This window comes from Candidatus Arsenophonus triatominarum (assembly GCF_001640365.1).
GTDB lineage: Bacteria > Pseudomonadota > Gammaproteobacteria > Enterobacterales > Enterobacteriaceae > Arsenophonus > Arsenophonus triatominarum.
The window spans coordinates 1-115,343 of sequence record NZ_LWMI01000010.1; the positions used below are offsets into that span (position 1 = coordinate 1).

Consider the following 115,343-nt stretch of genomic DNA (forward strand, 5'->3'; position numbering starts at 1 on the left):
ATTGGATTTTTTGCCCGAAAACCGGTGGGCTGGGCAATGTCATTTGCACCAGACTCAATTAACCGCCAAAGCACTACAATGGCTTGGAACTACGTGGGCATCCCAAACAGGTGATGTTCCATAGTGATCAGGGGAAGTCATTATACCAGTCGTCAGTATAGGCAGGCATTGTGGCGTTATCAGATGACCCAAAGTATCAGTCGCAGAGGGAATTGTTGGGATAATAGTCCGATGGAACGATTCTTCCGTAAAAATAGTTGCTGAATAGAGAGTTGCATTTTTTGTCACGCTATAGACAATAAAAAGAGGTTTAACTTAGAAAATAACGGTTTGAAATGATCAACAAAGAGCGGTTGTTACGAGATAATCGTTTATGTAAAGCAATCATTGGATTATCAGTCGAAGAATTGAAAAATTTAGCCGCTGAATTTTCAGCTTGTTATTTGATTTATCGGAAAAAGAATCGAAAAGATCACGAGCGGCAGATGGGTGCAGGGCAGAAAGGATTTATCCCAACCCCATTAGATAAACTGCTTTTTATTTTATTGTATTTAAAATGTTATCCGACCTATGATTTGCAAGGACTTCTTTTTGGTTTAGATAGAACACGGGTATGTCGCTGGCGTAAAAAATATTATTAGCCGGTTTTAGAGATGACCTTGGGGCGGAGAACTGTGTTTTTGCCCGCTCGTTCAAATTCGCTCTGCTGAGGAATTTTTTCGCGCCTTTCCTGGAGTTAAAGACGTCTTTATTGATGGGACAGAGCGCACCTGTCCAAAAGCCTAAGAATCTGCGTCGGCGAAAAAAAATGTATTCGGGAAAGAAAAGACAGACCACTCGAAAAGGGCTTATTATGACTGACGAAACGAGGAAAATTGATTTATCCCCATGATCAAAAAATGGGCGCCGTCACGATAAACGCTTACTCGATAAAGTCGATATAATTCGCCATATTCCCCCTGAGGTAACCATCTGGGCGATACCGGTTTTCAAGGTATAGATAAACAGCATCCTAATACACAAATCCCAAAAAAAGGAACTCGAAAAGACCTTTATCGCCTGAACAAAAACAAGAAATAAAATAATCTCGGGCATCCGTATTACGGTTGAACACGCCATCGCGGGTATCAAGCGCCTCGGTTGTATGACCCAAATTTTACGGAATCGTAGACCCTTTATTGATGATACCTTTTTACTCCTTAGTGCCGGTCTTTGGAATTTCCATCTCAGAACAGCCTAAAATTTACTTCAATCACCGAAATACCCTTATTTCACTATTAAGCAACACGCTTATTGAAATTAAATTCTGTTCCGACTCATTGGTCATCACTTGCGAACAGTGCATCGCCCAAGACAAAAGCTACGAGAGTTTTTACTGTCTTTCACGAGTTTCGCACCAATAAAAAAACGCTCTATTTTTAAGTTTAATTCAGCATAATATATAAATAGACAAAATCTTATAAATTAAGAGCAACTTATTGTAATTTAAATAAATTTATACGTTTTAGTAACTTGCAAATTAACCATTGCTTTTAAGCCATTTCTGGAATTTTATATGCCTGTGCGAAACTCGTGTCTTTATTAAAAGGTGAACAACAACAACGAGATGAACGAACTCGCAATCTCTTTAGTTGGATGGCGGGATTCCCAACGCACAAAGAACTTAGTACGTTCGATTTTAAGTTTGTAACGGGCGTTCCTAAGCAATAAATACAGGAATTAAGCATTAACGTTTATTGAGCGTAATGAAAATGTAGTGTTGCTTGGCCCAAGCGGTGTAGGCAAAACGCATTTAGCTATTGAATTAGGATTAAAAGCAGTACAGGCCAAGAGGAAAACCCGCTTTACGACAGCGGCTGAACTGATGTTGCAACTCTCAACGGCTAAACGACAAAATAAGCTCAAACAATATCTATCACGTTCGGTGATGGCACCGAAGTTGTTGATCATAGATAAGATTGGATACTTACCGTTTGGGCTAGAGGAAGCAAACCTATTTTTCAATAAGCGTGTTGCTTAATAGTGAAATAAGGGTATTTCGGTGATTGAAGTAAATTTTAGGCTGTTCTGAGATGGAAATTCCAAAGACCGGCACTAAGGAGTAAAAAGGTATCATCAATAAAGGGTCTACGATTCCGTAAAATTTGGGTCATACAACCGAGGCGCTTGATACCCGCGATGGCGTGTTCAACCGTAATACGGATGCCCGAGATTATTTTATTTTCTTGTTTTTGTTCAGGCGATAAAGGTCTTTTCGAGTTCCTTTTTTTGGGATTTGTGTATTAGGATGCTGTTTATCTATACCTTGAAAACCGGTATCGGCCCAGATGGTTACCTCAGGGGGAATATGGCGAATTATATCGACTTTATCGAGTAAGCGTTTATCGTGACGGCGCCCATTTTTGATCATGGGGATAAATCCAATTTTCCTCGTTTCGTCAGTCATAATAAGCCCTTTTCGAGTGGTCTGTCTTTTCTTTCCCGAATACATTTTTTTTTCGCCGACGCAGATTCTTAGGCTTTTGGACAGGTCGCTCTGTCCCATCAATAAAGACGTCTTTAACTCCAGGAAAGGCGCGAAAAAATTCCTCAGCAGAGCGAATTTGACGAGCGGGCAAAACACATTCTCGCCCCAAGGTCATCTCTAAAACCGGCAATAATATTTTTACCCAGCGACATACCCGTGTTCTATCTAAACCAAAAAGAAGTCCTTGCAAATCATAGGTCGGATAACATTTTAAATACAATAAAATAAAAAGCAGTTTATCTAATGGGGTTGGGATAAATCCTTTCTGCCCTGCACCCATCTGCCGCTCGTGATCTTTTCGATTCTTTTTCCGATAAATCAAATAACAAGCTGAAAATTCAGCGGCTAAATTTTTCAATTCTTCGACTGATAATCCAATGATTGCTTTACATAAACGATTATCTCGTAACAACCGCTCTTTGTTGATCATTTCAAACCGTTATTTTCTAAGTTAAACCTCTTTTTATTGTCTATAGCGTGACAAAAAATGCAAGTCTCTATTCAGCAACTATTTTAATGTGATTGCCAAGCGTTATGAGCATGGCAGTGTTATATTGACGAGTAACTTATCATTTGGGCAATGGCCCAGTGCCTTTGCTGATGACGTAACATTAACCGCCACTATGCTTGATCGTTTACTTCATCATTCGCATGTACTGCAATTGAGCGCGAAAGCTATCGATTGAAAGATAAGCGGGCGCTCAGGAGCAATAACCGAGTAAAGCAGTGGATCAATTTTGATTGATCGTATTTAGCTAAAAAGTGGATCAGTTTTCGGTGATCGTTGACACCCTTGCACACTTATGGCAGACAGCTCAATCAACATCCGCATATCCATGTCTCCGTCACCCGGGGTGGTTTGGATAGTAAACATGGTGTATGGCGTGAGCTGTTCTTCAAAAAAAGAGTAGTCGAAGAAATTTGGCGAGGCGCTGTCATCAGGCTGCTGCGTCACAGTTATGACCTGATAAATCCTAGCAGGCTTCCCTGTCTTGGGCATATCCGTGACCGGAAGCGGTGGTGGCGTTACTTAAAGGCGCAGTACGGACGTTACTGGAAAGTGCACTTTGCCTAGAAAACGAAAGGGGAGTGGCATAGCGTAAAATAACCTAGGTCGTTACCTTAAACGCCCACCGATATCTGCGTCAAAACTGCGGCATTACCGAGGAGGAGCGGTTGTCCATCATTACTATGACTACAGGACTGGGCAGCACCGGCAGCATACCCTACCTCAGGAAGAGATGATTAGGCGTTATATTAGCCATATTCCGGCGAGGCATTTTAAGATAGTGCGTTACTACGGTTTTTTGTCGAATCGCAAAAGACGCGTGTTATTGTCGAAGGTGTATAAGGCGTTGGAGATGACGGCGCGTAAAAAACCGGAGAAACCTGGTTTTGCAGTGCTGATGAAAGGGTTTCTGCGCACCGATCCGTACAAATGTATTCTGTGTGGTGACAGGCTATTTTTTACCAGCGCCCAGGCTGGCAAACAGGCAATGAAATTGTTGTCAGAAAGACTGGATAACCTGGAGAAAAAACGAGGGTTACTTAGCTAAAACTAGGGTTAATGTCTCTAAAATTAGGGTGTTAGATGAAAAAACACACTATCTGATGAAAATTCGACCTGCAACAGTTTCAATAAACCGATTCTCTCTCCTTTTAGCAATAATGGATGGCTTTTACTCCTCACCTTAAGTGCGATTCAATTTCCTAACCATCAAGTTAATTATTTATTATTTTAACAGTTAGTTTGATCAATTTTATGGCTTTAGTACGGTATTTTATATTAAATGATAAAGGAAACTAAGATTTAGTGCTTATCGTTTGAAGGAGTAAATATGTATAAAATAATTCTCGTTCCAATTGATATCCCAGAAAAAGAACTAATAAAAAAAGCACTCAAACATGCGCTTTATATTGCTAGATTATCTGATGCTAAATTGCATTTCTTGCATGTTGCCCCTGATATGTCTCGTTATTCAATGAGTTATAGTTATCATTATAATTTATTAGCTAATTTTGCCAAGAAAACGATCGAAAGTTCAGAAAAACAATTAAAACAAATAGTTAAGCATATTGATTATCCTAAAGAAAAAATTTCTTACTCGGTGGAGATGGGGTTACCTAGAGATAAAGTTTTATCAGAAGCAGAAAAAATAGGTGCTGATTTGATAGTAGTTGGCTTCCCGCCGACCAAATATTGCCACGCATTTGCTAGGTTCGAATGCTTCGGCTATTGTTTCTAATGCCTCGATTTCGATATTGATAGTTCGGTAGCTAATATTATTATAATGCAAAAAATTAGTTAATTTACCTGCTTTTTTAGTTAAGTTAATTATATTAAATGAAAAAAATCGTAGTAAATTATTTCGTTGTTGTAAATCAGATTATTTGTGAAAAGTATTGCTAATTTTGTTCTAAAAAGAGCGCTATTAATTATGTTCACGAGTTTCGCACAGGCATATAAAATTCCAGAAATGGCTTAAAAGCAATGGTTAATTTGCAAGTTACTAAAACGTATAAATTTGTTTAAATTACAATAAATTGCTTTTAATTTATAAGATTTTGTCTATTTATATATTATGCTGAATTAAACTTAAAAATAGAGCGTTTTTTATTGGTGCGAAACTCGTGATGTTGTCTGCTACTGAGCAATAACTTAATTGCTATCATTACTATTAATAAAATTCTGCAGGTGTATAGGCTACAAAATGGAATATATTGAATCTAATTATCATACTGAAACAGAAAAGCAGAGAAAAATTACTCGCCTTTGTATTCAATGCGCTCAGCTCCTTTTTCAACACGGCGCTGAAAGTATGTTAGTGGAACAATTATCAACCCGATTAGGTATTGCCTTAGGCGTGGATCAAGTTGATAGCGCAATATCTTCTAATGCGATTGTTTTAACAACTGTAATTAACGGTCGCTGTATGACGTCAACCCGTAAAAATATTGATCATGGCATAAATATGCATGTGGTAACTAAGGTTCAGCACACGGTGATATTGGCTGAATATAAATTGTTAGATTGCGATAAGGTTCAGCAGCGTCTGGCTGAAATAAAACCACTATGTTATCCTCGTTGGTTACTGGTGCTTATGATCGGATTATCTTGTGGCTGTTTTTGTAAGCTGAATGGGGGTGGCTGGGATGGTTGCTTTGTCACTTTTATTGCCAGCGGTTGTGCAATGTACATTCGACAAATTCTTACAGCTCAATATATGAATCCATTGATTATTTTTTGTATTACCGCCTTTGTGGCTACTACAGTATCTGGTTTTGTATTAAATATTCCTTATTTTTCCAATACATCGACGATTTCTATGGCAGCCAGTGTTTTATTGTTAGTTCCTGGATTTCCATTAATTAATTCTGTGGCAGATATGTTTAAAGGTCATATTAATACTGGATTAGCGCGTTGGGCAATGGCGAGTTTGCTGACATTAGTGACTTGTATCGGTATAACCATGGCTATGGCGGTTTGGGGATTAAGAAATTGGGCATAATATTTTTACTCACTTTGATTGAAAAAATGTTATTAGCTGCCATACCTGCAGCCGGTTTTGCCATGGTCTTTAATGTGCCAGTACGGGCGTTAAAATATTGTGCTTTGTTGGGGGCTATAGGTTATGGTTTTCGTATGATACTGATGGAAATGAGCTTTCGTATTGAATGGGCAAGTTTTTGCGCGGCAATTTTAATTGGCATTATTGGTATTCAATGGTCACGTTGGTGGTTGGCGCATCCGAAAGTGTTTACCGTTGCGGCGATTATTCCTATGTTTCCAGGTATAAGTGCTTATATCGCGATGATATCGTTAGTAAAAATTGCTCATTTGGGCTATAACGCTGAATTACTTGAGACATTAGTAACACATTTTATTAAAACCTTATTTATTGTCGGTGCTTTATCGGTTGGTTTATCTATTCCCGGGTTATGGTTATATCGTAAGCGTCCACGAGTTTAGTTTTGTATTGAATTTAGGGTAATATCAAATTGTTGCTCACCGGATATTATAATTTGAATATTAAGTTCTTCTTCTGAATATTTAGCAATAATGACCTTAACATCATTTTCTTGAGCATGTTTTTTAGTTACATCAATTAGTTATTCTTTTAAGTGTTTTATTAATGTATTCATTTTATTTCCTAAATGAAAATTAAATTTTATTTTTATATAACCTATTTTAAATAATTAATTATATTTTTATACAAAAAAAAGATAAAGTTTTTATAGATATTCATCATATAAAATAAGAAAATAAAATTAAGTTTTTTCATATAGTTGTCGATAATAATGAAAAAATTATATGACTAAAATAGTCGATTTATTTATTAATTTTAACCAGGACGTTAATTTTGAAATTAATACATTTTTTAACGGTAATAATTACCGTGATGATAGTTTTTTGTACGCCATTTAATTTATTAGCAACACCGATTACTTTTGATGAAGCAAAAAAATTGCCCGTAATGAAATTTACTTTGATCAAGCTGGCGGAAATCAAGGAACGCTCTATTGTGGATGCCAATGGTAATGGATGGGTAAAAGTGGTGGTAGGGTAGATTTATAGCTAGGCGACTTAATTTTGATTACAGCATATGTATTAAAAACAGGTCATCGATAGTGCATCCTGTTTCCATCTTTTTACGTTTAGCTTGAGACCATTTATGTTCTATAGGATTTAAATCTGGTGAATACACAGGCAAATATTCTATCTGGTGTCCTGCGTTTATAATTGCCTGTTCAATATTCTTACCTTTGTGAAAGCTAGCGTTGTCCATAAAAATAACAGAATTTTCAGGAAGTTCTGGGAGCAATATTTTTGTGATCCAAACATAAAAAACATCACGATTAATATTGCAATCAAATAATCCGATAGCAAAAAGGGTTGTTCCCAATAAAGCGCCAATAACATTTGTTCTTCCCTTAGCACCCAGTTTTTCAGGCCAAAACAACGGTGACCTTTTGGGGAATAGCCGTGAGTTCGTGGAGTGTCATGTGAAAAACCACTTTCATCAATAAAAACAACAGATTTATCTTTTTTTTCATACTGTTGTCTTTTTTGCTGATGTGCCAGCCTGTCGCTTTCGTTGGTTTTTGGATGGAATAGAGTTTTTTTTATAGGTTAATCCCAGCTTTTTAAGGGATTGCCAAATAGTCTTTTTACAAACACCGAATCGCTCTGCCCGTTCCTTTTGGTAAGCATCTGGATACTGTTCCACATCTTTTGCTAAAGCATTTTTATCGAGCTTCCTCTTACGTGGCGTTGAATTTTTTGGCTCTGGTCGTTTAAGCCAACGTACTAAAGACGCTTTTCCAATACGGAATTGTTTCGCAGTTTCTCGAATTGTTAAACCTTCGGCTTTCCTTACAGATATTACTTTACGTCGAAAATCAATTATATAACTCATAACACACCTTGTAATCAAAATTAAGTCGCCTAGCTATAACTAGCTATGGTTACCAAGTAAGAAAACAAATAAATAGAGCACAGCGAATAGAGTGGGAACATATTGTGCCGGCATGGGTATTTGGTTATCAGCGCCAATGTTGGCAAAAAGGGGGACGAAAGAATTGTGTAATGACAGATCCTGTTTTTCGCGCCATCGAAGCCGATCTGTATAACATTGCGCCTTCTATTGGTGAAGTAAATGGTGATAGAAGCAATTTTAATTATGGTCAATTAGCCTCGTCAGTTTTATCGCTTTATGGCCAATGCCAAAGCCGGGTGGATTTTAAAAATCGTATTTTTGAGCCCAGAAATGAAGTAAAAGGCCAGGTTGCTCGTGTTATGTTTTATATGTATGACCGATATAATCTTACTATGTCAAAACAACAACAGCTATTAATTGCCTGGGATCGACAATTTCCGGTTAATCGTTGGGAAAAGTTGCAAAATGAGCGAATTGGCAAAATTACAGGGCACTATAACCTATAACCAGTTTGTGACCGGTGAATTAACCTGGCAATTAGGCCATAGAAATCAGGCGGCCGGTTTGTCAGTTGCAACTGCTGAAATAGAAAAAAAGCAATTAAAACAAAAAGTAATGTTTCTGATATGGCGCGCAATTATCTTACTGCCGCGATTAAAGGTAATCAAATTAGCCAAATATACCACTTTTCTCATTGTCAGGGATATAAGGTTTTATCAGCCAAAAATAGTATTGTTTTTGAAAATGAGTAGGCCGCTATTGCTGCGGGTTATCGATTAGCCAAAAATTGCCCGCGACAATAAAAAAATACTTATTATCAAACAAATAGCTTATTATCAAGTTGATCTTATTAACTGTGGTTATTAATAAATTATCAGATGACTTAAGGTGATTGTTTGTGTAATAAAGTTGACAGGCAAGCAATAATCTACAATATTTTTTGTATCAGAGATGTTAAAATATTTTTATAGTCAATTAATGGATATAAAATAATATTAGGCTCTTGAGGATGTTTTATAGTCGTAGTTCTGTGTTTGATGATGTTCAGCATAGGGGATATGGATGATAAAATGTTTAAAATATACTCTTCAGTCATTAACCGGTTGTAAGTTATCCATAGCATGCAAGATGGAGAAATTTGTAACCGGTTTTTTCGTGCAAATCATAAAATTGGAGACAATCCTTTGTTTTAAATAGCTTTTTTGTGTAGATATTCAAATATTATTACCATCGACATATAGACTATCGAAAGGTAAAACTGTGAGTAGACAGAAAGCTGCAACAAGAGCACGCCGAGAATTAAGAAGATCTTATAAGAAAAGAGAGTCGCTCGTCTCGTTTAAAAGAGATCAACAATGTGGCATCTTTTGCTGATTTTACAGGTATTGAAACAATTGGTATGGCATGTGAAACTCGTGATCGTTCTCCCATTATTCCTCGCAGTGAAGCACAAAGAAAATATATTGAAGCTATTAAGTGGCAAAAATTGATTTTGGCAAATGGTGAAGCAGGATGTGGTAAAACATTTATTAGTTCTGCAATGGCGGCTGATGCTCTTATCAATAAAGAAATCAATAAAATTACCGTAACTCGCCCAGTGCTGCAAGCAGAGGAGGATTTAGCACGAGTTTCGCAATCTCCAAAAAAGAAGTATAAATTTAAAAACAAGAAAAAATCAGGGTGTTTATATTTTGTCAGTTTATCCATGCATTAAAAATATCTATAACACGAGTTTCGCACCAATAAAAAAACGCTCTATTTTTAAGTTTAATTCAGCATAATCTTATAAATTAAAAGCAACTTATTGTAATTTAAACAAATTTATACGTTCTAGTAACTTGCAAATTAACCATTGCTTTTAAGCCATTTCTGGAATTTTATATGCCTGTGCGAAATTCGTGTAATTATCAATCATTTGGGGGAAATACTCAGTTTTTGACTTACACCAGGAAACACAGATGATCGGAAACCATTACCTGAGCTGATAAAAGATCTTTCTGGTTATTTGTATGCGAATAAAGGGTATTTATCGGCTTCACTGAAACAGCAACTGAAAACAATGGGAATTAATCTTATAACGAATATCAAGAAGAAAATGAAGCCTGTTGAACAGACTTGTTTCGACAAAGCCATCTTGCGTCATCGTTCTGTCATTGAAACGGTATTTGATGAGTTAAAAAATCTTTGTCAGATAGCGCATACGCGGCACCGCTCTCCTGCTAACTTTGTAGTGAATTTATTAACAGGGCGGGTTGCATATTGTTTAATTCCATCTAAACCAAAGATACCTGTGGCAGGAACATATCTTCAAGCATAATTGATAATGCTTATCCCGAACTCAGGTTAATTACGATATTATTATGAGTCATAACAGTAAAGTGTCTACTTCAGATAAAGCTCATCCGACAGATCGTGTTTATCGCGTGGTATGGCAAAAAATTTGTGAGGCCCTTTGGGAAAGAGGTTACACTTTTGGCACGCTTCCGGTAGCCAAGGGTTGTAATCATAGTGATACTCAATTTTGTACTCGGCTTTGATGGAGCTAGCATCAAAAATTGAGCCATAATCAATAGAAAACCCCACGCAAATTGCGTGGGGTTTTAGTGTTTTTGCGGTCTTTATAGATTATGTTGAGATGCCATAAAGCCGGCCAGAATGGATCAAACATTAAACAAAAAGTTCATCACATCGCCATCTTGTACAATATAATCTTTCCCTTCGGCGCGCATTTTGCCGGCTTCTTTGGCGCCTTGCTCACCGTTATAGTGAATAAAATCGGTAAATGAGATTGTCTGGGCGCGGATAAAACCTTTTTCAAAGTCGGTGTGGATTTTACCGGCCGCATGCGGTGCGGTGGCACCAACGGGGATGGTCCAGGCGCGAACTTCTTTGACCCCGGCAGTGAAGTAAGTTTGTAAATTAAGTAACTTATAACCGGCGCGGATCACACGATTTAGTCCCAGTTCTTCAATACCCAGCTCAGCCATAAATTCGTCGCGTTCATCTTCATCCAGTTCGGCGATATCGATTTCAACGGCAGCACATACTGGCACCACAACCGAGTCCTCTCTTTCAGCAATGGCCCGCACTGCATCTAGGTGGGGATTATTGTTAAAACCATCTTCACTCACATTGGCAATATACATAGTTGGTTTGAGGGTTAAAAAGCTGAGATAGCGGATGGCGGCTTTTTCTTCTTTACTCAACGCTAGAGTTCGTAGCATCTCTGCGTTTTCAAGATGCGGTAAACATTTTGTCAAAATGTCTAATTCAATTTTTGCTTCTTTGTCGCCACCTTTAGCTTTTTTCTGAATGCGATGAATAGCACGTTCACAGGTATCTAAGTCAGCTAATGCCAATTCAGTATTAATGGTATCAATATCCGCTAGTGGATCGACCTGGCCGGCAACATGGACAATGCTATCATTGTCGAAACAGCGAACAACATGGCCGATCGCTTCAGTTTCACGAATATTAGTTAAAAATTGATTGCCTAAACCTTCGCCTTTAGATGCGCCTTTTACCAGTCCGGCAATGTCGACAAATTCCATTGTGGTGGGTAGTACTCGCTGTGGTTTGACAATTTGCGCCAATTGATCAAGACGAGGATCGGGCATCGGTACCACACCGGTATTAGGCTCGATAGTACAAAAAGGGAAGTTTGCTGCCTCGATGTCGGCTTTGGTCAGTGCATTAAAAAGCGTTGATTTTCCTACATTGGGCAGACCAACGATACCGCATTTAAATCCCATAAATATGTTACCTTAGTTTTTATCTGTTCAATCGCGTATCGCTAATTGATAAATATGAGTGAATTTATCGATGATTATACACGTAAAAGTTACCCTGCCGATATGATGTAATAGTATTAACTCGATGCCTTAAAAGCGTGTAATTGGTTTACTGCTTTATTAATGCCTTCATTAAGCAGGATCGGTGTGCAACGTATTGCTTCATCAATGGTATCATCGATTAATTTTTGTTCCTGGAGGGTGGGTTTATTCAACACAAAGCCTACAACTTTATTTTTATCACCGGGATGACCAATGCCGATGCGTAAACGGTAAAAATTAGGGTTGTTGCCCAGTTTATTTTGAATATCTTTAAGACCATTATGTCCGCCATTGCTGCCGCCTAATTTTATTTTGGCGGCGCCTGGCATTAAATCTAATTCGTCATGGGCGACAAGAATTTCAGCTGGCTTTATACGATAAAAACTGGCTAATGCTAACACTGATTTTCCACTAAGATTCATATATGTTGTCGGTATCAGTAAGCGAACATCATTATTTGCCAAGTTGATTCTGGCGGTATGACCAAAAAATTTACTTTCTTCTTTTAGTAATTGATTATGTTGTTTGGCTAATAATTCGACATACCAGGCGCCTGCATTATGCCGAGTTAGCGCATATTCAGAACCTGGGTTAGCCAGACCGACGATCAGTTTTATGTTATTCACCATATTCTTCCACTATTGAGCGGTTTTAAATAAAGAACATAGCTTACCTTTTCTGATAACCGACTACAAAAAGTTAAATTTGATGACAGCACGAGTTTCGCAAGCTCCAAAAAAGAAGTATAAATTTAAAAACAAGAAAAAATTAGGGTGTTTATATTTTGTCCGGTTATCCATGCATTAAAAATATCTGTAAAACATTCTTACAAGTAAGCAGTGTAAGATACTCTGGTTTGGCGTTATCAGAAGTAAGCCCATCGCCTTTATCTCATGACACTATTAGTCGATGGCTAAAAAGTAGATGCTTTCGACCTAAAGACCTATGGCGATTAGTTCAACCTTCTATGAACAAAAAAAGCCCTTGGGTACTAATTGCCGATGATACATTGATTGCCAAAACACGTAGTAAAAAAATAGAGATGGTCCATTATCAATATTCAGGTAATGGACATGATGTTATTGCTGGCATAGGTTTAGTTAATTTACTTTGGCATAATCTAACAACTGTTGAATCAATTCCTATTGATTATCGTATTTATGATAAAGATTCTGATGGAAAAACAAAAAACATGCACTTTTCCGAAATGCTCGCTCTTGCTAAAAAAAGAGGGATCAAGCCTGAAGCGGTAGCGATGGATGCCTGGTATTCTAGCCGGGATAATCTGAAATCAATTCGCTCTCGTGGTTGGGTTTGGGTAACTACGCTGAGAAAAAATCGGATTGTTAACCGTAATATACAATTGAACAAGTTAGACATCTCAGAAGAAGGAACCTTAATACACTTACGAGGTTATGGTTGGGTGACAGTTTTCAAATTTACAGCCAAAAACGGCCGTATTGATTACAGAGTAACAAACAAAGACAATCCCACCCGTCAATACGTCAAATCTATCATGGATGCCCGTTGGTTTGTTGAAGTTTATCATCGAGAAGTTAAACCAAATTGTGGTATTGAACGCTGTCAGGCTCGCACGAGTCGGGCGCAAAGAAATCATATTTTTCTCGCAATTTCTGCGTGGTTTGAACAACATAAACGCCGTATATCTGAAAAATAACTCTTTATCAACAAAACACGAGTTTCGCACCAATAAAAAAACGCTCTATTTTTAAGTTTAATTCAGCATAATATATAAATAGACAAAATCTTATAAATTAAAAGCAACTTATTGTAATTTAAACAAATTTATACGTTCTAGTAACTTGCAAATTAACCATTGCTTTTAAGCCATTTCTGGAATTTTATATGCCTGTGCGAAACTCGTGGTTATCAGAAGTAAGCCCATCGCCTTTATCTCATGACACTATTAGTCGATGGCTAAAAAGTAGATGTTTTCGACCTAAAGACCTATGGCGATTAGTTCAACCTTCTATAGACAAAAAAAGCCCTTGCATACTAATTGCCGATGATACATTGATTGCCAAAACACGCACGAGTTTCGCACAAACCTAATTTGGGTATACTAATAAACCCCTGATCTGCTCAGCAATAGCATTTTTGATTACATACCAATTTTGCACGAGTTTCGCACAGGCATATAAAATTCCAGAAATGGCTTAAAAGCAATGGTTAATTTGCAAGTTACTAGAACGTATAAATTTGTTTAAATTACAATAAGTTGCTTTTAATTTATAAGATTTTGTCTATTTATATATTATGCTGAATTAAACTTAAAAATAGAGCGTTTTTTTATTGGTGCGAAACTCGTGTTTAGATCTATCCGAATCTTTAGCAGAAATATCACTGATTAGTCTTTTTATTGGTGTTTTGATTTGGTTAGCTGGTGCCAGGGTGAGTGGTCATGAGGGCATTGCTGATCGTTATTGGTGGCTGCGAAATTTTGACGAACGCCATCGTCGGTAATCTATCTTACAGTAAATAAAAACCCCGTGATAAATATCAAAGGGTTTTCGGTAGTATTAAGTTAATAAATGCGGCAGCTAAAAATTTAACTGTGCGTGATTTATTATTTAGTGTTCAAACATCGCTGAGATTGACTCTTCGTTGCTGATCCTGCGAATGGCTTCAGCCAACGTGCCTGATAGCGTTAATGAGCGAACCTTGTTGAGCTGTTTGATTTCAGCTGATAAGGGAATAGTGTCACAAACAACCACCTCATCAATGACTGAATCTTTAATATTAGCGACGGCATTACCGGAAAATATGGGATGGGTAGCATATGCAAAGACCCGTTTAGCGCCTCGTTCCTTAAGTGCTTCAGCGGCTTTACACAAGGTACCACCGGTATCTATCATATCATCGACCAGTACACAGTCTCGATTAGCAACATCACCAATGATATGCATAACTTGGGAAACGTTTGCTCGTGGCCGACGTTTATCAATAATGGCCATATCGGTATCATTTAATAATTTGGCAATGGCACGGGCGCGTACTACTCCGCCTATATCGGGTGAAACGACGATCGGATTGTCTAGATTTTGTTGTAGCATATCTTCTAACAAAATCGGACTACCAAAAACGTTATCTACCGGAACATCAAAAAAACCCTGGATTTGCTCGGCATGCAGATCGGCAGTTAAGACTCGGTCAACACCGACACTGGAAAGAAAATCGGCCACTACTTTAGCGGTAATAGGCACACGCGCTGAACGTACACGGCGATCTTGACGTGCATAACCAAAATAGGGAATGACAGCAGTGATCCGACCAGCAGATGCACGGCGTAGTGCATCAACCATAACAACAAGCTCCATTAAATTGTCGTTTGTTGGGGCACACGTTGATTGTATGATGAAAATATCACCACCACGGACATTTTCATTAATTTGTACACTAACCTCACCATCACTAAAACGACCAACCGCAGCGTCGCCAAGACTCGTATACAGACGATTGGCAACACGTTGAGCAAGTTCCGGTGTAGCATTACCAGCAAAAAGCTTCATATCAGGCACGTAAAAAACCTCAGGCTTGCGTCTATAAAGATATTATCGACCAAAAAATATTATTATTGATGGTCTCGATATTTGGAAATCCCAGCGCGGAATGTATGCAAAGGAGACTGGTTAACGCCTTGCGCAACGAAACCCTGCACCCACTCTGGGGCTTTATTTAACACCTTACGGGCAGCAGCTTCAGTTTCGAATTCAGCAAAAACGCAAGCACCTGTGCCGGTAAGACGTGATGATGTATATTCTAGCAGCCATGAAATAAGCTCTTCAACCTCAGGGAAACGTTTTCTTGCGATTGGTTCACAATCATTTGCGTATGGCCCTTGTAACAATGCGCTTAACGAGCGTTTTGCGAAATTACGTTTTAATTCCGGATCAGCAAAAATTTGTTGGGTAGCAATATTTATTCCAGGGTGAGCCACTAAATACCATTTTTCTGCAGGACTGGCTGGCAAAAGTTGATCACCGATGCCTTGCGCGAAAGCGGCATGACCTATTACGAATACCGGAACATCGGCGCCGAGCTGACGGCCAAGCTCGGCTAGAGTATTATCATCAATATGAGTTTGCCAATGGTGATTTAAGGCAATCAATGTGGTTGCTGCGTTAGAGGAGCCACCACCTAAACCACCACCCGTGGGTAATCTTTTCTTAACATAAATATCTGCACCTTGATGACTATCAGCGCGATCTACTTCAATGCAATAGAGCTGTAATAAACGCGCTGCTTTGACAATAAGGTTATTTTCTGCTGGCAGATTAGTAAAGGGTGTAAGCAGCCGAATTTGATTATCTTCACGTGGTTTGATTGTGATTTCATCACCATAATTAAGAAATTGGAACAGGGTCTGAAGTTGATGGTAACCATCAGCTCGACGGCCGGCAATATAGAGAAATAAATTAAGCTTTGCTGGTGAGGGCCAGGTTAATGTCATTCGTTTAGCGTCCAACTGTCCATTTTTAACTTAATACGTTGTTTACCTTGTGTTAATTCAATCCTGCTAGGTAGTTTATGCTGGCTATCCTGATGATAAGCAAGGTAGTTCAAATGCCAGGTTTCGCCATTTTGCCTATATTCGATGGTTTTTAACAGCCCATTTTCGTCTAGTGTGAATGATGTGGCATTTGTGGGTAAACCGATTAACCAATAGGGCAGGTTTTCAATTGGAATTTCCATACCTGTTAATTGATAAATCATCTGTGCTGGATGATGGTTGACATATTTTTTACCTTCTCTATCCATTAGCTGAGTAACGCCAGGTGTTACATTGAGCTCTAATTCTGTTGTCCCTAATGGATTGGTTAGTAACAGGCGGTAATTAGACAGCGTATATTGTTGCCAAAAGAATTTGGCATAGGTTTTATTCTTTGGGTCAATATAGGCAAAAGCACCACGGGTTTGAAATTTTGTCAACTTGACCAGTTGCTGCTGGTGGCTTATCCATAATGGATTGGTTATTGAGCCGTTTTTTTCAGTTTTTAATTGTTGATTGAATGTACAAGCGGTCAAAAAAACAGCAATTAGTGGGATAAATTTGCAACAATAGTGACGTAAACTAGCAAACTGCTTGGCAATGAGTATCATTAAATATTTCCTATTCACATAAGTGATATTAATTTGTTGATATAGATCAGAAAATTATTAAGGTAAATGTAACTACAACACGAGTTTCGCACCAATAAAAAAACGCTCTATTTTTAAGTTTAATTCAGCATAATATATGAATAGACAAAGTCTTATAAATTAAAAGCAACTTATTATAATTTAAACAAATTTATACGTTTTAGTAACTTGCAAATTAACCATTGCTTTTAAGCCATTTCTGGAATTTTATATGCCTGTGCGAAACTCGTGTACAATTGGGAAAAAATGCCCGATTTATTCATTTGCTTAGTTTAACATCTTTAATTGCCTAGTTGCATAAAGTAGAATACTACCTCAAAATTTCCTTATCAAAGTTATTGGTTTTATTTTTGTGTGCTTAACAGATGTTTAGAAACCATTTAGTTACTTGATTTAGTGAATATGACATTACTTGCACTCGGTATAAACCATAAAACCGCGCCTATAACGTTACGTGAACGGTTAATTTTTGGGCCGGAAAAAATTGAACACGCACTGGATAATTTACTTCAGCAGCCACTTGTTCATAGTGGCGTTGTGCTCTCTACATGTAACCGTACTGAGCTTTATCTATGCGTTGATTCACAAGAATCCCTACAAGATCAATTAATTGATTGGTTATGTAATTATCATCGTTTAAATTTAAATGATGTTAGAACAAGTATTTATTGGCACCAAGATAATGCTGCTGTTAGCCACTTAATGCGTGTTGCCAGTGGATTAGATTCATTAGTCTTAGGTGAGCCGCAAATTTTAGGTCAAGTTAAACAAGCATTTTCTAAATCTCAGCACTATACAAAGTTATCTAGTGAGCTGGAGCGTTTATTTCAACGCTCATTTTCAGTTGCTAAACGTATTCGTACGGAAACAGAAATTGGCGCTAATGCGGTTTCGGTTGCTTTTGTCGCTTGTACGTTAGCTCGTCAGATTTTTGAATCACTGTCTGAATTGCATATTTTACTGGTAGGTGCCGGCGAGACTATCGAACTGGCTGCGCGCCATCTGCGTGAACATCATGCTAAGCATTTGATTATAGCTAACCGAACTCGGGAACGCACTTCACGTTTTGCTAATCAAGTTGGTGCGGAAGTTATCACTTTAGCTGAAATTGATACCCGCTTAGCCGACGCGGATATTGTTATTAGTTCTACTGCCAGCCCTTTACCGATCATTGGTAAAGGGATGGTTGAAAGGGCAATGAAAGCCCGCCGTAATAAGCCGATGTTGCTGATTGATATTGCTGTTCCGCGAGATATTGAACCTGATGTTGACAAATTAAATAATATTTATCTCTATAGCGTTGATGATTTGCATGCGATTGTGCAACGCAATGTCAAACAACGGAAAATGGCGGCAGTTCAAGCTGAGCTTATTGTTGAGCAAGAAAGTGCTTATTTTATGGATTGGTTGCGTTCTCAGTCATCAGTCAATACAATTCGTGATTATCGTGGTCAGGCAGAGCAAATTAGGGCTGAAATGGCAGAAAAAGCGCTTGCTTCGCTGCGAAATGGTGCAGATAGCGAGCAAGTGATCAATCAATTAACCTATCAGTTAATGAATCGCTTGATCCACACACCAACCAAATCACTCCAGCAAGCAGCGACAGATGGTGATATTCACCGTCTTAATATTTTAAAAGATAGCTTAGGACTGGAGCAAAATTAAACTACCTTTAGTAAGGTCTAACATAACGAATGAAGCCTTCAATAATTGCTAAGTTAGAAGCATTGCAGGAACGCTACGAAGAAATTCAAGCACACCTGGTTGATGCTGAAGTAATCGCAGATCAAGAGCGTTTCCGTGCGTTGTCTAAGGAGTATGCGCAGTTAACGGATGCAACCAAATGTTTTCAGTTATGGCGCACTGTTCAGCAAGATATTGAGACGGCTGAAATATTATTGCATGATCCTGAAATGCGCGAGATGGCTCAGGACGAATTAAAAGAAGCGAAAAAGCGTAATGAGGAATTTGAACAACAATTACAGATTTTATTGTTACCAAAAGATCCCGATGATGAAAAAAATTGCTTTTTAGAAATTCGGGCCGGTACCGGTGGTGGTGAGGCGGCAATATTTGCCGGTGATCTTTTTAGAATGTATAGCCGCTATGCTGAATCCCGTCGCTGGCGGATTGAAGTTATGAATGCCAGTGAAGGAGAATACGGTGGTTACAAAGAAATTATCGCCAAAGTTTCTGGTGATAGTGTATATGGCCGCCTAAAGTTTGAGTCAGGGGGACATCGTGTCCAGCGCGTACCGGAGACTGAATCTCAAGGGCGTATTCATACTTCTGCTTGTACAGTAGCCATTTTGGCTGAAATTCCAGCAACAGAGCTACCGGATATCAATCCTAGTGACTTAAGAATTGATACTTTTCGTTCATCAGGCGCTGGCGGACAGCACGTTAATACCACTGACTCCGCGATCCGTATTACCCATATTCCAACCGGAATTGTGGTCGAGTGTCAGGATGAACGTTCTCAGCATAAAAATAAAGCCAAAGCGCTGTCGGTTTTAGCTGCCCGTATTCGTGCATCGGAAGTGCAGAAACGCCGTGAGGCAGAAGCATCTGAGCGCCGTAATTTACTCGGCTCAGGTGATCGTTCCGATAGGATCAGAACTTATAATTTTCCCCAAGGCCGCATTACTGATCATCGTATTAATTTAACTCTCTATCGTTTAGATGAGGTGATAGAGGGAAAATTAGATATGTTAATCCAACCGATTATTAACGAATATCAAGCAGATCAACTCTCTGCTTTATCAGAGCAGGATTAATGAATTATCAGCATTGGTTAGCTTATGCGGCTAATAAACTTTGCTATAGTGATAGTGCTAAACGTGATGCTGAAATTTTGTTGCAATATATAACCGGAAAAACATGGACTTTCCTTATTGCATTTGGCGAAACAGAATTAACCTTTAAGCAACAACAACAGCTTGAACATCTATTGGCTCGTCGGGCTAAGGGTGAGCCTATCGCCTATTTAGTAGAAGAAAAAGAGTTCTGGTCGTTACCAATGAAAGTTTCACCTGTTACGTTAATACCTCGTGCGGATACAGAGTGCTTAGTTGAGCGAGCATTACAATTATTACCAGAAAAGCGAGCAGTAAAAATATTAGATTTGGGGACGGGTACCGGTGCTGTGGCGTTAGCTTTAGCATCAGAGTGTCCACAAGCGCAGATAGTTGGTATCGATATTAGTGATGCTGCAATTACGCTAGCCCAACTTAATGCAGATAATTTGGTAATTAATAATGTCCAATTTTGCAAAAGTAATTGGTTTACTTCACTACCTATTCAGCAATTTGATATGATTGTCAGTAATCCACCTTATATTGATGAATGTGATCCACATTTACAACAAGGTGATGTGCGTTTTGAACCTAAAACAGCATTAATATCAGCTAATCATGGGTTGGCTGATATTCAATTGATAATTGAACAATCGCGTAACTATTTAGCTAATAAGGGATGGCTTTTACTCGAACACGGGTGGTTGCAGGGAAGGCAAGTAAGGAAGTTATTTTCCTGTCATCATTATCAACAGGTAGTAACTTTTCAGGATTATGGTGGTAATGATCGTATTACAGTAGGTCAATGGAAATGTGATGAAAACCATAGCTGATTTTGAATTTAATAAAGCACCACTGAGCGAAGGTATTATACTTGTTTCACGGATTATTCGGCCAGATTTTCCTGTTGAACAAGTCAATGCACAACTTAGGCTTCTGGTTGCCGAAGCAAGACAAACAATACAAGCTGATGATATAGAAATGCAAGTATCTATATTACTAAAGTTATTTTATCGAGACTGGCTTTTTAGCGGTGTAACGGGGGTTTATTCGCTTTCTGAGGCACTATGGCTGGATAAAGTGTTAATAGCAAGACAGGGGGCACCTGTTTCATTGGGGACGATTTTTTTGCATGTTGCCACTCAATTGCAGTTGCCGGTGATGCCGATTATTTTTCTGACTCAGCTTATTCTATGTGTTCGCCGAGAAGATGGTACTTATTGGTATATTAACCCGATAAATGGTGAAACGCTCACCGAGCAGATGCTTGATTTATGGGTCAAGGGAACAATTAGCCCTTTTGCTCATCTGACGCGAAAAGATATAGAAGAAACTGCGCATAGAATTATCATACGAAAAATGTTTGATACAATAAAAGCAGCGTTGATGGAAGAAAAAAAAATGGAACAAGCGCTAAGAGTTTGTGAAACATTATTAATTTTTGATCCGAAAGATCCTTATGAAATACGTGATAGAGGACTTATTTTTGCTCATCTTGAATGTAATCATGTTGCCATTTCTGATTTAAATTATTTTGTTGAGCAATGTCCAGAAGATCCTGTTTCTGAAATGATAAAAATGCAAATCTATTCAATAGAAGGGCAGCAGATTATATTGCATTGATCATTAAAAATTGTCACTAATTTGCTGTCATAGAAAGGGTAAAAGCATGCAATATAAAGTAGTCGCCATTGATGATATTAAAGTGGCAAATAATCTACCATTTGTATTATTTGGTGGTATGAATGTGCTTGAATCGCGCGATCTGGCAATGAAGATTTGCGAACATTATGTCACCGTAACAGACAAGCTTAACATTCCTTATGTTTTTAAGGCTTCCTTCGACAAAGCGAACCGTTCTTCGATTCATTCCTATCGCGGCCCTGGGCTTGAAGAAGGAATGAAAATTTTTCAAGAAATCAAACAAACATTTGGCGTTAAGGTAATTACAGATGTTCATGAGCCAGCGCAAGCGGCACTGGTTGCTGAGGTGGTTGACGTTATTCAACTACCGGCTTTTTTAGCCCGGCAAACTGACCTGGTTGAAGCGATGGCTAAAACCGGTGCAGTCATTAATGTTAAAAAACCCCAATTTATAAGCCCTGGACAAATGGGAAATATTGTTGAGAAATTTAAAGAAGCAGGTAATGAGAAAGTTATTCTCTGTGATCGTGGGGTAAACTTTGGTTATGATAATCTGGTTGTCGATATGTTAGGCTTCAATGTCATGATGAATGTATCAAAGGGTTCTCCGGTTATTTTTGACGTTACTCATGCATTGCAATGTCGTGATCCTTTTGGTTCTGCTTCCGGTGGTCGCCGTGCACAGGTTGCTGAGTTGGCGAGAGCGGGTATGGCAGTCGGTTTAGCGGGATTATTTCTGGAAGCACATCTTGATCCGGCTAACGCAAAATGTGATGGGCCATCGGCACTGCCATTAGCAAAATTAGTGCCTTTTCTTGAACAGGTTAAAGTTATCGATGATTTGGTGAAAAGTTTTGCCCAATTAGATACAGCTAATTAATTGTTATTTTATGCAGTTAAATGATGTTGTTACTATGTTTGGTGCTGATCTTCAGCGCCGCTATGGTGAAAAAATTCATAAGATCAGTTTGCATGGTGGTTTTAATTGCCCTAATCGTGATGGCTCCTTAGGACGTGGCGGCTGTACATTTTGCAATGTTGCCTCTTTTTCCGATGAGCAGCAACAGCAATTTTCCATCCAGCAACAGATTGCGCAAAAAGTAAAAAAAATCCATCGTGCTCAACGTTATCTGGCTTATTTTCAAGCTTATACCAATACTTATGCTGAAGTTTCAATTTTAAAGGCGTTATATCAACAGGCATTAAATCAGGCTAATATTGTTGGACTTTGTGTCGGTACGCGACCAGATTGTGTTTCGCAACCAGTATTGGATTTATTAGTAGAATATCAGCAGCAAGGATATGAAATCTGGTTGGAACTAGGTTTGCAAACATCCCATGATAAAACCCTAAAAAAGATCAATCGAGGCCATGATTTTGCCAGCTATCAAAAAATTGCTCAAATTGCCGGCAAAAAGGGATTAAATGTTTGTGTTCACCTAATTGTTGGCCTGCCAGGTGAAACAGCTAGGGAAAATCTGCAAACAATATTTCGTGTTATCGATACCGGTGTTGATGGTATTAAATTGCATCCATTACATATTGTTGATGGTAGTATAATGGCGAAAGCTTGGCGTGCGGGGCGTTTGTTATCACTTGAATTAACTGAGTACGTTGAAATGGCCGGAGAAATGATCCGTCATACACCAAAAAATATTATTTATCATCGTATTTGTGCCAATGCGCATCGGCCGACTTTACTCGCGCCAGATTGGTGTGCAAATCGTTGGTTAGGTATGAATGCATTATATCAATATCTCTGTCAGTATGGCGGCCAGGGTTCTACAATTTAAGTTTGTGGAGGGAACTAAAATAAGTTGTTGGCAGATATTTTATATGGCGGTGAGGGAGGGATTCGAACCCTCGATACGTTTTCACGTATACACACTTTCCAGGCGTGCTCCTTCAGCCACTCGGACACCTCACCGGTTATCATTCTAATATAGTAGGATACTAGAATGATGAGGCGCTACTATAGGAAAAAGCAGACTAACCGTCAATAATATATTGCAACTTTTGTCTCTTTTTGCAGTTATAGCTAGGCGACTTAATTTTGATTACAGCATATGTATTAAAAACAGGTCATCGATAGTGCATCCTGTTTCCATCTTTTTACGTTTAGCTTGAGACCATTTATGTTCTATAGGATTTAAATCTGGTGAATACACAGGCAAATATTCTATCTGGTGTCCTGCGTTTATAATTGCCTGTTCAATATTCTTACCTTTGTGAAAGCTAGCGTTGTCCATAAAAATAACAGAATTTTCAGGAAGTTCTGGGAGCAATATTTTTGTGATCCAAACATAAAAAACATCACGGTTAATATTGCAATCAAATAATCCGATAGCAAAAAGGGTTGTTCCCAATAAAGCGCCAATAACATTTGTTCTTCCCTTAGCACCCCAGTTTTTCAGGCCAAAACAACGGTGACCTTTTGGGGAATAGCCGTGAGTTCGTGGAGTGTCATGTGAAAAACCACTTTCATCAATAAAAACAACAGATTTATCTTTTTTTTCATACTGTTGTCTTTTTTGCTGATGTGCCAGCCTGTCGCTTTCGTTGGTTTTTGGATGGAATAGAGTTTTTTTTATAGGTTAATCCCAGCTTTTTAAGGGATTGCCAAATAGTCTTTTTACAAACACCGAATCGCTCTGCCCGTTCCTTTTGGTAAGCATCTGGATACTGTTCCACATCTTTTGCTAAAGCATTTTTATCTAGCTTCCTCTTACGTGGCGTTGAATTTTTTGGCTCTGGTCGTTTAAGCCAACGTACTAAAGACGCTTTTCCAATACGGAATTGTTTCGCAGTTTCTCGAATTGTTAAACCTTCGGCTTTCCTTACAGATATTACTTTACGTCGAAAATCAATTGTATAACTCATAACACACCTTGTAATCAAAATTAAGTCGCCTAGCTATAACAAGATAAATAAAGAACAATCTATTGAAAATATATTCGATATTACCATCAAGGTTTTATTGTCCTTACTAATAAGTAAAATTATTAAATGCATAGCATAAGTTGGAAAAAATAATGAATGAATTTTCCGTGATTTGCCGAATACTATGAACACTATTTTATCGTTCCCCAGATGATCCCGTTACTAAACCTTTATTTGAATTGATTAGTCAAAATCAATTGGAATTGTCTTGGCCTTTAAAACAAGATGAATTATTAACTCAATTAGCCGCTAGTAGCCAGGATTTAGCGTTAGTAATTAAAGATTTTGAGCAATTGTTTCTTGATCCTACCTCAGCTATTGCTAACGGCATTAGTCAATAAGCGTGTTGCTTAATAGTGAAATAAGGGTATTTCGGTGATTGAAGTAAATTTTAGGCTGTTCTGAGATGGAAATTCCAAAGACCGGCACTAAGGAGTAAAAAGGTATCATCAATAAAGGGTCTACGATTCCGTAAAATTTGGGTCATACAACCGAGGCGCTTGATACCCGCGATGGCGTGTTCAACCGTAATACGGATGCCCGAGATTATTTTATTTTCTTGTTTTTGTTCAGGCGATAAAGGTCTTTTTCGAGTTCCTTTTTTTGGGATTTGTGTATTAGGATGCTGTTTATCTATACCTTGAAAACCGGTATCGGCCCAGATGGTTACCTCAGGGGGAATATGGCGAATTATATCGACTTTATCGAGTAAGCGTTTATCGTGACGGCGCCCATTTTTGATCATGGGGATAAATCCAATTTTCCTCGTTTCGTCAGTCATAATAAGCCCTTTTCGAGTGGTCTGTCTTTTCTTTCCCGAATACATTTTTTTTCGCCGACGCAGATTCTTAGGCTTTTGGACAGGTCGCTCTGTCCCATCAATAAAGACGTCTTTAACTCCAGGAAAGGCGCGAAAAAATTCCTCAGCAGAGCGAATTTGACGAGCGGGCAAAACACATTCTCGCCCCAAGGTCATCTCTAAAACCGGCAATAATATTTTTACCCAGCGACATACCCGTGTTCTATCTAAACCAAAAAGAAGTCCTTGCAAATCATAAGTCGGATAACATTTTAAATACAATAAAATAAAAAGCAGTTTATCTAATGGGGTTGGGATAAATCCTTTCTGCCCTGCACCCATTTGCCGCTCGTGATCTTTTCGATTCTTTTTCCGATAAATCAAATAACAAGCTGAAAATTCAGCGGCTAAATTTTTCAATTCTTCGACTGATAATCCAATGATTGCTTTACATAAACGATTATCTCGTAACAACCGCTCTTTGTTGATCATTTCAAACCGTTATTTTCTAAGTTAAACCTCTTTTTATTGTCTATAGCGTGACAAAAAATGCAAGTCTCTATTCAGCAACTATTTTAATATAGTGAAATATCAGCAACGGCAATTAATTAATTTTTAGTGGCAAATGGAATACCATTATCAGCGGAAAAGGCTGATCGTTTTGCTGCTTTATTATTGGCAGCATCTTGGTTGGAAGATATAGCTAGGCGACTTAATTTTGATTACAAGGTGTGTTATGAGTTATACAATTGATTTTCGACGTAAAGTAATATCTGTAAGGAAAGCCGAAGGTTTAACAATTCGAGAAACTGCGAAACAATTCCGTATTGGAAAAGCGTCTTTAGTACGTTGGCTTAAACGACCAGAGCCAAAAAATTCAACGCCACGTAAGAGGAAGCTCGATAAAAATGCTTTAGCAAAAGATGTGGAACAGTATCCAGATGCTTACCAAAAGGAACGGGCAGAGCGATTCGGTGTTTGTAAAAAGACTATTTGGCAATCCCTTAAAAAGCTGGGATTAACCTATAAAAAAAACTCTATTCCATCCAAAAACCAACGAAAGCGACAGGCTGGCACATCAGCAAAAAAGACAACAGTATGAAAAAAAAGATAAATCTGTTGTTTTTATTGATGAAAGTGGTTTTTCACATGACACTCCACGAACTCACGGCTATTCCCCAAAAGGTCACCGTTGTTTTGGCCTGAAAAACTGGGGTGCTAAGGGAAGAACAAATGTTATTGGCGCTTTATTGGGAACAACCCTTTTTGCTATCGGATTATTTGATTGCAATATTAATCGTGATGTTTTTTATGTTTGGATCACAAAAATATTGCTCCCAGAACTTCCTGAAAATTCTGTTATTTTTATGGACAACGCTAGCTTTCACAAAGGTAAGAATATTGAACAGGCAATTATAAACGCAGGACACCAGATAGAATATTTGCCTGTGTATTCACCAGATTTAAATCCTATAGAACATAAATGGTCTCAAGCTAAACGTAAAAAGATGGAAACAGGATGCACTATCGATGACCTGTTTTTAATACATATGCTGTAATCAAAATTAAGTCGCCTAGCTATAATGCGGCGCAGGATCCGCTATTAACACAAATTCAGTTATTTGATCAGTTTATTTTACCTGCGAGTGAATCATTTTTTAGCCAAGTGGAAACCCATGCAGTGAGTGATTTTTATCCTACACGAGTTTCGCACAGGAATATAAAATTCCAGAAATGGCTTAAAAGCAATGGCTAATTTGCAAGTTACTAAAACGTATAAATTTGTTTAAATTACAATAAGTTGCTTTTAATTTATAAGATTTTGTCTATTTATATATTATGCTGAATTAAACTTAAAAATAGAGCGTTTTTTTATTGGTGCGAAACTCGTGTGATAAAGATTCTGATGGAAAAACAAAAAACACGCACTTTTCCGAAATGCTCGCTCTTGCTAAAAAAAGAGGGATCATATCAGAAGCGGTAGTGATGGATGCCTGGTATTCTAGCCTGGATAATCTGAAATCAATTCGCTCTCATGGTTGGGTCTGGGTAACCACGCTGAGGAAAAACAGGATTGTTAACCATAACAAACAACTGAACAAGTTAGACATCTCAGAAAAAGGAACTCCAATACATTTACGAGGCTACGGTTGGGTGACTGTTTTCAAATTTACAGCCAAAAACCATAGTAACAAACAAAGATAATCCCACCCTTGAATACGTCAAATCTATCATGGATGCCCGTTGGTCTGTTGAAGTTTATCATCGAGAAGTTAAACAAAATTGTGGTATTGAACGCTGTCAGGCTCGCACGAGTCGGGCGCAAAGAAATCATATTTTTCTCGCTATTTCTGCGTGGTTTGAACAACATAAACGTCGTATCTCTGAAAAAATAACCCTTTATCAACAAAATTGGGACGTAATCAAAAATGCTATTACTGAGCACATCCGTGTTTTATTAACGTACCCAAATTAGTTTTGTGCGAAACTCGTGATGATGTTAATTAAAACCGGTAACGCTCTTTTTTAAATCAGAATTGTCAGGTTAAGTTAAGACTAAAACAAATAATGACCGATTTTTATCTGCTAGTTTAGCAAAAATAGTTATTCTAATTCATGGTCATGCTTACGGCTCGCTGATACACTTTATCAATCTATTATGGCCATCATTAATAAAGATATTGCATGAATTTACTAAAATCGTTAGCAGCGATAAGCTCTATGACTATGTTTTCCCGTATCTTAGGATTTATTCGTGATGCGATTCTCGCGCGTTTTTTTGGTGCTGGAGCGGCGACAGACGCTTTTTTTGTTGCTTTTCGATTACCGAATCTTTTGCGCCGAATTTTTGCCGAAGGCGCATTTTCCCAAGCATTTGTCCCCATTTTAGCAGAATATAAAAATCAGCAAGGTGACGAGGCTACTCGCACTTTTATTGCGTATGTTTCCGGTTTATTAACATTGATTTTGGCCATCGTTACATTGGCAGGAATATTAGCGGCACCATGGATTATTTATATTACGGCACACGGTTTTACTGATACACCGGATAAATTTGATTTAACAGTTCGTTTATTGAGAATCACTTTTCCTTATATTTTATTGATCTCTTTAGTATCGTTGGCTGGTGCTATTTTAAATACTTGGAACCGTTTTTCTGTTCCTGCTTTTGCGCCTACTTTACTTAATATCAGTATGATTATGTCAGTACTGTTGTTGGCATCATATTGTGAACCACCTATTATAGCGTTAGCGTGGGGAGTTTTTGCCGGTGGTATTTTACAGTTGCTGTATCAATTACCTTATTTACAAAAAATTGGCATGTTAGTTTTACCGCGTATCTCTTTTCGTAATAGCGGTGTGTGGCGAGTATTGAAGTTAATGGGGCCGGCGATTATTGGTGTTTCTGTAAGCCAGATTTCATTAATTATTAATACTATTTTTGCCTCATTTTTACAATCAGGCTCTGTCTCGTGGATGTATTATGCTGACCGATTGATGGAGCTCCCTACCGGTATTTTAGGGGTGGCACTTGGTACTATCTTATTACCTTCTCTGGCGAAGAGTTTTTCAACCGGTGATCATAAAGAATATCAGCGCCTAATGGACTGGGGGTTACGGCTTTGCTTTTTATTAGCGCTACCATGTGCGATTGCACTGGCTATTTTAGCCGAACCGTTGACAGTGGCGCTTTTTCAGTATGGCAATTTTACCGCCTACGATGCGGTAATGACTCAACGGGCATTAATTGCTTACTGTGTCGGCTTAATGGGGTTAATTGTAGTTAAGGTATTAGCTCCAGGTTTCTATTCGAGACAAGATATTAAAACACCGGTTAAAATCGCGATTATTACCTTAATTTTGACACAATTAATGAACCTTGCCTTTATTGGTTCGCTAAAACATGCTGGATTGGCCTTATCAATTGGCTTAGCGGCATGCTTTAATGCTTTGATGCTGTATTGGCAGTTACGTCACCAGGCAATTTTTTCCCCCTTAGCTGGTTGGGGAAAATTTTTGCTCAAGTTAATCGCCGCTTTAATTGTTATGGTAGCGGTATTGTTGTTGGTATTAAATTTTATGCCGCCATGGGAGCAGGGAAACATGCTGATGCGGATCACGCGGTTGTTATTGGTGGTTTTTGCCGGTGCAATGAGTTACTTTGCTGCGTTATTTATTTTTGGTTTTCGTTTGCGAGATTTTTCACTGCGGGCTATTTAGACAAATAAATTTGGTTAAGTGATCACTTGTTGGATGAAAAGCGTAAACGCGCTTTTTCATTACCAATCGAAGCAAGCTGACTGACTTTACAATTTGAAAACGGTATTGGGGATAAACAGAATTGGTGCGTCCGAGTGGACTCGAACCACCGACCCCCACCATGTCAAGGTGGTGCTCTAACCAACTGAGCTACGGACGCAATAAAAATTACTATGGCAATAATGTGGAAACGAATATTAACGGGCAGTTGCCATTCTGGCAAGGGAAAAAATACAATTTTACGTCTAACTGCTCGTATTTAATGCTATTTAACCTGAGTTCGGGATAAGCATTATCAATTATGCTTGAAGATATGTTCCTGCCACAGGTATCTTTGGTTTAGATGGAATTAAACAATATGCAACCAGCCCGGCTAATAAATTCACTACAAAGTTAGCAGGAGAGCGGTGCCGCGTATGCGCTATCTGACAAAGATTTTTTAACTCATCAAATACCGTTTCGATGACAGAACGATGACGCAAGATGGCTTTGTCGAAACAAGTCTGTTTATAGTAGCTCAGACTTAATCTGACAGTTACCGGTTATTTATACAGTACCTGTCAGGTTAAATTTGATTTAAATCTTTCTCTCTCCAAAGTTGTTTTCCATCGTGTAAAGTTGCCATAGGAGTTCGACCGCAACACATTTTTCCTTGATGAGTGCGTTGGTTATTATATTCCGCTAACCATTTATCTAAATCAGCTTGTAATTCATTTAAAGCCCTATAGATTTTCTTACGAAAAGCCACCTGATAGAACTCTTGTAATACAGTTTTATGAAAGCGTTCACAAATCCCATTAGTTTGAGGTGAACGAGCTTTAGTTTTTGTATGATCAATATCATTGATAGCGAGATAAAGTTGATAATCGTGATGTTCAACTTTACCACAATACTCACTGCCTCTGTCCGTCAGTATACGTAACACTGGTAACCCATGCTAGGAATAAAAAGGGAGAACCTTGTCATTTAATAAATCTGCCGCCGTTATCGCGCTTTTTGTTGTGTAAAGCTTACAATGAACGACTTTACTGTAAGTATCAATGTAAGTTTGTTGATAAACACGACCAACTCCTTTTAAATGACCGACATAAAAAGTATCTTGTGAACCCAGATAACCTGCGCTGTTTCAATCTCACCACAGGCTTCATCATCTTGCGCTTTCTTTTCTAGAACACTGATTTGTGATTCTGACAGGATAATTCCTTCTGTTGCGATTTTATCTTCAAGCGCTTTTAGGCGTTTTGTAAAATTTTCGAGATTATGGCGCAGCCAAATAGAGCGAACGCCACTCCCCGAAACAAAAATGCCTTTTTTTCTTAGTTCATTACTACTGCGGTGTTGATCGTGTGCAGGGTATTCAATCGCATACTCGACTACAGCGCTTTCAATCTGTTCATCTACTCTATTTTTTACGTTAGGCACCCGTCGATTTTGATTAATTAAAGCGTCTATCCCACCATCGTTAACAAGTTCCTGGTAGCGATAAAACGTATCTCGGGATACCCCCATAATCTTACAGGCTTTTGAGACGTTATTAAGCTCTTCAGCGAGGTTAAGTAACCCGACTTTATGTTTGTGATAGGATTATTTGTTTGATACATAGAATTACCTTTTATTTAATTATCTAATGATGTTAATTAAAACCGGTAACGCTCTTTTTTAAATCAGAATTGTCGGATTAAGTTAAGACTAATACAACATTTTCAGCTCTACATTGGCTCTGACGAAATCCCATGCGTAAACGACGCTCTGCATGCTGGTATAGCTAGGCGACTTAATTTTGATTACAGCATATGTATTAAAAACAGGTCATCGATAGTGCATCCTGTTTCCATCTTTTTACGTTTAGCTTGAGACCATTTATGTTCTATAGGATTTAAATCTGGTGAATACACAGGCAAATATTCTATCTGGTGTCCTGCGTTTATAATTGCCTGTTCAATATTCTTACCTTTGTGAAAGCTAGCGTTGTCCATAAAAATAACAGAATTTTCAGGAAGTTCTGGGAGCAATATTTTTGTGATCCAAACATAAAAAACATCACGATTAATATTGCAATCAAATAATCCGATAGCAAAAAGGGTTGTTCCCAATAAAGCGCCAATAACATTTGTTCTTCCCTTAGCACCCCAGTTTTTCAGGCCAAAACAACGGTGACCTTTTGGGGAATAGCCGTGAGTTCGTGGAGTGTCATGTGAAAAACCACTTTCATCAATAAAAACAACAGATTTATCTTTTTTTTCATACTGTTGTCTTTTTTGCTGATGTGCCAGCCTGTCGCTTTCGTTGGTTTTTGGATGGAATAGAGTTTTTTTTATAGGTTAATCCCAGCTTTTTAAGGGATTGCCAAATAGTCTTTTTACAAACACCGAATCGCTCTGCCCGTTCCTTTTGGTAAGCATCTGGATACTGTTCCACATCTTTTGCTAAAGCATTTTTATCGAGCTTCCTCTTACGTGGCGTTGAATTTTTTGGCTCTGGTCGTTTAAGCCAACGTACTAAAGACGCTTTTCCAATACGGAATTGTTTCGCAGTTTCTCGAATTGTTAAACCTTCGGCTTTCCTTACAGATATTACTTTACGTCGAAAATCAATTGTATAACTCATAACACACCTTGTAATCAAAATTAAGTCGCCTAGCTATATTATATTCCGCTAACCATTTATCTAAATCAGCTTGTAATTCATTTAAAGCCCTATAGATTTTCTTACGAAAAGCCACCTGATAGAACTCTTGTAATACAGTTTTATGAAAGCGTTCACAAATCCCATTGGTTTGAGGTGAACGAGCTTTAGTTTTTGTATGATCAATATCGTTGATAGCGAGATAAAGTTGATAATCGTGATGTTCAACTTTACCACAATACTCACTGCCTCTGTCCGTCAGTATACGTAAAATAGGTAATCCATGCTGGGTGTAAAAAGGCAGAACCTTGTCATTTAATAAATCTGCCGCCGTTATCCCGCTTTTTGTTGTGTAAAGCTTACAATGAACGACTTTACTGTAAGTATCAATGTAAGTCTGTTGATAAACACGACCAACGCCTTTTAAATGACCGCCATAAAAAGTGTCCTGTGACCCCAAATAACCCGGATATGCTGTTTCGATCTCACCATTGGCCTCATCGTCCTGTGCTTTTTTTTCAAGTGCGCTGATTTATGATTCTGACAGGATAATCCCTTCTGTCGCGATTTTATCTTCTAGCGCCTTTAGACGTTTTTTAAAATTTTCAAGATGATGACGTAGCCAAATAGAACGAACACCACTTCCCGAAACAAAAATTCCTTTTTTTCTTAGTTCATTATTACTGCGGTGTTGTCCGTGTGCAGGGTATTCAATCGCATACTCAACTACAGCGCTTTCAATCTGTTCATCTACTCTATTTTTTACGTTAGGTACCCGTCGATTTTGATTAATTAAGGCATCGATCCCACCATCGTTAACAAGTTCTTGATAGCGATAGAAAGTATCTCAGGATCACCCATAATCTTACAGGCTTTTGATACGTTATGAAGCTCTTCAGCAAGGTTAAGTAACCCGACTTTATGTTTGATGATAGGATTATTTGTTTGATACATAGAATTACCTTTTATTTTATTATCTAATGATGTTAATTAAAACCGGTAACTCTCTTTTTTAAATCAGAATTATCAGATTAAGTTAAGACTAATACACAACCGTTATTCAGCAAGACTTCATGCATTTTTTTTGGCTCGAAGTCTTTACAAAAATCATCCATCAGGCAATAAAGTTCAGTAAGATTTTCCATCATTGTTACTCTTTAACCAGATTGTTAGAGTATTTTAACGAAATATGCGCATTCAACTATTTGAATAGCAAGACTTTCACTTTATTTCTTATCCCGAACTCAGGTTATTTAGCATAAAAGCGCAATTTTTCATTTTTTATATCTTATACCCGTTTGACAACATAGCTTCGAGTGGAATGTCGTAATACAAATTCATTTGGCTGACGTTGAAGCCATAATATGTGAGAAAATATCATGATAGCTGATGCCGTTAAGCCAATAATAAAACCGATCCAAAAACCTTTTGGTCCCAGATGCGGCACGATAAAGTCAGTTAAACCAAGTAGATAACCTGTTGGTAGGCCGAGCAGCCAGTAAGCAATGAAAGTGATAAAGAAAATTGAATGGGTATCTTTATAACCGCGTAATATACCGGCGCCAATGACTTGAATAGCATCGGAAATCTGATAGATAGCAGCGAATAACATCAATTGTGATGCCAATAGGACGACTTCCGGATTGCGATTATACATTAATGCGATCTGCTCTCTAAGTGACGCTGTCACAATTTCGGTGCAGCAAGCTACCGTTAAATCTACTATAATGCTGGCATAGGCGGATATTTTTGCCTTTTCTGTTGAAGTACTGCCTAAATTATAACCGACCCGGATCGTTGCTGCAATACCAAGAGAAATAGGAAACATAAACATTAACGAACTAAAATTTAACGCTACCTGGTGTCCTGCGACAGCGATAATGCCTAATGGCGCGATCAGTAAGGCGACAATAGCAAACAGAGTCACTTCGAAGAAATAGGCTAGACCAATAGGTAAACCTAACGCGAACAAGCGTCTTAATAAAGAGAAGTCAGGTAATACAAACTGTTTATTAGCACGGATGTCACGTTGTGAAGGAGTATGGCGTATATACCAGCGCATCAAAAGAAACATACACGAGTTTCGCACAGGCATATAAAATGTATTAGTCTTAACTTAATCTGATAATTCTGATTTAAAAAAGAGAGTTACCGGTTTTAATTAACATCATTAGATAATAAAATAAAAGGTAATTCTATGTATCAAACAAATAATCCTATCATCAAAGGTTACTTAACCTCGCTGAAGAACTTCATAACGTCTCAAAAGCCTGTAAGATTATGGGGGTATCCCGAGATACGTTTTATCGCTACCAGGAACTTGTTAACGATGGTGGGATAGACGCTTTAATTAATCAAAATCGACGGGTGCCTAACGTAAAAAATAGAGTAGATGAACAGATTGAAAGCGCTGTAGTTGAGTATGCGATTGAATACCCTGCACACGGTCAACACCGCAGTAGTAATGAACTAAGAAAAAAAGGCATTTTTGTTTCGGGGAGTGGCGTTCGCTCTATTTGGCTGCGCCATAATCTCGAAAATTTTACAAAACGCCTAAAAGCGCTTGAAGATAAAATCGCAACAGAAGGAATTATCCTGTCAGAATCACAAATCAGTGCTCTAGAAAAAAAAGCACAGGATGATGAGGCCAATGGTGAGATTGAAACAGCGCATCCAGGTTATCTGGGTTCACAAGATACTTTTTATGTCGGTCATTTAAAAGGCGTTGGTCGTGTTTATCAACAAACTTATATTGATACTTACAGTAAAGTCGTTCATTGTAAGCTTTACACAACAAAAAGCGCGATAACGGCGGCAGATTTATTAAATGACAGGGTTCTCCCTTTTTATTCCCGGCATGGGTTACCGGTGTTACGTATACTGACGGACAGAGGCAGTGAGTATTGTGGTAAAGTTGAACATCACGATTATCAACTTTATCTCGCTATCAATGATATTGATCATACAAAAACTAAAGCTCGTTCACCTCAAACTAATGGGATTTGTGAACGCTTTCATAAAACTGTATTACAAGAGTTCTATCAGGTGGCTTTTCGTAAGAAAATCTATAGGGCTTTAGATGAATTACAAGCTGATTTAGATAAATGGTTAGCGGAATATAATAACCAACGCACTCATCAAGGAAAAATGTGTTGCGGTCGAACTCCTATGGCAACTTTACACGATGGAAAACAACTTTGGAGAGAGAAAGATTTAAATCAAATTTAACCTGACAGGTACTGTATAAATAACCGGTAACTGTCAGATCAAGTCTGAGCTACTACATGGCGATTAGTTCAACCTTCTATAGACAAAAAAAGCCCTTGGGTACTAATTGCCGATGATAGATTGATTGCCAAAACACGTAGTAAAAAAATAGAGATGGTCCATTATCAATATTCAGGTAATGAACATGATGTTATTGCTGGCATAGGTTTAGTTAATTTACTTTGGCATAATCTAACAACTGTTGACTCAATTCCTATTGATTATCGTATTTATGATAAAGATTCTGATGGAAAAACAAAAAACACGCACTTTTCCGAAATGCTCGCTCTTGCTAAAAAAAGAGGGATCATACCAGAAGCGGTAGTGATGGATGCCTGGTATTCTAGCCTGGATAATCTGAAATCAATTCGCTCTCATGGTTGGGTCTGGGTAACCACGCGGAGGAAAAACAGGATTGTTAACCATAACAAACAACTGAACAAGTTAGACATCTCAGAAGAAGGAACTCCAATACACTTACGAGGCTACGGTTGGGTGACTGTTTTCAAATTTACAGCCAAAAACGGCCGTATTGATTACATAGTAACAAATAAAGACAATCCCACCCGTCAATACGTCAAATCTATCATGGATGCCCGTTGGTCTGTTGAAGTTTATCATCGAGAAGTTAAACAAAATTGTGGTATTGAACGCTGTCAGGCTCGCACGAGCCGAGCGCAAAGAAATCATATTTTTCTCGTTATTTCTGCGTGGTTTGAACAACATAAACGTCGTATATCTGAAAAAATAACCCTTTATCAACAAAATTGGGACGTAATCAAAAATGCTATTACTGAGCACATCCGTGTTTTATTAGCGTACACAAATTAGTTTTGTGCGAAACTCGTGAAAAAGAAAGCTAGCCATAAGCCTTGTTGTATATGATTGCCGATAACTTGACGTCGGCCTGAACCATTTAATTGCTGCGCTACCACTGGTGTAAAGCCATTAATAAGCCGTGGCCAAACAAAATAGCAGGTAACCAGATAGACGTTCTTACCGCAACTGTTGACATATCTATTTCACTGACTTTGCCTGCCATTACTGTATCGACAAAACCCATTGAGGTTTGTGAGAATTGAGCAAGAATAATCGGAATACCTAATACTAATAGGCTGTGTGCCTCTTTAAAATATTTATTCACCCACCATATACCTTATTGAAAATGAATAGAAAACGGAAAAGGAATTGAACCCTTTAAAATTTGCTTATTGTATCGATTTGGTGAAGTTAGCTATAAATAGATACGAGTTTCGCACCAATAAAAAAACGCTCTATTTTTAAGTTTAATTCAGCATAATATATAAATAGACAAAATCTTATAAATTAAAAGCAACTTATTGTAATTTAAACAAATTTATACGTTTTAGTAACTTGCAAATTAACCATTGCTTTTAAGCCATTTCTGGAATTTTATATGCCTGTGCGAAATTCGTGATAGAATAGAAAGCTGCCATATTTATTGTTTCTAGAGTGCTTATCTAGCATAACTAGCGTAGAATGAGTTTTTATCTTTTATTAAAATTGGAAACTCAATATATGTATACAGGCATTGTGAAAGGTAAAGGAACACTAGTTGCTGTGGAAGATAGCGTTAATTTTCGTACTTATACTGTCCAATTCCCCACTGGATTACTCGCAGGTTTAGAAACAGGTGCTTCTGTTGCTAATAATGGATGCTGTTTAACTGTTACCCATATTGATGGCGATAAGGTGAGTTTTGATTTAATGAAGGAGACTTTGCGACTGACAAACTTAGGCAGTTTAAAATTAGGCGATATGATTAATTTAGAAAGATCAGCAAAATATGGTGATGAAATTGGTGGTCATGTTATGTCGGGTCACATTATTACTACTGCCGAAGTAGCCAAAATTTTTAAAGCTGAAAATAATCTCCAAATTTGGTTTTATGTGCATGATAAACAATTAATGAAATATATTTTGCATAAGGGCTTTATTGGCGTTGATGGAATTAGCTTAACAGTAGGAGATGTGGTCAATAATCGTTTTTGCGTCCATCTGATCCCAGAAACCATTGCGCGCACCACAATTGTAGAAAAGCGTCTTGGAGAAAAGGTTAATATTGAAATTGATGCCCATACCCAAGCAGTAGTTGATACTGTTGAACGAGTGATGGCACAAAAAATATAATCATAGAGCGTGTTTTAAATAGTCGTCACGCTATTTTAATTAGGTTAAGTAATAGCTAAAAGAAGAAACAGGATTTGATAAACAATCGACCAAGGTTTCTTCTTACTTTGTAGTAGCTCAGACTTGATCTGATAGTTACCGGTTATTTATACAGTATCTGTCAGGTTAAATTTGATTTAAATCTTTTTTTCTCCAAAGTTGTTTTCCCTCGTATAAAGTTGCCATAGGAGTTCGACCGCAACACATTTTTCCTTGAATAAGTGCGTTGGTTATTGTATTCGTCTAACCATTTGTCTAAATCAGCTTGTAATTCGGCTAATTTACCGAAGATTTTCTTACGAAAAGCCACCTGATAGAACTCTTGTAATACAGTTTTATGAAAGCGTTCACAAATCCCATTGGTTTGAGGTGAACGAGCTTTAGTTTTTGTATGATCAATATCGCTGATAGCGAGATAAAGTTGATAATCGTGATGCTCAACTTTACCACAATACTCACTGCCTCTGTCCGTTAGTATACGTAAAATAGGTAATCCATGCTGGGTGTAAAAAGGCAGAACCTTGTCATTTAATAAATTTGCCGCCGTTATCCCGCTTTTTGTTGTGTAAAGCTTACAATGAACGACTTTACTGTAAGTATCAATGTAAGTCTGTTGATAAACACGACCAACGCCTTTTAAATGACCGCCATAAAAAGTGTCCTGTGACCCCAAATAACCCTGATATGCTGTTTCGATCTCACCATTGGCCTCATCATCCTGTGCTTTTTTTTCGAGTGCGCTGATTTGTGATTCTGACAGGATAATCCCTTCTGTCGCTATTTTATCTTCTAGCGCCTTTAGACGTTTTTTAAAATTTTCAAGATGATGACGTAGCCAAATAGAACGAACACCACTTCCCGAAACAAAAATTCCTTTTTTTCTTAGTTCATTACTACTGCGGTGTTGTCCGTGTGCAGGGTATTCAATCGCATACTCAACTACAGCGCTTTCAATCTGTTCATCTACTCTATTTTTTACGTTAGGTACTCGTCGATTTTGATTAATTAAGGCATCGATCCCACCATCGTTAACAAGTTCTTGATAGCGATAGAAGTATCTCGGGATACACCCATAATCTTACAGGCTTTTGATACGTTATGAAGCTCTTCAGCAAGGTTAAGTAACCCGACTTTATGTTTGATGATAGGATTATTTGTTTGATACATAGAATTACCTTTTATTTTATTATCTAATGATGTTAATTAAAACCGGTAACTCTCTTTTTTAAATCAGAATTGTTAGATTAAGTTAAGACTAATGCAAATGATGACACTGGTTGTTTTGTTTCATCAACTCCGATTCAGCCAATTCAAGGTATTTTATCTCTATCATGTCCGTTTATATCTCAGGAAGGAATTTCCTAACTTGCCATCATATTCACGCTGCGTAGAGTTACTTCCGCGCAGTGCCTTAGCTTTAACGGCACTGTTTGAGTCAATTAAGGGAAAGTGCACGGTTCTGTCGGTTGCCGATTCTACTCCGATAGTTGTGTGTGATAACTTACGGATTCGTCGGCATAAAGTCTTCGATGGGATAGCTGAACGAGGAAAAACCTCAACAGGTTGGTTCTTTGGTTTCAAACTTTAAGCATGTTGCTCAATAGTGAAATAAAGTTGCTTAAAATAAAAACAAGTTAGATACATCTAAAAAATACAAAAATAGTTTATTTTTTAATCTTACATAGGTTATTTTTAATGCAAAAATTGATGATTTTATCATCATCGGCTGGTTTTTTTGTAAGTCATCATTAATTTTGCTATTGAGCAACAGGCTTTTTATATAAGTATCAATCATTTGGGGGAAATACTCAGTTTTCGACTTACACCAGGAAACACAGATGATCGGAAACCATTACCTGAGCTGATAAAAGATCTTTCTGGTTGTTTGTATGCGGATAAAGGGTATTTATCGGCTTCACTGAAACAGCAACTGAAAACAATGGGAATTAACCTTATAACGAATATCAAGCACGAGTTTCGCACAAACCTAATTTGGGTATACTAATAATCCCCTGATCTGCTCAGCAATAGCATTTTTGATTACATGCCAATTTTGTTGATAAAGAGTTATTTTTTCAGATATACGGCGTTTATGTTGTTCAAACCACGCAGAAATTGCGAGAAAAATATGATTTCTTTGCACCCGACTCGTGCGAGCCTGACAGCGTTCAATACCACAATTTTTTTAACTTCTAGATGATAAACTTCAACAGACCAACGGGCATCCATGATAGATTTGACGTATTGACGGGTGGGATTGTCTTTGTTTGTTACTAAGTAATCAATACGGCCGTTTTTGGCTGTAAATTTGAAAACAGTCACTCAACCGTAGCGTAAGTGTATTGGAGTTCCTTCTTCTGAGATGTCTAACTTGTTCAGTTGTTTGTTATGGTTAACAATCCTGTTTTTCCTCCGCGTGGTTACCTAGACCCAACCATGAGAGCGAATTGATTTCAGATTATCCAGGCTAGAATACCAGGCATCCATCACTACCGATCCCTCTTTTTTTAGCAAGAGCAAGCATTTCGGAAAAGTGCGTGTTTTTTGTTTTTCCATCAGAATCTTTATCATAAATACGATAATCAATAGGAATTGATTCAACAGTTGTTAGATTATGCCAACGTAAATTAACTAAACCTATGCCAGCAATAACATCATGTTCATTACCTGAATATTGATAATGAACCATCTCTATTTTTTTACTACGTGTTTTGGTAATCAATGTATCATCGGCAATTAGTACGCAAGGGCTTTTTTTGTCTATAGAAGGTTGAACTAATCGCCATAGGTCTTTAGGTCGAAAACATCTACTTTTTAGCCATCGACTAATACACGAGTTTCGCACTGACAAATAAACAAGTTATTTTTAAGTTCAATTCAACATAATATATAATTCGCAAAAATTGTTAATTCAAATATAACTTATTGAAATAAATATATATTTTATATTATTTAGTATCTTGCGGATAAAACATTATTTTAGCTATTTTTAGAACTTTATATGTCTGTGCGAAACTCGTGTAATAGTGTCATGAGATAAAGGCGATGGGCTTACTTCTGATAACGCCAAACCAGAGTATCAATGCATGGATAACCGGACAAAATATGAACACCCTAATTTTTTCTTGTTTTGAACTTTATACTTTTTTTTTGGAGATTGCGAAACTCGTGGTGAATTTATTAGCCGGGCGGGTTGCATATTGTTTAATTCCATCTAAACCAAAGATACCTGTGGCAGGAACATCTCTTCAAGTATAATTGATAATGCTTATCCCGAACTCAGGTTAATATTACACGAGTTTCGCACAGGCATATAAAATTCCAGAAATGGCTTAAAAGCAATGGTTAATTTGCAAGTCACTAAAACGTATAAATTTGTTTAAATTACAATAAGTTGCTTTTAATTTATAAGATTTTATCTATTTATATATTATGCTGAATTAAACTTAAAAATAGAGCGTTTTTTATTGGTGCGAAACTCGTGTATTAGATTTTTATCGCCATTTTTCTGATATCGAACTTTTTATTCAGCAGGAAGTTTATAATGGTGTATGGGAGGCATTAGTCGATGGCCGAGTGGATATAGCAATTGGTGCAACCCGTGCGTCACCGATTGGCGATAGATATAGTTTTCGTGATATGGGATTTATGCCTTGGTCATGTGTTGTCAGTATCAATCATCCTTTAGCACAAATGAGCGGGCTAATTAGCGATCAACAATTACGTCTCTACCCCAGTTTATGTTTAGAAGATACCTCTCGCTACTTACCCACGAGTTTCGCACCAATAAAAAACGCTCTATTTTTAAGTTTAATTCAGCATAATATATAAATAGACAAAATCTTATAAATTAAAAGCAACTTATTGTAATTTAAACAAATTTATACGTTTTAGTGACTTGCAAATTAACCATTGCTTTTAAGCCATTTCTGGAATTTTATATGCCTGTGCGAAACTCGTGTTACCAAAACGAGAAACTTGGGCATTAGATAACCAAAAAAGGCTTATAGCTAGGCGACTTAATTTTGATTACAAGGTGTGTTATGAGTTATACAATTGATTTTCGACGTAAAGTAATATCTGTAAGGAAAGCCGAAGGTTTAACAATTCGAGAAACTGCGAAACAATTCCGTATTGGAAAAGCGTCTTTAGTACGTTGGCTTAAACGACCAGAGCCAAAAAATTCAACGCCACGTAAGAGGAAGCTCGATAAAAATGCTTTAGCAAAAGATGTGGAACAGTATCCAGATGCTTACCAAAAGGAACGGGCAGAGCGATTCGGTGTTTGTAAAAAGACTATTTGGCAATCCCTTAAAAAGCTGGGATTAACCTATAAAAAAAACTCTATTCCATCCAAAAACCAACGAAAGCGACAGGCTGGCACATCAGCAAAAAAGACAACAGTATGAAAAAAAAGATAAATCTGTTGTTTTTATTGATGAAAGTGGTTTTTCACATGACACTCCACGAACTCACGGCTATTCCCCAAAAGGTCACCGTTGTTTTGGCCTGAAAAACTGGGGTGCTAAGGGAAGAACAAATGTTATTGGCGCTTTATTGGGAACAACCCTTTTTGCTATCGGATTATTTGATTGCAATATTAACCGTGATGTTTTTTATGTTTGGATCACAAAAATATTGCTCCCAGAACTTCCTGAAAATTCTGTTATTTTTATGGACAACGCTAGCTTTCACAAAGGTAAGAATATTGAACAGGCAATTATAAACGCAGGACACCAGATAGAATATTTGCCTGTGTATTCACCAGATTTAAATCCTATAGAACATAAATGGTCTCAAGCTAAACGTAAAAAGATGGAAACAGGATGCACTATCGATGACCTGTTTTTAATACATATGCTGTAATCAAAATTAAGTCGCCTAGCTATATTGTGCCAGATTGGGAAAGTGGTTTAGCATGCTTAAAAATGGATTATGTTTAGGATTTGCGCCTAAACATCGGGTAGAGCAACTTTGCCGCAAAAATGAATTAAAGACATTGCAGATTAAGCAACCCTTACCTGATAGTCCGTGTTGTATCATATGGAATGAAGAAAAACGTTCCCCGACATTGTGTTGGCTACTGGATTATTTAGGTAATAACGAAGCATTCAATGCCGAGTGGTTAACTAATTGATAGCGTTTAAATCCAGGGATCATCTTCGGTAGTCAATAAATGGACCATCGACAACTGAACGACGTTTAATAAGTTCTGGGTGTATTTCAATAGTTTGCGCATCTTGGCGTTTATTAATAATGCGATCAAGCAGCATGGTAAAGGCCATTTGACCTAAACGTTCTTTGGGCTGATGAATGGTGGTCAATGCTGGGGTGAAAAAACGCGCATTACGCACATTGTCGTAGCCAATAATAGATATATCTTGTGGCACTCGAATTCCTAATTCATTCGCAGCGCTGATAGCCCCCATCGCCATAATATCACCACCACAGAAAATGGCAGTTGGTTTTTGTTGGTGACTTAATATTTGTTTCATCGCCTCGTAGCCGGAAGCTGGTTCGAAATCACCCTCGACAATCCATTCGTTATGTGGCTGGATGTTAGCTTCCTTCATGGCATTGAGAAAACCTTGCCGCCGGCCATTGCCGGTATTGCGTTTTGATGGTCCAGAGATAATACCTAAATCACGATGACCTCGTTCGATAAGATAACGCCCGGCAAGATAGCCACCATAAACTGCATTATCAATGATGACATCGGTAAAATAACCATGGGCTTGCCCCCAATCCATCACCACCATTGGAATATTGCGGTATTCCTCTAACATCTGGAGTAGTTGGTTGGGGTATTCTGAGCACATGACAAGTAAACCATCAACCCGTTTTTGCGCTAACATTTGTAAATAGGCTTGTTGTTTATTTAGGTTGTTGTGCGAATTACACAGGATCAATGTATATCCTTGACTAAAACAGTTGTTTTCGACTGATTCAATGACTTCTGCAAAGTAAGGGGCTTCATTAGATGTGGCTAATAAGCCAATGGATTTAGTATGATTAACTTTCAAACTACGAGCAACGGCACTGGGAGAGTAATTAAGTGTTTTAATGGCTGCCTTGACGATCGTTTTTGTCTCTTCGGCGACAAAACGGGTATTATTAATTACATGTGATACGGTGGTAGTTGAGACACCCGCAAGCTTTGCCACATCCTTAATTGTTGCCATGATTATAAAGACTCCTGACCCATTCCCAATTCCTTTACTATTGTTTAAAAATTACTGTTATTGATCTATAAAAATAGATAATTAAGTTATCAGTAAACTGATCATTTTGTCTGATTTGCAGTAAAAACAAAAGTATTAATCAATCTTTGCTAGATGATATAATAGAAAATAGCTTTTGTTGTTGTATGATATTATGACATTTAATGATTTTTCAACGTCTAGGAATCTCAAAGATCCTGAAGCCGCATGAAATAGAGATTACAGACGGTAAAATTTGCTGTTTTTTTCATCAGAAAAGGGAATTAAGTCATTATTTTTGTGCTAATCGACTGATTTTTGAACAACTCTGCTGAATTCAGGGAGATCTTCCCTGCATTACATCACGTAGCGCATTCGCGCTATTTCCACTGTGTTAGCAACCAGCTCCATTGTTGCCACTCCAGCCAAGGACCGCCGATAGACCATTTTCCCACCACACAGGATACATTTAACCTGAGTTCGAGATAAGAAATAAACACGAGTTTCGCACAGGCATATAAAATTCCAGAAATGGCTTAAAAGCAATGGTTAATTTGCAAGTTACTAAAACGTATAAATTTGTTTAAGTTATAGCTAGGCGACTTAATTTTGATTACAGCATATGTATTAAAAACAGGTCATCGATAGTGCATCCTGTTTCCATCTTTTTACGTTTAGCTTGAGACCATTTATGTTCTATAGGATTTAAATCTGGTGAATACACAGGCAAATATTCTATCTGGTGTCCTGCGTTTATAATTGCCTGTTCAATATTCTTACCTTTGTGAAAGCTAGCGTTGTCCATAAAAATAACAGAATTTTCAGGAAGTTCTGGGAGCAATATTTTTGTGATCCAAACATAAAAAACATCACGGTTAATATTGCAATCAAATAATCCGATAGCAAAAAGGGTTGTTCCCAATAAAGCGCCAATAACATTTGTTCTTCCCTTAGCACCCCAGTTTTTCAGGCCAAAACAACGGTGACCTTTTGGGGAATAGCCGTGAGTTCGTGGAGTGTCATGTGAAAAACCACTTTCATCAATAAAAACAACAGATTTATCTTTTTTTTCATACTGTTGTCTTTTTTGCTGATGTGCCAGCCTGTCGCTTTCGTTGGTTTTTGGATGGAATAGAGTTTTTTTTATAGGTTAATCCCAGCTTTTTAAGGGATTGCCAAATAGTCTTTTTACAAACACCGAATCGCTCTGCCCGTTCCTTTTGGTAAGCATCTGGATACTGTTCCACATCTTTTGCTAAAGCATTTTTATCGAGCTTCCTCTTACGTGGCGTTGAATTTTTTGGCTCTGGTCGTTTAAGCCAACGTACTAAAGACGCTTTTCCAATACGGAATTGTTTCGCAGTTTCTCGAATTGTTAAACCTTCGGCTTTCCTTACAGATATTACTTTACGTCGAAAATCAATTGTATAACTCATAACACACCTTGTAATCAAAATTAAGTCGCCTAGCTATACAATAATCTGAGTTCGGGATAAGCGATAGTTGTGAGAAAATAAAAATAGCCGATTTATCAAAAGATATTTTAAAATCAAGAAGATAAAAAAGCAGGAAAATTCTTAGTGATAGGAGGTTAAAAAAGAAGCTATTTTTCTCTACTAAAATCATGAAAAAAACCAAAATTAATACTGTTTTATGTAATTATTTTAAATTAACTATTTGAATATGTGATAAAAAATTAGGATCCTTATCCCGAACTCAGGTTACAATAAGTTGCTTTTAATTTATAAGATTTTGTCTATTTATATATTATGCTGAATTAAACTTAAAAATAGAGCGTTTTTTTATTGGTGCGAAACTCGTGGTATGATTTATGTACTGCGATAGTTTCATTATTAGTGATCGTATCTTTTGTTTCTTTTATTTTATGAGCATCATATTGGCTTAACTGTCTGCTTTTTATCGCTACAACATTTTGGCTTAACCCGCATCATGGACAGCAGGCTGCACTACTGGCAGCCTATAGTCTAATAAGGGATTACATTTTTTCTACCGTTTCAATCCCTAATGTGTCTAAACCAATTTTTAAGGTTTTTTGCGTCAGTAATGCCAGTTTTAATCGACTTTCTTTTGATGCATTATTTTCTGCACCTAAAATTGGGCAATGTTCATAAAAACTAGAAAATAAACCAGCCAGATCATATAAATAAGCACACATAATATGGGGTAAACCGTCGCGAGCAACGGTTAGTATTGTTTCTTCAAATTGTAATAAACGAGTCGCTAAGGCTTGTTCATACTGATTTGCTAAAATCACCGGCTCGCTTAGTGCTGTTGGATTAATATTAGCCCGTTTAAAAATGGAGGCCACACGGGTATAAGCATATTGCATATAAGGCGCGGTATTACCTTCAAACGCTAACATATTGTCCCAGTCAAAAATATAATCAGTGGTACGATTTTTCGATAGATCGGCATATTTTACTGCACCAATACCCACCGCCTGACTAATCGATTGTAACTCTTTTTCTAGCATAGCTGGATTTTTTTGCCGAATAAGATCACCGGCCCGCTCAATTGCTTCATCAAGTAAATCGGCGAGCTGGATCGCTCCGCCGGCTCGAGTTTTAAACGGTTTACCATCTTTACCTAGCATCATACCGAACATATGATGCTCTAATGACATTGTATCGGGAATATAGCCGGCTTTACGCACAATAGCCCAAGCTTGCATTAGATGTTGATGTTGTCGTGAATCTATATAATATAACACCCGATCAGCGTGTAACATTTCATGACGATATTTAGCGCAGGCAATATCTGTTGTCGTATAAAGATAACCACCATCTTTTTTCTGGATGATAACCCCCATGGCATCACCCTCTTTATTCTTAAATTCATCTAGATAGACAACAATAGCGCCATCACTTTTAACGGCTAACTTTTTAGCTGTTAAATCAGCGACAATATCATGCAGCATATTATTATATAAGCTTTCACCCATCACATCGTCTTCCGTCAATGTGACATTTAAACGATGATAGGTGTGTTGATTTTGCGCCATGGTAATATCAACCAATTTGCGCCACATTTTCCGACAATATTCATCACCAGATTGTAGTTTAACCACATAATTACGTGCAAGTTCAGCAAAGTTTTCATCTTCATCATAATGTTTTTTAGCTTCACGATAGAAAGTCTCGAGATCAGCTAAAGCCATATCGGTAGCATTTTCTTGTTGAACTTTTTCCAAGTACGCAATTAGCATACCGAACTGGGTGCCCCAATCGCCGATATGGTTAGCACGTATTACTTTATGACCTAAAAACTCTAATGTACGAGCAACAGCATCGCCAATGATAGTAGAACGTAAATGACCAACATGCATCTGCTTTGCTACATTGGGAGCGGAATAGTCAATAATGACGGTTTGTGGCGTAACGGTGCTAATTGCCAATTTTTCATGTTGCAAAGTAAGTTCAATTTGTTCGGCTATCCATTGCTTATCAAGAAAAATATTAATAAAACCGGGTCCCGCTATTTCAACTTTATTGGCAATATTTTCCAGATTTAGTAGCGGCAGCATTTTTTCAGCTAATTGACGTGGAGGAATGCCGATTTTTTTAGCTGCAGACATGACACCATTAGCTTGGTAATCACCGAATTGGGCTTTTGTTGAAGGGCGGATATGTGCCTCACTACCTTTAGGAGCCCCTGCGGCAATTAATGCATTACTAATTTTTTCTGAAAGAAGAGCCTGAATATTCACCTGTTTACCTTAATGATGAAGATAGCTGTCGTATTCAACTTAGTCAGATACAGCTATGAGGATCGTGATAAAAATAGCTGGCTTTATACCATAATTAGCTATTCACATGCTACTATCAACTATTTGATCGATAACTCTATTGTAAAAAACAATATCAGATAGGATCGCTTTTTATCATCTTGTTAAATGACAATAGAGGATTTTTGATTTATCTAACTTTAAAAAATTACACGGCTGCAAAAATTGCAATTTTGATTAGAAATATTAATTTAAAAAAAGGGCTATGTTAAGTCTCTTTATTTTCCAGATTAAAATTTATCTTCATGAAAAGTTAAAAATATATTGAAAATTTGTTATCAATAGTTAATGATCTTTTATAATAAAATATTATCCTTTTCCATTAAAATTAATTACTTGTCTCAATTATTGTTTGAAATACGGGTATTTTATTTGCAGAATAGTATGCTTATTAATTGATAATTAAAAATAGAAATAACAATAATTAATCAGAGGTGGCAGTATTATGATAACCCTAGAAATTTGCTGCTATGGAGCTGAATGTGCGCTAATTGCGGAAAAATGTGGCGCAGATCGTATTGAACTTTGTTCCAGTCCAGCTGAAGGTGGATTAACGCCTAGCTATGGTTGTTTAAAACAGACTAAAGATACAATAAAGATCCCCGTTCATCCAATTGTACGTCCTAGAGGAGGGGATTTTTGTTACAGCGATAGTGAGTTCGAAACTATTAAACATGATGTTAAATTTATCAGGCAGTTAGGTTTTCCTGGTGTGGTATATGGCATATTGAATAGAGAAGGGCATATCGATATACCGCGTATGCGTATTTTAAAAGCATTATCTGGGGATATGGCCATTACTTTTCATCGTGCATTTGATATGTGCATTAGCCCAAAACAGGCCTATGTACAGCTGACAGAACTTGGTGTTGCCCGTATATTAACCTCAGGCCAGCAGCCGAATGCGGAATGGGGTTTACCGTTATTGAAAGAATTAAATGCATTATCTGGTAAAACCCCAAATGGCCCGATAATCATGGCGGGTGCTGAGGTAAAATTGTCAAATTTGCAGAAATTTATTGATGCAGGTTTACCGGAAGTACATACATCTGCTGGAAGAATGATGCCATCGACCATGAACTACCGCAAAGCAGGGGTAACGATGAGTTCCAATATGGAGATGGATGAATTTACTCATTATAGTGTAGATAGTGATGTGGTGGAAGCAATGAAAAATTTATTAGCTATTGCTAATAATAACTGATTATAGGTTTAGCGCAATGACGGTATTCAATACCGTCAAGTTTACCTTTTTTTGGCAACTAAAGTTGCGCGTAAAGGAGCCGGATAACCTTCAACTGTCAAATGCATGTTATTTGGGTCAAGAAAATTTGCTAATGATTCGGTTTCCATCCAGGCTGTTTTTCGCTGTTCTTGTACGGTTGTTACTGTTTGATCAACAATATGCACATCGCAAAAGCCACACTTTTTTAGCCAAATTTTAAGCATTTTGGCTGAGGGAATAAAATAAACATTACGCATTTGAGCATAACGTTCTTCAGGTATTAAGCATTGGTTTTCATCACCTTCAATAACTAAACTTTCCAGTACTAGCTCACCACCGGAAACTAATTGATTTTTTAGTTGATAGAGATGATCTAACGGTGAACGCCGATGATAAAGTACACCCATTGAAAATACAGTATCAAAGGCAGCTAGCGTCGGTAATTGCTCGATACCTAGAGGCAATAGGTGTGTTTGTTGATTATTGCCAATTAATTTACGTATGGCTTCAAACTGACATAAAAATAGTTGGGTAGGATCAATACCGATGACAGTTTTTGCGCCTTCACCAATCATTCTCCACATGTGATAGCCATTACCGCAGCCGACATCAAGTACCTGTTTATCTGTTAATGGTGAAAGATGAGGCAGTATACGTTGCCATTTCCAGTCCGAACGCCATTCGCAATCAATATTAATATCGTAAAGGGAAAATGGGCCTTTGCGCCAGGGCATTAGGCTTTTTAGCAGTAAAGTGATCCGTTGCTTATCTTTTAAACAAAGTGGTAACTCATTTTTGGCTGTCACTGCGGTTTTTAGATCTAAGCGAGTGGGTGTCATAGCGGGCAGATTTTGCACTATTTTTTGCCAACAATTAAATTGCCCATGTTGAGTGGTTTTTTTCCATTGTTCAATTTGGCATGGCAGCGTTTCTAACCAATGGCTAAGTGATCCTACGGCGATTTGTTGATAAAAATGTCCAAAATCTATCATCAAACTTGTTCCTTGATAGCGAGTAGTGAACCGAAATTGAAACATTGAAACCATAAGTCACAATGATTAAACCCTGCTGCGAGCAGACGTGATTTATGTTTGTTAATCGAGTCCGTTAACATGCTATTTTCTAGCATATTGCGTTTTTGACTTATCTCTAATTCACTATAGCCATTGGCACGCTTGAAATCATAATGCATATTAAACAGTAAATTGCCAATTTTTTCGTCGCTAAAATTAAATTTTTCTGATAACACTAAGACACCGCCAGGATTTAGTCCTTGGTAGATCCGGTTAATTAATTGTTGTCGAACGCTTGGCGCAATAAATTGTAGGGTAAAATTTAATACCACCATTGAGGCATTTTGTATGTTGATATCGAGAATATCGCTTTTAATGATTTCAACCGGCGTATTCGCTTTGTAAGCATGAACATATCGTTGGCAACGCTCAATCATGGCCGCTGAATTATCAATAGCAATTATTTTACAATTTTTAGCCTCAATATTACGACGAATTGATAATGTCGCTGCGCCTAAAGAACAGCCGAGATCATAAATAGTGCTATTGGATGTGACGAAACGTGTCGCGAGCATACCAATCATAGTAATAATATTTGAATAGCCAGGAACAGAACGTTTAATCATATCAGGAAAGACTTCGGCAACTTTTTCATCAAATTTCCAATCACCTAAATTGGCAATAGGAGTGGCAAATAAGGTGTCTTTCTGTTTATCTAAAATTTGGCTGGACATAACCTGTGAATTAATTAAATAGCAAATGGTGATTAATTCTAACAGATTTTATGTTAGGACATAAATTAAAACTCATTAACGTGGCAAAGAGTATAATGATGACCATGTTAATGAAATAAATTGTATTAGTCTTAACTTAATCCGACAATTCTGATTTAAAAAAGAGCGTTACCGGTTTTAATTAACATCATTAGATAATTAAATAAAAGGTAATTCTATGTATCAAACAAATAATCCTATCATCAAACATAAAGTCGGGTTACTTAACCTCGCTGAAGAGCTTAATAACGTCTCAAAAGCCTGTAAGATTATGGGGGTATCCCGAGATACGTTTTATCGCTACCAGGAACTTGTTAACGATGGTGGGATAGACGCTTTAATTAATCAAAATCGACGGGTGCCTAACGTAAAAAATAGAGTAGATGAACAGATTGAAAGCGCTGTAGTCGAGTATGCGATTGAATACCCTGCACACGGTCAACACCGCAGTAGTAATGAACTAAGAAAAAAAGGCATTTTTGTTTCGGGGAGTGGCGTTCGCTCTATTTGGCTGCGCCATAATCTCGAAAATTTTACAAAACGCCTAAAAGCGCTTGAAGATAAAATCGCAACAGAAGGAATTATCCTGTCAGAATCACAAATCAGTGCTCTAGAAAAGAAAGCGCAAGATGATGAAGCCTGTGGTGAGATTGAAACAGCGCATCCAGGTTATCTGGGTTCACAAGATACTTTTTATGTCGGTCATTTAAAAGGCGTTGGTCGTGTTTATCAACAAACTTACATTGATACTTACAGTAAAGTCGTTCATTGTAAGCTTTACACAACAAAAAGCGCGATAACGGCGGCAGATTTATTAAATGACAAGGTTCTCCCTTTTTATTCCCAGCATGGGTTACCGGTGTTACGTATACTGACGGACAGAGGCAGTGAGTATTGTGGTAAAGTTGAACATCACGATTATCAACTTTATCTCGCTATCAATGATATTGATCATACAAAAACTAAAGCTCGTTCACCTCAAACTAATGGGATTTGTGAACGCTTTCATAAAACTGTATTACAAGAGTTCTATCAGGTGGCTTTTCGTAAGAAAATCTATAGGGCTTTAAATGAATTACAAGCTGATTTAGATAAATGGTTAGCGGAATATAATAACCAACGCACTCATCAAGGAAAAATGTGTTGCGGTCGAACTCCTATGGCAACTTTACACGATGGAAAACAACTTTGGAGAGAGAAAGATTTAAATCAAATTTAACCTGACAGGTACTGTATAAATAACCGGTAACTGTCAGATCAAGTCTGAGCTACTACAAATAATAAATGTTAACCAGGATCATTAAAATCATAGAACTATAAGTCGTTATTTGGCCAAAATGACGCCAAGTTCGTTCTCTATGTTTTAGGCCAAAGTAATGAAAAATTCTGGCGATGATAAAAATTAACCCACAAAGATGAATAGCCCAAACGGGTGCACCATTCATCGCCATCATCAATAATAACAGCATAGAGATAGGAATATACTCAATCGCATTACTCTGAACGCGTAATGCTGTTTGTAATTCACAAAAACCATCATCACCGTAAGTAACTTGATACTGAGTTCTGAGTTTAATGACTTCCAAAGATAACTTAAACAATATTAAAGCACTAAATACAATGTACCACGAGTTTCGCACCAATAAAAAAACGCTCTATTTTTAAGTTTAATTCAGCATAATATATAAATAGACAAAATCTTATAAATAATTAAACAAATTTATACGTTTTAGTAACTTGCAAATTAACCATTGCTTTTAAGCCATTTCTGGAATTTTATATGCCTGTGCGAAACTCGTGTGTACAGAGAACTAACCATTTTTTCCCAAATTTTATTAGGCAAAACAGTGAAATAATGATACATCTCAAAACTTCAACAGTTACCATAAATATAGTATTTAAATCAATAAAAAGCTTTCAGATTGCGAATACGTTAAAAGTTATCTAGCCAATATGATAAGGCGTACTTATTTTCCCAGTAGAAATTTCTGTATAATAGCCACGAGTTTCGCACAGGCATATAAAATTCCAGAAATGGCTTAAAAGCAATGGTTAATTTGCAAGTTACTAAAACGTATAAATTTGTTTAATTATTTATAAGATTTTGTCTATTTATATATTATGCTGAATTAAACTTAAAAATAGAGCGTTTTTTTATTGGTGCGAAACTCGTGATAGCGATATTTTTTGATTATGTTTAAATTAATAGCACTAAAACGGCTAATGCAAGCGACTCTGCAAGTTGAGTATTTATGAGTAAAAGGATATTGTATGCGGACAAATTATTGCGGGCAATTAGGTGTTGCTCACGTCGGACAAAAAGTGACTCTCTGTGGCTGGGTTAACCGCCAGCGTAATTTAGGTAAATTAATTTTTGTCGATATGAGAGATCGCGAAGGTTTAGTTCAAGTTGTTTTTGTGCAGGAAAATCATGCCGAACTTTTTACCCAAGCGTCACAGTTACGCAACGAATTTTGTATCCAGATCACAGGTATGGTACGAGAACGTGAACAAATCAATAAAGAGATACCGACCGGTGAGATTGAAATTGTTGCACAAGCATTGACGATTATTAATCGTTCTGAACCATTACCGATAGATAGCAATCAACAAAATTCCGAGGAAATAAGATTAAAATATCGTTATCTTGATTTAAGGCGGCCGGAAATGGCAACGCGCTTAAGAGAGCGAGCCAAAATTATTAGTTTTGTGCGTCGTTTTATGGATGCAGAAGGTTTTGTTGATATTGAAACGCCCGTTTTGACCAAAGCAACACCAGAAGGTGCGCGTGATTATCTTGTTCCAAGCCGCGTTCATAAAGGTGAGTTTTATGCTCTGCCGCAATCACCACAACTTTTTAAACAATTATTGATGATGTCTGGCTTTGAGCGCTATTATCAGATAGTAAAATGTTTTCGTGATGAAGATTTACGTGCTGATCGCCAGCCTGAATTTACTCAGATCGACGTAGAAACCTCTTTTATGACTGCAGAGCAAGTTCGTGAAGTGATGGAGCGTTTGATCTGTCAATTGTGGCAGGAAAATAAAGGTATTGAGTTAGGCACTTTTCCGGTAATGACTTTTGCTGAGGCCATGCAACGTTATGGTTCAGATAAACCAGACTTACGGAATCCTTTAGAATTGGTTGATATTGCTGATTTGGTCAATGCCGTTGAATTTAAAGTTTTTGCTGAAGCTGCCAATGATCCAAAAGGCCGTGTGGCTACACTTTGTGTTCCAGGCGGGGCCACATTAACGCGTAAACAACTTGATGGTTATACTGAATTTGTTGCTATTTACGGCGCCAAAGGATTAGCTTGGATGAAGGTTAATTCACTGACTGAAGGTCAGGCAGATATTCAAAGCCCGATAGCTAAGTTTTTACCACCATCGGTGATTGATAATTTGTTAGCACGTACCCAAGCTAAAGCGGGTGATATTTTGTTATTTGGCGCTGGTAAACAAAATGTTATCAATGATGCAATGGGAGCGTTACGGTTGAAAGTAGGACGTGATTTAGCAATCACACAAAATAATAGCTGGAAACCGTTGTGGATTATTGATTTTCCAATGTTTGAAGAAGATGAAAATGGTGAGCTTAATGCTATGCATCATCCTTTTACTGCACCGAAAGATTTTACCCCGGAGCAACTACAAACCAATCCTTTGGCGGCCGTGGCTAATGCCTATGATATGGTCATTAATGGTTATGAAGTTGGTGGCGGCTCAGTGCGTATCCACCATAATAAGATGCAACAAGCTGTTTTTGAAATTCTTAATATTAGCCAATCAGATCAGCAAGATAAATTTGGCTTCTTGCTTGAGGCATTACAATATGGAACACCGCCACATGCCGGTATAGCATTTGGTTTAGATAGGCTTGTTATGTTATTAACGGGAACAGAAAATATTCGCGATGTGATTGCGTTTCCAAAAACAACCGCAGCCGCTTGTTTGATGACCGATGCACCCAGTGTGGCTAATCCGGCTGCATTAGCGGAATTGGCGATAACTGTTGCTCCAAAAACTAAATAGATACTATGCAATATAAACGGCCGGAATCAGTATTAGTTGTAGTTTATGTGCAATCGAGTCGTCAAGTACTGATGCTACAGCGGTGTGATGATCCTGATTTTTGGCAATCAGTTACCGGTAGTCTTGAGGATAACGAAACACCAAGAGAAACGGCATTGCGTGAAGTTAAAGAAGAGATAGGCATTGATATTATCAAACAGCATTTGACGTTAGTTGATCTGCAACACAGTCTCTATTTTGATATTTTTTTTAAATTTCGCCACCGTTATGCTCCGGGTACAACCCAATGCAAAGAGCATTGGTTTTCTTTGGCCTTACCGCAAGAGCAGGATTTTTTATTGAAAGAACATTTGGCTTTTCGTTGGTTACCTGCTGCTCAGGCAGCAGCATTGACCAAGTCATGGAGTAACCGTCAGGCGATTGAACAATTTGTTTTAAAATGATTTTTATTGACGTATTTTGGGAGATATTTCATGGCAGGTCATAGTAAATGGGCCAATACCAAACACCGAAAAGCGGCGCAAGATGCTAAACGGGGTAAAATTTTTACTAAAATTATTCGTGAACTGGTAACAGCGGCTCGTTTAGGTGACGCTGCATCAAACCCACGATTGCGTGCGGCGATTGATAAGGCATTATCTAATAATATGACGCGAGATACGTTAAATCGAGCAATCGCACGTGGTGTAGGTAGTGATGACAATGATAATCTGGAAACTATCATTTATGAAGGCTATGGCCCAGGTGGTACGGCTGTTATGGTTGAATGCTTAAGTGATAATCGTAATCGTACAGTTTCTGATGTCCGCCATGCCTTTACTAAATGCGGTGGTAATTTAGGTACCGATGGTTCGGTTGCTTATTTATTTACTAAACGTGGCGTGATCTCATATGCACCAGGCATTGATGAAGATAACTTAATAGAAGCGGCATTAGAAGCGGGTGCCGATGATGTCAAATCTTATGATGATGGCGCCATCAATGTTTATACTACGCTAGAATGCTTTGGTGATGTAAAAGATGCTTTAGATGCGGCCGGTTTTAAGGCTGAAGCCGCCGAGGTGACAATGATCCCGTCAACCAAAGCAAATTTAGATGCTGACACTGCACCTAAACTTTTACGTTTAATCGACATGCTGGAAGATTCTGATGATGTACAAGAAGTGTATCATAATGGGGAAATTTCAGATGAAGTTGCGGCTCAGCTATAATTAAATCAACTTTTTATATTAAGAGATAGCATGCTGATTATCAGTATGCTTTTTCTTTGCATGTTTAACCTACTCAGTGAGTCAAGAATATGGCAATTATTCTTGGGATTGATCCTGGTTCGCGTATTACCGGTTATGGTGTTATTCGTCAACAAAGTCGACAGTTGATCTATTTAGGTAGTGGCTGTATACGTACTCAGGCAGACGATCTGCCAACACGCTTACAACGTATTTATGCAGGTGTCACTGAAATCATTACCCAATATCGACCGGACAGTTTTGCTATCGAACAGGTGTTTATGGCAAAAAATGCCGATTCTGCTCTAAAATTAGGTCAAGCAAGAGGCGTGGCGATTTTAGCTGCAGTCAATAATCAATTACCAGTTTTTGAATATGCGGCGCGACAAGTAAAACAATCCGTTGTTGGCACGGGAGCGGCGGAAAAAAAACAAGTTCAGCATATGGTCTGCTCAATATTGAAATTGTTATCGCATTCTCAAGCTGATGCTGCTGATGCTTTAGCTATTGCGATCACGCATTGTCATTTTAATCAAAATTTGGCTCGAATAGGTGAGCCAGAACTATCATTGGCTAAAAGACGCTTGCGTTAATGACTGGATATAAATCCAGTATTTTTTTATAATATAAGCATTAGCAGAATAACCTAAAAGAGGAAATCGATGTGATTGGTCGCTTGCGAGGCACTATTTTGGAAAAACAGCCGCCTATTGTATTACTCGAACTAAATGGTGTAGGTTATGAAGTTCATATGCCAATGACCTGCTTTTATGAATTACCAGAAATTGGTCAGGAAGTGATCTTGTGGACTCAATTTATCGTGCGTGAAGATGCACAGCTACTATATGGCTTCAATGATAAGCAAGAAAGGGCATTATTTCGTGAGTTAATTAAGGTTAATGGGGTAGGTCCTAAATTAGCGCTGGCCATTTTATCCGGTATGTCAGCTTATCAATTTGTTTCTGCGATAGAACAAGAAGCGATTTCTAGGTTGGTAAAATTACCGGGTGTTGGCAAAAAAACCGCAGAACGGCTGGTGGTTGAAATGAAAGACCGCTTTAAAGGACTTAATGTCGATCTATTTAATAATAGTGCGATAGATTTACCTGGCTCATCAGCAGCAAAACAAAATAGTCATATTGAAGCAGAGGCAGTTTCTGCATTGATTTCTTTAGGCTATAAACCACAAGATGCGAGCCGTATGATTGGCAAAGTTGCACATGGAGCTACTAACTGTGAAGCATTGATCCGCGAAGCATTGCGAGCTGCATTATAAATAATAAGTAAGGAACAAATCTATGATTGAGGCTGATCGTTTAGTTTCTGCTGAGAATTTACCTGATGAAGACGTGATTGATCGCGCTATTCGACCAAAACTCCTTACTGAATATGTCGGGCAACCTCAGGTTTGCCAACAGATGGAAATCTTTATCCAGGCAGCTAAATTACGAGCTGAAGCCCTTGATCACTTGCTGATTTTTGGTCCACCTGGGCTCGGTAAAACGACATTAGCGGGTATTGTGGCGAATGAATTGGGCGCAAATTTACGTACCACCTCCGGCCCAGTATTAGAAAAGGCAGGGGATTTAGCGGCAATGCTAACTAATTTAGAACCGCATGATGTACTCTTTATTGATGAAATACATCGTTTGTCGCCGGTTGTAGAAGAGATCCTTTATCCGGCAATGGAAGATTACCAACTGGATATCATGATAGGAGAAGGGCCTGCTGCGCGTTCAATTAAAATTGATCTACCTCCTTTTACTCTAGTTGGTGCAACAACCAGAGCCGGCTCACTGACATCCCCGCTTAGAGATCGTTTTGGTATTGTTCAGCGTCTTGAATTTTATAATGTCGATGATTTACAGACGATTGTATTACGTAGTGCTCACTTTATGAGGTTAGAAATTTCTGATGCCGGTGCGAGACAAATTGCGATGCGCTCACGGGGAACGCCGCGGATAACTAATCGTTTGTTACGGCGAGTAAGAGATTTTGCCCAAATAAAAGGTGATGGTATTATTGATGGCGACATCGCTTCACAGGCATTAGATATGCTTAATGTTGATTCAGCCGGTTTTGACTATCTTGATCGTAAATTATTGATAGCTATTATTGATAAATTTATGGGAGGACCGGTAGGATTAGACAATGTGGCCGCTGCAATTGGTGAAGAAAGGGAAACCATAGAGGATGTTCTTGAACCTTTCCTGATTCAACAAGGATTTATTCAGCGTACTCCCCGTGGTCGAATTGCGACTGATCATGCCTACCGCCATTTTGGACTTAATAAAGATCATGATGATGCTAATTAAGCTTATTAATGGGGTTAAATTTATTGCTTGTAATTTGCTAATATAATCATGCTAATTATTTTCAATGCAGCTTAACACCAGGTTAGGCTGCTATTTATAATATATGAATAAATAATAATTTATTTATAATTATTATCTGTTATTTTTATTAACCATTTTTATTATCAATGAACTTCTTATTTAATTAATGCATTATTAATATAAATTGATGATATTTAACTCTCAAAAATAAGGAATAGTTTAATATTAATATAATTAATTATATTATTTTTATTGATGTTTTTGCCGTTGTTAAATAATAAATTTACGGTAGTTTTCATTTTTTCATTATGTCTACTAACTATTTTTTAATAAATAAAATTAGCTAATTATGGAATAAACTGAATGAAAATAAAATTATTATTATCAATGTTAGTATTATAAGTTTTGCCAGAGCAATATGTAGTAGCTCAGACTTGAGCTGACAGTTGCCGGTTATTTATACAGTATCTGTCAGGTTAAATTTGATTTAAATCTTTTTCTCGCCAAAGTTGTTTTCCCTCGTATAAAGTTACCATAGGAGTTCGACCGCAACACATTTTTCCTTGATGAGTGCGTTGGTTATTGTATTCGTCTAATCATTTGTCTAAATCAGTTTGTAATTCGGCTAAATTACCGAAGATTTTCTTACGAAAAGCCACCTGATAGAACTCTTGTAATACAGTTTTATGAAAGCGTTCACAAATCCCATTGGTTTGAGGTGAACGAGCTTTAGTTTTTGTATGATCAATATCGTTGATAGCGAGATAAAGTTGATAATCGTGATGCTCAACTTTACCACAATACTCACTGCCTCTGTCCGTCAGTATACGTAAAATCGGTAATCCATGCTGGGTGTAAAAAGGCAGAACCTTGTCATTTAATAAATCTGCCGCCGTTATCCCGCTTTTCGTTGTGTAAAGCTTACAATGAACGACTTTACTATAAGTATCAATGTAAGTCTGTTGATAAACACGACCAACGCCTTTTAAATGATTGACATAAAAAGTGTCCTGTGACCCCAAATAACCCTGATGTGCTGTTTCAATCTCACCATTGGCCTCATCATCCTGTGCTTTTTTTTCGAGTGCGCTGATTTGTGATTCTGACAGGATAATCCCTTCTGTCGCTATTTTATCTTCTAGTGCCTTTAGACGTTTTTTAAAATTTTCAAGATGATGACGTAGCCAAATAGAACGAACACCACTTCCCGAAACAAAAATTCCTTTTTTTTAGTTCATTACTACTGCGGTGTTGTCCGTGTGCAGGGTATTCAATCGCATACTCAACTACAGCGCTTTCAATCTGTTCATCTACTCTATTTTTTATGTTAGGTACCCGTCGATTTTGATTAATTAAGGCATCGCTCCCACCATTGTTAACAAATTCTTGATAGCGATAGAAAGTATCTCGGGATACACCCATAATCTTACAGGCTTTTGATACGTTATGAGGCTCTTCAGCAAGGTTAAGTAACCCGACTTTATGTTTGATGATAGGATTATTTGTTTGATACATAGAATTACCTTTTATTCTATCATCTAATGATTTTAATTAAAACAGGTAACGCTCTTTTTTAAATCAGAATTGTCAGATTAAGTTAAGACTAATACACTTATTGCCTGATGGATGATTTTTGTAAAGACTTCGAGCCAAAAATGCATGAAATTTTGCTGAATAACGGTAGTAAGCGTCGTAGACGGTCTGCTCAGCTTTCGTTGGCTGAAATGATGACACTGGTTGTTTTGTTTCATCAACTCCGATTCAGACAATTCAAGGTATTTTATCTCTATCATATCCATTTATATCTCAGGAAGGAATTTCCTAACTTGCCATCATATTCACGCTGCGTAGAGTTACTTCCGCGCAGTGCCTTAGCTTTAACGGCACTGTTTGAGTCAATTAAGGGAAAGTGCACGGGTCTGTCGGTTGCCGATTCTACTCCGATAGCTGTGTGTGATAACTTACGGATCCGCCGGCATAAAGTCTTCGATGGGATAGCTGAACGAGGAAAAACCTCAACAGGTTGGTTCTTTGGTTTCAAACTTCATGTAATTATCAATCATTTGGGGGAAATACTCAGTTTTCGACTTACACCAGGAAACACAGATGATCGGAAACCATTACCTGAGCTGATAAAAGATCTTTCTGGTTGTTTGTATGCGGATAAAGGGTATTTATCGGCTTCACTGAAACAGCAACTGAAAACAATGGGAATTAACCTTATAACGAATATCAAGAAGAAAATGAAGCCTGTTGAACAGACTTGTTTCGACAAAGTCATCTTGCGTCATCGTTCTGTCATTGAAACGGTATTTGATGAGTTAAAAAATCTTTCACGAGTTTCGCACAAGCATATAAAATTCCAGAAATGGCTTAAAAGCAATGGTTAATTTGCAAGTTACTAAAACGTATAAATTTGTTTAAATTACAATAAGTTGCTTTTAATTTATAAGATTTTGTCTATTTATATATTATGCTGAATTAAACTTAAAAATAGAGCGTTTTTTTATTGGTGCGAAACTCGTGCTTTCATTAAGTTTTGGTCCTAGTTATCGTTTTATAGCTAGGCGACTTAATTTTGATTACAAGGTGTGTTATGAGTTATACAATTGATTTTCGACGTAAAGTAATATCTGTAAGGAAAGCCGAAGGTTTAACAATTCGAGAAACTGAGAAACAATTCCGTATTGGAAAAGCGTCTTTAGTACGTTGGCTTAAACGACCAGAGCCAAAAAATTCAACGCCACGTAAGAGGAAGCTCGATAAAAATGCTTTAGCAAAAGATGTGGAACAGTATCCAGATGCTTACCAAAAGGAACGGGCAGAGCGATTCGGTGTTTGTAAAAAGACTATTTGGCAATCCCTTAAAAAGCTGGGATTAACCTATAAAAAAAACTCTATTCCATCCAAAAACCAACGAAAGCGACAGGCTGGCACATCAGCAAAAAAGACAACAGTATGAAAAAAAAAGATAAATCTGTTGTTTTTATTGATGAAAGTGGTTTTTCACATGACACTCCACGAACTCACGGCTATTCCCCAAAAGGTCACCGTTGTTTTGGCCTGAAAAACTGGGGCGCTAAGGGAAGAACAAATGTTATTGGCGCTTTATTGGGAACAACCCTTTTTGCTATCGGATTATTTGATTGCAATATTAACCGTGATGTTTTTTATGTTTGGATCACAAAAATATTGCTCCCAGAACTTCCTGAAAATTCTGTTATAGCTAGGCGACTTAATTTTGATTACAAGGTGTGTTATGAGTTATACAATTGATTTTCGACGTAAAGTAATATCTGTAAGGAAAGCCGAAGGTTTAACAATTCGAGAAACTGCGAAACAATTCCGTATTGGAAAAGCGTCTTTAGTACGTTGGCTTAAACGACCAGAGCCAAAAAATTCAACGCCACGTAAGAGGAAGCTCGATAAAAATGCTTTAGCAAAAGATGTGGAACAGTATCCAGATGCTTACCAAAAGGAACGGGCAGAGCGATTCGGTGTTTGTAAAAAGACTATTTGGCAATCCCTTAAAAAGCTGGGATTAACCTATAAAAAAAACTCTATTCCATCCAAAAACCAACGAAAGCGACAGGCTGGCACATCAGCAAAAAAGACAACAGTATGAAAAAAAAGATAAATCTGTTGTTTTTATTGATGAAAGTGGTTTTTCACATGACACTCCACGAACTCACGGCTATTCCCCAAAAGGTCACCGTTGTTTTGGCCTGAAAAACTGGGGTGCTAAGGGAAGAACAAATGTTATTGGCGCTTTATTGGGAACAACCCTTTTTGCTATCGGATTATTTGATTGCAATATTAATCGTGATGTTTTTTATGTTTGGATCACAAAAATATTGCTCCCAGAACTTCCTGAAAATTCTGTTATTTTTATGGACAACGCTAGCTTTCACAAAGGTAAGAATATTGAACAGGCAATTATAAACGCAGGACACCAGATAGAATATTTGCCTGTGTATTCACCAGATTTAAATCCTATAGAACATAAATGGTCTCAAGCTAAACGTAAAAAGATGGAAACAGGATGCACTATCGATGACCTGTTTTTAATACATATGCTGTAATCAAAATTAAGTCGCCTAGCTATAATAGCTATATTAGTCTCTATGGGTTAATTGGAGCTGCTCGTGGTAGAGTTGAGGCAAAATCACCATTCACAAATGCTTTTAAAGACACTCAAATTGAATTAGTTTATGTGCGGGTTTACAAATTAATCCGGTGGAGAATTTAGCTATTGATGTTACTTATGAACATACCAAATTATCTTTTGAACATACTAATTTAAAAAATATAAAAGTCGGCACATGGATGCTTGGTGTCGGTTACCGGTTCTAATTTGATTAGCAAAATAAAAACTCACTACAACACGAGTTTCGCACCAATAAAAAAACGCTCTATTTTTAAGTTTAATTCAGCATAATATATAAATAGACAAAATCTTATAAATTAAAAGCAACTTATTGTAATTTAAACAAATTTATACGTTTTAGTAACTTGCAAATTAACCATTGCTTTTAAGCCATTTCTGGAATTTTATATGCCTGTGCGAAACTCGTGTACAAGTCATAATTGATTGATTTGTAGTGAGGGAATAGGGTGTTTAAGCAATTTTAAAAATAATTTATTTTACCTCATGAATAGATTAGTTTTTTATTTTAATAAATAAACTTAATACAAATAAAGCACTGGCACAGATCACAACTGAGGGCCCTGCTGGTGTATCGTAATAGGCAGACAGAGCAAGTCCAGCCGTCACTGCAAACATACCGATAATAATAGCAACTACTGCCATTTGCTCTGGTGTTTTGGCAAATCGTCTACCAGTAGCGGCAGGAATAATTAATAATGATGCAATAATTAAAGCCCCAACAAATTTCATGGCAATACCTATGGTAAGGGCAGTAACCAGCATTAATAATTCTTTAAGCTGCTGTATTTTTACTCCATCAACAAAAGCTAAATCCTGATTAACTGTTATTGACAGTAAATTACGCCATTGCCAGACAATAATTGAGCAAACAATAGCAACACCTATCGCGATTGAAAAAACATCCTCGGTGGTTACCGATAATAGATCACCAAATAAATAAGCCATCAAATCCATACGAACATTGTCCATTAAACTAACGACTACTAATCCAAGTGATAGGGCACTATGCGCCATTATGCCTAATAGGGTATCGATGGCTAGATGTGGGCGCTTTTCTAGCCAGGCTAATAAAATTGCAAGAAGAAGGGTGATAGCAATAACGGCATAAAACAGATTAACATTGAGTAATAAACCAAAAGCGATACCAAGTAATGATGCATGAGCGAGAGTATCACCAAAATATGACATACGCCGCCAGACAACGAAAGAGCCTAGCGGTCCTGCGGCAATGACTAACAGCATACCGGCTAACCACCCAGGTAGTAATAGTTCAATCATGATGACAGTTCCCTGTAGGTTTATCATCAATCTCATTATTTAAATCGCATTGATGATTATGATGATGGTGGCGATAGATACCGATCTGTTCTATCCCACGATGGCCGAACATAGCAATAAATTCGGGATCTAAAGCCACATCCTCTGGCCGACCAGAGCAGCATATTTGTTTATTAATACAGAGTACTTTATCAGTTTTTGCCATCACAAGGTGGAGATCATGTGAAATCATAAAAACAGCACAATTTGATTCGGTACGAATATTATCAATTAGATTATATAAAGCGACTTGACCATTGATATCTACGCCTTGTGTAGGTTCATCTAAAACAAGTAATTGTGGTTGATTCAGTAAAGCACGGGCAAGTAGAACACGTTGAGTTTCCCCGCCTGATAGTTTTTGCATTTGTTGCTCGATAAGATGATCGGTGCCGACACGTATTAAAGCAGGAATAATATTAGTAGTTTTTACCCCAGGTTTTAATGTCATAAAACGTTTAACTGTCAAAGGCATTATCATATCCAGCGACAATTTTTGTGGCACATAACCGATGCGCAATTTGGCTTGGTAAATTATTTCCCCTTGACTTGGGGTAATTAGGCCGAGGACTATTTTAGCTAGCGTAGATTTACCAGCACCATTTGGCCCCAATAGTGTTAATATTTCTCCAGCATATAGATCAAAGGAGATGTTTTCGACAATTTGGTGTGAACCAAAACTAACAGCAATATTTTTTAAGCTTAATAGCGTTTGCATGGTAAATAATTCTTGCAGGATGGTTAAAGTGTTATAATATAACATTATCAAAATTAGTCTATGGGAACTATTCTATGTTACACAAAATAAAAAAAATTGTTCAAAAAATTATGGAAAAAAAATGCATTCTTGCTGGACTGTTACTCGGTTTCTTATCTACTACTCAAGCTGATGTAGTTACGTCAATTCGTCCGTTAGGTTTTATTGCCGCAGCCATTACTAATGGTGTTACTGATGTACAAATATTATTACCTGATGGTGCTTCACCCCATGATTATGCTTTAAAACCTTCCGATCTGGAAAAGATCAAAACTGCTGATCTTTTCATTTGGGTTGGATCAAATTTAGAAACTTTTTTAGAGAAACCATTAGCACAATTACCCACTGAAAAACGGATCACATTAGCCGAAGATCCGGCTGTAAAAGCACGCTTATTGAAAAGCAGCGAAGATAGCACAGCGGTAAATAATAAAAATTCTCATGGCCATCATCATGATGAGCATCATTCACATGGTGAGTATAATATGCACATCTGGTTGTCACCAGACATTGCACGTATTGCTGCTAACATTATCCACCACCGATTAGTCGCTTTATATCCTAAATATAAAAAACAGTTGGACGTAAACCTTCGTAAATTCGATGAGAAATTGACGCAAACTGATCAAAATATTGCTAAGATGTTACAGTCGGTTGGAGATAAGCGATATTTTGTTTTTCATGATGCTTATGGTTACTTTGAAAAACGCTATCATTTGGCCTCATTAGGTTATTTTACTATTAATCCTATCATTCAGCCTGGCGCCCAAAGACTATATCAAATAAGAACAATGTTGGCTCAGAAAAAAGCAGTTTGTGTTTTTGCTGAACCACAATTCAGGCCAGCGGTGATTAAAGCTGTTATAAAAGATACCGATGTATATATGGGGACATTAGATCCATTAGGGAGCGGCATCGGATTAAGTAAGGATAGCTATGTGGAATTTTTAACAGCGTTATCTAATCAATTTAAAAGCTGCTTGGATAAGAACTAGAAGGAATTTAATACGTGCAGCAGATGGCGAAGACTATCGTTCAGGTATATGGCAATTTGCCTAAACCGCATAAAATTATGCTAGGCATATTAACCGTAGCAACATTGGCTGTCGCAATTTGGCGGCCTGTTGTTATTCAACCCGATGATAAAGATGAAGATATTTCTCAAGAATCATCGCCAATGAAACTAGGTATTATTCTTGGTAGTAAAGATAAAAGTGAAACTAATACCAACCAAGTAGATAACTCGGATACTGATGATATTATCACCGATAGCAGCGAACAGTTACCTGATGAAGGGGTAACTGATGAAAAAGGAGCTGATACACCCGATGAACATGTTATTTCAAACGGTGATAATCTGACTAGTATTTTAACTCAGTATGGTTTAGATGCTGGTGATGTGGCGGCTCTTTCTAATCAACACCGAGCGTTACGGAATTTGCAAATAGGGCAAACGTTAAGCTGGGAATTGAATAAAGATGGAGAATTACAGATACTGACATGGATTATTTCACAGCGTGAAACACGTGTTTATACTCGCCAAGGTGCCTCTAGTACTTTTAATGAAAAGAAGCAAATTCGTCAAGGTGTTTGGGCTGATAAGGTTATCCAAGGTAAAATAAACGGTAATTTTACCTCTAGTGCAGTTAATTCAGGCTTAACATATAACGAAGCACGTGAAGTGTCTAAAGCACTACAATGGCAGATTGATTCGCGTAAGCTAAAGTCAGGTGATAAATTTTCGGTCTTGTTAAGTCGTGAAATGCTTGATGGTCACAGTGAACAAAGTCGTTTGTTGGGGGTTCATTTATTAACTAATGGTAAGAATTACTATGCCTTTCGAGCCGAAAATGGCCGCTATTATGATAGTGAAGCTAATGGCTTAGAGCGCGGTTTCTTACGTTATCCTACAGCCAAAACCTTTAGAGTCTCTTCTCCTTTTAGTTTGCGTCGTATAAATCCGGTAACAGGGCGTCCAGCTCCTCATCAGGGAGTCGATTTTTCTATGCCCGTTGGGACACCGATATTAGCGGTTGGTGATGGTGAAGTTATTGTGGCGAAATTTAGTGGAGCGGCCGGTAATTTTATTGCTATTCGTCATGGGCGTCAGTATACCACTCGTTATATGCATCTACGTAAATTATTGGTTAAACCAGGTCAGAAAGTAAAAAGAGGTGAACGCATAGCATTATCAGGTAATACTGGGCGTACTACCGGTCCTCATCTTCATTATGAGTTATGGTTTAATCAGCGCGCAGTTAACCCATTAACAGCTAATTTACCTCATTCAGGTGGATTAACAGGTAAAGATCGTCAACTCTTTCTGGCATTCGTTAAAGAGAATAAATCGAAGCTGGCAAGCAATTAATATGATTTTTGTTAGCTAATTAGGTTGTGAAATAGCATTTTATTTACTGCCATAATTATTTTTTGTAAATCATAAGGTTAATATTATAATGTATCTCAGATTTTAGATTTTTATACGTTGTATTTGAGTGTACTAATGAATAAAGAACAGGATACAGATAGTAAACTTGGTTATATTCCTACCTTTCATCGTATTTACCTACATCCCAAATATTGGGGGATGTGGGTTGGTGCATTGTTATTAGCGGGGACAGGTTATTTGCCTATTAAGTTACGCGATCTGTTACTGGCAAACATGGGTAAGTTAATTGGTAAGTTAGCAAAAGGCTCGCGTAGGCGGGCAAAAATTAATTTGCTTTATTGTTTTCCAGAATTGACGGAGCAGCAAAGAGAGAAATATGTTGATGAAATGTTTGCTGTAGCACCTCAATCTTTTGCAATATTAGCCGAATTAGTTTTACGTGGCGTAGATAAAACTTTAGCACGAACTCATTGGCATAATGAACAAATTATTGAACAATTAAAAGAGCAACAGCGTAATATTATTTTTATGGTACCTCATGGTTGGGCGGTTGATATTCCAGCCATGTTATTAGCGGCTCGAGGCCAAAAAATGGCAGCCATGTTTCATCATCAAAAGGATCCTGTGGCTGATTATTTATGGAACAAAGTGCGTCATCATTTTGGTGGTCGTTTACATTCTCGTGAAGAAGGCATTAAACCTTTTATTGCCAGTGTCAGACAAGGTTATTGGGGATTTTATTTACCAGATCAAGATCACGGTGAAGAACATAGTGAGTTTGTTGATTTTTTTGCAACCTATAAAGCAACCTTACCGGCAGTAGGGCGGTTGATGAAGGTATGTAAAGCGGAGATTGTGCCATTATTTCCGGTTTATGATTATAAAACTCACCAATTACATATCTATATTCGTGAGCCAATGGCAGACATTGCTGGGCAGAGTAATCACTATATTGCCAGGCGTATGAACGAAGAGTTGGAATATTTAGTTAAACCTTATCTGGCACAATATACCTGGATATTAAAATTATTAAAAACGCGCAAAGCCGGGGAGATAGAGCCTTATTGCCGCGATGATCTTTATTAATAAAAATACCGCTTGATAGCTAATCAAGTGGTACAAGATAGCAATAAAATTAGATATAATATATTTTTATTTTTTTATCCCTGAGTAAATGTAATAAAAAAATAATATTTTTGATTAAATAAGGCGTATTAATAATAATTATTAGATGTTTTATCAGTCAGTTAAATTATGGCTAAGCAATTAATTAAGTTTATAAAATTTTTGTTTTATATTTTTATCAAAATAACCTTTTCCTTTATAAGTCTCAAGTGTGACGCTCCCTTCGGATGCTTTAATGCCTGCATCCTGGTGGTTAATTAAATGTTTGGTGGTAATATTTATTGAAGATGGGATAATATATTCATTATCCTTAGTAGCGCCTAAAGCAAAAATTATATGTTTATTAGAAATATAGTCTGCTTTAATCGACATAACACCTATCTCCTCCTTATTAGCTACAACGTCAATCGTACCTTTATTATTTAAATATGAGTTTTTACTGGTAAAGATCTTTAATTGATTCGCGAAAATATAGCTATTTTCTGCAAGTACAAATGTTGTTTTATCTCCGGTCAATCCGGAAATTTTTCCATTATTATAATTATAACCATCGATTTCCGTTTTAACATTACCAATAACATAATACTGCTTAGCGACATTAATTTTGGCAGCATTATTAAAACGAACATTTCCTGCGTATATAGTGAGGTTGGATAAAAATTTGTTTTTTTCATTTATTGATGAACTTTCATTCCCCCATATTCCTAAACCAATAAAAATTATTTTTCTCTTATCAGTCTGGTAGTTTATTGTGTTATTTGCATAATTCATTTTACCAGCAACCAAATCAACTCCGGTTGTATTGCTAAACTGACAGTCATCGCAGGTAATACCATTAGGATTGGCAATAACAACTTTTGCTGGAGATCCTTTTATATTTAGCAAACATATTTTTATTTTGTTTTGCATCGTTATTAAGTTGTACTATCACGCCTTTATTAGTATTAAATCGCCGATATTTATTATATGATACACCATTATTGTCAGGTGCTTTAATGTCGATATTAACTTCACCTTGATTAGATATTGTAAGCTTATTTGATTTGTTTTTTTCTTTTGTAGAATCAATTATGATTCCGTTATATTTTATTCCTTGATTGATTGCTAATGTTGGTGTTGATAATAAACTAAGAGCCAATAAATAGTAGCTGAAATTATTTTTTTATGCATATCAAACCCCTTTTAATAAATAAATGCTAAAAAATGTATTTTTCTTTAGTAGGAAGAAAAGTAAAAAAAGTCAGTTATTTTGTCAATTAAAATCTAAATTTTATTAGTTTAATTAATTTAATATTCAATTAATTTATATTATTTTTTCTAATTCATTTATTAGGAAGAATAATGACTGGATCATAAAAAAAAGCGGTAAAAAAATGATAGTAATATTTTTGGTAATTAAAAACCCCGTGTGTATAACGGGGTTAAATGTATTTATGATGTGAAATTATTCGACTTTTAATATTCGGCAGGTATTGGTGCTACCAATCTGACCCATTTGATCGCCCTGGGTGACTAAGACTAAATCAGCTGGCTCAATATAATTTTTTTCCAGCAGGCATTGAATGGCATTTTTAACAGCATTAATCGTATTAGTCTCCTTATTACAATGAATCGGGGTTACGCCACGGTATAGAGCACACTGATTTAAGGTCTTTTCATGATAGGAGATAGAAAATATTGGTAAACCTGAGCTGATCCGAGACATCATACAAGCGGTACGGCCCGATTCTGTCATGGCGATAATCGCTTTTACTCCTTTTAAGTGATTGGCGGCATACATAGCTGACATCGCAATCGCTTCTTCAACGCTGTCAAATATATCATCGAGGTGATGTTTGGCAATATTTATGCCAGCCATCTTTTCTGCTCCAAGGCAAACCTGAGCCATAGCTTCAACGGTTTCAGCGGGATATTGGCCTGCAGCTGTCTCGGCTGATAACATAACAGCGTCAGTGCCATCCAGCACAGCATTAGCAACGTCCATCACTTCAGCTCGGGTTGGCATCGGATTAGTGATCATCGATTCCATCATTTGCGTGGCAGTGATGGCAATACGGTTTAGTTGGCGTGCCCTGCGTATTAGTTTTTTTTGTACGCCGACCAGCTCAGGGTCGCCAATCTCAACACCTAGATCACCTCGAGCAACCATGACCACATCTGAGGCTAAAATAATTTCGTCAATAATTTTGTCATTGGCAACCGCTTCAGCTCGCTCTACCTTAGCGACAATTTGACAATCACAACCCGCTTCACGAGCCAGGCGTCGGGCATAATTTAGATCTTCTGCTGAGCGGGGGAAAGAAACCGCTAAATAATCGACACCGATCTGAGCTGCGAGCAAGATATCGGCTTTGTCTTTATCTGTTAGCGCTTCTGCGGATAAACCCCCACCAAGTTTATTGATCCCTTTATTGTTTGATAATTGTCCGCCAACAGTTACTTCAGTAAGAATTTGCTGATCTTTTACCGTAAGTACTTTTAATTGAACGCGTCCATCATCGAGTAACAGAATATCACCTGATGTCACATCATTGGGTAAACCTTGATAGTCAATGCCGACTTTTTCTTGATTACCTTCACCTTTGGCTAAATTGGCATCTAAGATAAATTTATCGTCGATATGAAGAAAAATTTTTCCTTCTTTAAATGTTGAAACGCGAATTTTAGGTCCTTGTAGATCACCAAGAATAGCGACATGTTGTGCTAACGATTTCGCAAGTTCACGTACTTTTTTTGCGCGTTGTAAGTGATCTTCTGCTGAGCCATGAGAAAAGTTTAGACGAACAACGTTTGCACCGGCTTTAATCACTTTTTCCAGGTTATTATCACGGTCAGTCGCGGGACCGAGAGTAGTAACAATTTTCGTTCTTCTAAGTCGTCTCGACATTTATGACTCCGTTACTTATTAAAATTGGTGTTGGTTGATAGATTATTACATAGAAATGAAATTAATCCCTTTATTAAAGTGTGCTGTTGTATTATTTAAATGCCTTAGTTAGTGAGAATATTTTTTGCAGTAAAACGAACAGATCTATAGTTTGCTGATATTGATCTGTTTGCTAAAGGTAAATAGCACTAGAGTTTATCAGGATATACATCATGTAATATTATATCTTTTACGCGTTTTAAGTTATCTCTAAAATTTTGCCCTCGACGTAAAATAAAGCCAGTTGCTAGCACATCTATTAATGTCAATTGTGCTAGCCGTGATACCATCGGCATGTAAATATTGGTATATTCAGGTACAGCAATCGTGATAGAATAAGGAAGCGATTTGTGCCAGAGGGGAATTAGGGGTAGCAATGGCTATAGCATCATTGGCTATAGCATCATTGGCTTTAGCAACTTTAGCTTGTTCAGCTAAGTTTTGAGTGCGCCCAGTAGGCAAAATGCAAATCACAACGTCACCATAGCGATAGTTAATACAATATATGTGTTGCATCATGACATCAACGAAATAGACCACTGGGATATAAAAACGAAAAAATTCACGAGTTTCGCACCAATAAAAAAACGCTCTATTTTTAAGTTTAATTCAGCATAATATATAAATAGACAAAATCTTATAAATTAAAAGCAACTTATTGTAATTTAAAAATTTATACGTTTTAGTAACTTGCAAATTAACCATTACTTTTAAGCCATTTCTGGAATTTTATATGCCTGTGTGAAACTCGTGAAATTTACTCATAGCGCCATGGGCAACTGCTGCTGAGGAACCTAAACCAAAGAAAGCGATCTTCTTTGCTTGGGTTAATAGATCGATAGCACGATTAATGTTTGTAGTATTTAGGTTATATTTTACAATACCTAATTGCGCGATGGTGGAATCAAAAACTTTTTGCAGTATCATTTTGATCAACCAAACGATTAACATAAGATGTTCCATTGACGAGGCTTTGTGCTAATCGTAATTGAAAATCAGGAAAACGCTTGGTATCCATTCTACGGCAAAAACGATTTACAGTGGGTTCGCTCACATTAGCCAATTTAGCTAGGGTTGCAATACAAAGGTGAATCGCTTTTTGCAGGCTTCAAGGATTGAATCGGCAACTTTCTTTTCTGATTTACTGAAATACTCAAAGTTATTATTTATTTGTTCTAATGTGTTCATACTGAAAAGCTACCCATTTTACTAATATTGCTGAAGGGGGAATCTTGTTACTTAAGTCAAAATATACTACGCGTTGTTTGGTCAGTAATTAAAAAAAGGAAGTTATTAACTGGATTTTTATTAAAAATATGACGGGCGTCTAATTTACTTTGCATTTTAGTTTAATAAATATGAAGAATTAAAAATTATATATAACTAATCAAATTTGTTGCGAATTATTTTTTGAGCAAAATAAAATATCGTGGCTTTGTTTACCTGGTCGAGTCAAAAAGGTACATTTATTTTCTCGATTGAAGCTATCATAGCACTACAGAATTGGTATTTAAGGAGAATCCCATATTATGGCAATTAATAAAGCTGTTCAGGCATGTAATTTGATTATTTTCGGCGCAAAAGGAGATTTGGCTCACCGCAAATTATTGCCTTCCCTTTATCAATTGGAAAAAACGGGCTATATCCATCCTGATACGCGTATTATAGGGATTGGTCGGGCTGAATGGGATGCTGCCGCCTATATATAAAGAAGCTAAAGATGCGATTAGAGACTTTTTTAAATGAGAAAATCGAGCCCAGTTTATGGCAAAAATTAAGTAAGCGCCCTGATTTTTTTAATTTAGATGTTCAGGATTTGAACAAATTTAATTCACTAGCAAAATATCTTGAGGGTGATAGTAAACCCGCCATATATTATTTTGCTATGCCACCAACGACTTTTGGTGCGGTTTGCCATGGCTTAGGCCATGCCGGCCTTAATAAGAAGCCGAATCGGGTTGTTATGGAAAAACCATTAGGCAGTGATCTTGCCTCTTCCTAAGATATAAATAATGAAGTTGCTAAGTATTTTAAAGAGAGCCAGATTTATCGTATTGATCACTATTTGGGCAAAGAAACAGTGCTCAATTTATTAGCTTTACGTTTTGCCAACTCTTTATTTATTAATAATTGGGATTATCGAACGATTGATCATGTACAGATCACAGTTGCTGAAGAGGTTGGTATCAAAGGACGTTGGGGTTATTTTGATCAAGCTGGGCAGATGCGTGATATGGTCCAAAATCATTTATTACAGATCTTGACTATGATTGCCATGTCACTGCCCGCGGATTTAACTGCAGATCTCATACGAGATGAGAAAGTTAAAGTATTGCGCTCATTACGTCGCATTGATTATCGTAATGTACGTGAAAAAACTGTCCGAGGTCAATATACATCAGGTTCTATTCAAGGCAAAAAAGTGGCTGGCTATTTTGCGGAAGAAGGGGCAAATAAATCCAGTAAAACGGAAACTTTTGTGGCAATTCGAGTTGACATTGATGATTGGCGTTGGGCTGGCGTACCATTTTATTTAAGAACCGGCAAACGATTAGCGGCAAAATGCTCTGAAGTGGTGGTTTATTTTAAAAAACCGGCGTTAAATATTTTTTCTGATTCTTATCAGGATCTACCACAAAATAAATTAACTATTCGATTACAACCTGATGAAGGAATTGATATTGAAATTTTAAACAAAGCGCCGGGTCTTGAGCATAAACATCATTTACAGACGACAAAATTAGATCTGAGTTTTTCTGAAACATTTAATCAAATCCATTTAGCTGATGCATATGAACGTTTATTATTAGAAGCTATGCGTGGCATTCAAGCTCTGTTTGTCCGTCGGGATGAAGTAGAAGAAGCATGGAAATGGGTGGATTCTATTATGGACGCTTGGGCAAAGGATGATCAGCCGCCTAAACTTTATCAGGCAGGTACATGGGGACCTGAGGCATCTGATGCGATGATCGCCAAAGATGGTCGTTCATGGAATGAGTTTGAATAGTTTTTGTCTACGTAATAGGGTAATATGTTTAGGTTTATTACCCTTATTTTGGTAGCTTTTTTGCATTTTAGCTGGAATTTATTATAATTATTTGAGTAAATGCAATGGTTATGATATAAATAGCTTTGTATTTATTCTATCAATAGTGAGGATTCATAGTATATCATACTGACTATTGGCCGTGTGATGCATGAATAGAATATCATGTCTAGCGTCAAAAATCAACGTAGTAGCATCATCTTTTCTTATCAAAAATATCTATTATTTCTAGTGAACATCACTGGTGTGGTGCCTTGTAGCGTCTCCTGTTGCTATAATCGGTTTTACCGTAAATGGGCTTTTAATTTAAATCATCACTTAGTTATTACCAATTTAGGTATTTATCTATTGCTTTGATGATTGCTAATAACAGGAGAATATGGTGATTTATTGGATATTTTTGGCATTATAGATTGCCATAGAGGTCATTGGTACTTTATCAATGGAGTATTCTAGCGTCAGCGGTGATATGACTGGCTTATTGGTAATGTATTTTATGATTGCTTCATCTTATATATTATTGGCAATGGCAGTAAAAAAAGTTGCTCTTGGAGTAGCTTATGCTCTCTGGGAAGGTATTGGGGTAATTTTTATAACAGCATTTAGTGTTTTGTTATTTAATGAATCATTACCACCAATAAACTTATTGGATTAGCGTTACTTATTGTGGGTATAGCGCTAATAAAATCGGGTACTAAAAAAACTAGCACACTATATTCGATAAAACAGGGAAAAAAATTACGCCAAAAAGGCCATTCAATAAAATGACTAAAGTTCACGAGTTTCGCACCAATAAAAAACTCTCTATTTTTAAGTTTAATTCAGCATAATATATAAATAGACAAAATCTCATAAATTAAAAGCAACTTATTGTAATTTAAAAAATTTATACGTTTTAGTAACTTGCAAATTAACCATTGCTTTTAAGCCATTTCTGCAATTTTATATTCCTGTGCGAAACTCATGAAAGTTGTTAAGGAGGCATAATATGTTAGCAGAATATCAATGGTGGCATGGTGCCTTTCTATTTCTGGCCGTTATTTTGGAAATAGTGGCTAATATTTTTTTAAAGTTATCAAATGGATTTAAGCGACTGTGGATAGGTGTATTATCTTTAATTGCCGTTTTAGGTGCTTTTAGTGCATTAGCTGTAGCGGTAAAAGGTATTGAGCTTTCCATTGCTTATGCACTTTGGGGGGCTTTTGGTGTTGTAGCCACGGTTGCCGCCGGTTGGATTTTGTTTAATCAACGACTAAATTATAAAGGTTGGGGCGGTATTATTTTATTGATTACAGGGATGGTCGTTATCAAACTGGCATAATTTTATTTCAGCTGCTAGGACATAGCACTGATTAGTAATGGCTAATAGAATAAAATAAAGGAGTTATTTTTACCACGCTCTATGTATCGACCCTTTTTTAACCATAAATAACCCTATCAATGAGGGGTTATTTGTATTAATTCATGCCATATAGGTAAAACTCCGTGTTGACGCATATTTGCGAGAGGATGACAGTAGGCCGATTATTTATGCAGATTTAATAGACTATTTTCTGTTCTATCAGATATCAATTGCATCGTTAAAATTTGAATTATTTACCGATATAATAATTTTTAATTATTTATTCTCAATTTTTTAAGCTAAATATTTTTCTATGTTTCAGCAGATGTCAAATTTAAATGTTGTTTATTCTGCCTATTTAGTAACAATCCTTTTTTTAATATGATAATAGCTAGTGACAGTAATTGCTATTATTTCACTATTATATATGACCTATATTTGGCATTATATCTAATTCCAAATGCTTATCTGTAGGATTGTATTTCAATATTTATAAAAAATAATAATGGGATTTTATTATAATATTTAGCTTCATTTTAAAATTTTTTATAAATGAGGTTGATATTTTTCTTTATTTATATTCCAAAAATATAAGCAATAATATGTTTTGTAACTTTTTATTTATAATATAATTAATATGTGATTTAAATAATGAAATAGAATATTATAAACAATTTAAATTACTCTGTAACTTACATATAGAATTAATAATAAATGAATAATAGAATATTAAAGATGGAAAAATATATATGCAAGTAAAAGAATATAGCAATAAAATTTTAAACACTATAATGTAGGTATGGCAGTTTATGATCATGCCTTAAATATTTAGCAAGGATTTAACGTAAAAATACATAGAGATGGCAGTGATACACCTGGACATGATTTCCTCGCCCAACCCAAAAAAGATAACGGTCCAATCAAAATTAAACTGTTTAGTATTGAGGACGGAAAACCTGCATCTTTCGATTTTGCTATTAGTACACAATATAATCCTAATGGTAATAACTTAATTACTGGCAGTTATACATCTGTAAAAAATAAAAACACCGGTAAAGTTGAAATTATTGATTTCAAATACGATACTAATAGTGGACTTAAACTTGATTTAGCCCCACTGTTTGAAGGTAGCGTTGAAGATCCTACCTGGGATTTTTTAATGACAATAACAGCATATTAAAACAAATAATTTAATATTAATAAAATAAATATATTCAATGTTATAACAATATAAAAAACCAATTGGCATAATAATTAATCCTGGCCATAAAGTATAATGTTATTATAATGGGCAGGATTTATTTTTTATTTTATTCAGCTTGTCAATTTTATTAATTATATCAGCAGATGATTTAAGTTAATTTAATGCAATAAATTAGTTATGCTAATTATCACGCTAATAACAATCACCTGGTAATAAATTGAGTAACAGTAACTATTTAATTAGGGAAAATAGTATTAACGATCCGGATTTAAATAATTAGGCTATAATATAATTAAATGAAAATTTATAATAGAATTTTTATTATAGATTAATATTTTATAGCTGTGTGTTTTATAGGGACTTCTTTTGAAACTTTAAAGGCAATATATTAGCAATAATAATTTTTGAAAAAATTATTAATTAATATATTTAACTAATTTAATGTTTAAATAAGAAAAACCTATGAAATTAAAAAATTTTTTATAATGAGCTTGATATTAACTAAGCGTGTTGCTTAATAGTGAAATAAGGGTATTTCGGTGATTGAAGTAAATTTTAGGCTGTTCTGAGATGGAAATTCCAAAGACCGGCACTAAGGAGTAAAAAGGTATCATCAATAAAGGGTCTACGATTCCGTAAAATTTGGGTCATACAACCGAGGCGCTTGATACCCGCGATGGCGTGTTCAACCGTAATACGGATGCCCGAGATTATTTTATTTTCTTGTTTTTGTTCAGGCGATAAAGGTCTTTTTCGAGTTCCTTTTTTTGGGATTTGTGTATTAGGATGCTGTTTATCTATACCTTGAAAACCGGTATCGGCCCAGATGGTTACCTCAGGGGGAATATGGCGAATTATATCGACTTTATCGAGTAAGCGTTTATCGTGACGGCGCCCATTTTTGATCATGGGGATAAATCCAATTTTCCTCGTTTCGTCAGTCATAATATGTATTAGTCTTAACTTGATCCGACAATTCTGATTTAAAAAAGAGCGTTACCGGTTTTAATTAACATCATTAGATAATTAAATAAAAGGTAATTCTATGTATCAAACAAATAATCCTATCATCAAACATAAAGTCGGGTTACTTAACCTCGCTGAAGAGCTTAATAACGTCTCAAAAGCCTGTAAGATTATGGGGGTATCCCGAGATACGTTTTATCGCTACCAGGAACTTGTTAACGATGGTGGGATAGACGCTTTAATTAATCAAAATCGACGGGTGCCTAACGTAAAAAATAGAGTAGATGAACAGATTGAAAGCGCTGTAGTCGAGTATGCGATTGAATACCCTGCACACGGTCAACACCGCAGTAGTAATGAACTAAGAAAAAAAGGCATTTTTGTTTCGGGGAGTGGCGTTCGCTCTATTTGGCTGCGCCATAATCTCGAAAATTTTACAAAACGCCTAAAAGCGCTTGAAGATAAAATCGCAACAGAAGGAATTATCCTGTCAGAATCACAAATCAGTGCTCTAGAAAAGAAAGCGCAAGATGATGAAGCCTGTGGTGAGATTGAAACAGCGCATCCAGGTTATCTGGGTTCACAAGATACTTTTTATGTCGGTCATTTAAAAGGCGTTGGTCGTGTTTATCAACAAACTTACATTGATACTTACAGTAAAGTCGTTCATTGTAAGCTTTACACAACAAAAAGCGCGATAACGGCGGCAGATTTATTAAATGACAAGGTTCTGCCTTTTTACACCGAGCATGGGTTACCGGTGTAAAAAGGCAGAACCTTGTCATTTACATGAGTTTCGCACAAAACTAATTTGGGTACGCTAATATGTAGTAGCTCAGACTTAATCTGACAGTTACCGGTTATTTATACAGTACCTGTCAGGTTAAATTTGATTTAAATCTTTCTCTCTCCAAAGTTGTTTTCCATCGTGTAAAGTTGCCATAGGAGTTCGACCGCAACACATTTTTCCTTGATGAGTGCGTTGGTTATTATATTCCGCTAACCATTTATCTAAATCAGCTTGTAATTCATTTAAAGCCCTATAGATTTTCTTACGAAAAGCCACCTGATAGAACTCTTGTAATACAGTTTTATGAAAGCGTTCACAAATCCCATTAGTTTGAGGTGAACGAGCTTTAGTTTTTGTATGATCAATATCATTGATAGCGAGATAAAGTTGATAATCGTGATGTTCAACTTTACCACAATACTCACTGCCTCTGTCCGTCAGTATACGTAACACCGGTAACCCATGCTGGGAATAAAAAGGGAGAACCTTGTCATTTAATAAATCTGCCGCCGTTATCGCGCTTTTTGTTGTGTAAAGCTTACAATGAACGACTTTACTGTAAGTATCAATGTAAGTTTGTTGATAAACACGACCAACGCCTTTTAAATGACCGACATAAAAAGTATCTTGTGAACCCAGATAACCTGGATGCGCTGTTTCAATCTCACCACAGGCTTCATCATCTTGCGCTTTCTTTTCTAGAGCACTGATTTGTGATTCTGACAGGATAATTCCTTCTGTTGCGATTTTATCTTCAAGCGCTTTTAGGCGTTTTGTAAAATTTTCGAGATTATGGCGCAGCCAAATAGAGCGAACGCCACTCCCCGAAACAAAAATGCCTTTTTTTCTTAGTTCATTACTACTGCGGTGTTGACCGTGTGCAGGGTATTCAATCGCATACTCGACTACAGCGCTTTCAATCTGTTCATCTACTCTATTTTTTACGTTAGGCACCCGTCGATTTTGATTAATTAAAGCGTCTATCCCACCATCGTTAACAAGTTCCTGGTAGCGATAAAACGTATCTCGGGATACCCCCATAATCTTACAGGCTTTTGAGACGTTATTAAGCTCTTCAGCGAGGTTAAGTAACCCGACTTTATGTTTGATGATAGGATTATTTGTTTGATACATAGAATTACCTTTTATTTAATTATCTAATGATGTTAATTAAAACCGGTAACGCTCTTTTTTAAATCAGAATTGTCGGATTAAGTTAAGACTAATACAGCTAATAAAACACGGATGTGCTCAGTAATAGCATTTTTGATTACGTCCCAATTTTGTTGATAAAGGGTTATTTTTTCAGATATACGACGTTTATGTTGTTCAAACCACGCAGAAATAGCGAGAAAAATATGATTTCTTTGCGCTCGGCTCGTGCGAGCCTGACAGCGTTCAATACCACAATTTTGTTTAACTTCTCGATGATAAACTTCAACAGACCAACGGGCATCCATGATAGATTTGACGTATTGACGGGTGGGATTCTCTTTGTTTGTTACTGTGTAATCAATACAGCCGTTTTTGGCTATAAATTTGAAAACAGTCACCCAACCGTAGCCTCGTAAGTGTATTAAGGTTCCTTCTTCTGAGATGTCTAACTTGTTCAGTTGTTATGGTTAACAATCCTGTTTTTCCTCAGCGTGGTTACCCAGACCCAACCATGAGAGCGAATTGATTTCAGATTATCCAGGCTAGAATACCAGGCATCCATCACTACCGCTTCTGGTATGATCCCTCTTTTTTTAGCAAGAGCGAGCATTTCGGAAAAGTGCGTGTTTTTTGTTTTTCCATCAGAATCTTTATCATAAATACGATAATCAATAGGAATTGATTCAACAGTTGTTAGATTATGCCAACGTAAATTAACTAAACCTATGCCAGCAATAACATCATGTTCATTATAGCTAGGCGACTTAATTTTGATTACAGCATATGTATTAAAAATAGGTCATCGATAGTGCATCCTGTTTCCATCTTTTTACGTTTAGCTTGAGACCATTTATGTTCTATAGGATTTAAATCTGGTGAATACACAGGCAAATATTCTATCTGGTGTCCTGCGTTTATAATTGCCTGTTCAATATTCTTACCTTTGTGAAAGCTAGCGTTGTCCATAAAAATAACAGAATTTTCAGGAAGTTCTGGGAGCAATATTTTTGTGATCCAAACATAAAAAACATCACGGTTAATATTGCAATCAAATAATCCGATAGCAAAAAGGGTTGTTCCCAATAAAGCGCCAATAACATTTGTTCTTCCCTTAGCACCCCAGTTTTTCAGGCCAAAACAACGGTGACCTTTTGGGGAATAGCCGTGAGTTCGTGGAGTGTCATGTGAAAAACCACTTTCATCAATAAAAACAACAGATTTATCTTTTTTTTTTCGTACTGTTGTCTTTTTTGCTGATGTGCCAGCCTGTCGCTTTCGTTGGTTTTTGGATGGAATAGAGTTTTTTTTATAGGTTAATCCCAGCTTTTTAAGGGATTGCCAAATAGTCTTTTTACAAACACCGAATCGCTCTGCCCGTTCCTTTTGGTAAGCATCTGGATACTGTTCCACATCTTTTGCTAAAGCATTTTTATCGAGCTTCCTCTTACGTGGCGTTGAATTTTTTGGCTCTGGTCGTTTAAGCCAACGTACTAAAGACGCTTTTCCAATACGGAATTGTTTCGCAGTTTCTCGAATTGTTAAACCTTCGGCTTTCCTTACAGATATTACTTTACGTCGAAAATCAATTGTATAACTCATAACACACCTTGTAATCAAAATTAAGTCGCCTAGCTATACCTGAATATTGATAATGGACCATCTCTATTTTTTTACTACGTGTTTTGGCAATTAGTGTATCATCGGCAATTAGTACGCAAGGGCTTTTTTTGTCTATAGATGTTTCAACTAATCGCCACAGGTCTTTAGGTTGAAAACACCTGCTTTTTGTGTCATGAGACAAAGGTGATGGGCTTACTTCTGATAACGCCAAACCAGAGTATCTTACACTGCTTACTTGTAAGAATGTTTTGTAGATATCTTTAATGCATGGATAACCGGACAAAATATAAACATCCTAATTTTTTCTTGTTTTGAACTTTATACTTCTTTTTCGGAGTTTGCGAAACTCGTGTTTATATTAATAATCAGATAATTATTTCTAGTCGACATCGTAAAGTTAAATCTCTTGAGCCTGTTATTGACGATCTTAATCATCATGTTGGCGGAAAAACGAGCGGAGAATGGTTAGTCGAAGTTGCTGATTCGATTAACGATGAAGTGAGTGATTTTACCGATATTTTGCATGATCGTTTAATTAAAATGGAAAAAAAGATATTAACTGAAGAGATCCCTGAACGGGGAAAATTAGCGTTATTAAGAAAACAGATTATTATTGTACGCCGCTATATGCCTACTCAACGGGATGTTTTTGCTCGTTTAGCGACAGAAAAATTTTTATGGATGAGCGATGATGATCGCCACCGCATGCAGGAAAATGCCGAAAGGCTTGGACGGTGTATTGATGAATTAGATGGTTTTGTTGCTCGTATCGCCGTAATTACCGATGAAATTAATGCGTTGATATCAGAAGCAACAAATAAACGGATTTATACTATGTCAATGTTAGCGATTGTCTTTGTTCCATTAACCTTTTTAACTGGATTATTTGGCGTCAACCTCAATGGTATACCTGGTAGTGAATTTAAATTTGCATTTAGTATTTTTTGTTTATTATTAAGTTGCTTAATTAGTTTTGTTATCTGGTGGCTAAAAAGAGGGAAGTGGTTATGAAATAAAACATTTTCCAATATAAAATTTCCAGTTATTTAGTTTAGTAAAAAATAAATTGAGCTATATCAAGAAGTTTTAACCTTAACTAGGGCAGAATTGATTTCGCAGGTGAATGTAACGTTAAGCGATGAACGTTGTGTTCCATAATTGTAGTTTTTCTCATATTGAGTTCTTATACAGAATAATTGACCACTATCAGCCGATGTTTAATACATCGGCTTTTTTTTATTTTATTTCAACTATATTAACCCGATCTGAGTGGGACACGAGTTTCGCAATCTCCAAAAAAGAAGTATAAGTTCAAAACAAGAAAAAATTAGGATGTTTATATTTTGTCCGGTTATCCATGCATTAAAGATATCTACAAAACATTCTTACAAGTAAGCAGTGTAAGATACTCTGGTTTGGCGTTATCATGAAGTAATCCCATCACCTTTGTCTCATGACACTATTAGTCGATGGCTAAAAAGCAGGTGTTTTCGACCTAAAGACCTATGGCGATTAGTTGAAACATCTATAGACAAAAAAAGCCCTTGCGTACTAATTGCCGATGATACACTAATTGCCAAAACACGTAGTAAAAAAATAGAGATGGTCCATTATCAATATTCAGGTAATGAACATGATGTTATTGCTGGCATAGGTTTAGTTAATTTACTTTGGCATAATCTAACAACTGTTGAATCAATTCCTATTGATTATCGTATTTATGATAAAGATTCCGATGGAAAAACAAAAAATACGCATTTTTCCGAAATGCTCGCTCTTGCTAAAAAAAGAGGGATCAAGCCTGAAGCGGTAGCGATGGATGCTTGGTATTCTAGCCTGGATAATCTGAAATCAATTCGCTCTCATGGTTGGGTTTGGGTAACTACGCTGAGAAAAAATCGGATTGTTAACCGTAATATACAATTGAATAAGTTAGACATCTCAGAAGAAGGAACCTTAATACACTTACGAGGTTATGGTTGGGTGACTGTTTTCAAATTTATAGCCAAAAACGGCCGTATTGATTACTTACACGAGTTTCGCACAGGCATATAAAATTCCAGAAATGGCTTAAAAGCAATAGTTAATTTGCAAATTACTAAAACGTATAAATTTGTTTAAATTACAATAAGTTGCTTTTGATTTATAAGATTTTGTCTATTTATATATTATGCTGAATTAAACTTAAAAATAGAGCGTTTTTTTATTGGTGCGAAACTCGTGTTGTTATTGGTTATAGCATTTCATTTTTTGGTTTATCACAAGTAGTCAAAATGATGCCATTAGGCATTGCCTACGCTATTTGGTCTGGTTTAGGGATCGTGCTGGTGTCTGTGGCAGCGTTGTTTCTCTATCAGCAAAAATTAGATTGGCCAGCCATTTTAGTATTTTGTTGATTATTTCTGGAGTTTTAGTTATTAATCTGGTTTCTAAAAGTAGTGTTCATTGATAATCGTTAAAGGAGCATTAGTTAATAATCTTTTAACCCTAATACTTATTTAGCTATTTGACTATTTTCAGCTGGAAACCTGCACTATTTTCATCAAATCGCCATAGCGAAAACTGGACTGATAACTATTAGTCCAGCTCAAATTGTCTTAATGACTATTTTTTTTGAACCATAAAAATTGGCTTAACAAGACAATTATTGCCACCAAGAAATAAGCGATAAAAATAATTAATAGCCATACGGGCATTTCAATATTCAAAAATGACCATTGTTTTTGGCTACAGTCACCGTAGGCTTCAAAAACAGTCGGTAACCAGCGGTTAAGTGGCAGCCATGAAGGAAAGTTAACGACAAAATCACATGAATCAAAAGGAGAGGGATAGAGTTGTAGTCGGGTATGTTCGAAGGTTAATTTCAATCCTTCCCAACTACTATATAACCATAAAATTAGTGCTACTGAGCGAAAAGCACTTTTTGGTGCCATGGCAGCGATTAAACCTGCCGCTAAGATAGCAAATATCGCTATCCGTTCGTAAATGCATAATACGCATGGTCTAAGTCCCATACCGTGTTGAAAATAAAGTGCAATGATTTCTAACATACAGGCGCTAATAGCTAGTAGCAACCAGGCTTTTCTGGTTTGAGAGTATGAGTAAAAAAATTTAAACATGTTCATTCTATTCCATTATCTCGATAAGTTAGTTAGGCAAGCATATGATCTTATTTTGTTTACGACAAAAAAAACAGCTAATAAGATAGGATAATGAATTAAATTGTCAAAATGAATTTTCTATTTAGCCGATAGTTTCATGAAATTAAAATCATTATTTATCAAATATATATAAATAAATTATCACTATCATTCACTATTCACTCACTATAAATTTTAAATTTCAATCCAGCTATTATTCCTATCATCTTGATATTTTGCCGTCATTTCTGCTGATTTATGACCTAGCAATTTACGGGTAAATTCACTGCCTATTTTTTCGGTGTAAAGTCTGGCTGATAAACTCCTGATTTCATGAAAAGAAGGTGGTGATCCTTTCCATACTAATTTTGTTTTATCTCTAAGTTTAGTAAACTCGGTTGATATTTTTACTGTCTTGATTTGTTTTTTATTTTTTATAATAACAAAATCAGCATCATGATTAATGTTTTTCAAAATATCATTTAATTTCATAGACTCAATTCCAATATCAAGTGGAATAGCTATTTTAGTTTCGGTTTTTTGTTGAACAATCCATAACTTTTCATCATGAATATCTTTCCATTTCATTTTTGAAATATCAGAAACACGTTGACCTGTGACTAAAGCCAGTTTCATGGCCTGACTTAACCAATGATGATCGTCGTTTATTAAGTTCAAAATAGTGTTAAAGTCATTGAGGGATAATCTTACCCTTTTTAATTTTAGTTTTTGGTATTTTTGTTAAGTCAGCAGGGTTTAATTGTACCAGACCACTTGCTAATGCTTTTTTAAAGCAATCAATTAATGATCCTCTCAATAATTTTGCCATTGTAGTTTTTCCTGCATAAATAAAGGGGTGAAGAAAATCGGCAACATTTTTTGTTGTTATGTTTTGTATTGGTAGGTAGTGTTCAAAAATCTGTGACATATCTTAAACTCAAAAAAAAGAGGTATGACATATGAGAATCAATCATTTAATTTTGATGAAGCGTTGAAGCAATTACAATCAGGTAAAAATTTACCCGGTAACTCATAAAACAGCTGACCGAAGCTGCCCTGCAGGCAGAAATAGAACACTACCTATCGACAAGGTCAATCGATACGCGTAAAAATGGCTATACTCGAAAAACGGTTAAATTGTAGTGGCATACTAAATTTGGCCACCTAAGTTGAGGTGATATGCTTACCTCATAATTTTTATAGGTGCCGAAATGAGTAAAATAATTACTGCTGAATTTAAATGTGAAACCGCCAAATTAGTCCTTGACCAAAATTACACCTACCAGGAAGCCGCGAAAGGCATGAACGTCAGTCTTTCAGCGATTAGCCGGTGGGTAAGAGCCCTTCGTTTAGAACGTCAAGGGAAAACATCGCCTGGTCTGCCATTAACACCTGAACAAATTGAGTTCAGAGAAATGAAGAAAAAAATCCACCGGCTGAAAATGGAGAATGACATCTTAAAAAAGGCTACTGCGCTCTTAATGTCCGACTCACTGAAAAATTTTCGGTAGTTGAAAAGCTAAGAGTGCTTTATCCGGTGAAAACTTTGTGTCGTATTTTTAATGTTCACCGAAGCAGTTATCGCTATTGGTGTCGGCCTAAGGAGCCAGATATTGAGCGGACGATAAAACGTAGCCTAGTCAGCGAAGCGTGGAACGTTAGTGGCGGCTCTGCTGGCGCAAGGACTATCGCCACGATGGTTACCAATACACACAACGTGAAACTTGGGCGGTGGTTAGCGGGTAAGTTGATGAAAGAATTAATCATCGTCAGTTGCCAAGAGCGAAAACATAAATACAACCGCGGTGGAAATGAACGTATTGATATTCCAAATCTGCTCAATAGGCAGTTCGCTGTTACAAAGCCTGACCAGGTTTGGTGCGGCGATGTAACCTATATTTGGACAGGCTCACGATGGGCCTATCTGGCTGTGGTATAGCTAGGCGACTTAATTTTGATTACAGCATATGTATTAAAAACAGGTCATCGATAGTGCATCCTGTTTCCATCTTTTTACGTTTAGCTTGAGACCATTTATGTTCTATAGGATTTAAATCTGGTGAATACACAGGCAAATATTCTATCTGGTGTCCTGCGTTTATAATTGCCTGTTCAATATTCTTACCTTTGTGAAAGCTAGCGTTGTCCATAAAAATAACAGAATTTTCAGGAAGTTCTGGGAGCAATATTTTTGTGATCCAAACATAAAAAACATCACGATTAATATTGCAATCAAATAATCCGATAGCAAAAAGGGTTGTTCCCAATAAAGCGCCAATAACATTTGTTCTTCCCTTAGCACCCCAGTTTTTCAGGCCAAAACAACGGTGACCTTTTGGGGAATAGCCGTGAGTTCGTGGAGTGTCATGTGAAAAACCACTTTCATCAATAAAAACAACAGATTTATCTTTTTTTTCATACTGTTGTCTTTTTTGCTGATGTGCCAGCCTGTCGCTTTCGTTGGTTTTTGGATGGAATAGAGTTTTTTTTATAGGTTAATCCCAGCTTTTTAAGGGATTGCCAAATAGTCTTTTTACAAACACCGAATCGCTCTGCCCGTTCCTTTTGGTAAGCATCTGGATACTGTTCCACATCTTTTGCTAAAGCATTTTTATCGAGCTTCCTCTTACGTGGCGTTGAATTTTTTGGCTCTGGTCGTTTAAGCCAACGTACTAAAGACGCTTTTCCAATACGGAATTGTTTCGCAGTTTCTCGAATTGTTAAACCTTCGGCTTTCCTTACAGATATTACTTTACGTCGAAAATCAATTGTATAACTCATAACACACCTTGTAATCAAAATTAAGTCGCCTAGCTATATAAGACCTCACTGGTATAACGGTGGATTAACGCCAAACGAATCAGAGCGACTGTTCCGTGAACAGTCAGGTAGGGTGGCCAATTTTAGTTGACCACTACACCCTTGATGAACTGGAAACGAAATGGGGTGAAAAATACCCGATAGTGCTAGAATCCTGGCGAAGTAAATGGGAGTTGCTCAGTGCTTATTTTCGATACCCTAAAGCCATTAGAAAACCCATTTATATGACCAATGCAGTAGAGGCGGTTCATCGGCAGTTTAGGAAATTAACTAAAACCAAAGGGGCTTTTCCTAATGAAAACAGATTATTAAAATTACTCTATATTGGCATCAATCAGGTATCCAACAAATGGACTATGCCGATTAGTAACTGGGCGTTAACCATTGCTCAATTGTCCATCTATTTTAAAGGGCGCCTAGATGGTATAATCAAAATATAAAATCCCCTGACACAGAATTATGAACACCCTCACGTTAGTCAATTTTACTTATATACTAGTGAAGGAAAGCAAGTAATAATGAATATAAATATCAGACAAATTATGTTAAAAAATTTCCTTGGTAATTCCCCTGAATGGTACAAATTGACCATTATTTTCTTCTTGATAATCAACCCGCTGTGCTTTTTTTTCGTTAACCCTTTTATTGCCGGTTGGTTATTGATTGCTGAATTTATTTTTACCCTTGCCATGGCGCTAAAATGCTACCCACTACAGCCTGGCGGATTACTTGCTATTGAAGCGGTAGTAATTGGGATGACTACACCGCAACAAGTAAGTCATGAAATTGCTAATAACATTGAAGTGATATTGCTATTGATTTTTATGGTTGCAGGTATTTATTTCATGAAACAATTGCTGTTATTTGCTTTCACAAAATTATTACTGTCAATACATTCTAAACGTGTACTCTCACTGGCTTTCTGCCTAGCAAGCGCTTTCCTTTCCGCCTTTTTAGACGCGCTAACAGTTATTGCCGTTGTGATAAGTGTAGCCGTTGGTTTTTATTCTATTTATCATAGCTATGTATCCAGCCAGAAAGCGCTTCTTCCGCCGGAAAATAACGCTGACATGACCGAAAAAGGCCAGATCCTTGAACAATTTCGGGCTTTTTTACGTAGTCTAATGATGCACGCCGGCATTGGCACTGCATTAGGTGGCGTAATGACAATGGTTGGTGAGCCACAAAATTTAATTATTGCTAAATATGTTGGCTGGAATTTTAGTAATTTTTTCTTACATATGATCCCGGTGACGTTACCGGTATTTGTCTGCGGCTTAATTATTTGCTATTGCGTCGAACGTTTTAAATTATTTGGTTACGGCGCTGAATTACCTGAAAGTGTCCACCATATTCTGCAAATCCACGATAAAAAAGCCAGCAGAGAACGGGATCGGCGAGAAAAATTGCAACTAATAAGTCAAGCATTAGTAGGCGTTTGGTTAATTATTGCTTTAGCTTTCCATCTTGCAGAAGTCGGCTTAATTGGTTTATCTGTAATAATCTTAATAACCTCATTTTGCGGCATCACTGATGAGCACACCATTGGCAAAGCATTTGAAGAAGCTTTACCCTTTACCTCCTTATTAACGGTATTTTTCTCAATTGTAGCAGTCATTATCGATCAACATCTTTTTACGCCATTTATTCAATTTGTATTACAGTCTTCAGAATCATCGCAACTTGTTTTATTTTATTTATTCAATGGGTTACTTTCTGCAATTTCAGACAATGTTTTTGTGGGCACCGTCTATATAAATGAAGCGATGAGTGCGTTAAAAGCGGGATTAATATCACGTCAACAATATGAATATCTGGCAGTTGCCATTAATACGGGGACTAATTTACCTTCAGTCGCAACGCCAAACGGTCAAGCTGCTTTTCTGTTTTTATTAACTTCAGCGCTTTCACCACTTATTCGCCTTTCATATGGTCGAATGGTTATCATGGCTTTACCTTATACTATTGTTATGACGTTAGTCGGTTTACTAGCCATAGAACTATGGTTGATCCCGGTAACAGGGTGGTTCGCTTCATTAGGCTTGATAAATATAGCTAAATAACTTTTTATTAATAATGCCATTATTTATTTGAAAATAATAGCATTCCCCTGTCATTTAAAACAAAAACTATCGGCTAAATAGAAACTCATAAAAAATAAAATATCTAAACATCAATCAATTACAAAAATATCGCTCATTTAATATACGCATTTACACGCGAAAACAAGCAATTTCACTCACTATAAATCAATTACTTACAGCTCATAGTGAATTCTAGTTTTACCTAATTTTGACTGAAATCTCAGTTTAAATTCATCCTCTTTTTTAATTCCCAAATAACCCTAATCATTCGTTTATCTACAGAGAAATAATTATGTCTAAATTAGTCACAATTCAAAAACTGTAGTAGCTCAGACTTGATCTGAGAGTTACCGGTTATTTATACAGTACCTGTCAGGTTAAATTTGATTTAAATCTTTCTCTCTCCAAAGTTGTTTTCCATCGTGTAAAGTTGCCATAGGAGTTCGACCGCAACACATTTTTCCTTGATGAGTGCGTTGGTTATTATATTCCGCTAACCATTTATCTAAATCAGCTTGTAATTCATTTAAAGCCCTATAGATTTTCTTACGAAAAGCCACCTGATAGAACTCTTGTAATACAGTTTTATGAAAGCGTTCACAAATCCCATTAGTTTGAGGTGAACGAGCTTTAGTTTTTGTATGATCAATATCATTGATAGCGAGATAAAGTTGATAATCGTGATGTTCAACTTTACCACAATACTCACTGCCTCTGTCCGTCAGTATACGTAACACCGGTAACCCATGCTGGGAATAAAAAGGGAGAACCTTGTCATTTAATAAATCTGCCGCCGTTATAGCGCTTTTTGTTGTGTAAAGCTTACAATGAACGACTTTACTGTAAGTATCAATGTAAGTTTGTTGATAAACACGACCAACGCCTTTTAAATGACCGACATAAAAAGTATCTTGTGAACCCAGATAACCTGGATGCGCTGTTTCAATCTCACCACAGGCTTCATCATCTTGCGCTTTCTTTTCTAGAGCACTGATTTGTGATTCTGACAGGATAATTCCTTCTGTTGCGATTTTATCTTCAAGCGCTTTTAGGCGTTTTGTAAAATTTTCGAGATTATGGCGCAGCCAAATAGAGCGAACGCCACTCCCCGAAACAAAAATGCCTTTTTTTCTTAGTTCATTACTACTGCGGTGTTGACCGTGTGCAGGGTATTCAATCGCATACTCGACTACAGCGCTTTCAATCTGTTCATCTACTCTATTTTTTACGTTAGGCACCCGTCGATTTTGATTAATTAAAGCGTCTATCCCACCATCGTTAACAAGTTCCTGGTAGCGATAAAACGTATCTCGGGATACCCCCATAATCTTACAGGCTTTTGAGACGTTATTAAGCTCTTCAGCGAGGTTAAGTAACCCGACTTTATGTTTGATGATAGGATTATTTGTTTGATACATAGAATTACCTTTTATTTAATTATCTAATGATGTTAATTAAAACCGGTAACGCTCTTTTTTAAATCAGAATTGTCGGATTAAGTTAAGACTAATATATTTGATTTAAATCTTTCTCTCTCCAAAGTTGTTTTCCATCGTGTAAAGTTGCCATAGGAGTTCGACCGCAACACATTTTTCCTTGATGAGTGCGTTGGTTATTATATTCCGCTAACCATTTATCTAAATCAGCTTGTAATTCATCTAAAGCCCTATAGATTTTCTTACGAAAAGCCACCTGATAGAACTCTTGTAATACAGTTTTATGAAAGCGTTCACAAATCCCATTAGTTTGAGATGAACGAGCTTTAGTTTTTGTATGATCAATATCATTGATAGCGAGATAAAGTTGATAATCGTGATGTTCAACTTTACCACAATACTTACTGCCTCTGTCCGTCAGTATACGTAACACTGGTAACCCATGCTGGGAATAAAAAGGGAGAACCTTGTCATTTAATAAATCTGCCGCCGTTATCGCGCTTTTTGTTGTGTAAAGCTTACAATAAGCGTGTTGCTTAATAGTGAAATAAGGGTATTTTTCGGTGATTGGAAGTAAATTTTAGGCTGTTCTGAGATGGAAATTCCAAAGACCGGCACTAAGGAGTAAAAAGGTATCATCATCCGTAAAATTTGGGTCATACAACCGAGGCGCTTGATACCCGCGATGGCGTGTTCAACCGTAATACGGATGCCCGAGATTATTTTATTTTCTTGTTTTTGTTCAGGCGATAAAGGTCTTTTTCGAGTTCCTTTTTTTGGGATTTGTGTATTAGGATGCTGTTTATCTATACCTTGAAAACCGGTATCGGCCCAGATGGTTACCTCAGGGGGAATATGGCGAATTATATCGACTTTATCGAGTAAGCGTTTATCGTGACGGCGCCCATTTTTGATCATGGGGATAAATCCAATTTTCCTCGTTTCGTCAGTCATAATAAGCCCTTTTCGAGTGGTCTGTCTTTTCTTTCCCGAATACATTTTTTTTCGCCGACGCAGATTCTTAGGCTTTTGGACAGGTCGCTCTGTCCCATCAATAAAGACGTCTTTAACTCCAGGAAAGGCGCGAAAAAATTCCTCAGCAGAGCGAATTTGACGAGCGGGCAAAACACATTCTCGCCCCAAGGTCATCTCTAAAACCGGCAATAATATTTTTACCCAGCGACATACCCGTGTTCTATCTAAACCAAAAAGAAGTCCTTGCAAATCATAGGTCGGATAACATTTTAAATACAATAAAATAAAAAGCAGTTTATCTAATGGGGTTGGGATAAATCCTTTCTGCCCTGCACCCATCTGCCGCTCGTGATCTTTTCGATTCTTTTTCCGATAAATCAAATAACAAGCTGAAAATTCAGCGGCTAAATTTTTCAATTCTTCGACTGATAATCCAATGATTGCTTTACATAAACGATTATCTCGTAACAACCGCTCTTTGTTGATCATTTCAAACCGTTATTTTCTAAGTTAAACCTCTTTTTATTGTCTATAGCGTGACAAAAAATGCAAGTCTCTATTCAGCAACTATTTTAATGAACGACTTTACTGTAAGTATCAATGTAAGTTTGTTGATAAACACGACTAACGCCTTTTAAATGACCGACATAAAAAGTATCTTGTGAACCCAGATAACCTGGATGCGCTGTTTCAATCTCACCACAGGCTTCATCATCTTGCGCTTTCTTTTCTAGAGCACTGATTTGTGATTCTGACAGGATAATTCCTTCTGTTGCGATTTTATCTTCAAGCGCTTTTAGGCGTTTTGTAAAATTTTCGAGATTATGACGCAGCCAAATAGAGCGAACGCCACTCCCCGAAACAAAAATGCCTTTTTTTCTTAGTTCATTACTACTGCGGTGTTGACCGTGTGCAGGGTATTCAATGGCATACTCAACTACAGCGCTTTCAATCTGTTCATCTACTCTATTTTTTACGTTAGGCACCCATCGATTTTGATTAATTAAAGCGTCTATCCCACCATCGTTAACAAGTTCCTGGTAGCGATAAAACGTATCTCGGGATACCCCCATAATCTTACAGGCTTTTGAGACGTTATTAAGCTCTTCAGCGAGGTTAAGTAACCCGACTTTATGTTTGATGATAGGATTATTTGTTTGATACATAGAATTACCTTTTATTTAATTATCTAATGATGTTATAGCTAGGCGACTTAATTTTGATTACAAGGTGTGTTATGAGTTATACAATTGATTTTCGACGTAAAGTAATATCTGTAAGGAAAGCCGAAGGTTTAACAATTCGAGAAACTGCGAAACAATTCCGTATTGGAAAAGCGTCTTTAGTACGTTGGCTTAAACGACCAGAGCCAAAAAATTCAACGCCACGTAAGAGGAAGCTCGATAAAAATGCTTTAGCAAAAGATGTGGAACAGTATCCAGATGCTTACCAAAAGGAACGGGCAGAGCGATTCGGTGTTTGTAAAAAGACTATTTGGCAATCCCTTAAAAAGCTGGGATTAACCTATAAAAAAAAAACTCTATTCCATCCAAAAACCAACGAAAGCGACAGGCTGGCACATCAGCAAAAAAGACAACAGTATGAAAAAAAAGATAAATCTGTTGTTTTTATTGATGAAAGTGGTTTTTCACATGACACTCCACGAACTCACGGCTATTCCCCAAAAGGTCACCGTTGTTTTGGCCTGAAAAACTGGGGTGCTAAGGGAAGAACAAATGTTATTGGCGCTTTATTGGGAACAACCCTTTTTGCTATCGGATTATTTGATTGCAATATTAATCGTGATGTTTTTTATGTTTGGATCACAAAAATATTGCTCCCAGAACTTCCTGAAAATTCTGTTATTTTTATGGACAACGCTAGCTTTCACAAAGGTAAGAATATTGAACAGGCAATTATAAACGCAGGACACCAGATAGAATATTTGCCTGTGTATTCACCAGATTTAAATCCTATAGAACATAAATGGTCTCAAGCTAAACGTAAAAAGATGGAAACAGGATGCACTATCGATGACCTGTTTTTAATACATATGCTGTAATCAAAATTAAGTCGCCTAGCTATAATTAAAACCGGTAACGCTCTTTTTTAAATCAGAATTGTCAGATTAAGTTAAGACTAATACAAAATATTTAAATCAAATTTAACCTGACAGGTACTGTATAAATAACCGGTAACTGTCAGATCAAGTCTGAGCTACTACAAAGTAAATTAACTAAACCTATGCCAGCAATAACATCATGTTCATTACCTGAATATTGATAATGGACCATCTCTATTTTTTTACTACGTGTTTTGGCAATCAATGTATCATCGGCAATTGGTACGCAAGGGCTTTTTTGTCTATAGAAGGTTTAACTAATCGCCATAAGTCTTTAGGTCGAAAACATCTACTTTTTAGCCATCGGCTAACAGTGTCATGAGATAAAAGCGATGGGCTTACTTCTGATAACGCCAAACCAGAGTATCTTACACTGCTTACTTGTAAGAATGTTTTATAGATATTTTTAATGCATGGATAACCGGACAAAATATGAACACCCTAATTTTTTCTTGTTTTTAAATTTATACTTCTTTTTTGGAGATTGCGAAACTCGTGATTAAAAGAACGATTTCCTAATTAACGACAAATCGCATTAAGTCTTTATGGTCAGATTAGTATTTCTTAATAACTCGGCTACCTCAAACTTTTTCATTCTGATATTATCTCGTTTTATTAATGGCAAAAATTTGTTTTAGGTAGAGAAAAAAATGATTATTAGAGCGCAAAGTCCGGCTAATTTTGCAGAAGAGTATATTGTTGAAAGTATTTGGAATAACCATTTTCCGCCGGGTTCAATTTTACCCGCTGAGCGTGAGCTATCGGAGTTAATTGGGGTAACGAGAACAACATTACGAGAAGTTTTACAGCGGCTTGCCAGAGACGGTTGGCTAACTATTCAACATGGAAAACCAACTAAAGTAAACAATTTTTGGGAAACCTCAGGACTTAATATTTTAGAAACGGTGGTGCGGTTAGATCACAGTGGAGCACCAAAACTGATTGAAGATTTGTTATCTGTTAGAACCAATATTTCAGCTATTTTTATTCGAACTGCCTTTCGTAAAAGTAAATCAAAATCATTAGAGATATTATCAATAAGAGAGAATATAGAAGATTGTTCTGAAGCATTTTGTACAGTTGATTATAATATTTTTCGTGGACTCGCATTTGTCTCTGGTAATCCTATCTATGGCTTAATCCTAAATGGTTTGAAAGGATTATATACCCGCGTTGGCTGTTACTATTTTTCTGATCCTAAGGCGCGTCAGCTTGCTTGCTGTTTCTACCATGATTTAGCCAAAATATGTGAACAAGAAAACAATGATCTGGTGCTAGATCGGGTTCGTAGTTATGGCAAAGATAGTGGTAATATTTGGAGTGAGATGAAAGATAAAGACAATATGATAAATAATTTGTCTGAATTACGTTAAACTCGTTGCTAGTTAATGCGCTATCAGCCTATTTTTATTCCCTCATCAAAAGTGAGGGCGTTAATTGAGATAGCGGTTATTAGTGTAAAATGCTAATAAACTTTAACAATTTTGATTATTATTTCTGCATAAAAATCGCAAAGCTATAACATTACGTCTTGCATCTTGTTGCTACGCACACCTAAGGTTAATGACATGCGGGCAGGTTTTTCACTTGCTGGTTGCATTGGCTGGCTAATATGGGCTGTTTCTAGACATAGCATTTTTTTGTAACCATCGCTGGTTATATCTTTTATGGTACTGGATAGTTCAGCGCCCGGGTTCCAACATACTATGTCGCTATGATGGTAATGGTGTATTTATAAAATACGTTGCCAATTTTTATCATACACCAAGGTGGCAGGCTCAGTACCATAATATTCAAATTCAATTTCGCAGGTCGCTGCTAGTTTTAAGCGCATTATTAAGGTAAATTCATGTGGCCATACCTTTTTTGTCATTTCATTATCAGAAAGTGTTAGGGTGAGCGATCAGGCCAAACCATGGCCAGCAGATAGGAATTCCGCCGCGGATAGCGGTATTTTTTCGAAATAGACTATTTTTCTCAACCATAAACAAACAGGCTTCTTCCCCCTCGGGCTGTCAGCTAAGTAGCTGTGCTCCCTGCAGACTGACTGCGGCACTCACTTAAGATGAAAAACAATAATGACTGGAAGTTCATCGAGCTGTCGAAGCGTAATATAGGATGAAATTGTCACGAGTTTCGCACAGGCATATAAAATTCCAGAAATGGCTTAAAAGCAATGGTTAATTTGCAAGTTACTAAAACGTATAAATTTGTTTAAATTACAATAAGTTGCTTTTTATTTATAAGATTTTGTCTATTTATATATTATGCTGAATTAAACTTAAAAATAGAGCGTTTTTTTATTGGTGCGAAACTCGTGATATCGTTGGATTATATGCCAGAATGAAAAAAGCCGCCATTGATGGCGGCGCGGCTTGAAGCGAGTAATTACGCTATTTATTTAGCAATATGGGCAATTAAATCTAAAACTTTATTTGAATAACCGGTTTCATTATCGTACCAGGCTACTAATTTTACAAAACTGTCGTTTAAGGCAATACCTGCTTTAGCATCAAAAATTGATGTTAGTTTGTCGCCATTAAAGTCTGTGGAAACAACATCATCTTCAGTGTAACCAAGAATGCCTTTTAATTCACCATTTGCTGCCTGTTGGATCGCCTGGCAAATTTCTATATAAGTGGCAGGTTTATTCAAACGAACGGTTAAGTCAACAACTGAGACATTCGGGGTTGGAACACGGAAAGCCATACCGGTTAATTTGCCGTTCAATTCAGGAATAACCTTACCGACAGCTTTAGCGGCGCCGGTTGATGAAGGAATGATGTTTTGTGAAGCACCACGTCCACCACGCCAATCTTTAGCTGAAGGTCCATCAACGGTTTTTTGCGTGGCAGTCGTTGCATGGACGGTGGTCATCAGACCTTCAATGATACCAAATTTATCATTGATAACTTTCGCTAACGGGGCTAAGCAGTTTGTGGTACAAGAGGCATTAGAAACAATATCTTGACCACTATAGGTGCTATGATTAACGCCCATCACAAACATTGCGGTATCATCTTTAGAGGGACCAGTTAAAACGACTTTTTTAGCGCCCGCCGCAATATGTTTGCGTGCTGTTTCATCAGTTAAGAAAATACCTGTTGCTTCCGCAATCACATCGACACCAACTTCATTCCATTTCAAGTTAGCAGGATCTTTTTCTGCCGTGCAGCGAATAGTTTTACCATTAACCACCAGGTGACCATCTTTAACTTCGACAGTACCGTTGAAGCGGCCATGGGTTGAGTCATATTTCAGCATATAGGCCATATAATTGGCATCTAATAAATCATTGATTGCTACGATTTCGATATCTTTACGCTCTTGGGCAGCACGAAAAACAATACGGCCAATACGACCGAAACCATTAATACCTACTTTGATAGTCATAGTATTTCCACCAGCTAGCTATATTTTATTTAATTTAAAAGAATTCAATATTGTTTCTATCGTTACCAAAACCTTGCCATCCGTCAAGCGGAATAATGTCAATTACCAGAAAAATTGACATATAAAGCACCTTTTGTATGTTTGCCAACAAGCTTAAGGTCAATGTTTTGATTCACTATTATCGTTTTGGATAAGGAGATTTAAAGTGAATATTGCTAATATATGTGAATTATATCACAAATCAGACTAAAAAGACCCTGTTTACCGGGTTAAAAATAATTGAGATGGTTTAGTGTTAACTTTTGCTCATCATATGAATATAATTACTTTTACTAGAAAATAAGGAAAGCTTTCTTACTGACTGAAAAAGAACATAAACGCATTAAGTCAAATAAACTTAATAAAATGCAACATCATGTCACTCAAGAAGCCGGAACAGAGCCACCTTTTTCAGGTAAATTATTACATAATCAACGAGAAGGTATTTATTACTGTCTCTGTTGCCATGCGCCGCTTTTTCTATCACAAACAAAATTTTATACTGGCTGTGGTTGGCCAAGTTTTTATCAACCGAGTTAATGATCAAGCCGTCAGTTATGTTGATGATTTTTCCCACGGTATGCAGCGGATAGAAGTGCGTTGCCGTCACTGTAACGCACATTTAGGCCATGTTTTGCCGATGGCCCCCAACCGACTGGGCAACGTTATTGTATTAATTCTGTTGCATTAAGTTTTACTGTTCAACAATCTGGCGAAGTAACTGAGGGTTAAGTAAGGTTTACACGACGATAAAAATAGAGAAGGGATGAAATATGGAACTTAATGATCTGGTTAATTTGATGACAGTCGACATTTATCAACGATTGCTGACTGCCGTTGAGTTGGGGAAGTGGCCTGATGGTGTTGCGTTAACGCCCGAGCAAAAAGAAAACACGAGTTTCGCACCAATAAAAAAACACTCTATTTTTAAGTTTAATTCAGCATAATATATAAATAGACAAAATCTTATAAATAAAAAGCAACTTATTGTAATTTAAACAAATTTATACGTTTTAGTAACTTGCAAATTAACCATTGCTTTTAAGCCATTTCTGGAATTTTATATGCCTGTGCGAAACTCGTGGAAAATAGTCTGCAAGCTATTATGCTTTGGCAGGCTAGGCATAATCATGATGCTCAGCATATGACGGTGGGCACCAATGGGAATATCATTTTGAAAACAAAAGATGAGCTAAAGCGATTGTTTGATAGTGAACAGCAGCACTAACCAAAATTTATTCGATGTTAATAATAGATTGCTCGTCCTTAGCTAAGAGTATGAGTTACAATCATAGATTGCGTGAGCAAATCAGAAGATGTTATTAATTTAGCACCAGCTAATACCATTTCTTGTAATGCGTTATGACTATCTTCTGGATGAAGATTAACGCCCCTACAACCATCTTGGATAACCGTTACTTGATAACCTAGTTGCACTGCATCAAGGACGGTAAATTTTACGCAGTAATCTGTTGCTAACCCCATAATGTATAGATATTTGATTTGTTTTTCTGTTAGCCAACGATCTAACTGAGTTGCATGTTGATGATCATTATCAAAAAAAGCACTATAACTATCAATTGTGGCATTCACCCCTTTTTGAAAAATTGCCTGGATGGCTGACTGATTAAGTGCTGGATGGAATTGTGCTCCTTTCTGATGTTGTACACAATGAACTGGCCACCAAATTTGGTGTAGGCCATTAAGTTTCCCCTCTGTGCCTACCTGAGTTCCTGAGTTGACAGCAAAACTTAAGTGATCAGCAGGATGCCAATCCTGGCTGGCAATAATAACGATATTTTGTTGCTGGCAGTAGGTGATAACATTATTAGCTATACTAATAACATTTTCACTATCTAATACTTCCAGGGCGCCCCCTTTACAAAAGTCATTTTGCAGATCGACCAGCAATAATGCAGTATTAGTCATTATGTTGTCCTTAATAATTGTCACTATAGCTAAGTTCACCGCGCAAATTTTTTTGCATCAGCGTACGAATATCATTTGAAGATAAGGATTGACTAAGTAAATAATGAAGCTTGGTAAGGGTTGCCCCAAAAGTCATATCATAACCACTAATAACACCAACTTTGGCTAATACATGCCCGGTTGCATACCCATTCATGTTAACTCGTCTAGAGAGGCATTGTGTCAAATTAATGACGATAATATCTTGTTGACAGGCCTTTTCAAGGCATTTTAACAACTCAGCTTGAGAAGGCGCATTACCAACACCGTAAGAACGAAGAATAAGTGCTTTGGTGGGTTGCAATAAGATGTTTTCGATACTTTGTACTGAAATCCCAGGATAAATAGTAACAACCCCAATGGGTTGAGGTGTGATTTTATGGCTGCTGAAATTGCCGTCATTTTTTGGCAATGGACAGCTTTGTAAACAACGGATATGAATACCCGCATCAATCAATGGTGGACAATTAGGAGAAGTAAAGGCATCAAAACCATCAGCATGTGATTTGACGGTACGGTTACCCCTAAATAATTTGTTATTAAAAAACAGCGTCACTTCATTGATAGGGTAATTTGCCGCCAAGCAGAAGGCATTAAGAAGATTAGTTTGGCCATCTGATCTTAACGCTTCCAGTGGTATTTGTGACCCTGTCACGATAATCGGCTTATCTAGGTTATCAAACATAAATGAGAGTGCAGATGCGGTAAATGCCATCGTATCGGTACCATGTAGAATAACAAAACCATCATAGTTTTCATAATTATCACTAATATCATCCGCAATGCACTGCCAATCTTGTGGTGTCATATTAGCGGAATCAATTAAAGGATTATGTTCCCGAATAGTGAAATTTGGCATTTCAGCCCGATGAAATTCTAGCATGCTGGTCAGTTGTTTTTGTAGGTGCCCTGAAGCTGGTACGTATCCATGGGTGGAATATTGCATGCCAATAGTGCCGCCTGTGTAAACGACATAGATGGATTTTTTTTCCATTCTCTTTACCTAACGAAATAAGTGAAAATTGATAAATTTAAAGAATTATAAAGTAGTTAGCTAATAAAATCTGTGGGATATTAATATAAATGGGCGCTAGAGTTGAACAATGTGATGGCTATTTATTAATAAACTTCACCCAATTTAAACAAAATACGTAGCGATTTTGTGGATCATTCATACACTGCACGAGTTTCGCACAAACCTAATTTGGGTATACTAATAACCCCCTGATCTGCTCAGCAATAGCATTTTTGATTACGTCCCAATTTTGTTGATAAAGGGTTATTTTTTCAGATATACGGCGTTTATGTTGTTCAAACCACGCAGAAATAGCGAGAAAAATATGATTTCTTTGCGCTCGGCTCGTGCGAGCCTGACAGCGTTCAATACCACAATTTTGTTTAACTTCTCGATGATAAACTTCAACAGACCAACGGGCATCCATGATATAGCTAGGCGACTTAATTTTGATTACAGCATATGTATTAAAAACAGGTCATCGATAGTGCATCCTGTTTCCATCTTTTTACGTTTAGCTTGAGACCATTTATGTTCTATAGGATTTAAATCTGGTGAATACACAGGCAAATATTCTATCTGGTGTCCTGCGTTTATAATTGCCTGTTCAATATTCTTACCTTTGTGAAAGCTAGCGTTGTCCATAAAAATAACAGAATTTTCAGGAAGTTCTGGGAGCAATATTTTTGTGATCCAAACATAAAAAACATCACGATTAATATTGCAATCAAATAATCCGATAGCAAACAGGGTTGTTCCCAATAAAGCGCCAATAACATTTGTTCTTCCCTTAGCACCCCAGTTTTTCAGGCCAAAACAACGGTGACCTTTTGGGGAATAGCCGTGAGTTCGTGGAGTGTCATGTGAAAAACCACTTTCATCAATAAAAACAACAGATTTATCTTTTTTTTCATACTGTTGTCTTTTTTGCTGATGTGCCAGCCTGTCGCTTTCGTTGGTTTTTGGATGGAATAGAGTTTTTTTTATAGGTTAATCCCAGCTTTTTAAGGGATTGCCAAATAGTCTTTTTACAAACACCGAATCGCTCTGCCCGTTCCTTTTGGTAAGCATCTGGATACTGTTCCACATCTTTTGCTAAAGCATTTTTATCGAGCTTCCTCTTACGTGGCGTTGAATTTTTTGGCTCTGGTCGTTTAAGCCAACGTACTAAAGACGCTTTTCCAATACGGAATTGTTTCGCAGTTTCTCGAATTGTTAAACCTTCGGCTTTCCTTACAGATATTACTTTACGTCGAAAATCAATTGTATAACTCATAACACACCTTGTAATCAAAATTAAGTCGCCTAGCTATAGATTTGACGTATTGACGGGTGGGATTGTCTTTGTTTGTTACTCTGTAATCAATACGGCCGTTTTTGGCTATAAATTTGAAAACTGTCACCCAACCGTAGCCTCTTAAGTGTATTGGAGTTCCTTCTTCTGAGATGTCTAACTTGTTCAGTTGTTTGTTATGGTTAACAATCCTGTTTTCCTCAGCGTGGTTACCCAGACCCAACCATGAGATCGAATTGATTTCAGATTATCCAGGCTAGAATACCAAGCATCCATCACTACCGCTTCTGCTATGATCCCTCTTTTTTTAGCAAGTGCGAGCATTTCGGAAAAGTGCGTGTTTTTTGTTTTTCCATCAGAATCTTTATAGTAAATACGATAATCAATAGGAATTGATTCAACAGTTGTTAGATTATGCCAACGTAAATTAACTAAACCTATGCCAGCAATAACATCATGTTCGTTACCTGAATACTGATAATGAACCATCTCTATTTTTTTACTACGTGTTTTGGCAATTAGTGTATCGTCAGCTATTAGTACCCAAGGGCTTTTTTTGTCTATAGAAGGTTGAACTAATCGCCATAGGTCTTTAGGTCGAAAACATCTACTTTTTAGCCATCGGCTAACAGTGTCATGAGATAAAGGCGATGGGCTTACTTCTGATAATGCCAAACCAGAGTATCTTACACTGCTTACTTGTAAGAATGTTTTATAGATATTTTTAATGCATGGATAACCGGACAAAATATGAACACCCTAATTTTTTCTTGTTTTTTAAATTTATACTTCTTTTTTGGAGATTGCGAAACTCGTGTAGTTGCATTTTAGTCACCCCGCCGGCTGTGGTTGAAAAATGAATATGCGGATGCCATTTTTGGTCTCGTCCCCAGGTATGGATGGCAGTGAAAACGCCCGGGGTGACATTGAGGTCACGGCAGATGGTTAATATCACATCAGCGGCTAATCGATTCATTTCACCGAGAAGCCAACGGTTGGCGCGAATAATAGGCCAATATTCACAAGGCATGGTAGAAGTGATGTGCTGCCAAGGAGCTTCGGGTAACCAAGCTAGCGTATTGTTAATCCATTAAGCGTGTTGCTTAATAGTGAAATAAGGGTATTTCGGTGATTGAAGTAAATTTTAGGCTGTTCTGAGATGGAAATTCCAAAGACCGGCACTAAGGAGTAAAAAGGTATCATCAATAAAGGGTCTACGATTCCGTAAAATTTGGGTCATACAACCGAGGCGCTTGATACCCGCGATGGCGTGTTCAACCGTAATACGGATGCCCGAGATTATTTTATTTTCTTGTTTTTGTTCAGGCGATAAAGGTCTTTTTCGAGTTCCTTTTTTTGGGATTTGTGTATTAGGATGCTGTTTATCTATACCTTGAAAACCGGTATCGGCCCAGATGGTTACCTCAGGGGGAATATGGCGAATTATATCGACTTTATCGAGTAAGCGTTTATCGTGACGGCGCCCATTTTTGATCATGGGGATAAATCCAATTTTCCTCGTTTCGTCAGTCATAATAAGCCCTTTTCGAGTGGTCTGTCTTTTCTTTCCCGAATACATTTTTTTTCGCCGACGCAGATTCTTAGGCTTTTGGACAGGTCGCTCTGTCCCATCAATAAAGACGTCTTTAACTCCAGGAAAGGCGCGAAAAAATTCCTCAGCAGAGCGAATTTGACGAGCGGGCAAAACACATTCTCGCCCCAAGGTCATCTCTAAAACCGGCAATAATATTTTTACCCAGCGACATACCCGTGTTCTATCTAAACCAAAAAGAAGTCCTTGCAAATCATAGGTCGGATAACATTTTAAATACAATAAAATAAAAAGCAGTTTATCTAATGGGGTTGGGATAAATCCTTTCTGCCCTGCACCCATCTGCCGCTCGTGATCTTTTCGATTCTTTTTCCGATAAATCAAATAACAAGCTGAAAATTCAGCGGCTAAATTTTTCAATTCTTCGACTGATAATCCAATGATTGCTTTACATAAACGATTATCTCGTAACAACCGCTCTTTGTTGATCATTTCAAACCGTTATTTTCTAAGTTAAACCTCTTTTTATTGTCTATAGCGTGACAAAAAATGCAACTCTCTATTCAGCAACTATTTTAATGAATGGCATCGAGCCAGACAAAAGGATAGAGCGCCTCCAGAGTGCGTTGTTGCCAGGCTTTTAATTCAGGGAGTAATTTGTCAGTAATATGCGTAATAGCTCCATCTGATATTTCCAGTCCATATAATTCTGCAACATGTTTTTGAATATCACGATAACTCATGCCTAATGCAAATAACGATAGGATTTTGTTATCAATATCCTCTGATAATTTTGTCTGATTTTTCTTAATGAGCTGAGGCTCAAAAGCACCTGACCTGTCTCTGGGCGTTTTCAGTTCAAATTGACCTGATGTCGATTTAACCGTTTTTCGAGTATAGCCATTTTTACGCGTATCGATTGACGTTGTCGATAGGTAGTGTTCTATTTCTGCCTGCAGGGCAGCTTCGGTCAGCTGTTTTATGAGTGGTGTGAGTATTCCATCCGTACCGAGTAAATTTTTACCTGATTGTAATTGCTTCAACGCTTCCTCAAAATTAAATGATTGATTTCTCATATGTCATACCTCTTTTTTTTTGAGTTTAAGATATGACACAGATTTTTGAACACTACCCGGTCGAACTCCTATGGCAACTTTACACGATGGAAAACAACTTTGGAGAGAGAAAGATTTAAATCAAATTTAACCTGACAGGTACTGTATAAATAACAGGTAACTGTCAGATCAAGTCTGATCTACTACATTTAAGCAAACATTTATATTAGGAACTCCAAAATTTAATCCTACAATGAAAAGTTCTTCACCGGATATAAAGGATTTTGTGACTTATTTTTAAAGGAAAAAATATGCCATCGGAAATCAAATTAACCCAATTTAGTCACGGGGCGGGTTGCGGTTGTAAAATTGCGCCAAATATATTGGAGACCATTTTATACACGAGTTTCGCACCGACAAATAAACAAGTTATTTTTAAGTTCAATTCAACATAATATATAATTCGCAAAAATTGCTAATTCAAATATAACTTATTGAAATAAATATATATTTTATATTATTTAGTATCTTGCGGATAAAACATTATTTTAGCTATTTTTAGAACTTTATATGTCTGTGCGAAACTCTTGTTATATAGTGAACGTAAAAAATTTAATGATCCTCGTTTGCTGGTTGGTAACGAGACCAACGATGACGCTGCTGTTTATGATCTTGGCAATGGCGTAGGGATTATTAGTACCACAGATTTTTTTATGCCAATAGTGGATTCTCCGATTGATTTTGGGCATATTGCTGCCACTAATGCAATTAGTGATATTTATGCGATGGGCGGTAAACCCATTATGGCGATTGCGATATTAGGTTGGCCCATTAATAAAATCCCAGCTGAGATAGCTCAGCAAGTGATTGAAGGGGGGCGGATGGTTTGTCAGGATGCTGGCATATCACTTGCCGGTGGTCATTCGATCGATGCGCCAGAACCGATATTTGGTCTTGCCGTGACAGGTGTTATTAATGCCGCTAAAGTAAAAAAGAATAGTACTGCAGTTGCGGGTAGCCAATTATTTTTAACTAAACCATTGGGAATTGGTATTCACACAACGGCAGAAAAGAAAAAGTTATTGTTACCTGAACATCAAGGGTTAGCGACTCAGATTATGTGTTAATTACACGAGTTTCGCACAGGAATATAAAATTCCAGAAATGGCTTAAAAGCAATGGTTAATTTGCAAGTTACTAAAACGTATAAATTTGTTTAAATTACAATAAGTTGCTTTTAATTTATAAGATTTTGTCTATTTATATATTATGCTGAATTAAACTTTAAAATAGAGCGTTTTTTTATTGGTGCGAAACTTGTGTCAGGCTCAGAATTGGCAAATATTGAAGGGGTTACTGCGATGACCGATGTAACCAGTTTTGGTTTGTTAGGCCATTTAACTGAAATCTGTCGGGCGGCTGATTTACAGGCGACGGTGGCTTTTTCGCAAATAGCTAAATTACCTCATATTGAAAGTTATATTGAGCAAGGGTGTGTACCAGGTGGAACCCAACGTAATTTTGCCAGTTACGGCCATTTTTTAGGCCAGATGACACCGTTACAACGCAATATATTATGGTGATCTGCGGACCTCAGAAGGATTATTAATGGCGGTTTTACCAACAGCATTGCTGAAGTCAAACAAATTGCCTGGCAAAATAATTTATCTTCTAGCGCAATCGGTCAATTAGAGCAATCTAAATTTGGCAGAGCGATGATTGAGGTAGTTGAATAACCTATGAGTCGTCTATTTATTGCAGAAAAGCCCAGTTTAGCGCGTGCTATAGCTGATGTTTTACCAAAGCCACATAAACGACAAGATGGTTTTATTGTGTGTGGTGATTCGCAATATGTGACTTGGTGTATTGGTCATTTATTGGAGCAAGCTGAACCTGAAGCTTACGATCCTCGTTTAGCACGTTGGTCATTAACTGATTTACCGATCATTCCTGAAAAATGGCAATTAAAGCCTCGGGCTGCAGTTATTAAGCAACTTAATACTATTAAAGCGCTATTAGCTCAGGCCGATGAGGTTGTGCATGCGGGAGATCCCGATCGCGAAGGGCAATTGCTGGTGGATGAAGTGTTAAATTTTTTAGCCTTACCCGATGATAAAATGCAGTCTGTTCAGCGCTGTTTAATTAGCGATCTTAATCCTCAAGCGGTAGTTAAGGCCATAGAACGGTTAAGAAGTAATCGAGATTTTATTCCACTTTGTGTTTCTGCATTGGCTCGAGCCAGAGCAGATTGGTTGTATGGCATAAATATGACGCGGGCTTATACTTTGCTTGGCCAGAGAGGGGGGTATCAAGGGGTATTATCTGTTGGCCGAGTTCAAACGCCAGTATTGGGATTGGTGGTTAGAAGAGATGAAGAGATTGAACATTTTGTTGCTAAAGATTTTTTTGAAGTAAAAGCACATATAATCACGCCGAATAAAGAACGTTTTACCGCTATCTGGCAGCCAAGTGAAGCCTGCATTGATTATCAGGATGAAGAAGGGCGTCTGATTCATCGCCCCTTAGCCGAGCATGTTGCTGCACGAATTACGCAGCAACCGGCCTTGGTTGTTGCCTATCAAAATAAACAAGAATCAGAAATTGCGCCCTTACCTTATTCTTTGTCGGCTTTGCAAATTGAAGCCGCTAAAAAACATGGCTTAAGTGCCAAGGAAGTTCTTGACATATGCCAACAATTATATGAAAAACATAAAGTTATTACTTATCCTCGTTCCGATAGTCGTTACTTACCGCAAGAGCATTTTGCCAATCGTCATGGGGTATTAAAAGCTATTGCTATACATCAGCCAGAACTTAAACAATTTGAATTGGCTGAATTAGATAAGCAAAATCGCTGTTGGGATGATAAAAAAGTTGATGTACATCATGCAATTATTCCTACCGCTAAAGCAACAGCGGTGGAGCTTAATCAAAACGAAAGCAAAATTTATGCATTGATTGCTGCTCAATATATTATCCAATTTATGGCTAGTGCAAAATTTCATAAACGGGTTATTGAACTGGAGATCGCAGGTGGAAAATTTATCGCCAGAGCTCGCTTTTTGGTCGAACCTGGTTGGCGGGCAATTTTAAGTACTAAGGAACGGGATGCGGATAATGATGGTATGCCACTCCCTGAGGTAAAGGTAAAAGATGAGTTATTTTGCGAGCAGGGTGAAGTAATAGAAAAGCAGACTCAGCCACCAAAACCCTTTACTGATGCCACTTTGTTGTCGGCTATGACCGGTATTGCCCGTTTTGTGCAAGATAAGGCGCTGAAAAAGGTATTGCGAGCAACGGATGGTTTAGGTACAGAAGCGACCCGAGCGGGTATTATAGAACTATTATTTAAACGTAAATTTTTAGTTAAAAAAGGCCGTTATATCCATGCTGCGCCAGCAGGCATCGCCTTATATAAAGTTTTACCGCTGGTGGCAGTATTGCCTGATATGACTGCTCACTGGGAGTCTAAATTAACCCAAATCAGTGAAAAACAGTTTCGTTATCAGGATTTTATGTCACCATTGGCAGATACATTGAAAATGTTAATCCAACAAGCAAAACAACAAACTGATTTAACCATATTCCGTACGATATCGGTCATCGAAGAGAAAACGGAGAAAAAGTTATCAGTAAAGAAAGAAGAGAGCTAGTCAAAAAAGGCAATCAAATGATAGCTAAGCGTAAAATAGTACTATCATTTGATTTTAACTTAACTCAAATTTTGCCCAAATAGGGGCATGATCTGAAGGTTTTTCCATACTTCTAATGTCATAATCAATGCCTGTTTCACCACAGCAGGCAAACAACGAACTAGAGGCTAGGATCAAATCAATTCGCAGACCTCGGTTATCGACAAAACCCTTGGAACGGTAATCAAACCACGAAAATTGATCAGTAATTTCTGGATTTTGTTGACGATAAGTATCGATTAATCCCCAGGATTTCAATTTATCCATCCATTCGCGTTCTTCAGGTAAAAATGAGCATTTGCCCGCACTTAACCAACGTTTTTTATTAATTTCACCGATGCCGATATCATGATCTGTTGGGCTAATATTCATATCTCCCATAAGAATTATATGCGATTGAGGAGAAAGATTATTTTGCAGATAAAGTTGCAAGTCTTGATAAAATTTTGCTTTTGCTGCAAATTTTGTTGGGTGATCACGGCATTCACCTTGTGGGAAATAACCGTTTATTATGGTAATTGTACCTTTTTCTGTTTCAATATCTGCCATAATAATACGGCGCTGGGCATCAATATCGTCGCTAGGAAATCCCTTTTGAATAGTGATTGGTTTTTGTTTGCAAAATAGCGCAACACCATAATGTGCTTTTTGTCCATGGTAGCAGATATGATAGCCTAACTGATTAACTTGCTCTAAAGGGAATGCACCATCATCAACTTTGGTCTCTTGTAAGCCTATGACATCAGGTTGATGTTTTTCGATGATAGCTTCAAGTTGGTGGATGCGTGCTCTTAGGCTATTAATGTTAAATGAGACAAATTTCATTCGAATTGGTTACCTAATTGAAATATATTTATAAAAATATTTTATCAGATTGAATATATAAATGTAACCCATTATATAAAACATTTTCTTTTATTTATTAATGAGTTATTTTTTATATTTAAATTGTTTAGCGTGATTAGATTTAAAAAAATATATAACTTTAAAAAAATAATTAATTTAATTCAAATTAATAAACTATAATTAAAAATACACTATATGAAAATTTGTTTTTTGTCAGAAAATAATAGTTAGATGTAATGATGTCGTTTGCTAAAAATCAATTTATGAAATTAATTAGCGAGGTTTAATTATTTTTTTTAAATTATTAGCCTAAGTGCTTTTATCTTAAAGAGCTGTAAAAAGGTATTCTTTTTGAATTTCTGTGTCAGCTATAAATTATTAAATAGATATTTAAATTTTATTTAAGATTGAAGTGGAGTAATCATTATGTTTTTCTCAAGAAAGTTAGAAGCTTTTATGGCAGTTGTTGAAGAAGGTTCATTATGTAAAGCGGCAAGAATATTGCATCGCACGGCGCCCCCTGTCGCAAAATCAATTAAAGATTTTGAGGCCGTATTAGGTAAGACGCTGTTTAAAAGGAAAAAATCCGGCATGACTTTAATAAAGGAAGGGCAAGAGCTTTATAATGATTTAAAAAATTTATATTTGCAGGAAAAAGAAATTACTAAAAGATATGTTGGTAATGAATTTCGTAATGTGGTTAATATTTATTATGACTGGGGTAAGAACCATCATTTAATAAAACTTTATGAAACAGCAGGTATTAATAAAATACCAATAAACGTTTTAAAATTTGGTTATGATAAAGTAAATGAAATATCAGATTATGATGGCAATATTTTAATTTTAAGTTCAGAAAAAATTGTAAGCGAACGTTTTATTTTGTTAAAGAAATCACAAAAAGAGGCTATTGGTATATGTTATCGCAAACAACTTTACGAACATGCTGAAAAGAATCTATTAAAATTATTGAATCAATTTCCTTGGCTATGTGATCAGGGGTAGTGTTCAAAAATCTGTGTCATATCTTAAACTCAAAAAAAGAGGTATGACATATGAGAAATCAATCATTTAATTTTGATGAAGCGTTGAAGCAATTACAATCAGGTAAAAATTTACTCGGTACGGATGGAATACTCACACCACTCATAAAACAGCTGACCGAAGCTGCCCTGCAGGCAGAAATAGAACACTCCCTATCGACAACGTCAATCGATACGCGTAAAAATGGCTATACTCGAAAAACGGTTAAATCGACATCAGGTCAATTTGAACTGAAAACGCCCAGAGACAGGTCAGGTGCTTTTGAGCCTCAGCTCATTAAGAAAAATCAGACAAAATTATCAGAGGATATTGATAACAAAATCCTATCGTTATTTGCATTAGGCATGAGTTATCGTGATATTCAAAAACATGTTGCAGAATTATATGGACTGGAAATATCAGATGGAGCTATTACGCATATTACTGACAAATTACTCCCTGAATTAAAAGCCAGGCAACAACGCCCTCTGGAGGCGCTCTATCCTTTTGTCTGGCTCGATGCCATTGTAGTGGTCAACTAAAATTGGCCACTACATACGTTACATTGCCAGTAAAGACCAAAAAGCTTTTATGGCTGATTTTAAGCCGGTTTATCGTGCAGATACTAAAGCGGCTGCTGAGTTTGCCCTTGATGAACTGGAAACGAAATGGGGTGAAAAATACCCGATAGTGCTAGAATCCTGGCGAAGTAAATGGGAGTTGCTCAGTGCTTATTTTCGATACCCTAACCCATTTATACGACCAATGCAGTAGAGGCGGTTCATCGGCAGTTTAGGACATTAACTAAAACCAAAGGGGCTTTTCCTAATGAAAACAGCTTATTAAAATTACTCTATATTGGCATCAATCAGGTATCCAACAAATGGACTATGCCGATTAGTAACTGGGCGTTAACCATTGCTCAATTGTCCATCTATTTTAAAGGGCGCCTAGATGGTATAATCAAAATATAAAATCCCCTGACACAGAATTATGAACACCCTCTGATCCGGTCTTATATAAGAGTCAATTTATTCGAGATATAGAATCAAAAGCGACGATAGGGGCAAATAGAATCAATATCAGGTGGATGGAAAACAGTGGTTTTTACGATTGGATTAATACAAAATGGTGATTACATCGGTTTAACCGATAAATTCCCCGAAACCTGTCAATCAACACCTGACATTATTTTTTTACCGCTAGATGAGCTTAGCATGACAAATAGTTGTTATTTTTATAAATCTAAAGCACATGGTAGTATTTTGAATCGATTTATTGATGTAATTGAAAAAATATATTAATCAATAGGTAAAATATTAATTGGGCAAAATTATGGTTGATCTGATGCTAGTAACCTCAGGGTTTGTAACTTGCAAGTTTCTGCTAGTGAATAGACAGAGCAAGCGTTAACTGCTATAAGTGCCTATCTGTTTGAAATTTAAGCGATTAGTCAGAAGTATTATCCTTGCTCATTAGTTCATTAGGTAAAATTTAAATGTAATAACGATATCAGTTTTTTTAAATATAGTTAATAACAAATAATCATTTATCATGAAAAATAATTAAATACAATATTTTATTAAAATTAAAATTAAAATTAAAATTAAAATTAAAATTAAAATTAAAATTAAAATTAAAATTAAAATTAATAAAATAATTATGATTGTTTAAAGGTAATATTATGCACTCTGCATAATATTACCTTTAAAATAAGTCAGGCTATTTTATTAAATAGAGGATAGGTTAAAGAATAATCGTGCGGTTGCCATGAACAAAAACACGTTGTGCTAATACCCAGTATAAAGCGTGGCTTAAGACATTTTTTTCAACGTCTTTACCTGCTCGCATCATATCCTGAGCAGTATAACTATGATCAACGTTAATCACATTCTGAGTGATAATAGGGCCTTCATCGAGATCATTATTGACAAAGTGCGCCGTTGCTCCAATGATTTTGACACCACGTTGATAAGCTTGATGATAAGGTTTTGCACCAATAAAAGCTGGCAAAAAAGAGTGATGGATATTAATAATTTTATTGGGATAATGTTGAACAAATTTAGGCGTAAGTACGCGCATATATTTTGCTAAAACTACATAATCAGGATCATAATGGTCAATTTGTTCTTTTAATAGATGATCATGTTGTTCTCGCGTTAAATTTTCATGGCTAATGTAATGAAATGGGATATTAAATTGTTCAACTAGTGATCTTAATGTCTCGTGATTACCAATTACAGCAGCAATTTCCACATCAAGACCATCATAGGCGCTTTTCATTAATAGATCACCTAAGCAGTGTGCTTCTTTGGTTACCATAATAACAATGCGTCGTTGATTTGCTGTGCTTAATTCCCGTTTAGACCCTGATGGTAAAGCATCGTTGAGATCAGCTAATAATGTATTATCGTTGAAAATACCTTCAAGTTCAGTACGCATGAAAAAACAGTTCGTCTGGTGGTCAACAAATTCATTATTTTGAATAATATTTAATTGATGTTTATAACAAATATTTGTGATTTTAGCGATTAACCCTTTTGCATCAGGGCAGATGGTGCGAAGAATTTTTTTTGTGTCTTGTTGCATGAATGGTATTTTCCTTCAAATTTTTTTGTTACAAATATCGCAAAATAGGAAATTTTAATCTTGTTACGATAAAATCGTAGTAATTCTGACGTTTTAGGACTGTTATGGCAATGTTTTTTTCAAAATTTCATTAAAATTATTTAAAAAAATATCTTTTTATTATTGTAAATCACATTTTTATCATTTGGAATATTGATTAATTAAAAGCAAACAAGCGCTATAATAGATAAATATGAGTTATTTATGATTAATTTATCTGAAAACTTTTACAAAGGTTCATTTTTATCTTTATATTCGCTTTTTAATTGGGTAAATAATGTTACTCAATAGTGACTGAATCATCCAGTGCTATTGATCATTTATCTACTTTTGTTTGCTGATTTGAATTTTAGATATTGATAATAAAGTAATAAATAGTTTTTTAGTTGTTAGATTCAGGATGAAAAAACATAAGATAATTTTGATTTACAATAGGAATTATTTTGATTAAAGAAAAAAGGAACAAAATTAAGAAAGTAATTTCTAATTACAATAACTGTATAAAAGTAACCAATTGATTCCAATAAATGAAAAATAATTATATATTTCAATACAAAAAAATATATAAATTTAAGTGTAAATCCGTAAAATATTTGTTCTATCATAAGTATTATTTTCTAAAAAGATAATATCGTCAATGGCATTTTATGTAAGGCTGGCATATGAAAGGGAAGAAAATATTAATTGTAGAAGATGAGGTGGTTTTTCGCTCCGTATTGAGAAATTACCTTAAATCATTTGATGTGATTACTTATACAGCCAGCAATGGGCAGGAGGCGTTAGATATTATTAATGCTGTTGAGCATCTTGATTTGATTTTATGTGATTTAAGCATGCCTGTGATGAGTGGTGAGACTTTAATGCAGAAACTGGTGGAAATGAAGTGTGAAATTCCAGTTATTGTTATTTCAGGAACAAATAGAATTAGTGATTTGGATAGAATGCTTCGACTTGGAGTAAAAGATGCGTTATTAAAACCGATTGTTGATTTTGATGATGTTAGAGAGACGATCATCCGTAATTTGTATCCAGATATTGTAGAAACAACCACTCGTTTATCTGTTGAGCTTTCTCATATTCAGCAAATGATACAGCACGAAAAGCATGATATTTTGCCAGTTTTACTTGAGCTGCAGCCCAAAGTAAATCAAACATTGGCAAATTATAAAATTAATTATCGGCAACTAAAAGATATTAATAAAATTGGATTATTATTTGATTTAGCAGAACTTTCTGATAAACAAATAGGTTTTTATTGCCTTGATATTGAGTATTCTTCGGGTGATGGCGTTATGGCTGCATTATTACTTAGAGTTGCATTTAATGAATTATTGCAAACCTATCTTAATAGTCAATCAAACAAATTATTTAATATTAGTGAAATGCTTGAGCAAATAAATACTTTATTAATGGATTTAGGTATTAAAGGACAATTTCCAATTTTATTAGGTTATTTTCATACTGAAAGTAAAACAATTGCATTAGCTTCAGCAGGACTTAATGTAAAATTAAAAACTGAGAATAAAGAAGTCGAATTGTCATCAAGTGCACCATTGGGTAGCTTACAATCAATTGCTTATCAGCAAATAATAGAAAAAGGAATAGATTGGCAATGTAAAATATGGAATCATAAACATCGAATGACTTTAATGTTTAATTCATTGGTAGAAATATTATAATTATTTACTTTTTACAGGATTGTTAACTTAGGTCAATTTTCTCTAGTTTGCTATTTATTTGGTACATTTTACTGCTATACTCGCCACAAAAGTTGTTGAAAATCTATCTGTCATATTCCATTAGTATATTGTATTTAGGTAACTCGGTAGAAAAAATGAAATTAAAAAAAGCGGAAAAAAAAGTTAGCAAAGCTGTTATTCCTGTCGCGGGATTAGGGACTCGCATGTTGCCGGCAACCAAAGCGATCCCTAAAGAAATGTTACCTTTAGCGGATAAACCACTTATTCAGTATGTAGTAAATGAATGTATATCTGCTGGTATTCATGAAATTATATTAGTCACTCACTCTTCAAAGAACTCAATAGAAAACCATTTTGATACCAGTTTTGAATTAGAAGCAATTTTGGAAAAGCGCGTTAAACGGCAATTATTAAATGATGTACAATCCATATGCCCAAGTCATGTCACAATTATGCAAACGAGACAAGGTATCGCAAAAGGGCTTGGACATGCCATTTTATGTGCAAAACCATTGGTAGGAGAGGAGCCTTTTGCTGTAGTTTTACCGGATGTAATTATTGATCAATATTCTTCGGATTTGAAACAGTATAATTTAACCGCGATGCTGAAGCGTTATCATGAAACATCAGTCAGCCAAATTCTTGTTGAGTCGGTACCAAAGGAGTCTGTATCCAATTATGGTGTTGTAGATTGTGACAGTTATGGATTAAAAGCCGATGAAAGCAAAATTATTAAAGGTGTTGTTGAAAAACCTAAAATTGAACTGGCGCCATCTAATTTATCTATCGTGGGGCGTTATGTATTGTCAGAAAAAATTTGGCCTTTATTAGATAAAACACCAATGGGGGCAGGTGATGAAATTCAGTTAACTGACGCGATTGAAATGTTAATAGAAGGAGAACCTGTTGAAGCCTATCATTTACAAGGTAAAAGCCATGATTGCGGCAATAAATTGGGTTATATGAAAGCATTTGTTGAATATGGTATGCAGCATGACTTTTTAGGTGATGAATTTTCCGCGTGGGTAAAAAAAATATCTTAGATTGCTAATTGTCGATAAATTTGATTCAAATCAATAAAAAAACCTGCATTGTATTTTTATACAATACTGCCTATTTGTTATTACAAATTTATTTTAACAAGTTCTATTTATGCATAAAATTAAAATGAGATTTATTAATTATATAAGTAGGCAAGGATGTTGTTTAAATGGAGATATTACAAACTATTTCAAATAATAATAATTTGATTTTGCTGATCGTATATCATTTTAGTTGCTAGCTAAAAATTCTTGTGTTGACGCGCGAGTTTCTATCAATAATATTTACGTTAACACTGATCATAATTATGATAAAAAAGTATAGTAATTATATTTAATTGATTTAGCTTGTATCAGATTAGCCGTTTATTTTTTTGTTTATAAAGTAATCTGTTTATTATTTCTATAGTAAATTTTTTCATAATGAATAGAATGAAATTTAACAACCTCTCTAACAAAATAAAATAGAGAGAAGTTTAATAATGAACATTGAATGCATGACTTTATGGCAATAAAAAACAACGATACTATTTCTTGAAGGAATAATTTGAAATGTTTAGACAACAAAAATTTACATTACATGGTGTATCGCTGATAACAAAATATTTATATTAATAGAAGT

General features: G+C 36.7%; 93 protein-coding genes, 2 tRNA genes and 52 pseudogenes. 80 read left to right on the plus strand and 67 right to left on the minus strand.

Annotated features, from left to right (window positions below; genetic code table 11):
• From AYJ55_RS25410 to AYJ55_RS08165, 4 genes and pseudogenes are all read left to right on the plus strand, one after another.
• Nucleotides 1–249, plus strand: a pseudogene (locus AYJ55_RS25410) (DDE-type integrase/transposase/recombinase); the annotation flags it as partial.
• Between the two features lie 86 nt (nt 250–335).
• Nucleotides 336–641, plus strand: coding sequence for a helix-turn-helix domain-containing protein (locus AYJ55_RS28365; RefSeq protein WP_063655492.1), 306 nt, complete (start codon nt 336–338; stop codon nt 639–641).
• 113 nt (nt 642–754) lie between these two features.
• Entirely contained in the window at nt 755–892 is a 138-nt protein-coding gene (locus AYJ55_RS28370) for a transposase family protein (protein ID WP_162505404.1), read from the plus strand.
• A gap of 677 nt (nt 893–1,569) precedes the next feature.
• Nucleotides 1,570–2,002 (plus strand): annotated as a pseudogene (locus AYJ55_RS08165) (ATP-binding protein); the annotation flags it as partial.
• 160 nt (nt 2,003–2,162) lie between these two features.
• Here AYJ55_RS08165 and AYJ55_RS35745 read toward each other — a convergent pair.
• The 3 genes and pseudogenes from AYJ55_RS35745 to AYJ55_RS28385 form a co-directional block, all read right to left on the minus strand.
• Nucleotides 2,163–2,216, minus strand: a pseudogene (locus tag AYJ55_RS35745) (hypothetical protein); the annotation flags it as partial.
• A complete protein-coding gene (locus AYJ55_RS28380; protein WP_187153207.1) occupies nt 2,213–2,491 on the minus strand; it encodes a transposase family protein in 279 nt (92 codons plus the stop codon). The pseudogene AYJ55_RS35745 and the gene AYJ55_RS28380, both read right to left, overlap by 4 nt.
• Complete coding sequence (locus AYJ55_RS28385; RefSeq protein ID WP_063655496.1) at nt 2,439–2,957, minus strand: helix-turn-helix domain-containing protein; 519 nt, start codon at nt 2,955–2,957, stop codon at nt 2,439–2,441. The genes AYJ55_RS28380 and AYJ55_RS28385 overlap by 53 nt, the downstream gene beginning before the upstream one ends.
• Nucleotides 2,958–3,036: 79 nt before the next feature.
• Here AYJ55_RS28385 and AYJ55_RS28390 point away from each other — a divergent pair.
• From AYJ55_RS28390 to AYJ55_RS28400, 6 genes and pseudogenes are all read left to right on the plus strand, one after another.
• Nucleotides 3,037–3,272: pseudogene (locus AYJ55_RS28390) on the plus strand (ATP-binding protein); the annotation flags it as partial.
• A gap of 48 nt (nt 3,273–3,320) precedes the next feature.
• A pseudogene (locus AYJ55_RS35750) lies at nt 3,321–4,083 on the plus strand (IS91 family transposase); the annotation flags it as partial.
• A 282-nt stretch (nt 4,084–4,365) separates the two neighbouring features.
• A pseudogene (locus AYJ55_RS08190) lies at nt 4,366–4,804 on the plus strand (universal stress protein).
• Nucleotides 4,805–5,238: 434 nt separating this feature from the next.
• Entirely contained in the window at nt 5,239–6,036 is a 798-nt protein-coding gene (locus tag AYJ55_RS08195; protein WP_063655500.1) for a threonine/serine exporter family protein, read from the plus strand.
• Nucleotides 6,027–6,497: a threonine/serine exporter gene (locus tag AYJ55_RS08200; protein WP_063655502.1), complete on the plus strand. Its 471-nt coding sequence runs from the start codon at nt 6,027–6,029 to the stop codon at nt 6,495–6,497. The genes AYJ55_RS08195 and AYJ55_RS08200 overlap by 10 nt, the downstream gene beginning before the upstream one ends.
• Before the next feature lie 391 nt (nt 6,498–6,888).
• A complete protein-coding gene (locus AYJ55_RS28400) occupies nt 6,889–7,095 on the plus strand; it encodes a hypothetical protein (protein ID WP_162505407.1) in 207 nt (68 codons plus the stop codon).
• A 27-nt stretch (nt 7,096–7,122) separates the two neighbouring features.
• Here the strand turns inward: AYJ55_RS28400 and AYJ55_RS08205 are convergent, their stop codons facing one another.
• Complete coding sequence (locus tag AYJ55_RS08205; RefSeq protein ID WP_281181110.1) at nt 7,123–7,488, minus strand: transposase; 366 nt, start codon at nt 7,486–7,488, stop codon at nt 7,123–7,125.
• A 90-nt stretch (nt 7,489–7,578) separates the two neighbouring features.
• Nucleotides 7,579–7,944, minus strand: coding sequence for an IS630 transposase-related protein (locus AYJ55_RS08210; RefSeq protein ID WP_063655504.1), 366 nt, complete (start codon nt 7,942–7,944; stop codon nt 7,579–7,581).
• A gap of 104 nt (nt 7,945–8,048) precedes the next feature.
• Here AYJ55_RS08210 and AYJ55_RS32855 point away from each other — a divergent pair, with 104 nt between their 5' ends.
• The 4 genes and pseudogenes from AYJ55_RS32855 to AYJ55_RS08230 form a co-directional block, all read left to right on the plus strand.
• Nucleotides 8,049–8,471, plus strand: a complete 423-nt coding sequence (locus tag AYJ55_RS32855; protein ID WP_063655506.1) for an endonuclease — start codon at nt 8,049–8,051, stop codon at nt 8,469–8,471.
• A 7-nt stretch (nt 8,472–8,478) separates the two neighbouring features.
• Nucleotides 8,479–8,745 (plus strand): hypothetical protein, encoded by a 267-nt coding sequence (locus AYJ55_RS32860; protein ID WP_245677310.1) that lies wholly within the window; start codon nt 8,479–8,481, stop codon nt 8,743–8,745.
• A 577-nt stretch (nt 8,746–9,322) separates the two neighbouring features.
• Nucleotides 9,323–9,679 (plus strand): PhoH family protein, encoded by a 357-nt coding sequence (locus tag AYJ55_RS08225; RefSeq protein ID WP_245677311.1) that lies wholly within the window; start codon nt 9,323–9,325, stop codon nt 9,677–9,679.
• Between the two features lie 177 nt (nt 9,680–9,856).
• Nucleotides 9,857–10,282: pseudogene (locus AYJ55_RS08230) on the plus strand (transposase); the annotation flags it as partial.
• Between the two features lie 343 nt (nt 10,283–10,625).
• Here AYJ55_RS08230 and ychF read toward each other — a convergent pair.
• Entirely contained in the window at nt 10,626–11,717 is a 1,092-nt protein-coding gene (ychF, locus tag AYJ55_RS08235; protein ID WP_063655509.1) for a redox-regulated ATPase YchF, read from the minus strand.
• A gap of 116 nt (nt 11,718–11,833) precedes the next feature.
• The gene (gene pth / locus AYJ55_RS08240) at nt 11,834–12,424 is read right to left on the minus strand and encodes an aminoacyl-tRNA hydrolase (protein ID WP_063656263.1); all 591 of its coding nucleotides are present in this window, start codon (nt 12,422–12,424) and stop codon (nt 11,834–11,836) included.
• Nucleotides 12,425–12,582: 158 nt separating this feature from the next.
• On the opposite strand from pth, the pseudogene AYJ55_RS08245 reads away from it, so the two are divergent.
• The 3 genes and pseudogenes from AYJ55_RS08245 to AYJ55_RS28415 all read left to right on the plus strand — a co-directional run bounded on the left by AYJ55_RS08245 (nt 12,583) and on the right by AYJ55_RS28415 (nt 14,282).
• Nucleotides 12,583–13,547: pseudogene (locus tag AYJ55_RS08245) on the plus strand (IS701 family transposase).
• Nucleotides 13,548–13,685: 138 nt separating this feature from the next.
• A pseudogene (locus AYJ55_RS28410) lies at nt 13,686–13,853 on the plus strand (IS701 family transposase); the annotation flags it as partial.
• Between the two features lie 261 nt (nt 13,854–14,114).
• On the plus strand, nt 14,115–14,282 hold the full coding sequence (locus AYJ55_RS28415) for a DUF2583 family protein (protein WP_245677312.1): 168 nt from the start codon (nt 14,115–14,117) through the stop codon (nt 14,280–14,282).
• Nucleotides 14,283–14,389: 107 nt separating this feature from the next.
• Here AYJ55_RS28415 and prs read toward each other — a convergent pair whose 3' ends face one another.
• The 3 genes from prs to lolB are packed head-to-tail and all read right to left on the minus strand — an operon-like array spanning nt 14,390 to nt 16,919.
• Nucleotides 14,390–15,337, minus strand: coding sequence for a ribose-phosphate diphosphokinase (gene prs / locus AYJ55_RS08250; RefSeq protein ID WP_063655510.1), 948 nt, complete (start codon nt 15,335–15,337; stop codon nt 14,390–14,392).
• Nucleotides 15,338–15,390: 53 nt separating this feature from the next.
• Nucleotides 15,391–16,269 (minus strand): 4-(cytidine 5'-diphospho)-2-C-methyl-D-erythritol kinase, encoded by an 879-nt coding sequence (gene ispE, locus AYJ55_RS08255; protein WP_063656265.1) that lies wholly within the window; start codon nt 16,267–16,269, stop codon nt 15,391–15,393.
• Complete coding sequence (lolB, locus tag AYJ55_RS08260; protein ID WP_063655511.1) at nt 16,266–16,919, minus strand: lipoprotein insertase outer membrane protein LolB; 654 nt, start codon at nt 16,917–16,919, stop codon at nt 16,266–16,268. The genes ispE and lolB overlap by 4 nt, the downstream gene beginning before the upstream one ends.
• Nucleotides 16,920–17,360: 441 nt before the next feature.
• Between lolB and hemA the strand changes: the two genes are divergently transcribed.
• The 6 genes from hemA to mnmL are packed head-to-tail and all read left to right on the plus strand — an operon-like array spanning nt 17,361 to nt 23,190.
• Entirely contained in the window at nt 17,361–18,623 is a 1,263-nt protein-coding gene (hemA, locus tag AYJ55_RS08265) for a glutamyl-tRNA reductase (protein WP_063655512.1), read from the plus strand.
• A gap of 29 nt (nt 18,624–18,652) precedes the next feature.
• Nucleotides 18,653–19,735, plus strand: coding sequence for a peptide chain release factor 1 (gene prfA, locus AYJ55_RS08270; protein ID WP_063655513.1), 1,083 nt, complete (start codon nt 18,653–18,655; stop codon nt 19,733–19,735).
• The gene (gene prmC, locus AYJ55_RS08275; RefSeq protein WP_063655515.1) at nt 19,735–20,586 is read left to right on the plus strand and encodes a peptide chain release factor N(5)-glutamine methyltransferase; all 852 of its coding nucleotides are present in this window, start codon (nt 19,735–19,737) and stop codon (nt 20,584–20,586) included. Before prfA ends, prmC begins: the two co-directional genes overlap by 1 nt.
• Complete coding sequence (gene sirB1 / locus AYJ55_RS08280) at nt 20,570–21,376, plus strand: invasion regulator SirB1 (protein ID WP_063655516.1); 807 nt, start codon at nt 20,570–20,572, stop codon at nt 21,374–21,376. Before prmC ends, sirB1 begins: the two co-directional genes overlap by 17 nt.
• Nucleotides 21,377–21,422: 46 nt before the next feature.
• A complete protein-coding gene (gene kdsA / locus AYJ55_RS08285; protein WP_063655517.1) occupies nt 21,423–22,277 on the plus strand; it encodes a 3-deoxy-8-phosphooctulonate synthase in 855 nt (284 codons plus the stop codon).
• A gap of 10 nt (nt 22,278–22,287) precedes the next feature.
• Nucleotides 22,288–23,190 carry a tRNA modification radical SAM protein MnmL/YtqA gene (gene mnmL / locus AYJ55_RS08290; protein WP_063655519.1) on the plus strand — a complete coding sequence of 301 codons (903 nt, stop codon included), beginning with the start codon at nt 22,288–22,290 and terminating at the stop codon, nt 23,188–23,190.
• A 44-nt stretch (nt 23,191–23,234) separates the two neighbouring features.
• Here the strand turns inward: mnmL and AYJ55_RS08295 are convergent.
• From AYJ55_RS08295 to AYJ55_RS08305, 3 genes are all read right to left on the minus strand, one after another.
• Nucleotides 23,235–23,324: transfer RNA gene (locus AYJ55_RS08295), tRNA-Ser, on the minus strand.
• A 130-nt stretch (nt 23,325–23,454) separates the two neighbouring features.
• Nucleotides 23,455–23,988 (minus strand): IS630 family transposase, encoded by a 534-nt coding sequence (locus AYJ55_RS08300; protein ID WP_162505291.1) that lies wholly within the window; start codon nt 23,986–23,988, stop codon nt 23,455–23,457.
• Entirely contained in the window at nt 23,912–24,277 is a 366-nt protein-coding gene (locus AYJ55_RS08305) for an IS630 transposase-related protein (RefSeq protein ID WP_063653415.1), read from the minus strand. The genes AYJ55_RS08300 and AYJ55_RS08305 overlap by 77 nt, the downstream gene beginning before the upstream one ends.
• Before the next feature lie 239 nt (nt 24,278–24,516).
• Here AYJ55_RS08305 and AYJ55_RS30620 point away from each other — a divergent pair, with 239 nt between their 5' ends.
• Entirely contained in the window at nt 24,517–24,678 is a 162-nt protein-coding gene (locus tag AYJ55_RS30620; RefSeq protein ID WP_187153208.1) for a hypothetical protein, read from the plus strand.
• Between the two features lie 50 nt (nt 24,679–24,728).
• On the opposite strand, the gene AYJ55_RS08310 is transcribed toward AYJ55_RS30620, so the two are convergent.
• Nucleotides 24,729–25,628, minus strand: a complete 900-nt coding sequence (locus AYJ55_RS08310; RefSeq protein WP_063653812.1) for a transposase family protein — start codon at nt 25,626–25,628, stop codon at nt 24,729–24,731.
• A 120-nt stretch (nt 25,629–25,748) separates the two neighbouring features.
• On the opposite strand from AYJ55_RS08310, the pseudogene AYJ55_RS35755 reads away from it, so the two are divergent.
• The 5 genes and pseudogenes from AYJ55_RS35755 to murJ form a co-directional block, all read left to right on the plus strand.
• Nucleotides 25,749–25,841 (plus strand): annotated as a pseudogene (locus AYJ55_RS35755) (molecular chaperone); the annotation flags it as partial.
• A gap of 31 nt (nt 25,842–25,872) precedes the next feature.
• Entirely contained in the window at nt 25,873–26,238 is a 366-nt protein-coding gene (locus AYJ55_RS08315) for an IS630 transposase-related protein (protein ID WP_063653415.1), read from the plus strand.
• Nucleotides 26,207–26,695: an IS630 family transposase gene (locus AYJ55_RS08320; RefSeq protein WP_063653499.1), complete on the plus strand. Its 489-nt coding sequence runs from the start codon at nt 26,207–26,209 to the stop codon at nt 26,693–26,695. The genes AYJ55_RS08315 and AYJ55_RS08320 overlap by 32 nt, the downstream gene beginning before the upstream one ends.
• Before the next feature lie 334 nt (nt 26,696–27,029).
• A pseudogene (locus tag AYJ55_RS35760) lies at nt 27,030–27,612 on the plus strand (transposase); the annotation flags it as partial.
• Nucleotides 27,613–27,821: 209 nt separating this feature from the next.
• A complete protein-coding gene (gene murJ, locus AYJ55_RS08335) occupies nt 27,822–29,357 on the plus strand; it encodes a murein biosynthesis integral membrane protein MurJ (protein ID WP_063655525.1) in 1,536 nt (511 codons plus the stop codon).
• 122 nt (nt 29,358–29,479) lie between these two features.
• On the opposite strand, the gene AYJ55_RS08340 is transcribed toward murJ, so the two are convergent.
• The 8 genes and pseudogenes from AYJ55_RS08340 to AYJ55_RS08370 form a co-directional block, all read right to left on the minus strand.
• Nucleotides 29,480–29,556, minus strand: a tRNA-Val gene (locus AYJ55_RS08340).
• A gap of 139 nt (nt 29,557–29,695) precedes the next feature.
• Nucleotides 29,696–29,929, minus strand: a pseudogene (locus AYJ55_RS08345) (transposase); the annotation flags it as partial.
• A gap of 32 nt (nt 29,930–29,961) precedes the next feature.
• Nucleotides 29,962–30,997 (minus strand): annotated as a pseudogene (locus tag AYJ55_RS08350) (IS481 family transposase).
• Nucleotides 30,998–31,180: 183 nt separating this feature from the next.
• Nucleotides 31,181–31,714: an IS630 family transposase gene (locus tag AYJ55_RS08355; protein ID WP_162505291.1), complete on the minus strand. Its 534-nt coding sequence runs from the start codon at nt 31,712–31,714 to the stop codon at nt 31,181–31,183.
• A complete protein-coding gene (locus AYJ55_RS08360; protein ID WP_063653415.1) occupies nt 31,638–32,003 on the minus strand; it encodes an IS630 transposase-related protein in 366 nt (121 codons plus the stop codon). The genes AYJ55_RS08355 and AYJ55_RS08360 overlap by 77 nt, the downstream gene beginning before the upstream one ends.
• Before the next feature lie 28 nt (nt 32,004–32,031).
• Nucleotides 32,032–32,975: pseudogene (locus AYJ55_RS08365) on the minus strand (IS481 family transposase); the annotation flags it as partial.
• 98 nt (nt 32,976–33,073) lie between these two features.
• Nucleotides 33,074–33,166: pseudogene (locus AYJ55_RS35765) on the minus strand (IS982 family transposase); the annotation flags it as partial.
• A gap of 143 nt (nt 33,167–33,309) precedes the next feature.
• Nucleotides 33,310–34,095: pseudogene (locus AYJ55_RS08370) on the minus strand (MATE family efflux transporter); the annotation flags it as partial.
• A 123-nt stretch (nt 34,096–34,218) separates the two neighbouring features.
• Between AYJ55_RS08370 and AYJ55_RS08375 the strand changes: the two are divergent.
• Nucleotides 34,219–35,249, plus strand: a pseudogene (locus AYJ55_RS08375) (IS481 family transposase).
• A 57-nt stretch (nt 35,250–35,306) separates the two neighbouring features.
• A pseudogene (locus AYJ55_RS08380) lies at nt 35,307–36,119 on the plus strand (IS701 family transposase); the annotation flags it as partial.
• 20 nt (nt 36,120–36,139) lie between these two features.
• Here AYJ55_RS08380 and AYJ55_RS08385 read toward each other — a convergent pair.
• A pseudogene (locus AYJ55_RS08385) lies at nt 36,140–36,432 on the minus strand (MATE family efflux transporter); the annotation flags it as partial.
• A 395-nt stretch (nt 36,433–36,827) separates the two neighbouring features.
• Between AYJ55_RS08385 and AYJ55_RS08390 the strand changes: the two are divergent.
• Nucleotides 36,828–37,439 carry a riboflavin synthase gene (locus AYJ55_RS08390; protein ID WP_063656267.1) on the plus strand — a complete coding sequence of 204 codons (612 nt, stop codon included), beginning with the start codon at nt 36,828–36,830 and terminating at the stop codon, nt 37,437–37,439.
• A gap of 165 nt (nt 37,440–37,604) precedes the next feature.
• Here the strand turns inward: AYJ55_RS08390 and AYJ55_RS08395 are convergent.
• Nucleotides 37,605–38,645 (minus strand): annotated as a pseudogene (locus tag AYJ55_RS08395) (IS481 family transposase).
• Between the two features lie 82 nt (nt 38,646–38,727).
• Here AYJ55_RS08395 and AYJ55_RS25440 point away from each other — a divergent pair.
• Nucleotides 38,728–39,063: pseudogene (locus tag AYJ55_RS25440) on the plus strand (transposase); the annotation flags it as partial.
• 201 nt (nt 39,064–39,264) lie between these two features.
• Nucleotides 39,265–39,459: pseudogene (locus tag AYJ55_RS08400) on the plus strand (transposase); the annotation flags it as partial.
• A 6-nt stretch (nt 39,460–39,465) separates the two neighbouring features.
• Here AYJ55_RS08400 and AYJ55_RS35770 read toward each other — a convergent pair.
• Nucleotides 39,466–40,308, minus strand: a pseudogene (locus AYJ55_RS35770) (IS701 family transposase); the annotation flags it as partial.
• A 329-nt stretch (nt 40,309–40,637) separates the two neighbouring features.
• Between AYJ55_RS35770 and AYJ55_RS35775 the strand changes: the two are divergent.
• The 5 genes and pseudogenes from AYJ55_RS35775 to AYJ55_RS08435 all read left to right on the plus strand — a co-directional run.
• A pseudogene (locus AYJ55_RS35775) lies at nt 40,638–40,736 on the plus strand (IS982 family transposase); the annotation flags it as partial.
• Nucleotides 40,737–40,952: 216 nt separating this feature from the next.
• A pseudogene (locus AYJ55_RS08420) lies at nt 40,953–41,249 on the plus strand (LysR substrate-binding domain-containing protein); the annotation flags it as partial.
• A gap of 272 nt (nt 41,250–41,521) precedes the next feature.
• Nucleotides 41,522–41,887 (plus strand): IS630 transposase-related protein, encoded by a 366-nt coding sequence (locus AYJ55_RS08425; protein WP_063653415.1) that lies wholly within the window; start codon nt 41,522–41,524, stop codon nt 41,885–41,887.
• A complete protein-coding gene (locus tag AYJ55_RS08430) occupies nt 41,856–42,344 on the plus strand; it encodes an IS630 family transposase (protein WP_063653499.1) in 489 nt (162 codons plus the stop codon). The genes AYJ55_RS08425 and AYJ55_RS08430 overlap by 32 nt, the downstream gene beginning before the upstream one ends.
• 34 nt (nt 42,345–42,378) lie before the next feature.
• Nucleotides 42,379–42,615 (plus strand): LysR substrate-binding domain-containing protein, encoded by a 237-nt coding sequence (locus AYJ55_RS08435; RefSeq protein ID WP_245677313.1) that lies wholly within the window; start codon nt 42,379–42,381, stop codon nt 42,613–42,615.
• Between the two features lie 19 nt (nt 42,616–42,634).
• Here the strand turns inward: AYJ55_RS08435 and purR are convergent, their stop codons facing one another.
• The 4 genes from purR to argS form a co-directional block, all read right to left on the minus strand.
• Nucleotides 42,635–43,660: an HTH-type transcriptional repressor PurR gene (gene purR / locus AYJ55_RS08440; RefSeq protein ID WP_063655541.1), complete on the minus strand. Its 1,026-nt coding sequence runs from the start codon at nt 43,658–43,660 to the stop codon at nt 42,635–42,637.
• A gap of 631 nt (nt 43,661–44,291) precedes the next feature.
• The gene (locus AYJ55_RS08445; RefSeq protein WP_162505291.1) at nt 44,292–44,825 is read right to left on the minus strand and encodes an IS630 family transposase; all 534 of its coding nucleotides are present in this window, start codon (nt 44,823–44,825) and stop codon (nt 44,292–44,294) included.
• Nucleotides 44,749–45,114: an IS630 transposase-related protein gene (locus AYJ55_RS08450; protein ID WP_063653415.1), complete on the minus strand. Its 366-nt coding sequence runs from the start codon at nt 45,112–45,114 to the stop codon at nt 44,749–44,751. Before AYJ55_RS08450 ends, AYJ55_RS08445 begins: the two co-directional genes overlap by 77 nt.
• A 560-nt stretch (nt 45,115–45,674) precedes the next feature.
• A complete protein-coding gene (gene argS, locus AYJ55_RS08455) occupies nt 45,675–47,405 on the minus strand; it encodes an arginine--tRNA ligase (protein ID WP_063655543.1) in 1,731 nt (576 codons plus the stop codon).
• 523 nt (nt 47,406–47,928) lie between these two features.
• Here argS and cutC point away from each other — a divergent pair.
• A complete protein-coding gene (cutC, locus tag AYJ55_RS08460; RefSeq protein ID WP_063655545.1) occupies nt 47,929–48,687 on the plus strand; it encodes a copper homeostasis protein CutC in 759 nt (252 codons plus the stop codon).
• 41 nt (nt 48,688–48,728) lie between these two features.
• On the opposite strand, the gene cmoB is transcribed toward cutC, so the two are convergent.
• Together cmoB and cmoA are read right to left on the minus strand one after the other, a co-directional pair.
• Nucleotides 48,729–49,700, minus strand: coding sequence for a tRNA 5-methoxyuridine(34)/uridine 5-oxyacetic acid(34) synthase CmoB (gene cmoB / locus AYJ55_RS08465; protein WP_063655547.1), 972 nt, complete (start codon nt 49,698–49,700; stop codon nt 48,729–48,731).
• Entirely contained in the window at nt 49,700–50,455 is a 756-nt protein-coding gene (gene cmoA, locus AYJ55_RS08470) for a carboxy-S-adenosyl-L-methionine synthase CmoA (RefSeq protein ID WP_063655549.1), read from the minus strand. The genes cmoB and cmoA overlap by 1 nt, the downstream gene beginning before the upstream one ends.
• A gap of 217 nt (nt 50,456–50,672) precedes the next feature.
• On the opposite strand from cmoA, the gene AYJ55_RS08475 reads away from it, so the two are divergent.
• Entirely contained in the window at nt 50,673–51,713 is a 1,041-nt protein-coding gene (locus tag AYJ55_RS08475; RefSeq protein ID WP_063654070.1) for an IS481 family transposase, read from the plus strand.
• A gap of 52 nt (nt 51,714–51,765) precedes the next feature.
• On the opposite strand, the gene AYJ55_RS08480 is transcribed toward AYJ55_RS08475, so the two are convergent.
• Nucleotides 51,766–52,134, minus strand: coding sequence for an MAPEG family protein (locus tag AYJ55_RS08480; protein WP_063655551.1), 369 nt, complete (start codon nt 52,132–52,134; stop codon nt 51,766–51,768).
• Nucleotides 52,135–52,765: 631 nt separating this feature from the next.
• Here AYJ55_RS08480 and aspS point away from each other — a divergent pair.
• The 6 genes from aspS to ruvB all read left to right on the plus strand — a co-directional run bounded on the left by aspS (nt 52,766) and on the right by ruvB (nt 58,073).
• Nucleotides 52,766–54,529, plus strand: a complete 1,764-nt coding sequence (aspS, locus tag AYJ55_RS08485; RefSeq protein WP_063655554.1) for an aspartate--tRNA ligase — start codon at nt 52,766–52,768, stop codon at nt 54,527–54,529.
• Between the two features lie 5 nt (nt 54,530–54,534).
• Entirely contained in the window at nt 54,535–54,972 is a 438-nt protein-coding gene (gene nudB / locus AYJ55_RS08490) for a dihydroneopterin triphosphate diphosphatase (protein WP_063655556.1), read from the plus strand.
• Nucleotides 54,973–55,002: 30 nt separating this feature from the next.
• Nucleotides 55,003–55,740, plus strand: coding sequence for a YebC/PmpR family DNA-binding transcriptional regulator (locus AYJ55_RS08495; RefSeq protein ID WP_063655558.1), 738 nt, complete (start codon nt 55,003–55,005; stop codon nt 55,738–55,740).
• Between the two features lie 89 nt (nt 55,741–55,829).
• Nucleotides 55,830–56,351: a crossover junction endodeoxyribonuclease RuvC gene (ruvC, locus tag AYJ55_RS08500; protein WP_063655561.1), complete on the plus strand. Its 522-nt coding sequence runs from the start codon at nt 55,830–55,832 to the stop codon at nt 56,349–56,351.
• Nucleotides 56,352–56,422: 71 nt separating this feature from the next.
• Nucleotides 56,423–57,034: a Holliday junction branch migration protein RuvA gene (ruvA, locus tag AYJ55_RS08505; protein WP_063655563.1), complete on the plus strand. Its 612-nt coding sequence runs from the start codon at nt 56,423–56,425 to the stop codon at nt 57,032–57,034.
• A gap of 22 nt (nt 57,035–57,056) precedes the next feature.
• Complete coding sequence (ruvB, locus tag AYJ55_RS08510) at nt 57,057–58,073, plus strand: Holliday junction branch migration DNA helicase RuvB (RefSeq protein ID WP_063655565.1); 1,017 nt, start codon at nt 57,057–57,059, stop codon at nt 58,071–58,073.
• A gap of 497 nt (nt 58,074–58,570) precedes the next feature.
• Here ruvB and AYJ55_RS08515 read toward each other — a convergent pair.
• A pseudogene (locus AYJ55_RS08515) lies at nt 58,571–59,609 on the minus strand (IS481 family transposase).
• Nucleotides 59,610–59,716: 107 nt separating this feature from the next.
• Between AYJ55_RS08515 and AYJ55_RS08520 the strand changes: the two are divergent.
• From AYJ55_RS08520 to AYJ55_RS08540, 5 genes and pseudogenes are all read left to right on the plus strand, one after another.
• Nucleotides 59,717–60,442 (plus strand): annotated as a pseudogene (locus AYJ55_RS08520) (IS982 family transposase); the annotation flags it as partial.
• A gap of 248 nt (nt 60,443–60,690) precedes the next feature.
• Nucleotides 60,691–61,056 (plus strand): IS630 transposase-related protein, encoded by a 366-nt coding sequence (locus tag AYJ55_RS08525; RefSeq protein WP_063655569.1) that lies wholly within the window; start codon nt 60,691–60,693, stop codon nt 61,054–61,056.
• The gene (locus AYJ55_RS08530; RefSeq protein WP_063655571.1) at nt 61,053–61,370 is read left to right on the plus strand and encodes a transposase; all 318 of its coding nucleotides are present in this window, start codon (nt 61,053–61,055) and stop codon (nt 61,368–61,370) included. Before AYJ55_RS08525 ends, AYJ55_RS08530 begins: the two co-directional genes overlap by 4 nt.
• Nucleotides 61,354–61,719 carry an IS630 transposase-related protein gene (locus tag AYJ55_RS08535; RefSeq protein ID WP_063653415.1) on the plus strand — a complete coding sequence of 122 codons (366 nt, stop codon included), beginning with the start codon at nt 61,354–61,356 and terminating at the stop codon, nt 61,717–61,719. The genes AYJ55_RS08530 and AYJ55_RS08535 overlap by 17 nt, the downstream gene beginning before the upstream one ends.
• The gene (locus tag AYJ55_RS08540) at nt 61,688–62,176 is read left to right on the plus strand and encodes an IS630 family transposase (RefSeq protein ID WP_063653499.1); all 489 of its coding nucleotides are present in this window, start codon (nt 61,688–61,690) and stop codon (nt 62,174–62,176) included. Before AYJ55_RS08535 ends, AYJ55_RS08540 begins: the two co-directional genes overlap by 32 nt.
• Nucleotides 62,177–62,754: 578 nt before the next feature.
• Here the strand turns inward: AYJ55_RS08540 and znuB are convergent.
• Together znuB and znuC are read right to left on the minus strand one after the other, a co-directional pair.
• Nucleotides 62,755–63,540: a zinc ABC transporter permease subunit ZnuB gene (gene znuB, locus AYJ55_RS08545; protein WP_063655573.1), complete on the minus strand. Its 786-nt coding sequence runs from the start codon at nt 63,538–63,540 to the stop codon at nt 62,755–62,757.
• The gene (gene znuC, locus AYJ55_RS08550) at nt 63,533–64,297 is read right to left on the minus strand and encodes a zinc ABC transporter ATP-binding protein ZnuC (protein ID WP_063656268.1); all 765 of its coding nucleotides are present in this window, start codon (nt 64,295–64,297) and stop codon (nt 63,533–63,535) included. The genes znuB and znuC overlap by 8 nt, the downstream gene beginning before the upstream one ends.
• 74 nt (nt 64,298–64,371) lie before the next feature.
• On the opposite strand from znuC, the gene znuA reads away from it, so the two are divergent.
• The 3 genes from znuA (at nt 64,372) to lpxM (ending at nt 67,811) form a co-directional block, all read left to right on the plus strand.
• Nucleotides 64,372–65,331: a zinc ABC transporter substrate-binding protein ZnuA gene (znuA, locus tag AYJ55_RS08555; RefSeq protein WP_063655575.1), complete on the plus strand. Its 960-nt coding sequence runs from the start codon at nt 64,372–64,374 to the stop codon at nt 65,329–65,331.
• A 14-nt stretch (nt 65,332–65,345) separates the two neighbouring features.
• Nucleotides 65,346–66,704: a murein DD-endopeptidase MepM gene (gene mepM / locus AYJ55_RS08560; protein ID WP_063655577.1), complete on the plus strand. Its 1,359-nt coding sequence runs from the start codon at nt 65,346–65,348 to the stop codon at nt 66,702–66,704.
• Between the two features lie 135 nt (nt 66,705–66,839).
• A complete protein-coding gene (gene lpxM / locus AYJ55_RS08565) occupies nt 66,840–67,811 on the plus strand; it encodes a lauroyl-Kdo(2)-lipid IV(A) myristoyltransferase (RefSeq protein ID WP_063655579.1) in 972 nt (323 codons plus the stop codon).
• A 180-nt stretch (nt 67,812–67,991) separates the two neighbouring features.
• On the opposite strand, the gene AYJ55_RS08570 is transcribed toward lpxM, so the two are convergent.
• From AYJ55_RS08570 to AYJ55_RS28430, 4 genes and pseudogenes are all read right to left on the minus strand, one after another.
• Complete coding sequence (locus AYJ55_RS08570) at nt 67,992–68,759, minus strand: hypothetical protein (protein WP_063655581.1); 768 nt, start codon at nt 68,757–68,759, stop codon at nt 67,992–67,994.
• Complete coding sequence (locus AYJ55_RS30625) at nt 68,686–68,988, minus strand: hypothetical protein (protein WP_187153211.1); 303 nt, start codon at nt 68,986–68,988, stop codon at nt 68,686–68,688. Before AYJ55_RS30625 ends, AYJ55_RS08570 begins: the two co-directional genes overlap by 74 nt.
• 306 nt (nt 68,989–69,294) lie before the next feature.
• Nucleotides 69,295–70,737, minus strand: a complete 1,443-nt coding sequence (gene pyk / locus AYJ55_RS08575) for a pyruvate kinase (RefSeq protein WP_063655583.1) — start codon at nt 70,735–70,737, stop codon at nt 69,295–69,297.
• A 780-nt stretch (nt 70,738–71,517) separates the two neighbouring features.
• Nucleotides 71,518–71,964 (minus strand): annotated as a pseudogene (locus AYJ55_RS28430) (MurR/RpiR family transcriptional regulator); the annotation flags it as partial.
• A gap of 341 nt (nt 71,965–72,305) precedes the next feature.
• On the opposite strand from AYJ55_RS28430, the pseudogene zwf reads away from it, so the two are divergent.
• The 3 genes and pseudogenes from zwf to mdtI all read left to right on the plus strand — a co-directional run bounded on the left by zwf (nt 72,306) and on the right by mdtI (nt 75,143).
• A pseudogene (gene zwf, locus AYJ55_RS08585) lies at nt 72,306–73,783 on the plus strand (glucose-6-phosphate dehydrogenase).
• Nucleotides 73,784–74,264: 481 nt separating this feature from the next.
• A pseudogene (locus AYJ55_RS08590) lies at nt 74,265–74,590 on the plus strand (SMR family transporter).
• Between the two features lie 220 nt (nt 74,591–74,810).
• Nucleotides 74,811–75,143 carry a multidrug/spermidine efflux SMR transporter subunit MdtI gene (gene mdtI / locus AYJ55_RS08595; RefSeq protein ID WP_063655586.1) on the plus strand — a complete coding sequence of 111 codons (333 nt, stop codon included), beginning with the start codon at nt 74,811–74,813 and terminating at the stop codon, nt 75,141–75,143.
• Between the two features lie 1,780 nt (nt 75,144–76,923).
• Here the strand turns inward: mdtI and AYJ55_RS08600 are convergent.
• Nucleotides 76,924–77,337: a transposase family protein gene (locus AYJ55_RS08600; protein ID WP_342668154.1), complete on the minus strand. Its 414-nt coding sequence runs from the start codon at nt 77,335–77,337 to the stop codon at nt 76,924–76,926.
• A gap of 76 nt (nt 77,338–77,413) precedes the next feature.
• Here AYJ55_RS08600 and AYJ55_RS08605 point away from each other — a divergent pair.
• Nucleotides 77,414–78,097: pseudogene (locus tag AYJ55_RS08605) on the plus strand (helix-turn-helix domain-containing protein); the annotation flags it as partial.
• Between the two features lie 120 nt (nt 78,098–78,217).
• Here AYJ55_RS08605 and AYJ55_RS08610 read toward each other — a convergent pair.
• The 4 genes and pseudogenes from AYJ55_RS08610 to AYJ55_RS28435 form a co-directional block, all read right to left on the minus strand.
• A complete protein-coding gene (locus tag AYJ55_RS08610; protein ID WP_063654070.1) occupies nt 78,218–79,258 on the minus strand; it encodes an IS481 family transposase in 1,041 nt (346 codons plus the stop codon).
• A 77-nt stretch (nt 79,259–79,335) separates the two neighbouring features.
• Nucleotides 79,336–80,036, minus strand: a pseudogene (locus AYJ55_RS35780) (IS701 family transposase); the annotation flags it as partial.
• 17 nt (nt 80,037–80,053) lie between these two features.
• Complete coding sequence (locus tag AYJ55_RS25465) at nt 80,054–80,878, minus strand: IS630 family transposase (RefSeq protein WP_074167988.1); 825 nt, start codon at nt 80,876–80,878, stop codon at nt 80,054–80,056.
• A 37-nt stretch (nt 80,879–80,915) separates the two neighbouring features.
• Nucleotides 80,916–81,182 (minus strand): annotated as a pseudogene (locus tag AYJ55_RS28435) (IS701 family transposase); the annotation flags it as partial.
• 71 nt (nt 81,183–81,253) lie between these two features.
• On the opposite strand from AYJ55_RS28435, the pseudogene zntB reads away from it, so the two are divergent.
• The 3 pseudogenes from zntB to AYJ55_RS08635 all read left to right on the plus strand — a co-directional run.
• Nucleotides 81,254–81,910 (plus strand): annotated as a pseudogene (gene zntB, locus AYJ55_RS08625) (zinc transporter ZntB); the annotation flags it as partial.
• A gap of 332 nt (nt 81,911–82,242) precedes the next feature.
• Nucleotides 82,243–82,930, plus strand: a pseudogene (locus AYJ55_RS08630) (IS701 family transposase); the annotation flags it as partial.
• Between the two features lie 191 nt (nt 82,931–83,121).
• Nucleotides 83,122–83,348: pseudogene (locus AYJ55_RS08635) on the plus strand (DMT family transporter); the annotation flags it as partial.
• A 148-nt stretch (nt 83,349–83,496) separates the two neighbouring features.
• Here AYJ55_RS08635 and dsbB read toward each other — a convergent pair.
• The 3 genes from dsbB to AYJ55_RS25470 form a co-directional block, all read right to left on the minus strand.
• A complete protein-coding gene (gene dsbB / locus AYJ55_RS08640; RefSeq protein ID WP_063656270.1) occupies nt 83,497–84,018 on the minus strand; it encodes a disulfide bond formation protein DsbB in 522 nt (173 codons plus the stop codon).
• Nucleotides 84,019–84,234: 216 nt separating this feature from the next.
• Nucleotides 84,235–84,717 carry a tyrosine-type recombinase/integrase gene (locus tag AYJ55_RS08645; protein ID WP_074167989.1) on the minus strand — a complete coding sequence of 161 codons (483 nt, stop codon included), beginning with the start codon at nt 84,715–84,717 and terminating at the stop codon, nt 84,235–84,237.
• 13 nt (nt 84,718–84,730) lie between these two features.
• Nucleotides 84,731–84,967, minus strand: a complete 237-nt coding sequence (locus AYJ55_RS25470; RefSeq protein WP_074167990.1) for a phage integrase central domain-containing protein — start codon at nt 84,965–84,967, stop codon at nt 84,731–84,733.
• 24 nt (nt 84,968–84,991) lie between these two features.
• On the opposite strand from AYJ55_RS25470, the pseudogene AYJ55_RS32880 reads away from it, so the two are divergent.
• Both AYJ55_RS32880 and AYJ55_RS32885 read left to right on the plus strand, forming a co-directional pair.
• Nucleotides 84,992–85,176 (plus strand): annotated as a pseudogene (locus tag AYJ55_RS32880) (IS256 family transposase); the annotation flags it as partial.
• A 74-nt stretch (nt 85,177–85,250) separates the two neighbouring features.
• Nucleotides 85,251–85,975 (plus strand): annotated as a pseudogene (locus tag AYJ55_RS32885) (IS3 family transposase); the annotation flags it as partial.
• Between the two features lie 22 nt (nt 85,976–85,997).
• Here AYJ55_RS32885 and AYJ55_RS08660 read toward each other — a convergent pair.
• Together AYJ55_RS08660 and AYJ55_RS08665 are read right to left on the minus strand one after the other, a co-directional pair.
• Nucleotides 85,998–86,531 carry an IS630 family transposase gene (locus AYJ55_RS08660; protein ID WP_162505291.1) on the minus strand — a complete coding sequence of 178 codons (534 nt, stop codon included), beginning with the start codon at nt 86,529–86,531 and terminating at the stop codon, nt 85,998–86,000.
• The gene (locus AYJ55_RS08665) at nt 86,455–86,820 is read right to left on the minus strand and encodes an IS630 transposase-related protein (RefSeq protein ID WP_063653415.1); all 366 of its coding nucleotides are present in this window, start codon (nt 86,818–86,820) and stop codon (nt 86,455–86,457) included. The genes AYJ55_RS08660 and AYJ55_RS08665 overlap by 77 nt, the downstream gene beginning before the upstream one ends.
• 140 nt (nt 86,821–86,960) lie before the next feature.
• Here AYJ55_RS08665 and AYJ55_RS08670 point away from each other — a divergent pair.
• Nucleotides 86,961–87,299, plus strand: a pseudogene (locus AYJ55_RS08670) (transposase); the annotation flags it as partial.
• A gap of 78 nt (nt 87,300–87,377) precedes the next feature.
• On the plus strand, nt 87,378–88,922 hold the full coding sequence (gene nhaB / locus AYJ55_RS08675) for a sodium/proton antiporter NhaB (RefSeq protein WP_063655595.1): 1,545 nt from the start codon (nt 87,378–87,380) through the stop codon (nt 88,920–88,922).
• Between the two features lie 398 nt (nt 88,923–89,320).
• On the opposite strand, the gene AYJ55_RS08680 is transcribed toward nhaB, so the two are convergent.
• The 4 genes and pseudogenes from AYJ55_RS08680 to AYJ55_RS08695 form a co-directional block, all read right to left on the minus strand.
• On the minus strand, nt 89,321–90,361 hold the full coding sequence (locus AYJ55_RS08680) for an IS481 family transposase (RefSeq protein WP_063654070.1): 1,041 nt from the start codon (nt 90,359–90,361) through the stop codon (nt 89,321–89,323).
• Between the two features lie 88 nt (nt 90,362–90,449).
• Nucleotides 90,450–90,908, minus strand: a pseudogene (locus AYJ55_RS08685) (integrase core domain-containing protein); the annotation flags it as partial.
• Nucleotides 90,872–91,843, minus strand: a complete 972-nt coding sequence (locus AYJ55_RS08690) for a transposase family protein (RefSeq protein WP_063655598.1) — start codon at nt 91,841–91,843, stop codon at nt 90,872–90,874. The pseudogene AYJ55_RS08685 and the gene AYJ55_RS08690, both read right to left, overlap by 37 nt.
• Before the next feature lie 92 nt (nt 91,844–91,935).
• Nucleotides 91,936–92,520, minus strand: a pseudogene (locus AYJ55_RS08695) (helix-turn-helix domain-containing protein); the annotation flags it as partial.
• Between the two features lie 71 nt (nt 92,521–92,591).
• Between AYJ55_RS08695 and AYJ55_RS08700 the strand changes: the two are divergent.
• Nucleotides 92,592–93,416 carry an IS630 family transposase gene (locus AYJ55_RS08700; RefSeq protein WP_074167991.1) on the plus strand — a complete coding sequence of 275 codons (825 nt, stop codon included), beginning with the start codon at nt 92,592–92,594 and terminating at the stop codon, nt 93,414–93,416.
• A gap of 166 nt (nt 93,417–93,582) precedes the next feature.
• Here the strand turns inward: AYJ55_RS08700 and AYJ55_RS28440 are convergent.
• Nucleotides 93,583–93,905: pseudogene (locus AYJ55_RS28440) on the minus strand (IS701 family transposase); the annotation flags it as partial.
• Nucleotides 93,906–94,126: 221 nt separating this feature from the next.
• On the opposite strand from AYJ55_RS28440, the gene fadR reads away from it, so the two are divergent.
• Nucleotides 94,127–94,849 (plus strand): fatty acid metabolism transcriptional regulator FadR, encoded by a 723-nt coding sequence (gene fadR / locus AYJ55_RS08705; protein WP_063655600.1) that lies wholly within the window; start codon nt 94,127–94,129, stop codon nt 94,847–94,849.
• Between the two features lie 143 nt (nt 94,850–94,992).
• Here the strand turns inward: fadR and AYJ55_RS25475 are convergent.
• Together AYJ55_RS25475 and gapA are read right to left on the minus strand one after the other, a co-directional pair.
• A pseudogene (locus tag AYJ55_RS25475) lies at nt 94,993–95,640 on the minus strand (hypothetical protein).
• 233 nt (nt 95,641–95,873) lie between these two features.
• Nucleotides 95,874–96,869: a glyceraldehyde-3-phosphate dehydrogenase gene (gapA, locus tag AYJ55_RS08710; protein ID WP_063655602.1), complete on the minus strand. Its 996-nt coding sequence runs from the start codon at nt 96,867–96,869 to the stop codon at nt 95,874–95,876.
• A 405-nt stretch (nt 96,870–97,274) separates the two neighbouring features.
• On the opposite strand from gapA, the gene AYJ55_RS35785 reads away from it, so the two are divergent.
• The 4 genes and pseudogenes from AYJ55_RS35785 to AYJ55_RS08725 form a co-directional block, all read left to right on the plus strand.
• Complete coding sequence (locus AYJ55_RS35785) at nt 97,275–97,448, plus strand: peptide-methionine (R)-S-oxide reductase (RefSeq protein ID WP_425393784.1); 174 nt, start codon at nt 97,275–97,277, stop codon at nt 97,446–97,448.
• Nucleotides 97,375–97,640: pseudogene (locus AYJ55_RS08715) on the plus strand (peptide-methionine (R)-S-oxide reductase). Before AYJ55_RS35785 ends, AYJ55_RS08715 begins: the two are co-directional and overlap by 74 nt.
• Before the next feature lie 41 nt (nt 97,641–97,681).
• Nucleotides 97,682–97,804 (plus strand): annotated as a pseudogene (locus tag AYJ55_RS08720) (DUF1315 family protein); the annotation flags it as partial.
• Between the two features lie 188 nt (nt 97,805–97,992).
• Nucleotides 97,993–98,136: pseudogene (locus AYJ55_RS08725) on the plus strand (YeaC family protein); the annotation flags it as partial.
• 38 nt (nt 98,137–98,174) lie between these two features.
• Here the strand turns inward: AYJ55_RS08725 and pncA are convergent.
• The 9 genes and pseudogenes from pncA to AYJ55_RS08770 form a co-directional block, all read right to left on the minus strand.
• Nucleotides 98,175–98,837 carry a bifunctional nicotinamidase/pyrazinamidase gene (gene pncA, locus AYJ55_RS08730; protein ID WP_162505422.1) on the minus strand — a complete coding sequence of 221 codons (663 nt, stop codon included), beginning with the start codon at nt 98,835–98,837 and terminating at the stop codon, nt 98,175–98,177.
• Nucleotides 98,838–98,847: 10 nt separating this feature from the next.
• Nucleotides 98,848–99,870, minus strand: a complete 1,023-nt coding sequence (ansA, locus tag AYJ55_RS08735; RefSeq protein ID WP_063655606.1) for an asparaginase — start codon at nt 99,868–99,870, stop codon at nt 98,848–98,850.
• 205 nt (nt 99,871–100,075) lie between these two features.
• Nucleotides 100,076–100,321, minus strand: a pseudogene (locus AYJ55_RS08740) (transposase); the annotation flags it as partial.
• A gap of 23 nt (nt 100,322–100,344) precedes the next feature.
• On the minus strand, nt 100,345–100,878 hold the full coding sequence (locus AYJ55_RS08745; protein WP_162505291.1) for an IS630 family transposase: 534 nt from the start codon (nt 100,876–100,878) through the stop codon (nt 100,345–100,347).
• The gene (locus AYJ55_RS08750; RefSeq protein ID WP_063653415.1) at nt 100,802–101,167 is read right to left on the minus strand and encodes an IS630 transposase-related protein; all 366 of its coding nucleotides are present in this window, start codon (nt 101,165–101,167) and stop codon (nt 100,802–100,804) included. Before AYJ55_RS08750 ends, AYJ55_RS08745 begins: the two co-directional genes overlap by 77 nt.
• 34 nt (nt 101,168–101,201) lie before the next feature.
• A pseudogene (locus AYJ55_RS08755) lies at nt 101,202–101,932 on the minus strand (IS701 family transposase); the annotation flags it as partial.
• Nucleotides 101,933–101,984: 52 nt separating this feature from the next.
• A pseudogene (locus tag AYJ55_RS08760) lies at nt 101,985–102,275 on the minus strand (transposase); the annotation flags it as partial.
• A 54-nt stretch (nt 102,276–102,329) separates the two neighbouring features.
• Nucleotides 102,330–103,229 (minus strand): transposase family protein, encoded by a 900-nt coding sequence (locus tag AYJ55_RS08765; RefSeq protein WP_063653812.1) that lies wholly within the window; start codon nt 103,227–103,229, stop codon nt 102,330–102,332.
• Nucleotides 103,230–103,315: 86 nt separating this feature from the next.
• A pseudogene (locus AYJ55_RS08770) lies at nt 103,316–103,813 on the minus strand (IS256 family transposase); the annotation flags it as partial.
• Between the two features lie 566 nt (nt 103,814–104,379).
• Here AYJ55_RS08770 and selD point away from each other — a divergent pair.
• The 3 genes and pseudogenes from selD to AYJ55_RS08785 form a co-directional block, all read left to right on the plus strand.
• Nucleotides 104,380–104,916: pseudogene (selD, locus tag AYJ55_RS08775) on the plus strand (selenide, water dikinase SelD); the annotation flags it as partial.
• Between the two features lie 210 nt (nt 104,917–105,126).
• Nucleotides 105,127–105,375, plus strand: coding sequence for an AIR synthase-related protein (locus AYJ55_RS08780; RefSeq protein WP_245677314.1), 249 nt, complete (start codon nt 105,127–105,129; stop codon nt 105,373–105,375).
• A 156-nt stretch (nt 105,376–105,531) separates the two neighbouring features.
• Nucleotides 105,532–107,445 carry a DNA topoisomerase III gene (locus AYJ55_RS08785; RefSeq protein ID WP_063655618.1) on the plus strand — a complete coding sequence of 638 codons (1,914 nt, stop codon included), beginning with the start codon at nt 105,532–105,534 and terminating at the stop codon, nt 107,443–107,445.
• Between the two features lie 54 nt (nt 107,446–107,499).
• Here AYJ55_RS08785 and xthA read toward each other — a convergent pair whose 3' ends face one another.
• Complete coding sequence (gene xthA, locus AYJ55_RS08790; protein ID WP_063655620.1) at nt 107,500–108,309, minus strand: exodeoxyribonuclease III; 810 nt, start codon at nt 108,307–108,309, stop codon at nt 107,500–107,502.
• Nucleotides 108,310–108,756: 447 nt separating this feature from the next.
• Between xthA and AYJ55_RS08795 the strand changes: the two genes are divergently transcribed.
• The 3 genes and pseudogenes from AYJ55_RS08795 (at nt 108,757) to AYJ55_RS08805 (ending at nt 110,657) form a co-directional block, all read left to right on the plus strand.
• Nucleotides 108,757–109,335: a LysR family transcriptional regulator gene (locus AYJ55_RS08795; protein ID WP_063655622.1), complete on the plus strand. Its 579-nt coding sequence runs from the start codon at nt 108,757–108,759 to the stop codon at nt 109,333–109,335.
• Nucleotides 109,336–109,385: 50 nt separating this feature from the next.
• Nucleotides 109,386–110,327 (plus strand): annotated as a pseudogene (locus AYJ55_RS08800) (transposase).
• Nucleotides 110,328–110,453: 126 nt separating this feature from the next.
• A complete protein-coding gene (locus AYJ55_RS08805) occupies nt 110,454–110,657 on the plus strand; it encodes a hypothetical protein (protein ID WP_063655653.1) in 204 nt (67 codons plus the stop codon).
• A gap of 442 nt (nt 110,658–111,099) precedes the next feature.
• Here the strand turns inward: AYJ55_RS08805 and purU are convergent, their stop codons facing one another.
• A complete protein-coding gene (gene purU / locus AYJ55_RS08810; RefSeq protein WP_063655656.1) occupies nt 111,100–111,942 on the minus strand; it encodes a formyltetrahydrofolate deformylase in 843 nt (280 codons plus the stop codon).
• A gap of 701 nt (nt 111,943–112,643) precedes the next feature.
• Here purU and rssB point away from each other — a divergent pair.
• Together rssB and galU are read left to right on the plus strand one after the other, a co-directional pair.
• On the plus strand, nt 112,644–113,660 hold the full coding sequence (gene rssB, locus AYJ55_RS08815; RefSeq protein WP_063655659.1) for a two-component system response regulator RssB: 1,017 nt from the start codon (nt 112,644–112,646) through the stop codon (nt 113,658–113,660).
• 155 nt (nt 113,661–113,815) lie between these two features.
• Complete coding sequence (gene galU, locus AYJ55_RS08820; protein ID WP_063655662.1) at nt 113,816–114,724, plus strand: UTP--glucose-1-phosphate uridylyltransferase GalU; 909 nt, start codon at nt 113,816–113,818, stop codon at nt 114,722–114,724.
• The last annotated feature ends 619 nt before the right edge of the window (nt 114,725–115,343 follow it).

What these genes read in the sequence shown, in the direction of transcription:
- cmoA (WP_063655549.1), bottom strand. Translation starts at nt 50,455, where the DNA reads ATGTCCAGCCAAATTTTAGATAAACAGAAAGACACCTTATTTGCCACT.
- AYJ55_RS08195 (WP_063655500.1), top strand. Translation starts at nt 5,239, where the DNA reads ATGGAATATATTGAATCTAATTATCATACTGAAACAGAAAAGCAGAGA.
- prfA (WP_063655513.1), top strand. Translation starts at nt 18,653, where the DNA reads ATGAAGCCTTCAATAATTGCTAAGTTAGAAGCATTGCAGGAACGCTAC.
- nhaB (WP_063655595.1), top strand. Translation starts at nt 87,378, where the DNA reads ATGAATATAAATATCAGACAAATTATGTTAAAAAATTTCCTTGGTAAT.
- AYJ55_RS08785 (WP_063655618.1), top strand. Translation starts at nt 105,532, where the DNA reads ATGAGTCGTCTATTTATTGCAGAAAAGCCCAGTTTAGCGCGTGCTATA.
- cmoB (WP_063655547.1), bottom strand. Translation starts at nt 49,700, where the DNA reads ATGATAGATTTTGGACATTTTTATCAACAAATCGCCGTAGGATCACTT.
- ychF (WP_063655509.1), bottom strand. Translation starts at nt 11,717, where the DNA reads ATGGGATTTAAATGCGGTATCGTTGGTCTGCCCAATGTAGGAAAATCA.
- AYJ55_RS08390 (WP_063656267.1), top strand. Translation starts at nt 36,828, where the DNA reads ATGTATACAGGCATTGTGAAAGGTAAAGGAACACTAGTTGCTGTGGAA.
- aspS (WP_063655554.1), top strand. Translation starts at nt 52,766, where the DNA reads ATGCGGACAAATTATTGCGGGCAATTAGGTGTTGCTCACGTCGGACAA.
- murJ (WP_063655525.1), top strand. Translation starts at nt 27,822, where the DNA reads ATGAATTTACTAAAATCGTTAGCAGCGATAAGCTCTATGACTATGTTT.
- znuB (WP_063655573.1), bottom strand. Translation starts at nt 63,540, where the DNA reads ATGATTGAACTATTACTACCTGGGTGGTTAGCCGGTATGCTGTTAGTC.
- znuC (WP_063656268.1), bottom strand. Translation starts at nt 64,297, where the DNA reads ATGCAAACGCTATTAAGCTTAAAAAATATTGCTGTTAGTTTTGGTTCA.
- AYJ55_RS28385 (WP_063655496.1), bottom strand. Translation starts at nt 2,957, where the DNA reads ATGATCAACAAAGAGCGGTTGTTACGAGATAATCGTTTATGTAAAGCA.
- AYJ55_RS08570 (WP_063655581.1), bottom strand. Translation starts at nt 68,759, where the DNA reads ATGCAAAACAAAATAAAAATATGTTTGCTAAATATAAAAGGATCTCCA.
- AYJ55_RS35785 (WP_425393784.1), top strand. Translation starts at nt 97,275, where the DNA reads ATGCAACATCATGTCACTCAAGAAGCCGGAACAGAGCCACCTTTTTCA.
- AYJ55_RS08495 (WP_063655558.1), top strand. Translation starts at nt 55,003, where the DNA reads ATGGCAGGTCATAGTAAATGGGCCAATACCAAACACCGAAAAGCGGCG.
- cutC (WP_063655545.1), top strand. Translation starts at nt 47,929, where the DNA reads ATGATAACCCTAGAAATTTGCTGCTATGGAGCTGAATGTGCGCTAATT.
- AYJ55_RS08315 (WP_063653415.1), top strand. Translation starts at nt 25,873, where the DNA reads ATGAGTTATACAATTGATTTTCGACGTAAAGTAATATCTGTAAGGAAA.
- AYJ55_RS25470 (WP_074167990.1), bottom strand. Translation starts at nt 84,967, where the DNA reads ATGTCACAGATTTTTGAACACTACCTACCAATACAAAACATAACAACA.
- AYJ55_RS25465 (WP_074167988.1), bottom strand. Translation starts at nt 80,878, where the DNA reads ATGAGTTATACAATTGATTTTCGACGTAAAGTAATATCTGTAAGGAAA.
- AYJ55_RS08310 (WP_063653812.1), bottom strand. Translation starts at nt 25,628, where the DNA reads ATGATCAACAAAGAGCGGTTGTTACGAGATAATCGTTTATGTAAAGCA.
- fadR (WP_063655600.1), top strand. Translation starts at nt 94,127, where the DNA reads ATGATTATTAGAGCGCAAAGTCCGGCTAATTTTGCAGAAGAGTATATT.
- AYJ55_RS08305 (WP_063653415.1), bottom strand. Translation starts at nt 24,277, where the DNA reads ATGAGTTATACAATTGATTTTCGACGTAAAGTAATATCTGTAAGGAAA.
- purU (WP_063655656.1), bottom strand. Translation starts at nt 111,942, where the DNA reads ATGCAACAAGACACAAAAAAAATTCTTCGCACCATCTGCCCTGATGCA.
- dsbB (WP_063656270.1), bottom strand. Translation starts at nt 84,018, where the DNA reads ATGTTTAAATTTTTTTACTCATACTCTCAAACCAGAAAAGCCTGGTTG.
- mnmL (WP_063655519.1), top strand. Translation starts at nt 22,288, where the DNA reads ATGCAGTTAAATGATGTTGTTACTATGTTTGGTGCTGATCTTCAGCGC.
- AYJ55_RS08750 (WP_063653415.1), bottom strand. Translation starts at nt 101,167, where the DNA reads ATGAGTTATACAATTGATTTTCGACGTAAAGTAATATCTGTAAGGAAA.
- lolB (WP_063655511.1), bottom strand. Translation starts at nt 16,919, where the DNA reads ATGATACTCATTGCCAAGCAGTTTGCTAGTTTACGTCACTATTGTTGC.
- ruvB (WP_063655565.1), top strand. Translation starts at nt 57,057, where the DNA reads ATGATTGAGGCTGATCGTTTAGTTTCTGCTGAGAATTTACCTGATGAA.
- kdsA (WP_063655517.1), top strand. Translation starts at nt 21,423, where the DNA reads ATGCAATATAAAGTAGTCGCCATTGATGATATTAAAGTGGCAAATAAT.
- AYJ55_RS08765 (WP_063653812.1), bottom strand. Translation starts at nt 103,229, where the DNA reads ATGATCAACAAAGAGCGGTTGTTACGAGATAATCGTTTATGTAAAGCA.
- AYJ55_RS08665 (WP_063653415.1), bottom strand. Translation starts at nt 86,820, where the DNA reads ATGAGTTATACAATTGATTTTCGACGTAAAGTAATATCTGTAAGGAAA.
- AYJ55_RS28380 (WP_187153207.1), bottom strand. Translation starts at nt 2,491, where the DNA reads ATGTATTCGGGAAAGAAAAGACAGACCACTCGAAAAGGGCTTATTATG.
- AYJ55_RS08450 (WP_063653415.1), bottom strand. Translation starts at nt 45,114, where the DNA reads ATGAGTTATACAATTGATTTTCGACGTAAAGTAATATCTGTAAGGAAA.
- AYJ55_RS08475 (WP_063654070.1), top strand. Translation starts at nt 50,673, where the DNA reads ATGTATCAAACAAATAATCCTATCATCAAACATAAAGTCGGGTTACTT.
- znuA (WP_063655575.1), top strand. Translation starts at nt 64,372, where the DNA reads ATGTTACACAAAATAAAAAAAATTGTTCAAAAAATTATGGAAAAAAAA.
- prmC (WP_063655515.1), top strand. Translation starts at nt 19,735, where the DNA reads ATGAATTATCAGCATTGGTTAGCTTATGCGGCTAATAAACTTTGCTAT.
- AYJ55_RS28370 (WP_162505404.1), top strand. Translation starts at nt 755, where the DNA reads ATGGGACAGAGCGCACCTGTCCAAAAGCCTAAGAATCTGCGTCGGCGA.
- gapA (WP_063655602.1), bottom strand. Translation starts at nt 96,869, where the DNA reads ATGACTATCAAAGTAGGTATTAATGGTTTCGGTCGTATTGGCCGTATT.
- purR (WP_063655541.1), bottom strand. Translation starts at nt 43,660, where the DNA reads ATGGCAACAATTAAGGATGTGGCAAAGCTTGCGGGTGTCTCAACTACC.
- AYJ55_RS08360 (WP_063653415.1), bottom strand. Translation starts at nt 32,003, where the DNA reads ATGAGTTATACAATTGATTTTCGACGTAAAGTAATATCTGTAAGGAAA.
- AYJ55_RS08680 (WP_063654070.1), bottom strand. Translation starts at nt 90,361, where the DNA reads ATGTATCAAACAAATAATCCTATCATCAAACATAAAGTCGGGTTACTT.
- hemA (WP_063655512.1), top strand. Translation starts at nt 17,361, where the DNA reads ATGACATTACTTGCACTCGGTATAAACCATAAAACCGCGCCTATAACG.
- galU (WP_063655662.1), top strand. Translation starts at nt 113,816, where the DNA reads ATGAAATTAAAAAAAGCGGAAAAAAAAGTTAGCAAAGCTGTTATTCCT.
- AYJ55_RS08530 (WP_063655571.1), top strand. Translation starts at nt 61,053, where the DNA reads ATGAAAAAAAAAGATAAATCTGTTGTTTTTATTGATGAAAGTGGTTTT.
- nudB (WP_063655556.1), top strand. Translation starts at nt 54,535, where the DNA reads ATGCAATATAAACGGCCGGAATCAGTATTAGTTGTAGTTTATGTGCAA.
- AYJ55_RS08610 (WP_063654070.1), bottom strand. Translation starts at nt 79,258, where the DNA reads ATGTATCAAACAAATAATCCTATCATCAAACATAAAGTCGGGTTACTT.
- mdtI (WP_063655586.1), top strand. Translation starts at nt 74,811, where the DNA reads ATGTTAGCAGAATATCAATGGTGGCATGGTGCCTTTCTATTTCTGGCC.
- rssB (WP_063655659.1), top strand. Translation starts at nt 112,644, where the DNA reads ATGAAAGGGAAGAAAATATTAATTGTAGAAGATGAGGTGGTTTTTCGC.
- ansA (WP_063655606.1), bottom strand. Translation starts at nt 99,870, where the DNA reads ATGGAAAAAAAATCCATCTATGTCGTTTACACAGGCGGCACTATTGGC.
- lpxM (WP_063655579.1), top strand. Translation starts at nt 66,840, where the DNA reads ATGAATAAAGAACAGGATACAGATAGTAAACTTGGTTATATTCCTACC.
- AYJ55_RS08700 (WP_074167991.1), top strand. Translation starts at nt 92,592, where the DNA reads ATGAGTTATACAATTGATTTTCGACGTAAAGTAATATCTGTAAGGAAA.
- sirB1 (WP_063655516.1), top strand. Translation starts at nt 20,570, where the DNA reads ATGAAAACCATAGCTGATTTTGAATTTAATAAAGCACCACTGAGCGAA.
- pncA (WP_162505422.1), bottom strand. Translation starts at nt 98,837, where the DNA reads ATGACTAATACTGCATTATTGCTGGTCGATCTGCAAAATGACTTTTGT.
- AYJ55_RS28365 (WP_063655492.1), top strand. Translation starts at nt 336, where the DNA reads ATGATCAACAAAGAGCGGTTGTTACGAGATAATCGTTTATGTAAAGCA.
- AYJ55_RS08795 (WP_063655622.1), top strand. Translation starts at nt 108,757, where the DNA reads ATGTTTTTCTCAAGAAAGTTAGAAGCTTTTATGGCAGTTGTTGAAGAA.
- AYJ55_RS08210 (WP_063655504.1), bottom strand. Translation starts at nt 7,944, where the DNA reads ATGAGTTATATAATTGATTTTCGACGTAAAGTAATATCTGTAAGGAAA.
- AYJ55_RS08690 (WP_063655598.1), bottom strand. Translation starts at nt 91,843, where the DNA reads ATGATCAACAAAGAGCGGTTGTTACGAGATAATCGTTTATGTAAAGCA.
- ruvC (WP_063655561.1), top strand. Translation starts at nt 55,830, where the DNA reads ATGGCAATTATTCTTGGGATTGATCCTGGTTCGCGTATTACCGGTTAT.
- AYJ55_RS08535 (WP_063653415.1), top strand. Translation starts at nt 61,354, where the DNA reads ATGAGTTATACAATTGATTTTCGACGTAAAGTAATATCTGTAAGGAAA.
- xthA (WP_063655620.1), bottom strand. Translation starts at nt 108,309, where the DNA reads ATGAAATTTGTCTCATTTAACATTAATAGCCTAAGAGCACGCATCCAC.
- ispE (WP_063656265.1), bottom strand. Translation starts at nt 16,269, where the DNA reads ATGACATTAACCTGGCCCTCACCAGCAAAGCTTAATTTATTTCTCTAT.
- AYJ55_RS08425 (WP_063653415.1), top strand. Translation starts at nt 41,522, where the DNA reads ATGAGTTATACAATTGATTTTCGACGTAAAGTAATATCTGTAAGGAAA.
- pyk (WP_063655583.1), bottom strand. Translation starts at nt 70,737, where the DNA reads ATGTCGAGACGACTTAGAAGAACGAAAATTGTTACTACTCTCGGTCCC.
- AYJ55_RS08525 (WP_063655569.1), top strand. Translation starts at nt 60,691, where the DNA reads ATGAGTTATACAATTGATTTTCGACGTAAAGTAATATCTGTAAGGAAA.